At 67.1% G+C, this 112311-nt stretch carries 111 protein-coding genes and 1 pseudogene (2 of these 112 cut by a window edge); 53 read left to right on the top strand and 59 right to left on the bottom strand.

Annotation, left to right across the window (positions count from 1 at the left end; all coding sequences use genetic code 11):
- Nucleotides 1-785, top strand: the 3' portion of a protein-coding gene (locus tag OWC43_RS21955) for a formate/nitrite transporter family protein (RefSeq protein WP_137828224.1). The gene continues 70 nt to the left of window position 1, outside the view; only the last 785 of its 855 coding nucleotides appear in the window; its start codon lies beyond the left edge, outside the window; its stop codon occupies nucleotides 783-785.
- A 4-nt stretch (nucleotides 786-789) separates the two neighbouring features.
- Here the strand turns inward: OWC43_RS21955 and OWC43_RS21950 are convergent, their stop codons facing one another.
- The 5 genes from OWC43_RS21950 to OWC43_RS21930 are packed head-to-tail and all read right to left on the bottom strand — an operon-like array spanning nucleotide 790 to nucleotide 4558.
- A complete protein-coding gene (locus OWC43_RS21950; RefSeq protein ID WP_393958318.1) occupies nucleotides 790-1710 on the bottom strand; it encodes a bestrophin family protein in 921 nt (306 codons plus the stop codon).
- 58 nt (nucleotides 1711-1768) lie between these two features.
- Entirely contained in the window at nucleotides 1769-2107 is a 339-nt protein-coding gene (locus OWC43_RS21945; protein ID WP_137828222.1) for a hypothetical protein, read from the bottom strand.
- 3 nt (nucleotides 2108-2110) lie between these two features.
- Nucleotides 2111-2416, bottom strand: coding sequence for a hypothetical protein (locus OWC43_RS21940; RefSeq protein ID WP_393958317.1), 306 nt, complete (start codon nucleotides 2414-2416; stop codon nucleotides 2111-2113).
- A 40-nt stretch (nucleotides 2417-2456) separates the two neighbouring features.
- A complete protein-coding gene (locus OWC43_RS21935; protein WP_393958316.1) occupies nucleotides 2457-4091 on the bottom strand; it encodes a TadG family pilus assembly protein in 1635 nt (544 codons plus the stop codon).
- A complete protein-coding gene (locus OWC43_RS21930; protein ID WP_393958315.1) occupies nucleotides 4091-4558 on the bottom strand; it encodes a TadE/TadG family type IV pilus assembly protein in 468 nt (155 codons plus the stop codon). The genes OWC43_RS21935 and OWC43_RS21930 overlap by 1 nt, the downstream gene beginning before the upstream one ends.
- 111 nt (nucleotides 4559-4669) lie before the next feature.
- Here OWC43_RS21930 and OWC43_RS21925 point away from each other — a divergent pair, with 111 nt between their 5' ends.
- Nucleotides 4670-4900, top strand: coding sequence for a hypothetical protein (locus OWC43_RS21925; protein ID WP_393958313.1), 231 nt, complete (start codon nucleotides 4670-4672; stop codon nucleotides 4898-4900).
- A gap of 249 nt (nucleotides 4901-5149) precedes the next feature.
- Here the strand turns inward: OWC43_RS21925 and OWC43_RS21920 are convergent, their stop codons facing one another.
- From OWC43_RS21920 to apaG, 3 genes are all read right to left on the bottom strand, one after another.
- Nucleotides 5150-5626: an SRPBCC family protein gene (locus OWC43_RS21920; RefSeq protein ID WP_393958312.1), complete on the bottom strand. Its 477-nt coding sequence runs from the start codon at nucleotides 5624-5626 to the stop codon at nucleotides 5150-5152.
- A gap of 165 nt (nucleotides 5627-5791) precedes the next feature.
- Nucleotides 5792-6961, bottom strand: coding sequence for an acetylornithine deacetylase (gene argE / locus OWC43_RS21915; RefSeq protein ID WP_393958311.1), 1170 nt, complete (start codon nucleotides 6959-6961; stop codon nucleotides 5792-5794).
- Between the two features lies 1 nt (nucleotide 6962).
- Nucleotides 6963-7355, bottom strand: coding sequence for a Co2+/Mg2+ efflux protein ApaG (apaG, locus tag OWC43_RS21910; protein ID WP_137828215.1), 393 nt, complete (start codon nucleotides 7353-7355; stop codon nucleotides 6963-6965).
- 137 nt (nucleotides 7356-7492) lie between these two features.
- Between apaG and OWC43_RS21905 the strand changes: the two genes are divergently transcribed.
- Nucleotides 7493-7966 (top strand): hypothetical protein, encoded by a 474-nt coding sequence (locus tag OWC43_RS21905; protein ID WP_393958310.1) that lies wholly within the window; start codon nucleotides 7493-7495, stop codon nucleotides 7964-7966.
- Complete coding sequence (locus OWC43_RS21900) at nucleotides 7963-9060, top strand: 2'-deoxycytidine 5'-triphosphate deaminase (protein WP_393958309.1); 1098 nt, start codon at nucleotides 7963-7965, stop codon at nucleotides 9058-9060. Before OWC43_RS21905 ends, OWC43_RS21900 begins: the two co-directional genes overlap by 4 nt.
- A 104-nt stretch (nucleotides 9061-9164) precedes the next feature.
- On the opposite strand, the gene OWC43_RS21895 is transcribed toward OWC43_RS21900, so the two are convergent.
- The 12 genes from OWC43_RS21895 to OWC43_RS21840 all read right to left on the bottom strand — a co-directional run bounded on the left by OWC43_RS21895 (nucleotide 9165) and on the right by OWC43_RS21840 (nucleotide 21228).
- Complete coding sequence (locus OWC43_RS21895; RefSeq protein WP_393958617.1) at nucleotides 9165-9965, bottom strand: DUF1194 domain-containing protein; 801 nt, start codon at nucleotides 9963-9965, stop codon at nucleotides 9165-9167.
- A 122-nt stretch (nucleotides 9966-10087) separates the two neighbouring features.
- Nucleotides 10088-10507, bottom strand: a complete 420-nt coding sequence (locus OWC43_RS21890; RefSeq protein WP_393958308.1) for a hypothetical protein — start codon at nucleotides 10505-10507, stop codon at nucleotides 10088-10090.
- 278 nt (nucleotides 10508-10785) lie between these two features.
- Nucleotides 10786-11526 carry a 6-phosphogluconolactonase gene (gene pgl / locus OWC43_RS21885; protein ID WP_393958307.1) on the bottom strand — a complete coding sequence of 247 codons (741 nt, stop codon included), beginning with the start codon at nucleotides 11524-11526 and terminating at the stop codon, nucleotides 10786-10788.
- The gene (gene gnd / locus OWC43_RS21880) at nucleotides 11523-12515 is read right to left on the bottom strand and encodes a phosphogluconate dehydrogenase (NAD(+)-dependent, decarboxylating) (protein WP_137828211.1); all 993 of its coding nucleotides are present in this window, start codon (nucleotides 12513-12515) and stop codon (nucleotides 11523-11525) included. Before gnd ends, pgl begins: the two co-directional genes overlap by 4 nt.
- Before the next feature lie 286 nt (nucleotides 12516-12801).
- Nucleotides 12802-14397, bottom strand: a complete 1596-nt coding sequence (locus OWC43_RS21875; RefSeq protein WP_393958306.1) for a cytochrome c — start codon at nucleotides 14395-14397, stop codon at nucleotides 12802-12804.
- A gap of 136 nt (nucleotides 14398-14533) precedes the next feature.
- Nucleotides 14534-14797 (bottom strand): hypothetical protein, encoded by a 264-nt coding sequence (locus tag OWC43_RS21870; RefSeq protein ID WP_393958305.1) that lies wholly within the window; start codon nucleotides 14795-14797, stop codon nucleotides 14534-14536.
- 1 nt (nucleotide 14798) lies between these two features.
- Entirely contained in the window at nucleotides 14799-15287 is a 489-nt protein-coding gene (locus tag OWC43_RS21865; protein ID WP_393958616.1) for a TspO/MBR family protein, read from the bottom strand.
- A 5-nt stretch (nucleotides 15288-15292) separates the two neighbouring features.
- The gene (locus OWC43_RS21860; RefSeq protein ID WP_393958304.1) at nucleotides 15293-16486 is read right to left on the bottom strand and encodes a geranylgeranyl diphosphate reductase; all 1194 of its coding nucleotides are present in this window, start codon (nucleotides 16484-16486) and stop codon (nucleotides 15293-15295) included.
- Nucleotides 16487-16489: 3 nt separating this feature from the next.
- Nucleotides 16490-17845 (bottom strand): BCD family MFS transporter, encoded by a 1356-nt coding sequence (locus tag OWC43_RS21855; protein WP_393958302.1) that lies wholly within the window; start codon nucleotides 17843-17845, stop codon nucleotides 16490-16492.
- Complete coding sequence (gene chlG / locus OWC43_RS21850; protein ID WP_137828205.1) at nucleotides 17842-18729, bottom strand: chlorophyll synthase ChlG; 888 nt, start codon at nucleotides 18727-18729, stop codon at nucleotides 17842-17844. Before chlG ends, OWC43_RS21855 begins: the two co-directional genes overlap by 4 nt.
- Nucleotides 18730-18844: 115 nt before the next feature.
- The gene (ppsR, locus tag OWC43_RS21845) at nucleotides 18845-20296 is read right to left on the bottom strand and encodes a transcriptional regulator PpsR (RefSeq protein WP_393958615.1); all 1452 of its coding nucleotides are present in this window, start codon (nucleotides 20294-20296) and stop codon (nucleotides 18845-18847) included.
- Nucleotides 20297-20340: 44 nt separating this feature from the next.
- Complete coding sequence (locus tag OWC43_RS21840) at nucleotides 20341-21228, bottom strand: B12-binding domain-containing protein (protein WP_393958301.1); 888 nt, start codon at nucleotides 21226-21228, stop codon at nucleotides 20341-20343.
- Nucleotides 21229-21483: 255 nt separating this feature from the next.
- On the opposite strand from OWC43_RS21840, the gene bchF reads away from it, so the two are divergent.
- From bchF to hemA, 14 genes are read left to right on the top strand one after another with little or no spacing between them, the layout of a single operon-like run.
- The gene (bchF, locus tag OWC43_RS21835; protein ID WP_393958300.1) at nucleotides 21484-21987 is read left to right on the top strand and encodes a 2-vinyl bacteriochlorophyllide hydratase; all 504 of its coding nucleotides are present in this window, start codon (nucleotides 21484-21486) and stop codon (nucleotides 21985-21987) included.
- Nucleotides 21984-23264, top strand: coding sequence for a ferredoxin:protochlorophyllide reductase (ATP-dependent) subunit N (locus tag OWC43_RS21830; RefSeq protein ID WP_393958298.1), 1281 nt, complete (start codon nucleotides 21984-21986; stop codon nucleotides 23262-23264). Before bchF ends, OWC43_RS21830 begins: the two co-directional genes overlap by 4 nt.
- A gap of 2 nt (nucleotides 23265-23266) precedes the next feature.
- Nucleotides 23267-24868: a ferredoxin:protochlorophyllide reductase (ATP-dependent) subunit B gene (bchB, locus tag OWC43_RS21825; protein WP_393958297.1), complete on the top strand. Its 1602-nt coding sequence runs from the start codon at nucleotides 23267-23269 to the stop codon at nucleotides 24866-24868.
- A complete protein-coding gene (locus OWC43_RS21820) occupies nucleotides 24843-28559 on the top strand; it encodes a magnesium chelatase subunit H (protein WP_393958296.1) in 3717 nt (1238 codons plus the stop codon). Before bchB ends, OWC43_RS21820 begins: the two co-directional genes overlap by 26 nt.
- Nucleotides 28556-29449, top strand: coding sequence for a ferredoxin:protochlorophyllide reductase (ATP-dependent) iron-sulfur ATP-binding protein (bchL, locus tag OWC43_RS21815; RefSeq protein ID WP_137828199.1), 894 nt, complete (start codon nucleotides 28556-28558; stop codon nucleotides 29447-29449). The genes OWC43_RS21820 and bchL overlap by 4 nt, the downstream gene beginning before the upstream one ends.
- A 12-nt stretch (nucleotides 29450-29461) precedes the next feature.
- Nucleotides 29462-30319, top strand: a complete 858-nt coding sequence (bchM, locus tag OWC43_RS21810; protein WP_393958295.1) for a magnesium protoporphyrin IX methyltransferase — start codon at nucleotides 29462-29464, stop codon at nucleotides 30317-30319.
- On the top strand, nucleotides 30316-31761 hold the full coding sequence (locus OWC43_RS21805) for a BCD family MFS transporter (protein WP_393958294.1): 1446 nt from the start codon (nucleotides 30316-30318) through the stop codon (nucleotides 31759-31761). The genes bchM and OWC43_RS21805 overlap by 4 nt, the downstream gene beginning before the upstream one ends.
- Before the next feature lie 14 nt (nucleotides 31762-31775).
- Nucleotides 31776-32549 carry a photosynthetic reaction center subunit H gene (gene puhA, locus OWC43_RS21800; protein ID WP_393958293.1) on the top strand — a complete coding sequence of 258 codons (774 nt, stop codon included), beginning with the start codon at nucleotides 31776-31778 and terminating at the stop codon, nucleotides 32547-32549.
- Nucleotides 32546-33217 (top strand): photosynthetic complex putative assembly protein PuhB, encoded by a 672-nt coding sequence (puhB, locus tag OWC43_RS21795; RefSeq protein ID WP_393958292.1) that lies wholly within the window; start codon nucleotides 32546-32548, stop codon nucleotides 33215-33217. The genes puhA and puhB overlap by 4 nt, the downstream gene beginning before the upstream one ends.
- A gap of 16 nt (nucleotides 33218-33233) precedes the next feature.
- A complete protein-coding gene (gene puhC / locus OWC43_RS21790; protein WP_393958291.1) occupies nucleotides 33234-33737 on the top strand; it encodes a photosynthetic complex assembly protein PuhC in 504 nt (167 codons plus the stop codon).
- A complete protein-coding gene (locus tag OWC43_RS21785) occupies nucleotides 33734-34030 on the top strand; it encodes a hypothetical protein (protein WP_393958289.1) in 297 nt (98 codons plus the stop codon). The genes puhC and OWC43_RS21785 overlap by 4 nt, the downstream gene beginning before the upstream one ends.
- Nucleotides 34027-35115, top strand: a complete 1089-nt coding sequence (gene acsF, locus OWC43_RS21780) for a magnesium-protoporphyrin IX monomethyl ester (oxidative) cyclase (protein WP_393958288.1) — start codon at nucleotides 34027-34029, stop codon at nucleotides 35113-35115. The genes OWC43_RS21785 and acsF overlap by 4 nt, the downstream gene beginning before the upstream one ends.
- Nucleotide 35116: 1 nt before the next feature.
- Nucleotides 35117-35926, top strand: a complete 810-nt coding sequence (gene puhE / locus OWC43_RS21775) for a putative photosynthetic complex assembly protein PuhE (RefSeq protein ID WP_393958287.1) — start codon at nucleotides 35117-35119, stop codon at nucleotides 35924-35926.
- 43 nt (nucleotides 35927-35969) lie between these two features.
- A complete protein-coding gene (hemA, locus tag OWC43_RS21770) occupies nucleotides 35970-37187 on the top strand; it encodes a 5-aminolevulinate synthase (RefSeq protein WP_137828190.1) in 1218 nt (405 codons plus the stop codon).
- A gap of 100 nt (nucleotides 37188-37287) precedes the next feature.
- Here the strand turns inward: hemA and OWC43_RS21765 are convergent, their stop codons facing one another.
- The 3 genes from OWC43_RS21765 to clpS all read right to left on the bottom strand — a co-directional run bounded on the left by OWC43_RS21765 (nucleotide 37288) and on the right by clpS (nucleotide 40679).
- Nucleotides 37288-37563, bottom strand: a complete 276-nt coding sequence (locus OWC43_RS21765) for a hypothetical protein (protein WP_393958286.1) — start codon at nucleotides 37561-37563, stop codon at nucleotides 37288-37290.
- Nucleotides 37564-37759: 196 nt separating this feature from the next.
- Nucleotides 37760-40267 (bottom strand): ATP-dependent Clp protease ATP-binding subunit ClpA, encoded by a 2508-nt coding sequence (clpA, locus tag OWC43_RS21760; protein WP_137828188.1) that lies wholly within the window; start codon nucleotides 40265-40267, stop codon nucleotides 37760-37762.
- Between the two features lie 22 nt (nucleotides 40268-40289).
- Nucleotides 40290-40679 carry an ATP-dependent Clp protease adapter ClpS gene (gene clpS / locus OWC43_RS21755; RefSeq protein ID WP_137828187.1) on the bottom strand — a complete coding sequence of 130 codons (390 nt, stop codon included), beginning with the start codon at nucleotides 40677-40679 and terminating at the stop codon, nucleotides 40290-40292.
- A gap of 567 nt (nucleotides 40680-41246) precedes the next feature.
- Here clpS and OWC43_RS21750 point away from each other — a divergent pair.
- Nucleotides 41247-42743, top strand: coding sequence for an SPOR domain-containing protein (locus OWC43_RS21750; RefSeq protein WP_393958285.1), 1497 nt, complete (start codon nucleotides 41247-41249; stop codon nucleotides 42741-42743).
- 151 nt (nucleotides 42744-42894) lie between these two features.
- Here the strand turns inward: OWC43_RS21750 and OWC43_RS21745 are convergent, their stop codons facing one another.
- Both OWC43_RS21745 and OWC43_RS21740 read right to left on the bottom strand, forming a co-directional pair.
- Nucleotides 42895-43590 (bottom strand): J domain-containing protein, encoded by a 696-nt coding sequence (locus tag OWC43_RS21745; protein ID WP_393958283.1) that lies wholly within the window; start codon nucleotides 43588-43590, stop codon nucleotides 42895-42897.
- Between the two features lie 83 nt (nucleotides 43591-43673).
- A complete protein-coding gene (locus OWC43_RS21740; RefSeq protein ID WP_393958282.1) occupies nucleotides 43674-44843 on the bottom strand; it encodes a S1C family serine protease in 1170 nt (389 codons plus the stop codon).
- A gap of 487 nt (nucleotides 44844-45330) precedes the next feature.
- On the opposite strand from OWC43_RS21740, the gene OWC43_RS21735 reads away from it, so the two are divergent.
- Entirely contained in the window at nucleotides 45331-45546 is a 216-nt protein-coding gene (locus tag OWC43_RS21735) for a hypothetical protein (protein WP_137828183.1), read from the top strand.
- Here the strand turns inward: OWC43_RS21735 and OWC43_RS21730 are convergent.
- Both OWC43_RS21730 and OWC43_RS21725 read right to left on the bottom strand, forming a co-directional pair.
- Nucleotides 45539-45757, bottom strand: a complete 219-nt coding sequence (locus OWC43_RS21730; RefSeq protein ID WP_393958629.1) for a hypothetical protein — start codon at nucleotides 45755-45757, stop codon at nucleotides 45539-45541. The two genes, OWC43_RS21735 and OWC43_RS21730, sit on opposite strands and share 8 nt — an antisense overlap.
- A gap of 285 nt (nucleotides 45758-46042) precedes the next feature.
- Entirely contained in the window at nucleotides 46043-46333 is a 291-nt protein-coding gene (locus tag OWC43_RS21725) for a DUF817 family protein (protein WP_393958281.1), read from the bottom strand.
- A 225-nt stretch (nucleotides 46334-46558) separates the two neighbouring features.
- Between OWC43_RS21725 and OWC43_RS21720 the strand changes: the two genes are divergently transcribed.
- The 3 genes from OWC43_RS21720 (at nucleotide 46559) to OWC43_RS21710 (ending at nucleotide 50927) form a co-directional block, all read left to right on the top strand.
- A complete protein-coding gene (locus tag OWC43_RS21720; protein ID WP_393958280.1) occupies nucleotides 46559-47023 on the top strand; it encodes a hypothetical protein in 465 nt (154 codons plus the stop codon).
- Nucleotides 47024-47091: 68 nt separating this feature from the next.
- Nucleotides 47092-49257: a methylmalonyl-CoA mutase gene (scpA, locus tag OWC43_RS21715; protein WP_393958278.1), complete on the top strand. Its 2166-nt coding sequence runs from the start codon at nucleotides 47092-47094 to the stop codon at nucleotides 49255-49257.
- Nucleotides 49258-49499: 242 nt separating this feature from the next.
- Nucleotides 49500-50927, top strand: coding sequence for a mannose-1-phosphate guanylyltransferase/mannose-6-phosphate isomerase (locus tag OWC43_RS21710; protein ID WP_393958277.1), 1428 nt, complete (start codon nucleotides 49500-49502; stop codon nucleotides 50925-50927).
- 69 nt (nucleotides 50928-50996) lie between these two features.
- Here the strand turns inward: OWC43_RS21710 and glpD are convergent, their stop codons facing one another.
- From glpD to OWC43_RS21665, 9 genes are all read right to left on the bottom strand, one after another.
- Nucleotides 50997-52484, bottom strand: coding sequence for a glycerol-3-phosphate dehydrogenase (gene glpD, locus OWC43_RS21705; protein WP_393958275.1), 1488 nt, complete (start codon nucleotides 52482-52484; stop codon nucleotides 50997-50999).
- A gap of 12 nt (nucleotides 52485-52496) precedes the next feature.
- On the bottom strand, nucleotides 52497-52793 hold the full coding sequence (locus OWC43_RS21700; protein ID WP_393958274.1) for a hypothetical protein: 297 nt from the start codon (nucleotides 52791-52793) through the stop codon (nucleotides 52497-52499).
- A gap of 124 nt (nucleotides 52794-52917) precedes the next feature.
- Nucleotides 52918-53103, bottom strand: coding sequence for a hypothetical protein (locus OWC43_RS21695; RefSeq protein WP_393958273.1), 186 nt, complete (start codon nucleotides 53101-53103; stop codon nucleotides 52918-52920).
- Nucleotides 53104-53214: 111 nt separating this feature from the next.
- Nucleotides 53215-53442, bottom strand: coding sequence for a hypothetical protein (locus OWC43_RS21690; protein ID WP_137828176.1), 228 nt, complete (start codon nucleotides 53440-53442; stop codon nucleotides 53215-53217).
- Between the two features lie 15 nt (nucleotides 53443-53457).
- Entirely contained in the window at nucleotides 53458-54645 is a 1188-nt protein-coding gene (gene glcE, locus OWC43_RS21685; RefSeq protein ID WP_393958272.1) for a glycolate oxidase subunit GlcE, read from the bottom strand.
- A 339-nt stretch (nucleotides 54646-54984) separates the two neighbouring features.
- The gene (locus tag OWC43_RS21680; RefSeq protein WP_393958271.1) at nucleotides 54985-56421 is read right to left on the bottom strand and encodes a lipopolysaccharide biosynthesis protein; all 1437 of its coding nucleotides are present in this window, start codon (nucleotides 56419-56421) and stop codon (nucleotides 54985-54987) included.
- Between the two features lie 75 nt (nucleotides 56422-56496).
- On the bottom strand, nucleotides 56497-57783 hold the full coding sequence (locus tag OWC43_RS21675; RefSeq protein WP_393958270.1) for a glycosyltransferase family 4 protein: 1287 nt from the start codon (nucleotides 57781-57783) through the stop codon (nucleotides 56497-56499).
- Nucleotides 57784-57793: 10 nt separating this feature from the next.
- Nucleotides 57794-58591 (bottom strand): class I SAM-dependent methyltransferase, encoded by a 798-nt coding sequence (locus OWC43_RS21670; protein ID WP_393958269.1) that lies wholly within the window; start codon nucleotides 58589-58591, stop codon nucleotides 57794-57796.
- 289 nt (nucleotides 58592-58880) lie between these two features.
- Nucleotides 58881-59885 (bottom strand): magnesium transporter CorA family protein, encoded by a 1005-nt coding sequence (locus OWC43_RS21665; protein ID WP_238308484.1) that lies wholly within the window; start codon nucleotides 59883-59885, stop codon nucleotides 58881-58883.
- A 214-nt stretch (nucleotides 59886-60099) separates the two neighbouring features.
- On the opposite strand from OWC43_RS21665, the gene groES reads away from it, so the two are divergent.
- Entirely contained in the window at nucleotides 60100-60390 is a 291-nt protein-coding gene (gene groES / locus OWC43_RS21660) for a co-chaperone GroES (protein WP_137828170.1), read from the top strand.
- Between the two features lie 95 nt (nucleotides 60391-60485).
- The gene (gene groL / locus OWC43_RS21655; protein ID WP_137828169.1) at nucleotides 60486-62129 is read left to right on the top strand and encodes a chaperonin GroEL; all 1644 of its coding nucleotides are present in this window, start codon (nucleotides 60486-60488) and stop codon (nucleotides 62127-62129) included.
- A gap of 212 nt (nucleotides 62130-62341) precedes the next feature.
- On the opposite strand, the gene OWC43_RS21650 is transcribed toward groL, so the two are convergent.
- Both OWC43_RS21650 and OWC43_RS21645 read right to left on the bottom strand, forming a co-directional pair.
- The gene (locus OWC43_RS21650) at nucleotides 62342-63973 is read right to left on the bottom strand and encodes an inorganic phosphate transporter (RefSeq protein WP_393958268.1); all 1632 of its coding nucleotides are present in this window, start codon (nucleotides 63971-63973) and stop codon (nucleotides 62342-62344) included.
- 102 nt (nucleotides 63974-64075) lie between these two features.
- Nucleotides 64076-64291: a DUF1674 domain-containing protein gene (locus OWC43_RS21645; protein WP_137828167.1), complete on the bottom strand. Its 216-nt coding sequence runs from the start codon at nucleotides 64289-64291 to the stop codon at nucleotides 64076-64078.
- Between the two features lie 104 nt (nucleotides 64292-64395).
- Between OWC43_RS21645 and OWC43_RS21640 the strand changes: the two genes are divergently transcribed.
- Complete coding sequence (locus OWC43_RS21640) at nucleotides 64396-65760, top strand: RsmB/NOP family class I SAM-dependent RNA methyltransferase (protein WP_393958267.1); 1365 nt, start codon at nucleotides 64396-64398, stop codon at nucleotides 65758-65760.
- A 95-nt stretch (nucleotides 65761-65855) separates the two neighbouring features.
- Here OWC43_RS21640 and OWC43_RS21635 read toward each other — a convergent pair whose 3' ends face one another.
- Entirely contained in the window at nucleotides 65856-66017 is a 162-nt protein-coding gene (locus tag OWC43_RS21635; protein ID WP_171015410.1) for a hypothetical protein, read from the bottom strand.
- A 315-nt stretch (nucleotides 66018-66332) separates the two neighbouring features.
- Here OWC43_RS21635 and OWC43_RS21630 point away from each other — a divergent pair, with 315 nt between their 5' ends.
- Nucleotides 66333-67406, top strand: coding sequence for a hypothetical protein (locus tag OWC43_RS21630; protein WP_393958266.1), 1074 nt, complete (start codon nucleotides 66333-66335; stop codon nucleotides 67404-67406).
- Nucleotides 67407-67446: 40 nt separating this feature from the next.
- Here the strand turns inward: OWC43_RS21630 and OWC43_RS21625 are convergent, their stop codons facing one another.
- Both OWC43_RS21625 and OWC43_RS21620 read right to left on the bottom strand, forming a co-directional pair.
- The gene (locus tag OWC43_RS21625) at nucleotides 67447-68505 is read right to left on the bottom strand and encodes a cytochrome-c peroxidase (RefSeq protein ID WP_393958265.1); all 1059 of its coding nucleotides are present in this window, start codon (nucleotides 68503-68505) and stop codon (nucleotides 67447-67449) included.
- Nucleotides 68506-68603: 98 nt separating this feature from the next.
- Nucleotides 68604-68930 (bottom strand): hypothetical protein, encoded by a 327-nt coding sequence (locus OWC43_RS21620; protein ID WP_137828253.1) that lies wholly within the window; start codon nucleotides 68928-68930, stop codon nucleotides 68604-68606.
- Between the two features lie 279 nt (nucleotides 68931-69209).
- On the opposite strand from OWC43_RS21620, the gene OWC43_RS21615 reads away from it, so the two are divergent.
- The 4 genes from OWC43_RS21615 to OWC43_RS21600 all read left to right on the top strand — a co-directional run bounded on the left by OWC43_RS21615 (nucleotide 69210) and on the right by OWC43_RS21600 (nucleotide 76048).
- Nucleotides 69210-72008 carry an EAL domain-containing protein gene (locus tag OWC43_RS21615; RefSeq protein WP_393958264.1) on the top strand — a complete coding sequence of 933 codons (2799 nt, stop codon included), beginning with the start codon at nucleotides 69210-69212 and terminating at the stop codon, nucleotides 72006-72008.
- Nucleotides 72009-72218: 210 nt separating this feature from the next.
- Nucleotides 72219-72671, top strand: coding sequence for a manganese catalase family protein (locus tag OWC43_RS21610; protein WP_393958263.1), 453 nt, complete (start codon nucleotides 72219-72221; stop codon nucleotides 72669-72671).
- A gap of 117 nt (nucleotides 72672-72788) precedes the next feature.
- Entirely contained in the window at nucleotides 72789-73298 is a 510-nt protein-coding gene (locus tag OWC43_RS21605; protein ID WP_393958614.1) for a ferritin-like domain-containing protein, read from the top strand.
- Between the two features lie 452 nt (nucleotides 73299-73750).
- Entirely contained in the window at nucleotides 73751-76048 is a 2298-nt protein-coding gene (locus tag OWC43_RS21600; protein WP_393958262.1) for a CHASE2 domain-containing protein, read from the top strand.
- A gap of 584 nt (nucleotides 76049-76632) precedes the next feature.
- Here OWC43_RS21600 and OWC43_RS21595 read toward each other — a convergent pair.
- The gene (locus tag OWC43_RS21595) at nucleotides 76633-77388 is read right to left on the bottom strand and encodes an SIR2 family protein (RefSeq protein ID WP_393958261.1); all 756 of its coding nucleotides are present in this window, start codon (nucleotides 77386-77388) and stop codon (nucleotides 76633-76635) included.
- Between the two features lie 786 nt (nucleotides 77389-78174).
- On the opposite strand from OWC43_RS21595, the gene OWC43_RS21590 reads away from it, so the two are divergent.
- From OWC43_RS21590 to OWC43_RS21580, 3 genes are all read left to right on the top strand, one after another.
- Nucleotides 78175-78363 (top strand): molecular chaperone GroES, encoded by a 189-nt coding sequence (locus OWC43_RS21590; protein WP_081437797.1) that lies wholly within the window; start codon nucleotides 78175-78177, stop codon nucleotides 78361-78363.
- Between the two features lie 33 nt (nucleotides 78364-78396).
- Nucleotides 78397-79236, top strand: coding sequence for an aldo/keto reductase (locus OWC43_RS21585; protein WP_012322181.1), 840 nt, complete (start codon nucleotides 78397-78399; stop codon nucleotides 79234-79236).
- Nucleotides 79237-79664: 428 nt separating this feature from the next.
- Nucleotides 79665-80234 carry a type 1 glutamine amidotransferase domain-containing protein gene (locus OWC43_RS21580; protein ID WP_012322180.1) on the top strand — a complete coding sequence of 190 codons (570 nt, stop codon included), beginning with the start codon at nucleotides 79665-79667 and terminating at the stop codon, nucleotides 80232-80234.
- 110 nt (nucleotides 80235-80344) lie between these two features.
- On the opposite strand, the gene OWC43_RS21575 is transcribed toward OWC43_RS21580, so the two are convergent.
- The 3 genes from OWC43_RS21575 to OWC43_RS21565 all read right to left on the bottom strand — a co-directional run bounded on the left by OWC43_RS21575 (nucleotide 80345) and on the right by OWC43_RS21565 (nucleotide 83164).
- Nucleotides 80345-80758, bottom strand: coding sequence for an ester cyclase (locus OWC43_RS21575; protein ID WP_393958260.1), 414 nt, complete (start codon nucleotides 80756-80758; stop codon nucleotides 80345-80347).
- 425 nt (nucleotides 80759-81183) lie between these two features.
- Nucleotides 81184-82296: an alkene reductase gene (locus tag OWC43_RS21570; RefSeq protein ID WP_012322178.1), complete on the bottom strand. Its 1113-nt coding sequence runs from the start codon at nucleotides 82294-82296 to the stop codon at nucleotides 81184-81186.
- 46 nt (nucleotides 82297-82342) lie between these two features.
- Entirely contained in the window at nucleotides 82343-83164 is an 822-nt protein-coding gene (locus tag OWC43_RS21565; protein WP_012322177.1) for an alpha/beta fold hydrolase, read from the bottom strand.
- Between the two features lie 748 nt (nucleotides 83165-83912).
- Here OWC43_RS21565 and OWC43_RS21560 point away from each other — a divergent pair.
- Together OWC43_RS21560 and OWC43_RS21555 are read left to right on the top strand one after the other, a co-directional pair.
- Nucleotides 83913-84971 carry an SDR family oxidoreductase gene (locus OWC43_RS21560; RefSeq protein WP_012322176.1) on the top strand — a complete coding sequence of 353 codons (1059 nt, stop codon included), beginning with the start codon at nucleotides 83913-83915 and terminating at the stop codon, nucleotides 84969-84971.
- A gap of 34 nt (nucleotides 84972-85005) precedes the next feature.
- A complete protein-coding gene (locus tag OWC43_RS21555) occupies nucleotides 85006-85185 on the top strand; it encodes an SDR family NAD(P)-dependent oxidoreductase (RefSeq protein ID WP_081437796.1) in 180 nt (59 codons plus the stop codon).
- Here OWC43_RS21555 and OWC43_RS21550 read toward each other — a convergent pair.
- Together OWC43_RS21550 and OWC43_RS21545 are read right to left on the bottom strand one after the other, a co-directional pair.
- Nucleotides 85175-86197: a zinc-binding alcohol dehydrogenase family protein gene (locus OWC43_RS21550; protein WP_012322175.1), complete on the bottom strand. Its 1023-nt coding sequence runs from the start codon at nucleotides 86195-86197 to the stop codon at nucleotides 85175-85177. The two genes, OWC43_RS21555 and OWC43_RS21550, sit on opposite strands and share 11 nt — an antisense overlap.
- A 422-nt stretch (nucleotides 86198-86619) precedes the next feature.
- Complete coding sequence (locus OWC43_RS21545; RefSeq protein ID WP_393958259.1) at nucleotides 86620-87699, bottom strand: molybdopterin-dependent oxidoreductase; 1080 nt, start codon at nucleotides 87697-87699, stop codon at nucleotides 86620-86622.
- A gap of 97 nt (nucleotides 87700-87796) precedes the next feature.
- Between OWC43_RS21545 and OWC43_RS21540 the strand changes: the two genes are divergently transcribed.
- The 5 genes from OWC43_RS21540 (at nucleotide 87797) to OWC43_RS21520 (ending at nucleotide 91546) form a co-directional block, all read left to right on the top strand.
- On the top strand, nucleotides 87797-88120 hold the full coding sequence (locus tag OWC43_RS21540; protein WP_012322173.1) for a hypothetical protein: 324 nt from the start codon (nucleotides 87797-87799) through the stop codon (nucleotides 88118-88120).
- Nucleotides 88121-88369: 249 nt separating this feature from the next.
- On the top strand, nucleotides 88370-88666 hold the full coding sequence (locus OWC43_RS21535) for a hypothetical protein (protein ID WP_029358206.1): 297 nt from the start codon (nucleotides 88370-88372) through the stop codon (nucleotides 88664-88666).
- Complete coding sequence (locus tag OWC43_RS21530) at nucleotides 88663-89511, top strand: DUF3658 domain-containing protein (protein WP_393958258.1); 849 nt, start codon at nucleotides 88663-88665, stop codon at nucleotides 89509-89511. The genes OWC43_RS21535 and OWC43_RS21530 overlap by 4 nt, the downstream gene beginning before the upstream one ends.
- Nucleotides 89512-89645: 134 nt before the next feature.
- Nucleotides 89646-90920, top strand: a complete 1275-nt coding sequence (locus tag OWC43_RS21525; protein WP_393958257.1) for a flavin monoamine oxidase family protein — start codon at nucleotides 89646-89648, stop codon at nucleotides 90918-90920.
- Nucleotides 90921-91144: 224 nt separating this feature from the next.
- Entirely contained in the window at nucleotides 91145-91546 is a 402-nt protein-coding gene (locus OWC43_RS21520; protein WP_012322169.1) for a hypothetical protein, read from the top strand.
- Nucleotides 91547-91691: 145 nt separating this feature from the next.
- On the opposite strand, the gene OWC43_RS21515 is transcribed toward OWC43_RS21520, so the two are convergent.
- The 3 genes and pseudogenes from OWC43_RS21515 to OWC43_RS21505 form a co-directional block, all read right to left on the bottom strand.
- A complete protein-coding gene (locus OWC43_RS21515) occupies nucleotides 91692-92003 on the bottom strand; it encodes a hypothetical protein (RefSeq protein ID WP_012322168.1) in 312 nt (103 codons plus the stop codon).
- Nucleotides 92004-92281: 278 nt separating this feature from the next.
- Nucleotides 92282-92527 (bottom strand): annotated as a pseudogene (locus tag OWC43_RS21510) (hypothetical protein).
- Nucleotides 92528-92879: 352 nt separating this feature from the next.
- Complete coding sequence (locus OWC43_RS21505) at nucleotides 92880-93275, bottom strand: DUF4149 domain-containing protein (RefSeq protein ID WP_393958256.1); 396 nt, start codon at nucleotides 93273-93275, stop codon at nucleotides 92880-92882.
- Between the two features lie 379 nt (nucleotides 93276-93654).
- Here OWC43_RS21505 and OWC43_RS21500 point away from each other — a divergent pair, with 379 nt between their 5' ends.
- Nucleotides 93655-94479, top strand: a complete 825-nt coding sequence (locus OWC43_RS21500) for a cobalamin-binding protein (RefSeq protein WP_012322166.1) — start codon at nucleotides 93655-93657, stop codon at nucleotides 94477-94479.
- A gap of 356 nt (nucleotides 94480-94835) precedes the next feature.
- Here the strand turns inward: OWC43_RS21500 and OWC43_RS21495 are convergent, their stop codons facing one another.
- The gene (locus OWC43_RS21495) at nucleotides 94836-95447 is read right to left on the bottom strand and encodes a TetR/AcrR family transcriptional regulator (protein ID WP_393958255.1); all 612 of its coding nucleotides are present in this window, start codon (nucleotides 95445-95447) and stop codon (nucleotides 94836-94838) included.
- A 101-nt stretch (nucleotides 95448-95548) separates the two neighbouring features.
- On the opposite strand from OWC43_RS21495, the gene OWC43_RS21490 reads away from it, so the two are divergent.
- The 4 genes from OWC43_RS21490 (at nucleotide 95549) to OWC43_RS21475 (ending at nucleotide 99367) form a co-directional block, all read left to right on the top strand.
- The gene (locus OWC43_RS21490; protein ID WP_393958254.1) at nucleotides 95549-96463 is read left to right on the top strand and encodes an SDR family oxidoreductase; all 915 of its coding nucleotides are present in this window, start codon (nucleotides 95549-95551) and stop codon (nucleotides 96461-96463) included.
- 58 nt (nucleotides 96464-96521) lie between these two features.
- Nucleotides 96522-96992: a DUF2147 domain-containing protein gene (locus OWC43_RS21485; RefSeq protein WP_393958253.1), complete on the top strand. Its 471-nt coding sequence runs from the start codon at nucleotides 96522-96524 to the stop codon at nucleotides 96990-96992.
- A gap of 85 nt (nucleotides 96993-97077) precedes the next feature.
- Nucleotides 97078-98169 carry an adenylate/guanylate cyclase domain-containing protein gene (locus tag OWC43_RS21480; protein WP_393958252.1) on the top strand — a complete coding sequence of 364 codons (1092 nt, stop codon included), beginning with the start codon at nucleotides 97078-97080 and terminating at the stop codon, nucleotides 98167-98169.
- Entirely contained in the window at nucleotides 98072-99367 is a 1296-nt protein-coding gene (locus OWC43_RS21475) for an alpha/beta hydrolase family protein (RefSeq protein ID WP_393958251.1), read from the top strand. Before OWC43_RS21480 ends, OWC43_RS21475 begins: the two co-directional genes overlap by 98 nt.
- A 442-nt stretch (nucleotides 99368-99809) precedes the next feature.
- Here OWC43_RS21475 and OWC43_RS21470 read toward each other — a convergent pair whose 3' ends face one another.
- Nucleotides 99810-100748 carry an NAD(P)H-binding protein gene (locus tag OWC43_RS21470; RefSeq protein ID WP_393958250.1) on the bottom strand — a complete coding sequence of 313 codons (939 nt, stop codon included), beginning with the start codon at nucleotides 100746-100748 and terminating at the stop codon, nucleotides 99810-99812.
- Between the two features lie 91 nt (nucleotides 100749-100839).
- Between OWC43_RS21470 and OWC43_RS21465 the strand changes: the two genes are divergently transcribed.
- Nucleotides 100840-101730: a LysR family transcriptional regulator gene (locus OWC43_RS21465; protein ID WP_393958249.1), complete on the top strand. Its 891-nt coding sequence runs from the start codon at nucleotides 100840-100842 to the stop codon at nucleotides 101728-101730.
- 9 nt (nucleotides 101731-101739) lie between these two features.
- Here OWC43_RS21465 and OWC43_RS21460 read toward each other — a convergent pair whose 3' ends face one another.
- Nucleotides 101740-102663 carry a LysR family transcriptional regulator gene (locus OWC43_RS21460; protein ID WP_393958248.1) on the bottom strand — a complete coding sequence of 308 codons (924 nt, stop codon included), beginning with the start codon at nucleotides 102661-102663 and terminating at the stop codon, nucleotides 101740-101742.
- Between the two features lie 71 nt (nucleotides 102664-102734).
- Between OWC43_RS21460 and OWC43_RS21455 the strand changes: the two genes are divergently transcribed.
- From OWC43_RS21455 to OWC43_RS21445, 3 genes are read left to right on the top strand one after another with little or no spacing between them, the layout of a single operon-like run.
- On the top strand, nucleotides 102735-103202 hold the full coding sequence (locus OWC43_RS21455; RefSeq protein ID WP_393958247.1) for an ester cyclase: 468 nt from the start codon (nucleotides 102735-102737) through the stop codon (nucleotides 103200-103202).
- On the top strand, nucleotides 103202-104131 hold the full coding sequence (locus OWC43_RS21450; protein WP_393958246.1) for an NADP-dependent oxidoreductase: 930 nt from the start codon (nucleotides 103202-103204) through the stop codon (nucleotides 104129-104131). Before OWC43_RS21455 ends, OWC43_RS21450 begins: the two co-directional genes overlap by 1 nt.
- Entirely contained in the window at nucleotides 104128-104871 is a 744-nt protein-coding gene (locus OWC43_RS21445; protein WP_393958245.1) for a glucose 1-dehydrogenase, read from the top strand. Before OWC43_RS21450 ends, OWC43_RS21445 begins: the two co-directional genes overlap by 4 nt.
- Before the next feature lie 51 nt (nucleotides 104872-104922).
- Here the strand turns inward: OWC43_RS21445 and OWC43_RS21440 are convergent, their stop codons facing one another.
- The 4 genes from OWC43_RS21440 to OWC43_RS21425 form a co-directional block, all read right to left on the bottom strand.
- Nucleotides 104923-105246 (bottom strand): GCG_CRPN prefix-to-repeats domain-containing protein, encoded by a 324-nt coding sequence (locus tag OWC43_RS21440; protein ID WP_393958244.1) that lies wholly within the window; start codon nucleotides 105244-105246, stop codon nucleotides 104923-104925.
- 59 nt (nucleotides 105247-105305) lie between these two features.
- Nucleotides 105306-105569 carry a GCG_CRPN prefix-to-repeats domain-containing protein gene (locus OWC43_RS21435; protein ID WP_393958243.1) on the bottom strand — a complete coding sequence of 88 codons (264 nt, stop codon included), beginning with the start codon at nucleotides 105567-105569 and terminating at the stop codon, nucleotides 105306-105308.
- A gap of 171 nt (nucleotides 105570-105740) precedes the next feature.
- Nucleotides 105741-107117 (bottom strand): ATP-binding protein, encoded by a 1377-nt coding sequence (locus OWC43_RS21430; RefSeq protein WP_393958242.1) that lies wholly within the window; start codon nucleotides 107115-107117, stop codon nucleotides 105741-105743.
- Complete coding sequence (locus OWC43_RS21425; protein WP_393958241.1) at nucleotides 107114-107842, bottom strand: response regulator; 729 nt, start codon at nucleotides 107840-107842, stop codon at nucleotides 107114-107116. The genes OWC43_RS21430 and OWC43_RS21425 overlap by 4 nt, the downstream gene beginning before the upstream one ends.
- Before the next feature lie 169 nt (nucleotides 107843-108011).
- On the opposite strand from OWC43_RS21425, the gene OWC43_RS21420 reads away from it, so the two are divergent.
- Both OWC43_RS21420 and OWC43_RS21415 read left to right on the top strand, forming a co-directional pair.
- Complete coding sequence (locus OWC43_RS21420) at nucleotides 108012-108668, top strand: hypothetical protein (RefSeq protein WP_393958240.1); 657 nt, start codon at nucleotides 108012-108014, stop codon at nucleotides 108666-108668.
- 57 nt (nucleotides 108669-108725) lie between these two features.
- Nucleotides 108726-109097, top strand: coding sequence for a hypothetical protein (locus OWC43_RS21415; RefSeq protein ID WP_393958239.1), 372 nt, complete (start codon nucleotides 108726-108728; stop codon nucleotides 109095-109097).
- Between the two features lie 203 nt (nucleotides 109098-109300).
- Here OWC43_RS21415 and OWC43_RS21410 read toward each other — a convergent pair whose 3' ends face one another.
- Together OWC43_RS21410 and OWC43_RS21405 are read right to left on the bottom strand one after the other, a co-directional pair.
- Complete coding sequence (locus OWC43_RS21410; RefSeq protein WP_393958238.1) at nucleotides 109301-110431, bottom strand: FAD-dependent oxidoreductase; 1131 nt, start codon at nucleotides 110429-110431, stop codon at nucleotides 109301-109303.
- 290 nt (nucleotides 110432-110721) lie between these two features.
- Nucleotides 110722-110970 carry a hypothetical protein gene (locus tag OWC43_RS21405; RefSeq protein WP_393958237.1) on the bottom strand — a complete coding sequence of 83 codons (249 nt, stop codon included), beginning with the start codon at nucleotides 110968-110970 and terminating at the stop codon, nucleotides 110722-110724.
- 219 nt (nucleotides 110971-111189) lie between these two features.
- Here OWC43_RS21405 and OWC43_RS21400 point away from each other — a divergent pair, with 219 nt between their 5' ends.
- Nucleotides 111190-112311 carry the 5' portion of an alpha/beta hydrolase gene (locus OWC43_RS21400; protein WP_393958236.1) on the top strand. 177 nt of this gene lie beyond the right edge of the window, so only the first 1122 of its 1299 coding nucleotides appear in the window; its start codon is at nucleotides 111190-111192; its stop codon lies off the right edge, out of view.

Below are 112311 nucleotides of genomic sequence, written 5' to 3'. Positions count from 1 at the left end.
GTCATCGCCCGGACGCACTGATCCTGCACGAGATCATCCGCCGGGAGGGTGAGGAGGAACTGCGCCGCACCACGCTGGCTCTCTCCCTCTCGGCCTTCGCCGCGGGGCTGACCATGGGCTTCTCGCTGATCGTGCCGGGCGTGCTGAAGGGCCATCTGCCGCACGAGCCCTGGGCCGAGCTGGTTCTCAGCATGGGTTACTCGATTGGCTTCCTGATCGTCGTGCTCGGCCGCCAGCAGCTCTTCACCGAGAACACCGTCACACCGATCCTTCCGCTCCTGACCGACCGCACCGTCGCATCGCTGATGCGGGTCATCCGGCTCTGGGCCATCGTGCTGGTCGGCAACATTCTGGCCACCTTCGTCATCGCCTCGGTGCTGGCCCATACCGATGCCTTCCAACCGGAGGTGCGCAAGGCCTTCGCCGAGATCAGCCGCCACACCATCGAGGACCCGTTCTGGACGACCGTCATCAAGGCGGTGTTCGCGGGCTGGCTCATCGCCCTGATGGTCTGGATCCTCCCGGCGACGGGCTCGGCGGCGCCGTTCATCATCATCCTGATGACGTGGCTCGTCTCGATGTGCGGGCTCGCCCACATCGTCGCCGGATCGGTCGATGCCTATTACCTCGTCGCCATCGGCGAGATCAGTTTCCCCACCTACGTGACCGGCTTCTTCGTGCCGACCTTGATCGGCAACGTGCTCGGCGGCGTCACCCTGGTGTCGGTGCTGAATTTCGGACAGGTCGTGCCCGACATGGAAGGAAACCGGCGCAGCGACGCCTGATCCGTCAGCGCAGGGTGAAGCGCTCCGCCCGCGGCGCCTCTCGACGGGCCTCGCCCAGCGCATCGAGAACCGGTGCGGTGGCAGCGTGCAACAGGGCGTCGAGGGGGAGATCGTTGGCGTCGGTGCCGAACGGCTCCTCCAATTCGTCGCCCAGAGCATCGAGGCCGAAGAAGGCGTAGGCCACGAGGGCGGCCACGATCGGTGTCGACCAGCCGAGGGAGCCCGCCAATCCGAACGGCAGCAGCAGGCAGTAGAGCCAAGCCGTCCGGTAGAGCAGCAGCGTGTAGGCGAAGGGGAGCGGCGTCCCCTGGATGCGCTCGCAGGTCGCCTGGATGGCCGCGAGGCTTGCGATCTTGTGCTCAAGCGTCGCGAAGGTCACTTCGCCGAAGGCACCGGTATGCAGGGCCGAGGCGAGGTCATGGGTCAGCCCGGTGAGGGCGGCGTCGGCGGCGCTGGCTCGGTCCGTGAGGGAGAGGCTCTCATGGGGCGGCAACCAGGGCTCGGCCGCTCCCGCTTCATCCAAATCGCGCAGGCGCGCATGCAGTGCCTGGGCGAACCCGACCGTCCGCCGCAAGATCCGGCGACGCAGATCCGCGTGGCGGTCTTCGGGCAGCAGCGCCGGAATCAACCGCGCCAGCGCCCGCATCTCGACGATGAGCGTGCCCCAGGCCCGGCGTGCCTCCCACCAGCGGTCGTAGCAGGCGCCGTTGCGGAAGCTGAGGAAGATCGAGAGGGCGAGGCCGACCAGGGTGAAGGGGCCGATGCCGGCGGTGACCGGAAACCACTCCGCGTGACGCTGCTCAAGACCCACCACGAGACAGGCCAAGGCCGTGATCGCGATCACCTTCGGGGCGACCTTCGGCAGAATCGAGCCGCGAAGGGCAAACAGGATGGTGAAGAGGCTGGGACGCGGACGGACGATCATGCCGCGTCTGTCCGCGATCCGGCCACGGGACGCAACGCCGCGACGCCCCGCATCGGACCTAATGGGCTTCGGGAGTGATGCGAACCGCAGCCACTTCGCGCAATCGGCCGGTGAAGAGGTCGTGGGCGTAATCGAACGCGAACTGGCTGCGGCCCTCCCGATCCGGTCGCGCTCGGTGATCGGAGCACCACGCCAGGAAGTTCGCCGATCGCACCGTCGCGCGCACGACCGGCACGCCGATCCCGAGAGCGGCGCGCTCCGCCTGAAGGGCCTGCCGCAGCCACACTTCATAGGTGGGCGGGAGCGTCTCGGCGTCGATCATCAGGCCGCGTAGCTGGAGGTAATCCTGCTCATCGTACCAAATCATGCCGAGGGGATGCAGACTGGTCCGCGACATCGCTCAAGCCCCGACCAGATTCGACGGAAGGTGGGTGATCGGAGCGTCGTCGATCCTCGCACAGGAGCGGTGTCCGCCCGTGGGCAAATCCGCCTTGGGACGCGTTCGATTGGGGCGGTGCGCCGTTTCTCGTAGGTTCGCCTGGACCTGCGCATTCAGGCCTTCGGCGACCGCGACGGAGAGGAGAATGGCGACTTCGTCGCCCGCTGTGTCGCGCAGCTGCACGGCCAGGGTGTCGCCGCCATCGATCAGGCTGACCTTCAGAACTTCGTCGATGGCGAAGATGTGGATCGTCTCCGATGCGGACATCGTGCCCCCTCTGCCAAATCTTCTCGTTGTCGATGAGCGGCTACTGAACCAGCACTGCCTGCTCACACCGCGCGCCCTCGGCGGTCACGGTGGCGCTGCCAAGACGCATGCCGAGCGCCCGCAGGGTCGAGTCGAGCACGAGGTCGAGCGGCGCGGCGGCGGCGCTCAGCGTCGCGGTCAGCAGCGGACGCAGCGCCGTCAGCGGGACCACGCTCGTTCCATTGATGTCGAGATCGGTGTTGCTCATCAGGGTGCCGACCGTCGAGCCGATCATGTCCGTGCTGACCACCGTACGCGGCCGGTTGCGGGCAATGTCGTCCTCGTTGAATGAGACGGTCTGCGTCCGCGGGCTCCCTGTCTTCACACTTGCCTTGGCCCGGATCGAGAGGGGTGGCAGCTTCAGTGAAAGCAGTGTCGCCGGCCGGTCCACGCCAGGCGGGGTGTTGTCCGTGGCGAGGTCGGAGGCGGAGATGTCGGCGAGGGCGAGGCTGAAGAGCCCGGGTTGCACGTCGAGATCCATCGTCCGCTGCCGGGTCGATCCGGCGGGACACGACACGGATTTCAGGGTGGCCTGGGCGTAGCCGGTCTCGGCATAGATCGGCAGCAACAGGCTGCCGAGATTCAAGGGGGCGCTGATCTCCGCCTCCAGCAGCACCCGCACCTGTGCCGCGCGCAAAATCGCCTTCGGGCTTCCGACGGCGACCCAGCCGGAGCTTTGTCGGCGCTGTCCAACACGGGTCGAAATCCGGAGTTTGGGCAGGCCCGGGATCGTGGCGCCAAGATCGGCTGTGGCGATGCGCTCGCCATTGGCGATGGAGGCCAAGGCCGAAACCGTGGCGAGCGTCTCGATCGTCGGACCCTGACTGCCCCGCGCCATGGAGAGCGTCGCGGCATCGCCGAGGTCGAGAAATTGGTTCACCTGAATGCGGCGGGCGTCACCGTTGGCGACGAGCGATAGGCGCCGGAGCGCGTCGCTGGCGGCTCCGGCCGGTGCAGTCGATGCCAGCGCCGAAAGGATCTCACTTGGGCGAGCGGAGGCGACGAGAAGATCGTTGTAGCTCGCGGCCTGCAAGTTGATCTTCGTGGCCAGAGAATCGAGAAAGCGCAGGGCGTCGACATGGGTCGATTGCAGCGCGTCGTAATCCAGCACGCTCAGCGACAGGTTCGTCCCCAGCATCGAGCCGAGCAGCGCATTCGCGATGCCGGCATTGAGCGATGCGACGCCCGATCCAAGGCTGAAAGAGGCGAACCGCGTGGTGACGGCGGTGCTGGTGACGCCGACATTCAGGGTACTTGCCCACCCGATCATCCGGGCGAAGATCGTGGGTTTCGCCGTGGTCATGGAAACGCGGACGGCATTGGGGGATGCGCCCCCGGCCACGAATTGGCCTGCCGGCGAGCCGTCGTTGCGGCGCGCATAGGTGCCGACAAGGACGGTGATGTCTCGTGCCTGATCGTAACGATTGTCGGACAACGACTTTCGCGCTGCGGCCTCCGCCTGCTTGATGTCGCTCGCCGCGTTGAGGGCTGCGAGATCGACTGCCCCCTGATCCTTGCGCTTGACGTTGTAGAGGAGGCCGAGATCGAGCCCGATCGCCGCAACGCCGAGCATCATGGTGAGGCTGAACGCGGCCATGACCATGACCGAGCCCCGTTCGTCGGAGGCGAAGCGCATCACATGCCCCCAGGGCGCACATCGTAGGAGGCGGTGAGCGTCGCCGGCGCGACGATCGCGAAGCCGGGCACATTCGACAGACCGAGCGTATTCGCATCGAAACTTAGAGCTACGCGATACGTCGGCTGACTTTGCCCGGCGGATCCGATCTGCAATTTGACGGCCTGAGCTTTGACCAGATAGCCGTTCGACAAACCCGTATTGATGCTCTGCTGCGCGAGAATGAGGCGCTCGCTGTCGCTCGACCCCGCGAGCGATGCTCGCGCGGCCTCAGCCGTCACATGCTGTAGCGTATGGTAGGCGCCAATATAGATGCCGCCCGTAATGATGTTCAGCATCAGAAGAAGAAACAGAGGCGCAAGGAAAACGAACTCGATGATGACCGCGCCATCTTCGTCGCTTTTTATGGATTTCAGGCGCTTCAGCTGCGCGGTTTGTGCTCTGCGGACTGCCTGAACTTTGGTCATGGCCTGCGCACATCGGATCGATTTCAGGTTGTGCGAGCCTGATTTCCATCGGTTAATGATTTCTGATTGTGCAAATTCAGACAAACGCTGAAGGGACGGACAAGGCATCCCGTGCGGACTGGCCGCAAAATTGGCAAAATCGTTACCGGTGTCAGCGACTTAGGTGGCGTTGCGGCGCAAACAGCGCGCATGCATTCGATCAGTTTTTTGGAAATAGCTTCTCAATCGCAGCTTGAATGCCCGAAGCGACGCGAAAATGAAAAGATCGAAGCCGATATTGCAATCCGCCAGGCAACCTATGCCCGGGCGCCCTCGAAGGCGTTCAATCGGCGGACGCAGTGATATGTTTGACAGCTTGCAACGCGCTCGAACCGTCAATCGTTCCCGTCCGGCTGCGTGTGACGCGACGGCGAATGTGCTCGAAGATATCGAGGCACATGACTCTTGCATGGTGGGGGCAGTTATTCAGGCAACCTGCCGACGCAACTGAAGAGAATGATCGGCTAAACGCTGCCAAGCAGTCCGTGGCGAACCAATCCCCCGGCGGTTTGAGGGCGAGCGACCGTTCCGGGCCGCTCGCTTGTGATGAGCCTACTTGGCCTTCTCGGCGATGCCCTTCAGCCCCGCCTCGTAGATACCGCCGATGACTTCTTCAGCTTTGGCATCCGGTGCACCCTTCGCCTTGAAGCTTCCCGACCAGACAAGCTTCGAGCCCGAACCGCTCGGCATGACGGCCAGGGTCGACTTGTAATCGGAGACAGGGAGCGGGCTTTCTAGAATGGTATAGCCGTAGTCCATCTTCTTGTCGTCGCGGGCCAACTGCTCCTCGACGATCGTGCCGCCGCCTTTGAGGCTGAGGGTGCGCAAAGACTTGCTGTCCTTCATCGAGGGAGCGCATTTCTCGACCGCCGGGTGCCATTGGCCGATGCCGCAGAAGTCGCCGACGACCTGCCAGACTTTGGCGGGGGGCGCATCGACGGTCAGCGTCTTGGAGACTTCGAGAGCGAGCGCCGGCGTGGCGGCCAACGCCGCGACCGCGACGGCGGCGAGTTTCATCGTGTGTGTCATCGGCACGTATCCTTGAGCTTCCATCCAGGCCCGGCATGTCTCTCGGAACTCGGTCGAGTCCTGCGGATGCCGTGGCACGTCCGAAGCTGGGGCGATCATCCAGGCGGACAAGCTCGACTAAAGTTTATTATCACTTCACGTTGATGTGACGGGGTAAGAACTTGTCTAGGCCCGGCAATCGGCCAGTAGCCGCTGCATGAACGCTTCCCCACGGGTCAGCTGATCGAGCGTGATGTACTCGTCCGGCTGATGCGCCTGGTCGATCGAGCCCGGTCCGCACACCACCGTTGGAATGCCCGCCCCCTGGAAGCGCCCCGCTTCCGTCGCGTAGGGCACGGAGATCGTCCGATTGTGCCGGGACAGCCGCAGGGCCAATTGTTCGGCGGCGGAGCCAGGTTCGGGGGCGAGGCCGGGAACGGACACTTCCTCGATCGTCTCGATGCGCCCGTAATCGCCGTAGCGGTTCAGCCGCTCGCGGACGACCCGCGCGCAGGCCGCTTCGAACAAGCCCGGGATCTCCGACATGTCGAGATCGGGCAGGCCGCGGAATTCCCAGTGGAAAGCACAGAGCTTGGGCAGGATGTTGCGCGCCGTGCCGCCCTGGATCGTGCCGACATGAACCGTGGTGTTCGGGGGATCGAACCGGCCCGAGGCGTCGCCACGCGCCACCATCGCGTCGGCGATGCGGTTGAGTTCGGCGATCAGGTCGGCCGCCGCCATCACGGCGTTTGCACCGAGCATGGGCTTGGCCGAATGCGCCTCATGGCCGTGCACGGTGGTGTGGTAGGTCACGATGCTCTTGTGAGCGTCCGCCACCTGCATCTCGGTCGGTTCGCCGACGATGACGGCGCCCGGTCGCGGGAGGTCGACACCGAAGCGCGCGATCGTGTCGGCCACGCCGAGGCAGGTCGTCTCCTCGTCGTAGGAGAGAAGGATGTGGATCGGCCGTGCGAGATCGGCTTTCACCGCCTCCGGCACCAGGGCCAGCGCCAGAGCGTCGAACCCCTTCATGTCGACGGCGCCGCGGCCATAGGCACGCCCATCGGCGATGCGAAGCTTGAACGGGTCGGTGGTCCAGGTCTGGCCCGTCACCGGCACCACATCGGTATGGCCGGACAGCACGACGCCGCCGTCGATGCTGGGCCCGATCGTGGCGAACACGGCTTCCTTGTCGCCGGCCGCATTCGGCACCCGGACAAAAGACACGCCCCAACCGTCGAGATACTCGGCCACGAAATCGATCAGCGCGATGTTCGACCGGGAACTCTCGGTGTCGAAGGTGACGAGCCGCTCCAGCAGTTCGAGCGCGCTGAGAACGCGGCCCCGACCCGCCATCCTAATGGACGACGCGGCGCACATGCGGCGAGTCGAGCGAGAAGGCCGGGATCTCGGCCTCGAAGCTCTCGCCCCCCATGGTCGCCATGGTGTAGCTGCCGGCCATCAATCCGTCCGGCGTGGTGAGCGGACAGCCGCTGGTATAGCTGAACGACTGCCCCGGCTCGAGCACCGGCTGCTTGCCGACCACACCGGCGCCGCGCACTTCCTGGCAGGCACCCCGTCCGTCGATGATCCGCCAATGACGCGAGCGCAGTTGCACCTGCTCGCTGCCGTTGTTCACGATCTCGACGGTATAGGCGAAGAAATAGCGGCTCTCGCCCGGCGAGGATTCTTCCTCGACGAAGCGGGGCTCCACCGTCACCGTGATGCCGCGCGTCTCGGCCTTGTACATCGCGAAAATGCGTCTCCGTGGACGAGGGGCAGGCCGCGACGCGACATCTGCGTTGGGTCGTGGTACGTGGCGCCCGAAATCCCGTCAATCGCGGCGTCGTCTGTCGGGCAACAGGCCGGTAAGCCGGCGGAGAGACTGTGCCGAACGTATCGCCGAACGCTTCGCATGCCGTGGCCGCCGCGGCGCGGCGCCCGCCGCTGTCGGACGCCATCGGCTCTCTCGTCACTGTTGCCGTCGCGCTGTTGTTCGCGTGGTGGCATCCGGCCCAGAATCGTTGGGCGGCGCTCGGCCTCATCCTCGCCGTGCTTCTCGATGCCGGCGCACGGGTGATCGTCCGGCTGGTCAAGGCTCGCACCGGCGTCTCGGCCGATTTTCAGGGCGTGGCCTCGCCGTTACTGATGCTGGGCCGGGCCGTGTGGATCGGCGGCCTGCTCGTCGCAGGCGGATCGTGGCTGAGGCCGGACCTGTTTCCGCTTCTCGCCTGCACGCTGGCGGGCCTCGTGGCCATGGGGGCCTGTGCCCGCATCGCCTCGGCGCGGATGGTGACCGTCCTCGACGCGGCCGAGCGGGAAGCCGCGCAGGACAAGACGGACGGGAGGGGGACGCGATGAGCGAAGACGTCACGGGGCGCCACGGCGGCATCCTTCCGGCGCAGGCCATTGCCGCGATGACACAGGCCGGGGCGATCCTTCCGGCCACCCCTTACGCATCGGATCAGATTCAGCCCGCCAGTCTCGACCTCCGGCTCGGGCGCCGCGCCTATCGGGTTCGCACCAGCTTCCTCCCCGGCAGTGGGCGACCGGTTTCCGCCTGTATCGACGCGCTCTCGCTGCACGAAATCGACCTCAGCGAGGGGGCGGTGCTGGAAACCGGCTGCGTCTACATCGCCGAACTTCAGGAAAGTCTCGCATTGTCGCCCGATCTGAGCGCCGGCGCCAATCCCAAGAGCTCGACCGGTCGCATCGACGTCTTCACGCGCGTGATCACCGACCGGGCCAGCGCCTTCGACCAGATCGAGGCGGGCTATCGCGGGCCGCTCTACGCCGAGATTTCGCCCCGCACCTTTCCGGTGCGGGTACGGACCGGATCGCGGCTGTCGCAGGTGCGGTTTCGTTCGGGCGAGCCGCGGCTGAGCCTGGAGGATCTCTCGGCGCTCCATGCCCGCGACCCGCTGGTCGATGTGGCAAGCCCTTCGCTGCACGGGGGGGTCGCGGTGTCGGTCGATCTCGCCGGCTTCGGCGGCCTGATCGGCTACCGCGCCAAGCGTCATACCGGGCTGATCGACGTGGACAGACCGGCGGCGCACCGGACCGCCGATTTCTGGGAGCCGCTCCCCGCCGACGGCACACGCACCCTCATCCTCGATCCGGGCCAGTTCTACATCTTGGCCTCGAAGGAAGCCGTGCGCGTTCCGGCCGACCATGCCGCCGAGATGGTGCCGTTCGATCCCCTCGTGGGCGAATTCCGCGTCCATTATGCGGGCTTCTTCGATCCCGGCTTCGGCCTCGGCGAGGCCGGCGGTGCCGGAGCGCGGGCGGTTCTGGAGGTACGCTCCCGCGACGTCCCGTTTCTCCTCGAAGACGGCCAGATCGTCGGCCGCCTCGTCTACGAGCGGATGGTAGAACGGCCCGCGACCCTCTACGGCGCGGGCGCCGGCTCGAACTATCAGGCGCAGGGACTGAAGCTGTCCAAACACTTCGCGTGAGCGGATCGGGCCGCGTTATACCATTTTCGCCAGGGTCGTATCCTCCGTGCCTTTGCAGGGAGTTGAAGGTCGCTCGTACGGACTCACAAGCTTTTTGAAGTGCCTCACCGGCTCGCCACGCTGCCCTTTCCGTTCACCGGATCGGTCGGGGCCAGCCCGCTGATTTCCATCACGAATTTCTGCCGCAGCGCCCGCGCGAAGTCGCCGTAGCCGCGGGCGGCGAGGAGGAAGCTGCCGGGCCCGCCGACGATGTGCTCCCGGTACCACGCGTCGAGCGTCGTGCCGTCGCGATAGGTCTGACGTGGCAGCTCGCGGAGCCCGTATCCTGGAGCGCGATAAGCGCCGACGCCGACCACGTCGTTCTCCCCAGGCACGAGGATCGGCAGGCCATTGATGGTGGTGCCCGCGGCGAGCAGCGCGTCGCGCTCCGTGTGGATCGCGTCCACATCGCTGCAATTGTCGATGCCGTCGCCCGACACATCGATCACGACCCGGTCGGCCGGGACGGGCAGGCGCGGCACCACACTGGACGAGACGGTGCGCAGCATCTGTCCCACACAGGTGAATTCGCCGGGGATGTGCGGCACGGCCCGCACCAGCACCGCGGTCGCGGCAGCGTCGGCCTTCGTGGCGATCCGGCGCCAATCGACCGCGAGCCGTGCCCCATCGGCCCAAGTCACGAGGGCGAAATAGATTCCGCCGGAATTGGCCTGGATCGCGGACAGCACCGTCGGGTCTTCGAGGGCTTCGGCGATGCCCTCCATCTGCAGGTGGTAGCGGGTCTCATCGACCGAGCCCGAGATGTCCACCGAGACGACGAGGGCGGTGGCAACGCTCTCCTCGGCCGAAAAGGCCGATGTCCCGAGCATGAGACCGAGCAGGGTCAGAGCCGCGGCGCACCACATTCGCCCAGCCCCGATCGATTGGATCGCCACACCCGTCTCCCGCCCCATTCACCGAAAACTTAGCTGAAGGCCGCGGCCGGCAAAACCGGACAGAAGTCGAGCCGACGGCCTCGGGCGGGTCGTCAGAATTGACCGGCGATCCGGGGGGAAGGCGGTCGCGCCGACGTCCTCCCGGGAGACGGCGTCGGCGTTTCCGCGATGGCCAGCGGCTCGAACGCCTCGGCCTCGACTTCGAGGACGGGCAATGGGCCGAGTTCGGGTTTGGGCTTCACCGCCGCCGCGTGAGGGGATGGAGGCGACGTGACCGGGATCGGGTCGGGCGTCTCCGGGGCGCGCAGAACCGGCAGATCCGCCGCGGCGGTTTGCACGGGAGGCGCCGAGGATTGCGAGGAAGGGGGCGGCGCGACACCGACGATACGGGCCGCCGGCAGCGTCTTCATCGCGACGGGCGTCACCGGTTCGGACACGGCCGTCGCCGGGAATCGGGCGGTGAGGGTGATGGCGGCCGACAGCGACAGGACGGCGAGGCTCGGCCCGACCAACCATCTCGCCAAACGACCACGCGCCCGGGGCGACTTCAGGGGTCCAAGCCGTACGGTCTGGCTGCGCAACCGCAACGGCTGACGCCGGGGCAGCGTCCAGCGATCCGGCTCGACAGCGAAATCCATTCCCGACACGGCACGCCCCTTTGCTTCGCCGGATGCAGGATTAACCCACCGGAAAGATCCGCGGCGAAATTGGGGCGAAACTGTTGTAGGCGCTCGAATATCGCAATTTTTGCCGGACGCACTGCACGATTTTTGTGAGCCGTTGATCTTTGTTAGGCCGATACATCCTCAGCGGCGTCGCGGTCGATGAACCACGAGAGTTCACCGGCGCTCGCAACATGGGCCGCTGGAAGATACTCGCCCCGGCTCAGGCGCAAGAGCGGGTCGCGCTTGGCGGCGCCGTTGACGAGGAAGAGGATCGAGCGCGTGGAGGCGAGTGTCGGGAAGGTCAGGGTGATGCGGGGCACGTAGGGCTCCATTCCGGCCTCCGGGACGGGAGCCACCCAAGCCACGCGCTCGTCGAGGGCGGGCTTTCCCGGAAACAGCGAGGCGGTGTGGCCGTCGCTGCCGAGCCCCAGCAGGACGAGATCGAACAGGGGTCTTGCCGGATCGAGGGCTTCGGCGCCGTAGAAGTCCTTGAGCACCGCCTCGTAGGCGCGGGCGCCCGCTTCAGCACCCTCATCGGAGGGAATGAAGTGCAGATGGGTCGGCGGCAACGGCGCCGCGTGGCCGAACGCCTCCCGGACCATGCGCACATTGCTGAGCGGGTCGTCCCAGGGCACCACCCGGTCATCGCCGAAGAACCAGTGGACCCGCTCCCACGGCACACGCTCGACGAAGCCGGGGGAGGCCAGCAGGGCATAGAGACGCTTGGGAGTCGATCCGCCCGATAGGCACACCGCCGCGTGCTCTCCGGATGCGCGCGTGACCGCGGCGATGAGATGCTCGGCAGCAGCATGGGCGGTCGCCTCGGCGTCCGCCATCAATCGGGTGTTGGGCGGGAGGGGAATCACGGCGCCGGTCCGCGACGCGGCGGCTCCTGATGGCCGCCGAAGCCCTTCCGCATCGCCGAGAGCAGCTTATCGGCATAGCTCGCATCCTCGCGGGACCGGAATCGCCGATAGAGCGCGCTCGACAGAACAGTGGCCGGGACCGCCTCTTCGATGGCGGCGTTGATCGTCCAGCGTCCTTCGCCGGAATCCTCGACATAGCCGGAGAAGCCGTCGAGCGTCTCATCGCCGGCGAGCGCCGTCGCGGTGAGGTCGAGAAGCCAGGACGAGACGACGCTGCCGCGTCGCCAGACTTCGGCGATGTCACCGAGATTGAGGTCGAAGCGCCGCTCCTCGGGGACTTGCGTGGAATTGGCATGCTTGAGGATGTCGAAGCCCTCGGCATAGGCCTGCATCAGCCCGTACTCGATGCCGTTATGGATCATCTTGACGAAATGGCCTGCACCGCTCGGACCGGCATGAATATAGCCGAGCTCGGCGCGGGGATCGCGATTGTCCCGTCCCAGCGTGCGCGGAATGTCGCCGAGGCCCGGTGCCAGGGTGCGAAAGATCGGGTCGAGGCGATCGACCGCCTCCTTGTGACCGCCGATCATCATGCAATAGCCACGCTCCAGGCCCCAGACGCCTCCGGACGTGCCGACATCGACGTAGTGAATACCCTTGGCGTCGAGCTCGCGGGCTCGGCGCACATCGTCTTGGTAGAAGGAATTGCCGCCGTCGATGATGCAATCGTCGGCCTTCATGAGCGCGCCGAGCTTCGTCACCGTCTCTTCGGTGATCGCGCCGGCGGGAAGCATGACCCAGGCGGTGCGCGGAGCCTCAAGCTTGTCAACGAGATCGTCCAAACTCTCTGCGGGCGTCGCCCCCTCGGCGGCGAGCGCTTGCACCGCAGCCGGGTCCCGGTCGAACACCACCGCTTTGTGCCCGTCCCGCAGGAGGCGGCGGACGATGTTGCCGCCCATCCGGCCGAGGCCGATCATGCCGATTTGCATCCGCGCGCACTCCCATCGGGTTGCCGCCCCTTACGGCGGCGGACCCTTCAGGGAGCGGCTCGCCGTCCGACGGGACGGTGCGGTTCGCCGTTCGAACGTTTCGGCATAGCTCGCGTTCCCCTCGGCGTCGCCGGGACCGCCATGCGTCGGGATCGGCCCTGAGCCACGCTGATGGGCTTGGCCTCACCGGCAGCGACGGGGCGGCATCGGCGAATCGTCGGGACGGGGCAGGAGAGCACGCCGCGAAAGAGCGCTCCCGGTTCGACGCGCCCACCCCGGCAGCACGTCACTGCTTCATCGGGCTCGCGCCGGTCGCCGGCGGCTGACCCGAATCGGCGCTCGCCTGCTTCTCGGGATGCTTGATCTGGCTATAGGCGAGGTTGGAGAAGGAGCCGATCCGGGCCGACCAGCTCAGCTTGCCGTCTCCCGGCTCGTCGCGGGCCGCCTGGCAGAAGGCGGTGGTCAGCCCGTTGACGATGTCGTCGTCCTTCGCGCCCGCGGCGGCAGCCTTCACCTTGGGGACGATCGTGGCGAGCTTTGGAATGAAGTCGCTCGACGTGAGCCCCTTCAACTCGGCGACCACGCCGTTCTCCTCGATCGCCTTCCGCACCGGCTCCTGCTCGATCTCCGCGCAGGGCGCGGTGCCGGCGAGCATGGTTTGCGTGGCGGCCTTGGCCTCCGAGACGGCGCTGCCGGAATTCATCACCGGCGCCTTGTTGCCCCAGGAATTGCGGATGTAATCGGTTACGTCCTTGACCTGCTGCTCGGTCATGTCCTGACCGATGGCCGGCATCGGCGCGTAGCCGCTCTGGGCGGCGAGCCCGCCATAGATGACGCGCAGCACCGTCTGCGGGCCCGCCGACTGAACCGAGGTGTTACCGGCGAGCGCCGGAATCGCCCCCTCGACGCCCTTGCCGTCGGGACGGTGGCAGGACGAGCAGTAGGAGAGATAGACATCCGCACCCGGCGCGCCCGGCTGGTTGAAGGCCTGAAGGTCCTTCTCCTTGTAGGTCTGCTTGGCCGGCACCGTGCGGAGATACGCGACCATCGCCTGCAGGTCGGCATCGGTCATCTTGGACAGCGATTCCTCGATGGTCTGACGCATCGGGCCCGCCGCGACGCCGGGACGGCTGCCGGGCGCGGTACCGGTCTTGAGGTAGGTGACGACCTCCGCATCTGACCAAGCACCGATGCCCTGGTGCCCGTCCGGCGTGATGTTCGGCGCGTACCATCCGTCGATGACGCCGCCGCCGAGCTTGCCCGCGAGGCTCGAATTGCCGACGATCTTGCGTTCGTTGTGGCACATCCCGCAATGACCCAGCCCCTCGACGAGGTAGGCGCCGCGATTCACTTCCTCGCTCGCATTCGGATCCGGTTTGAAACGCGCCTCGGTGAAGAAGGCGGTGCGCCACGTGATGAGCGCGGTGCGAATGTTGAACGGGAAGGGGATCTGGCTCTCCTTCCGCTTCTCGTTCACCGGCTGAAGCGACTTGAGGTAAGCGAAGATCGCTTTCGTGTCCTCGTCGCTGACCTTGGTGTACCAAGCAAACGGGAAGGCCGGATACAGGTATTCGCCTTCGTCGCCGATGCCGTGGCGGAACGCCTTCTCGAACGTGTCGTAATCCCATTTGCCGATGCCGGTCTCCGGATCCGGCGTCAGGTTCGGCGTCATGATGAGGCCGATCGGGGTGTTGAGGCCGTAATTGCCGGCAAAAGGCTTGCCACCGGGCGCGGTGTGACAGGCCACGCAATCGCCCGCCGTCACAAGGTATTCGCCGCGCTTGATCAGATCCGCATCGCCCGCCTGAGCGAGGGCCGGCCCGGCCGCGAAGAGGGCGGCGAAGGCGAGCCAGCCGGGGCCGCGTACGGTGCGTCGTGTCATGAACCCGGTCTCCCGAAAGGTGACGACCCCGGCCTCGTTTGTTCTTATTCTCAGTCTAGGAACGGGCTCGCAACGCGAGTCAGTCCCGGTTGTTCCAGTTCTTACGCTCACAGCCCCGCGATCTTAAGCGGGGTGTTCAGCGAAATCTGATCATCATTTCCGTGAGATGCGCGAAAAGCGCGGCAAGGAGCCACGCCGCCACCATCGCCCAGTCCGCGCCGGTCAGCGCCGCCCGGACAGCCAGCATCAGCGCTGCGCCAGACGCGAGATTCGAGAGCAGGGCGCCCGTTGATGGGCCGCGCCCGGAAAACAGCTTCAGGCTCACGAGAGCCAGCGCCTCGACGGCGACGAGGACGACGATGATGTCGACGATGCGCCCACTGGCGAAAAGGTCCGCCATCTCACGCGCCCCGGGCATGCGGGTTGAGCCGCACGATGGTGAGATTGAGACAGGCGGCGACGCTGACCCAGGCGAGGTAGGGCAGGTTCAGCAGGCCCGCGATCGGCGAGGCGTGGCCGATCGTCAGGGCGAGGGCGACGATGGAGAGCCAGAGCAATCCAACCTCGACCAAGGCCCAGTCCGGCCGGCGCAGGCGGAAGAAGATCCAGCTCCAGGCGATGTTGAGGACGCTGTTGACCGTGAACACCGCGACGAGCCGCGTCCGTGCGGCGGGCTCCGGGTCGGCGTTCCAGGCCAGCACCGCCGAGGTCGCCGTGAGCGCGATGATGACGCTCCAGATCGGCCCGAAGGCCCAATCCGGCGGCTTCCAGGCCGGGAAGCGCAGGGCGAAGTACCAAGCATCGGTGCGCGTGGCCACTCCACCCGCCACGGCGACGGCGAGCGCCGCGAAGGCGGTGACGAGGGCCGGACCCCATTCGCCCGCGAACATCGTCGTCACGGCGAAACCCAGCGGAACAGATGCGCCAGATCCTTGAAGAAGATGCGCGCATGGGCCGCCGGTTTGGCGCGGACCAGTTCCTTGTTCATGTAGGCGTCCCAGGTGAGTTGCTGGACATCCTTGTCCTTGCAGATGGAGACGAAGCGCTCCCTCAGCCCATCGCTGCGGTACCAGACCCACTGCATCATCCCGAGGATCCAGAACACGCGCCCGTGCAGGCGCATGAACGACTTCCGCGCGCTCGCCAGCGCCCGCGCGTCGCCGGTCGCCAGGAAGGCCTCGGCCGCCTGCGCGGAGAGCCGGCCGCCGAGCATCGCGTAGTAGATCCCTTCGCCCGAGGCCGGGGCGACGACCCCGGCCGCGTCGCCGGCCAGCAGGACGTCGCGGCCGTTGTCCCACCGCTTCAGCGGCTTCAGGGGAATCGGCGCCCCCTCGCGGCGGACCGTCTCGCACGCATCGAGTCCGGTTGCGGCGCGCAGATCGCGGATCGCCGAACGCAGCGAGAAGCCCTTCTGCATGCTGCCGGTGCCGATGCTCATCGTGTCGCCGTGGGGGAAGATCCAGGCATAGAAGTCCGGCGAGAGGCGGCCCTGGTAATAGACATCGCAGCGCGTTCCGTCGTGCGCCTCGGCGGAAGGGCTGCGGACAATCTCGTGATAGGCGAAGACTTGGCGCATCTTCGCGTGGCCCGGTATCTCGGCCCGGCCGACCGGTGATGTGGCTCCATCGGCGCCGACGACGAGGCGGGCTCTCACCGCAACTGCGGGACCGTCCTTGCCCTCCCGATAATGCACTGTCGCGAGGTTCGCCTCGTCGCGGGTGATGCGCTCGAACACGCCATCGCGGCACTCGGCGCCGGCAAGCCGGGCGCGGTCCCGCAGCCACGGATCGAAGTGAGCGCGATCGACCATGCCGACGAAGCCGTCGCCCACCGGCATGTCCACATGGCGCTCGCTCGGGGCGATCATCCGGGCGCTGCGAATGCGGGCCAGCAGCAGCTCGTCGGGGATCGCGAAATCGCGGATCAGGCGAGGCGGAACCGCGCCGCCGCAGGGCTTGATCCGACCCGCCCGGTCGAGAAGCAGGACCCGGCGACCGCCGCGCGCCAGATCGGTCGCCGCGGTCGCCCCCGCCGGGCCGCCGCCCACCACCACGACGTCGAAGAGATCGGAAGCGCCGTGGTGGGTCATGGGCTACCTCGCGTCGAAACCGGGGGTGAGGTGGAACGAAGCCGTCTGCGTCAGCGGGTTGGCGCGTCTTCCGACGGAAGCGTGCTCGACCCGCAGCGCGATCAGCATGGCGACGATGAAGAGCACGCCCTCCGCCGCGAAGACGACCGCGTAGGCGGTGACCGGCTCCGTGGCGACGAGGCGTGCGAGATCGACGGCGAGCGTACCGAGGAAGCCGCCGGCGCCGAAGGCGACGCCTTGGGCGGCGCCCCATACCCCCATGCGGGTGCCGCGTTCCGCCTCGCCGCCGCGTCCCGCGAGGGCCATCATCGAGCCGATGGCCGCCACCGCGTAGACGCCGTTGCCGAAGCCGAGCGCGGCCACCGCCGCCCGCAGCGGAAATTCGGGTCCGATGGGTCCGCCCAGGGCGATCGCCCCGAGCGCGAGCGCCGAGAGCGCGCAGCCGATGGCGGTCCAGACCTTGAGCGAGCCGAGGATCGGGCCGCCGACGAAGACCGTGATGCCGGCGACGATCAGCATGCCGGCCAATACTCCGCCGTGCTGAAGCCCCGCGAGCTTCGTCGTCGCCCCCGGACTCATGGCGAAGACGAGCCCGGCATAGGGTTCGAGGATCAGTTCCTGCGCGCTGTAGGCCAGCATCGAGACGAAGATGAAGACCGTGAAGCGCCGTGCCGCCGGCTCGGCCAGCACCTGCGCCAGCACGGCGCGGAACGGCGGCTTCTCGGTCTGTTGAGGAGGGCTCGCGGCGGGGCGACGCGGCTCGAGACCGATCACGGCCAGGGCGGCCACCGCGAAGGCCACGAGGGAGACGGTGCCGGAGACCGCGACGAGCCGAGGCCCCGAGAAGGGATCGAGGAAGTGACCGGCGAGCGGCGCGGTAACCGCGAAGCCGGCGATCATCATCACCCAGACGATGGTGGCGGCTGCGCCACGACGGCTCGATTCGACACCCGTCGCCAGCAGCACGAGGAGATTGGTGCCCGCAGCGCCAGCTCCCATGCCGACGAGCAGGAAGGCGGCGACCGCCAGCGTCAGGCCCGCAGACAGGGAGGTCTCGGCGAGCGCCGTCGCGACGGCTGCGCCGAAGCCGCCCAGGCACAGGGCCGCCATGCCGCCGACGATCCAGGGCGTGCGCCGCCCGCCGATATCCGAGCCGTAGCCCCAGCGCGGGCGCAGGACTTGGGCCGCGTAATGGAGGGCGACCAAGGCGCCCGGCACCAGGGCGGGCAGCGCCAGCTCGACCACCATGACCCGGTTGATCGTCGAGGTCATCAACACGATGACGGCTCCGAGCGCCGTCTGAACGAGGCCGAGCCGGACGATCTGGAGCCAGGAGAAGGAGGAGGGTTGGCTGGTCATGGCACGACCCCTTGCACGAGGGGCCGCAGGGCGAAAGCCGCGACCAGCATGCCGAGGACGTAGAGGGTTGTGCCGGTGCCGTTGTACCAAGCGGCCCGAGCCCGCGGATCCTTCAGGAAATGCGCCATCAGGCCCAGCTGTCCGGCGAGCAGGAGGCCGACCGCCCCGGCATGCCAGGGTCGATCCCAGCTGAGCAGGAGAGAGACCACCAGGGTCTGCGGCAAGGCCATCACGAGGCAGGCGAAGAGGGCGGCGTAGCGCGGTCCCATCTGCACCGGGATCGACCGCAGGCCGAGCGCCCGGTCCCCCTCGACCGACTTGAAGTCGTTGAGGGTCATGATGCCGTGGGCGCCGATCGCGTAGAGGAGCGCCACGGTCACGACCCGTCCGTCCGGCATCGCGGCCGCCATCACGGCGGCCCCGGTGAACCACGGAAGACCCTCGTAGCAGAGCCCGCAGGCGGCGTTGCCCCACCAGCCGTTCCGTTTCAGCCGGATCGGGGGCGCCGAGTAGATCCAGGCCAGGACGAGTCCGAACAGGGCGGCCCCGAGAATCCAGGGCCCCAGCATGGCAGCGACGACGAGGGACAGGAACGTCCAGCCCCCCGCGAGGTAGAGCCCCCAGCGCCCTGGGATACGACCGGAGGGAATGGGGCGGTTCGGCTCGTTGATGGCGTCGACGTCCCGGTCGAACCAATCATTCGCGGCCTGACTCGTGGCGCAAACCAGCGGACCCGCGAGCACAACCCCTGCGGCGATCACCGGCCATTGTCCTGACGGCGCTTGGCCGGATGAGACGACACCGCAGGCAAAGGCCCACATCGGTGCGAACCAAGTGATCGGCTTGAGAAGCTCGACGACTGCGCTTGGTGCGGGCGTGGCCATGCCGGAAGCTAGTGGCCCGCCGCTGCATGTGTCAACATAACTTTACATGTTTGGGAGGAATTTCAGATGACAACCGCTACGTGACATAGCTGCATTATACTTCATATCGCTTGCGTCAGGCGTCGTCGTCCGGCGGAGTTTCCGTATCGCCGGTATCAAGATCACCGATGCCGTAACGGCGCATCTTGGCATAGAGGCCCTGTCTGCTGAGACCGAGCATCTCGGCCGCCGAGGCGCGATTGTCGCGGGTGATGCGCAGGGCCGCCTCGATACAGAGCTTCTCGATAAGGTCGGTCGTCTCGCGGACCAACGCCTTCATGGAGACCCGCCCCACCAACTCGGTCATCTGCTCGACGGAGCGCGGCAGTTCGTGCCCGCCGGAATGGACCGGCGCGGCTCGGCGCGGCGTCGCCCGAATGGTGAAGCCGAGGCAGGGTTGTTCGGCGGACGGCGCGGAGACCGCCGCGACCTCCACGTCTTCCAGCGACCCGTAATCGCCTCGCATCACCGTCGAGAAGTGGCGCACGGAGCCGTGCTCGCGCAACGTCGCGAACAGGGCCAGCGTCTCCGTCTCCTCACGCCCGAGCCAACGGTCGAGCGGTTGACCGCGTACCTGCTCCTCGGTCGCAAGCTGTACGAGATCGAGAAAGGCGGTGTTCGCCGTGAGAATACGCCGAGCCGGATCGGTGACGACGAAGCCTTCGGGCATACGCCGGATCACGTCGAGAGCGCCCCCGTCCGTCGCGAGCTGCCCCGCACGGGCTGCGGCGAGGGGGGAGAGACGCAGCAGGATCGAGGTCGAGCCCTCGCTGCGGAACAGGGACGCCGAGACGCGGGTCTCGCCGCGGCCTCCGGTGAGTCGCACCACGACATCCCCCGCCTGGCCCGACGTGCGGAGGCCGGCGAACAAAGCGGCGATGTCGCGGGTGGCGGTGACCTCGAACAGATCGGCCACGTCCTGACCGAGGATCCGCTTGTGCGGGCGGCCGAGAAGACGGGCCGCGGCCGGGTTCGCCTCGCTGACGCGCCGCGTTCCGGCATCCGCCACGAGCACCGGCTCGCCCGATAGCTGGAACAGCAGTTTGTAGCGGGTCTCGGCGGAACGAAGCCGATCGTAATCCCGCTCCAGCGCCTGCTGCGTATCGGCGAGCCGCCTCTGCAGGCCTGCCAGGGTGCGCAGATCCTGGCCCACCACGATGATGGGGCCGTCTTTCTGGGGCCGAAGGCCGGCATAGCGGATCGGTACGTCGGGGCCGTTCCGGGACGGATGATTGACCTGCCGCCAGCGCGTCATCGTCCCGGCGGCGGCGTCGCGCAGGAGCGCATCGATCTTCGGTCGGCTCTCCACGGTGACGGTGTCGACCCAGGCGCGACCGCGCCACGAGGCGATGTCCTCCGATTCGAAATCCAACGCCGCGGTGGCCGTCTCCTGAATCACCCCGTCGCTACCGACGATCAGCGAGATGTCGCTCGTTGCCGCAAGAAGGATCCCGGCCGCCTCGCTGTCGAGGAGGCTGGCCGCCTGTTGCAGCGCCGGGGACGGCGTCTGCGGGGAATGGCTCGCCAAGCTGCTCAAGATCACCGCTTCGTGAAGACGCGAAAGAGGTCCTTTCAACAGGCCCGGGACCGCATTTCAAGCAAGCTCTCGGAAATCAAGGGGGCAAGGCGGCCATCCTCAGCCGTCGCGTCGGCGCCGACGAGGCCGACGTGATCGGGATGACGCACGAAATACGGCCCGCCGACCAGGATTCGGAGAGCCGGATTGCGAGATGCCGAGCGCAGCGCCGCGATGGTCTGAGAGAGAATCGGAAAGAGCACGTCGCAGGACAGCGTGAGGCCGATCACGTCGAACCATTCGCGGGCGACGAGTTCCGTTGGGTCGAGGCCTGGATCGAGGCCGGCGGTCGTGACGTCCCAGCCCGATTCGCGAAAGATGCCGGCCAGTACCGCGAGGCAGAACACGTGCGTTTCGCCGGGACACGGCAGGATCAGGATGCTCCGATCCTGCGGTGTAACCGACTCATCTCCGAAACGAGCGCAGAGATCGCGCACCACAGCCTGGAGCCGTCCGAGCGCCACCGTGACCTCGACGAAATCGCACGTGTCGTCTTCCCATAGCTGACCGAGCTGTCGCGCAGCCGGGGTCAGCAACTCGACGAGAACGCTTTCCAGCGTCAGGCCTTCGTCGAGGAAACGCAGCAAATGGATCGTGAGGTCGCCCTCAACCCGGGAGAGCAGAAGATCACACAGCCGCTCGATGTCTTCGTTCGTCGGCTGCCGGTCCCTCGCGGCGGGCGGAAGGGCCGTTCGCCCGCGATGGACGAGCATCAGGCGCGGCAGGATCTCGGCTTCGACAACACTTGCGAGCCGTCGGCGCATCCGTTCGCCGTCCGGCTGGAAATCGAAGGCGGAAACCGTGAGCGCCTCGCCTGCACCACCGCATTCGCGTGGCGAGGCAGGCAACTCCAAGCGCTCGCCGAAATGCCTCCAGCCTCCCATGGGTCACTCCCAAGGCAGCAGCGCATCACGCAGATTAGTGCAGGATACCCTGTCACACCCGTTGGTCAGGTGTTGTCAGCGTCACGATACGCCTCTTCCGTGCGTTGGCAATGGCTCGAATTGAATACATTCAAAACAATTGTCAGCGGCTATGAGCGTCAAGCTGGATTGACACTTCCGCAACCCCGGGCCTAGGCTCCGGGTCGGGATGAGGCCCTGCGCAGACGGGGCCCAAGGCGAGCGGAGGCGGAGGCCATGCGGCAACGCCAGGGCCGACAGAGAGCGCTCTACACGAGCGAGGAGCGCCATCGGCGCGATGCTTCGCCTTGGACCCTGGTTCAGGGCGTGCTGGCACCGCTGCAATTTCTGGTTTTTCTGATCAGTCTCGCGCTGGTCCTGCGGACTCTCGCGACCGGAGAAGGTGCGGAAGCGGCCCATGCCTCGATCGTCGTCAAGACGCTCGTCCTCTACGCGATCATGGTGACCGGCTCGATTTGGGAGAAGGCGGTGTTCGGCCGCTACCTGTTCGCGCCGGCCTTCTACTGGGAAGACGTGTTCAGCATGCTCGTGCTGGCGCTGCACACGGCCTACCTCATCGCTCTGGCCACGCATCTTCTCGATACGAGCGGGCTCCTCGTTCTCGCGCTCGCGGCTTATGCCACCTACCTGATCAATGCCGGCCAGTTCCTGCTGAAGCTGCGGGCGGCCCGGCTCGAGGCGCCGACATCGCTGACCCTGGCCGGGGAGGGCGCTCGGTGAACGCCCACGCCCCTCTCCAGACGCACGCTGCCGCCGATTGCGGTCCCGAGATCCGGGTCGAGCGCGGCCAGCGGGCGGTGTTCTGCGGCCTCACCGGCATCGTCTGGCTGCACCGCAAGATTCAGGACGCGTTCTTCCTGGTCGTCGGCTCTCGGACCTGCGCGCACCTGATCCAGTCGGCCGCCGGTGTGATGATCTTCGCCGAGCCGCGCTTCGCGACCTCGATCATCGACGAGCGCGACCTCGCCGGCCTCGCCGACATGAACGAAGAGCTGGACCGGGTGGTCACCCGGCTGATCGAGCGACGGCCCGATATCAAGCTCCTCTTTCTCGTCGGCTCCTGCCCCTCCGAGGTGATCAAGCTCGACCTGTCGCGGGCGGCCCTGCGGCTGTCGCAACGCCTCGCGCCGGAGGTGCGGGTGCTCAACTATTCGGGCTCCGGCATCGAGACGACCTTCACCGAGGGTGAGGATGCCTGCCTCGCGGCCCTCGTCCCCAGCCTCCCCGAATCGCGGACGGCCAGCGGCGATCTGCTCGTGGTCGGCGCCCTCGCGGATGTGGTCGAGGACCAGTTCACCCGGCTCTTCGCCGAACTCGGCATCCGCGCCCACTTCCTGCCCGCGCGACGCTCCAGCGACATGCCCGCCATCGGGCGCGGCATGCCGTATCTGCTGGCCCAGCCCTTCCTCACGGCCACCGCCCGGGCGCTCGACGAGCGCGGCGCGCGTCGAATCCCGGCTCCGTTCCCGCTCGGTGCCGAGGGGACCACGCGCTGGCTTCAGGCGGCGGTCGAGGCGTTCGCTGTCGAGCCGACCCGGTTCGAGACCGTGACCGCGCCGGGGCGCGCGCGGGCCGACCGAGCGCTGGCCCGCTACCGCGAACGGCTCGCGGGCAAGCGGATGTTCTTCTTCCCCGATTCGCAGCTGGAGGTACCGCTCGCGCGCTTCCTCTCGCGCGAGCTCGGCGCCGATCTGATCGAGGTGGGAACGCCCTACCTGCATCGTGCCCATCTCGCGGCCGAACTCGAACTCCTGCCCAAGGGCACCCGAATCGTGGAGGGGCAGAGCCTCGATGACGGGCTCGACCGGTGCCGGGACGCGCGGCCGGATCTCACCGTGTGCGGTCTGGGGCTCGCCAATCCCCTGGAGGCGGAGGGGCTCTCGACCAAGTGGTCGATCGAACTGCTGTTCACGCCGATCCAGGGATACGATCAGGCGGGCGACCTCGCCGAACTCTTCGCTCGCCCGCTCCACCGCCGCACCCGGCTGGGGGTGTAGCGATGCAGCTCACCGTCTGGACCTACGAGGGGCCGCCGCATATCGGCGCCATGCGTGTCGCCACCGCGATGGAGGGCCTGCACTACGTCCTCCACGCGCCGCAGGGCGACACCTATGCCGATCTGCTCTTCACCATGATCGAGCGGCGCGAGAAGCGCCCGCCCGTCACCTACACAACCTTCCAGGCGCGCGACCTCGGCGGGGACACCGCCCTGCTGTTCAAGGATGCGGTGGCACAGGCCCATGCCCGCTTCCGGCCGCAGGCGATGATCGTCGGCGCCTCCTGCACGGCGGAGCTGATCCAGGACGATCCAGGAGGATTGGCCAAGGCCCTGGCCCTGCCGATCCCGGTGATCCCGCTGGAGCTGCCGGCCTATCAGAAGAAGGAGAATTGGGGTGCCTCCGAGACCTTCTATCGGCTGGTCCGCGCCCTCTCCGGTCCTGCCGTCGTGCGCGCCCCGCGCGAGGGACGCCGCCCGAGTTGCAACATCCTCGGTCCCACGGCGCTCGGCTTCCGCCACCGCGACGACCTGATCGAGATCCGGAAGATCCTGGAAGCGCTCGGCATCGAGGTGAACGTGGTGGCCCCGCTCGGCGCGAGCCCCGCCGATCTCGGACGCTTAGGTGCCGCCGACTTCAACGTCGTCCTCTATCCCGAGATCGCCCGCGCGGCGGCGCAGCAGCTCGAGAAGACCTTCCGTCAGCCCTTCATCGACATCGTCCCCATCGGCGTCGGCGCGACGATCCGGTTCGTCGAGGCGGTGGCGGCGCTGGCCGGTGTCGATCCGGCGCCCGTCCTCGGCGGCGTGCCGTCGCGACTTCCCTGGTACTCCCGATCCGTCGATTCAACCTACCTCACCGACAAGCGCGTCTTCATTTTCGGCGACGCGACCCATGCGCTCGGCATCGCCCGCGTGGCCGCCCAGGAACTCGGTTTCCGCGTCGTCGGACTCGGCACCTACAGCCGCGAATTCGCCCGCGAGGTCCGGGCGGAAGCCGCCGCTCTCGGCATCGAGGCGATCATCGCCGACGACTATCTCGACGTCGAAGCCGCGATCCAGGCGGCCCAGCCCGAACTGGTGCTGGGCACCCAGATGGAGCGCCACGTCGCCAAGCGGCTGGGCATCCCCTGCGCGGTGATCTCGGCCCCCGTCCATGTGCAGGATTTCCCGGCCCGCCACTCGCCTCAGATGGGCTTCGAGGGCGCCAACGTCCTGTTCGACACCCTCGTCCATCCCCTGATGATGGGGCTGGAGGAACACCTGCTCGGGATGTTCCGTGAAGACCCCGAGTTCCACGATGGCGCTGCCCCCTCGCATCTCGGTCGCACGAGTGTCGAGCCGGCCGCCATGGGGCGGGTGCCGGCGGCTCTACCGCTCGCCCCGGCGCCCGCTCCGATCGTGGTCGAGGCCGCACAGGTCACCGTGGACCCGATCCCGACCACCGCCCCCTGGAGCGCGGATGCCGAGAAGGAACTGAGAAAGATCCCGTTCTTCGTGCGCGGGAAGGCCCGCGCGAACACCGAGCGCTTCGCCCGCGAGCGGCAGCTCCCGCTCATCACCCTCGAGACCCTCTACGATGCCAAGGCGCATTTCGGCCGCTAGGCCCGACATCCGCATCGCCATCGTCACGCTCGACAATCACTTGGCGAGCGCGGTGGAGCGGGCACGTCTGCGCCTTGCCCATGACATGCCGGGGCTGACCCTGAGCTTCCACGCCGCGGCCGAATGGGAGACCGATCCATCGGCACTCGCCGCCTGCCAGGCCGAGATCGCGCGGGCGGACATCGTCGTCTCGGCGATGCTGTTCCTCGACGAACATGTGCGGGCAATTCTTCCCGCGCTCACGGCGCGGCGCCCGCATTGCGATGCCATGATCGGCTGCCTCTCGGCCGCGGAGGTGGTGCGCACGACCCGCCTCAATCGCTTCGATATGAGCGGGGCCAAGCGCTCGGCGCTGGATTTCCTGAAGAAGCTGCGCGGCAAGCCCGGCGCGGAGGGCAACGCCGCCCGCCAGATGGCGCTGGTCCGCAAGCTGCCTCAGATCCTGCGCTTCATTCCCGGATCGGCCCAGGATGTTCGCGCCTATTTCCTGACGTTGCAATACTGGCTCGCCGGCTCTGACGAGAACGTCGCCGGTCTGGTTCGATTTCTCGTGCAGCGCTACGCCGCTGGCCCGCGAGCCGCATGGCGTGAGATCGCCGCCGCGCCGGCCCCGCTGCACTATCCCGAGACGGGCCTCTACCACCCGCGCATGCCGGGCCGGGTCGGGGAGGATGCCGCCCGCCTGCCCTCCATGTCGGGGGCAAGGGGGCGGGTCGGCCTCCTGCTGATGCGGTCGTATGTTCTGGCCGGGAACACGGCGCATTATGACGGCGTGATCGCCGCCCTCGAAGCGCGCGGCCTCTCCGTCGTTCCCGCCTTCGCCGCCGGCCTCGACAACCGCCCGGCGGTCGAGGCCTTCTTCGAGCGGGACGGGCGACCGGTCATCGACGCCCTGGTCTCGCTCACCGGCTTCTCCCTGGTGGGCGGACCCGCCTACAACGACGCGGCGGCGGCGGAAGGTTTGCTGGCCCGGCTCGACATTCCGTATCTCGCCGCCCAGGCGCTCGAATTCCAGACGATCGAGCAGTGGCAGGAGGGCGATCGCGGCCTCTCGCCGGTGGAGGCGACCATGATGGTCGCGATTCCCGAACTCGACGGCGCCACCGCGCCGATGGTGTTCGGCGGTCGCTCCTCCGCCTCCGGCCCGGACAACGCCCGCGACATGCGCGTGCACCCGGAGCGGGCCGCGCGCCTGGCCGATCGGGTCGAGCGCCTGGTGGCGCTCCGGCGCAAGGCGAGGGCCGAGCGGCGGCTCGCCATCGTGCTGTTCAATTTCCCGCCGAATGCCGGTGCCACGGGCACCGCCGCCTTCCTCTCGGTCTACGCTTCGCTGCTCAACACGCTGCGGGGCTTGGCCGCCGACGGCTACGACGTCGACGTGCCGGAAAGCGCCGACGCGCTGCGCGAAAGACTTCTCGGCGGCAACGCGGCGCGCTTTGGCACCGCCGCCAACGTCCATGCCCGTATCTCGGCGGAGGATCATGTCCGCCGCGAACCTCATCTCGGTGAGATCGAGGCGCAATGGGGCCCGGCCCCCGGACGCCATCAGAGCAACGGTGCCGACATCCTCGTCCTCGGCGTCCAACTCCGGAACGTCTTCGTCGGGGTGCAGCCCGCCTTCGGCTACGAGGGCGATCCGATGCGGCTGCTGTTCGAGCACGGCTTCGCCCCGACCCACGCCTTCAGCGCCTTCTACCGCTACCTGCGCGAAGATTTCGCCGCCGATGCCGTCCTGCATTTCGGCACCCACGGCGCGCTGGAATTCATGCCGGGCAAGCAGACCGGCCTGTCGGAGCGATGCTGGCCCGAGCGACTGATCGGCGCCCTGCCGAACATCTATCTCTACGCCGCCAACAACCCTTCAGAGGGGACTTTGGCGAAGCGCCGCTCCGCCGCGACCCTGGTGAGCTACCTCACCCCGAGCCTCGCCGCTGCCGGGCTCTATCGCGGACTGATCGACCTCAAGGCTTCGGTCGAGCGCTGGCGGGCGCTCGAGCCCGAAGCCGCCGCCGAGCGGGCGAGCTTGGCCGAGGTGATCCAGTCTCAGGGCGCGGCGCTGGACCTCACCGCCGCCGAGCCCGCGTGGCACGGCGATGTCGCGGAGCGGGTTTCCGCGCTCGCCGCGGCGCTGACGGAACTCGAACACACCCTGATCCCGCACGGGCTGCACGTCGTCGGCGAAGGAATGCCGTCCGAGGATCGTATCGACCTGCTGATGGCTCTGGCGGAGGCCTCGCACGGGTTGAAGCCCGCGCGAACCGGGATCGAATTGCTGATCGGGGGGGCGGCTCTCAACGAGGCGCTTTCGGCCGCGGGCCTTCCGCTTGACGAGACCGGTCGCTCCGCCTTCGCCGATCTCGCCCGGATCGATCGCGACTTGTCCCGCGATCACGAGATCCCGGCGCTGCTGCGGGCGCTCGACGGGCGCTTCGTCCCCCCGGTCGCGGGCGGCGACCTTCTGCGCAATCCGTCGATCCTCCCGACGGGACGCAATCTCCACGGCTTCGACCCATACCGCCTTCCCTCCGCCTTCGCCGTTGCCGACGGTGCGCGCCAAGTGGCCCGCGTGCTGGAGCGCTACACCGCCGAGGGGAAGCCCCTGCCGGAGAGCGTCGCCATCGTCCTGTGGGGCACCGACAACCTTAAGAGCGAGGGCGGGCCGATCGCCCAGGCGCTGGCCCTCATCGGTGCCGCACCGCGCTTCGACGGCTACGGTCGCCTCGCCGGTGCCGAGCTGATCCCGCTCGACATCCTCGGCCGTCCTCGCATCGACGCCGTCGTCACCCTCTCCGGCATCTTTCGCGATCTTCTCCCGCTCCAGACCAAACTCCTGGCGGAGGCGAGTTACCTCGCGGCGACGGCCGACGAGCCGAGCGACACCAACTACGTGCGCAAGCACGCGCTCGCGATCCAGGCCGAGCAGGGCTGCGACATGGAGACGGCGGCCCTCCGTGTTTTCTCCAACGCGGAGGGGGCCTACGGCGCCAACGTCAATCACCTCGTCGAGTCGGGCCGGTGGGACGACGCCGACGAGCTGTGCGAGACCTTCTCGAAGCGCAAATCCTTTGCCTATGGCCGCAACGGCCGCCCGGCGCCGCAGCGCGAACTGATGCGCGCGGTGCTGGCCAGGGTCGACCTCGCCTACCAGAACCTCGATTCCGTCGAACTCGGCGTCACGAGCGTCGACCATTATTTCGACGGGCTCGGCGGCATGAGCCGGGCCGTCGCCCGCGCCCGCGGGTCGGCAGTGCCGGTCTATATCAGCGACCAGACCAGGGGGGAGGGCCGCGTCCGCTCCCTCGACGAGCAGGTGGCGCTGGAAACGCGCACCCGCATGCTCAATCCGAAATGGTACGAGGGTCTGCTCGGCCACGGCTACGAAGGTGTGCGCCAGATCGAGGCGACGCTGACGAACACCGTCGGCTGGTCGGCCACCGCGGGGGCGGTGCAGCCCTGGATCTACGAGCGGATCACCGAAACCTACGTGCTGGATCCGGCGATGCGTGAGCGCATGGCCGCGCTCAATCCCACGGCCTGCGCCAAGGTCGCGAGCCGCCTGATCGAAGCCCATCGTCGTGGCTTCTGGACCCCCGACGCCGCCACCCGCGACGCGCTCGACCGCGCCGAGGAGGAGCTGGAGGACCGGCTCGAGGGCGTGACACCCGGCATCACCGCAGGAGTCGCGGCATGAACATCGCCATCCGGAATCCCGTGCCGCTGCGCCGCGAGGAGGGCAGCGTTCAAGTCGCCCTCGACCCGTCCGACAGGATCGAGACCGCGAAGGTCTTCGCCGTCTACGGCAAGGGCGGTATCGGCAAGTCGACCACCTCGTCGAACCTCTCGGTCGCCTTCTCGAAGCTCGGCAAACGGGTGCTCCAGATCGGCTGCGACCCCAAGCACGATTCGACCTTCACCCTTACGAAGCGCCTCGCGCCGACCGTCATCGACGCGCTCGAATCGGTGAACTTCCACTCCGAGGAGTTGCGGCCCGAGGACTACGTCGTCGAAGGCTATAACGGCGTGATGTGCGTCGAGGCCGGCGGCCCGCCCGCCGGCACCGGTTGCGGCGGCTATGTCGTCGGGCAGACGGTGAAGCTCCTCAAGGAGCATCACCTGTTGGAGGACACCGACGTCGTCGTGTTCGACGTCCTTGGCGACGTGGTCTGTGGCGGCTTCGCCTCGCCGCTCCAGCACGCCGACCGCGCGCTGATCGTCACCGCCAATGACTTCGACTCGATCTTCGCGATGAACCGGATCGTCGCGGCGATCCACGCCAAATCGAAGAATTACGGCGTGCGGCTGGGCGGGGTCATCGCCAACCGCTCGGCCAAGACCGACGAGATCGACCGGTTCAACGACGCGGTCGGCCTGCGCCGCCTCGCCCATTTCCCCGATCTCGACGTGGTGCGTCGCTCGCGACTCAAGAAATCGACGCTGTTCGAGATGGAGGATTCGCCCGAACTCAGAGCCGTCACCGACGAATACATGCGCCTCGCCGAGACGCTCTGGGCCGGGGAAGACCCGTGCGAGGCCGTTCCGATGAAGGATCGCGACCTGTTCGAATTCCTCGGCTTCGATTGATCGGATCGCGTGATGAGCAGCTACGTCACCCGCCGATCCCAGCTCGAAACCTATTTCGATCGCACCGCCGTCGAGGCTTGGTCGCGGCTCACTTCGGACGCGCCGGTCTCGAAGATCCGCGCCACCGTACGCGCCGGTCGTGACGCCATGCGGACGACGCTGCTCGACTGGTTGCCCGCCGACATGCGCGGCCTGCGCCTGCTCGATGCCGGCTGCGGCACTGGAGCGCTGGCCGTGGAGGCGGCGCGCCGCGGTGCTCATGTGACGGCGATCGACGTGTCGCCGACCCTGATCGGACTTGCCCGCGAGCGCCTTCCGGAGATCGCCGGGCCCGGCTCCATCGAGTTCCGTGTCGGCGATATGCTCGATCCCTGGCTCGGGCGCTTCGACCACGTCGTCGCGATGGATTCGCTGATCCACTATCAAGCACCCGACATCGTCCGGGCCTTGGCCGAGCTGTCCTTGCGCACGGACGGCAGCATCGTCTTCACCGTGGCGCCCCGCACCGCGCTGCTCACGTTGATGCATGCCGCAGGCAAGTTCTTCCCGAAGGCCGACCGGGCGCCCGCCATCGTCCCGATCACCGAGGGCGGCTTGCGTCGGCGCATCGCCCGCGAGCCTGCGCTGGAGCGGTTCGCGGTGGAGCGCACGCGGCGGATCAACAGCGGGTTCTACCTCTCCAACGCGATCGAGCTGACGAAGTCCCCATCCTCCAACCATCTCCCTCACCCTGAGGTGCCGGAGCGTAGCGGAGGCCTCGAAGGAGGGCTCCAGCCGGTCGCGCGATCCCTGGAGCCCTCCTTCGAGGCTGCTTCGCAGCACCTCAGGATGAGGGGAGGGAATGGGAGTGCGGGAGGTCGGTCGGCATGAGATCCGGCCTCACCCTCACGCAGGCCCTCCTGCGCCTCGGCCCGGCGATCCTTCCCTTCGCCGATGCCGCGACGAAGGAGCTGCCGCTCGGGCGGCTGATGCGGCTGGCGCTGTTTCAGGTCACGGTCGGTATGGCGGCCGTGCTGCTGATCGGCACGCTGAACCGCGTCATGATCGTCGAACTCGCGGTCCCGGCCTGGATCGTGGCGGTGATGCTGTCCCTGCCGCTGCTGTTCGCGCCCTTGCGGGCGCTGGTCGGCTTCCGATCCGACACGCACCGCTCGGTGCTGGGCTGGCGGCGGGTGCCCTATATCTGGTTCGGCACGCTGCTGCAGTTCGGCGGGCTGGCGATCATGCCGTTCGCCCTGCTGATCCTGTCGGGGGACACCACCGGCCCGCTCTGGGTCGGTCACGTCGCCGCCGCACTCGCGTTTCTTCTCGTGGGGGCCGGCCTCCACACCACGCAGACCGTCGGCCTCGCGCTCGCCACCGACCTCGCCCCGGCCCATGCCCGCCCGAAGGTCGTCGCGCTGCTCTGCGCCATGCTGCTCGTCGGCATGATGGGCAGTGCGCTGCTGTTCGGGCTCGCGCTCGCGAACTTCTCCGCCGTCCGGCTGATCCAGGTGATCCAGGGCGCGGCCCTCATCACCATCGTTCTCAACGGAATCGCCCTGTGGAAGCAGGAGCCGCGCGATCCCGCCCGCACCGGCCGCGACGTCCCGCGCCCGAGCTTCTCGCAATCCTGGCACGGCTATGCCGGCGAGCCGACGGCGCGGCGCCGGCTGGTCGCGATCGGGCTCGGCACCGCCGCCTTCTCGATGCAGGACATTCTGCTCGAACCCTATGGCGGTCAGATCCTGGGACTCAGCGTCGGCCAGACTACGGCGCTCACGGCGATGCTGGCGGCGGGCGGCGGCCTCGGCCTCGTGGCGGCGGCGCGCTGGCTCGCCCGCGGCGGCGACCCTTACCGAGTCGCGGCGGTGGGTTCGGTCATCGGCATCCTCGCCTTCTCCGCCGTCGTCTTCGCGGCGCCGCTCGCCTCCGCCCGGCTGTTCGCCGCGGGGGTGACGCTGATCGGCATCGGCGGCGGCCTGTTCGCCCACGGCACGCTCACCGCGTCCATGGCCAAGGCCGGGCCGGACGACACCGGACTGGCGCTCGGCGCGTGGGGCGCAGTGCAGGCGACCGCCGCCGGGATGGCCATCGCGGCCAGCGGCATTCTGCGCGATGTCGGCGCGGCGGTGGCCCAGACCGGCGTGCTCGGCGAGGGCATGAACGAGCCGGCCATCGGCTACCTCATCGTCTACCACGTCGAGATCGCGCTCCTGTTCGCCACCCTCGTGGCGATTGGCCCGCTCGTGCGCATCGACAGCCCTGAGCCCGTGCGTCCGGACGAGGGACGCGCGCGACCCTTCGACCCCCTCGTCAATCGTCCCACCTGATCGGGAGGAGCGTCATGCCCAGAGGCGAGATCACCGGCTATATCGACGTCGCACAGATCACGCTCTACGCGTTCTGGCTCTTCTTCGCGGGGCTGGTCTTCTATCTGCGCCGCGAGGATCGCCGCGAGGGATATCCCCTCGAGAACGAGGCCGCGGGACGTCTGAAGTCCTACGATCCCGTGCTGATACCGACACCGAAGGCGTTCCGCCTGTCGAGCGGCCACACCACCTACGCGCCGCAGACCAACGTCGCCTACGAGACCGACGTGCCGGCGACCAAGCGCGAGCCCTGGCCGGGCGCACCTTATTTCCGCACCGACACCTCGCTCCAGGCCGGTGTCGGGCCGGGCTCCTGGACGCCGCGCCACGACGAGCACGACCGCACCTGGGACGGGCATTACCGTATCGTTCCCCTGCGGGTCGCCGACACCTTCGTGGTGCACGAGGCGGGCCCGAATCCTATCGGCATGTCGGTGCTGGGAGCTGACCGCACTGTTGCGGGCACCATCAGCGACCTCTGGGTCGACCGGGGTGAATCGTTCGTCCGGTACTACGAGGTCGAACTCGGCGCGGGCGGGCGCCGGGTGCTGATGCCGGCGACCTTCTGCACCACCAGCCTGTTCACCCGGACGGTCTCGACCGAGGCTCTGCTGGCTTCGCAATTCGCCGACGTGCCCGGCCACAAGGATCCGGATTCGGTGACGCTGCTCGAGGAGGAGCGGATCATGGCCTATTTCGGCGCCGGAACCCTCTACGCCACGCCGGCCCGCGCGGAGCCGATCCTGTGAGCGAGTCGGATTTCCTCCCCGAGGGCACCCTGCGCGGGATGCCCGGCCCGCTCCCCGCGGGCGAACGCATCCTGTGGCGCGGCGCCCCGACCTGGCGCGGCGTTCTCACCCAGATCTTCCATGTCCGCCCGGTCGTGGCGTGGTTCGCCGGCACCGCGACGCTGTTCGGCATCGCCGCCGCGGCTCAGGGCGGCGTGATGACGGCGCTCAGCGTGGTCGGTCCGACCCTGCTGATCGGCGGCGGCGGCATCGCGCTTCTCACGGTGCTGGCGTGGCTGGTCCACCGCACCACCGTCTACACGATCACCGACCGCCGGGTCGTCATGCATGTCGGAATCGCTCTGCCGATCACGCTGAACCTGCCCCATGCCCGAATCGAGGCGGCGGGCCTCCATCTCTTCGCGGACGGCACCGGCGACATACCCCTGCTTCTGCCGCCGGGCGAACGGATCGCCTATCTCCATCTCTGGCCGCATGCCCGGCCTTGGCGGGTGAGCCGCCCCGAGCCGATGCTGCGCTCGGTGCCCGAGGCGCGCGCGGTCGCGGAATGTCTGGCCAAGGCGCTTGCGGCCGAGGGGCCGCGCGTCGCCGAGAGCCCAGTTGCGATCATGCCGGAGCGTCCGCGGGCCAGCTCGGCGCAGCCCGGCCGCCTTGCCGCAGCCGGATAAGGTCGAGGAGAGGCCCATGCCGATCGAGCTCCCCGCCCGCCGCCCATCCGAGCCGCCGCCCGTACGCCGCCCGCTGCAATCGCTCGCCCTCCTCGGTGTAAGCGCGCTGCTGGGGATCGTGCTGCTCGCCGTGTTCATCGGGCGCCGCGAGGGCGTCGGCCTGACCGAGCTGCCGTCGGCCCGCCCAGTGGCGAGCCTCGGCTTCCGGGCGGAGGATCGGCCGGACGGTGCGGTCGAGCTGGTGGGGGCGCAGGACAATCGCTTGGTGGCCCGGATCGCGCCGGGCGAGGGGGGGTTCGTGCGCGGCACCCTGCGCGGCTTGGCACAGGCCCGTCAGCGCGAGGGGCTGGGGCCCGAGCAGCCCTTCACATTGACGCGATTCGACAACGGCACCCTCGCGTTGGAGGATGCCGCCACCGGGCGCCACGTCGCGCTGGAGGCCTTCGGCGCCACCAACGCCGCGGCCTTCGCCCGCCTCCTGCCCGGCAACGAAGTCCAAGAGGGGAGGGGCCGGCCATGACCTGGATCGGCAGAACGGTCGTCGAGGTGCCGTGCACCGTCGAGATCGAGCAGACGCCCGAAAGCCTGCACGCCCACGTGACGCTGGATGCCGGCTTCGACATCGAGCCGGGCGACGAGGTGCAGGTGCACGACGCGCCCACGGAGGTGCCCTACGGCGAACGGCTCACCGTGCGCCGCACCGCCACCGTCACCCGTGCCGGCCGCCTCGAGCGAACCTGGACCAAGTTGATCGCCCATCTCGAGCTGACCGAGCTCTACGAGGTGAGCTTTTCCGAACGGAGGACGCTGTGAACGCCAATGTCCAGCCCCCGGCAGGGATTCCGGTCCCGCGCCATCCGGTCAACGAATCGACCAAGGCCGCTCAGGAGACGACCTTCCTCAGCCCGCGCTTCTACACGACGGATTTCGAGGAACTGGACCGGACGAATGTCGAGCCGGTGCGGCGCGAGTGGGACATCCTGATCGACGAGCTGCGCTCCGACCCGAACAAGCGCCACTTCGTGCGCAACGAAGAGTTCGACTGTGACCTGTCGCATCTCGATCCCGAATTGCGGAAGGAGTTCCTCGACTTTCTCGTGTCGTCGATTACTGCCGAATTCTCCGGCTGCGTGCTCTATGCCGAGATGCGCAAGCGCGCGAAGAACAAGGACATCAAGGAACTGTTCGGCTTCATGAGCCGCGACGAGGCCCGGCATGCCGGCTTCATCAACGACACGCTCAAGGATTTCGGGATCGGCGTCGATCTCGGCTTCCTCACGAAATCAAAAAAGTACACTTTCTTCAAACCGAAGTTCATCTTCTACGCCACTTACCTGTCCGAGAAGATCGGCTACGCTCGTTACATCACCATCTTCCGCGAGCTGGAACGTAATCCCGATCGACGCATCCATCCGATCTTCAAATGGTTCGAGAAGTGGTGCAACGACGAGTTCCGCCACGGCGAGGCCTTCGCGCTGCTGATGCGGGCCAACCCGAAACTGACCTCGGGCATCAACCGCTACTGGATCCGCTTCTTCCTGCTCGCCGTCTACGCGACGATGTATGTCCGTGACCATTGCCGCCCGGCCTTTCACAAGGCTCTCGGCGTCGATCCGAGCGAGTACGACTTCAAGGTCTTCCGGATCACCTCCGAGATCTCGAAGCAGACCTTCCCGATCACCCTCGACATCGACGATCCGCGCTTCAAGGCCGGGCTCGACCGGTTGCTCGATTGTGCCCGGAAGATCTCCGACGCACGGGCACAGGGGGGAATCGGTGGCAAGCTCAAGCACGGCGTTCAGGCGCTGCGTGCGGCCGGGACCTTCGCGCGCCTCTACTGTCTGCCCGTGAAGGAGCACCGGATGCCCGCCGACATCCGCCTCCAGCCGGTCTGGTAGCATGGGTGACCTCGCCGCCCCGGCACTCTTCGCCGTCCTGCTGTGGTGGGCCGCCACCGGACTGGTGCTGGTGCTCCAGCACCGGCCGAGGCAGCACCATGCCCGCTTGATCCTGGCGGCGAGCATCGGGCTGGCGGGGGCGTTCTGGGCGATCCGAGCAAGCGCGGGCGATCCGTCGGAGGCGGGTGCCTATCTCGGCTTCACCGCGGCGGTCGCCGTCTGGGGCTGGCAGGAGATGAGCTACTATATGGGCTTCGTCTCCGGCCCGCGCCCGGCGGCCTGCGCACCGTCGCTGCGCGGGCTCGACCGGTTCTTCGCCGCCCTCGCCACCAGTCTGTGGCACGAATTCGCGATTCTCGCCGGGGGGTTGGCCATTCTCTGCCTGACCTGGGGGCAGGAGAACCGGGTTGCGCTGTGGACCTACGCGCTGCTCACGCTGATGAATGCCTCGGCGCGGCTCAATCTGTTTCTCGGCGTGCGGAATCTCCACGCCGAATTCCTGCCGGCCCATCTCGGCTACTTGGCCTGTTACCTGTCACGACGGCCGATGAACCCGCTGTTTCCGGTCTCCGTGACGGTCGGCACAGCGGCCACCGTGCTGCTCGTCCGGGGGGCGATCGCCCCGGAGATGACCGCCGGGACGGCGACCAGCCTCACCCTTCTCGCGACGCTCTGCGCGCTCGCCACGCTGGAGCACTGGTTCCTAATGTTGCCGCTCCCCTCGGCGGCACTCTGGAGCTGGGGCCTGCCGGGCCGATCCGCACCCGTCGCCGCCGACGCCTCGGAGGGCGGCTCAACCCCACACGACTAGCTTGCAGGCGGACGTCAGATCCGCGGGCATCGGGAGGACGGCCATGGACTACGAAGCGTTCTTCGACAGTGAGATCGCCGGCCTGCATCGCGAGGGCCGCTACCGGGTCTTCACCGATCTGGAGCGTCAGGCGGGGCGCTTTCCCTACGCCACGCATCACAGCCCCGCGGGCCAACGCGAGGTCACCGTCTGGTGCTCCAACGACTATCTCGGCATGGGCCAGCATCCGGTGGTGGTGCGGGCCATGCACGAGGCGATCGAGCGCTGCGGCGCGGGCGCGGGCGGCACCCGCAACATCTCCGGCACTAACCATTATCACGTGCTCCTTGAGCAGGAGCTGGCCGACCTCCACGGCAAGGAGGCGGCCCTGATCTTCTCTTCGGGCTACGTGTCCAATTGGGCAGCGCTCGGTACGCTCGGCGCACGCCTGCCGGGCTGCGTGATCTTCTCCGACGAGGGCAACCACGCCTCGATGATCGAGGGTATCCGCTCAAGCCGGGCCGAGCGTCAGATCTTCCGTCACAACGATCCGGAGGATTTGAACCGCAAGCTGTCGCTGATCGAGCCGGGACGGGCCAAGCTCGTCGCGTTCGAGTCGGTCTATTCCATGGACGGCGATATCGCTCCCATCGACGAGATCTGCGACGTGGCGGAGGCGCACGGGGCGCTGACTTATCTCGACGAGGTGCACGCGGTCGGCCTCTACGGAGTTCGTGGCGGCGGGATCTCGGAGCGGATGGGGCTCGCGCACCGCCTCGACGTGATCGAGGGCACGCTCGGCAAGGCCTTCGCCGTGCACGGCGGCTACATCACCGGATCGAGCCGCCTGTGCGATTTTGTGCGGAGCTTCGCTTCGGGCTTCATCTTCACCACTTCCCTCCCGCCTGCCGTGGCTGCGGGCGCGGCGGCCAGCATCCGGCATCTCAAGGAAAGCGGCGTGGAGCGCGCGCGCCATCAGGAGCGGGTCGCCCGGGTGCGGCAGGCCCTCGACGCCGCCGACATCCCGACGCTCGCCAATCGCAGCCATATCGTGCCGGTGATGGTCGGCGACCCCGTCCTGTGCAAGGCGATCAGCGACAGCCTGCTCGACGAATTCGGCATCTACGTCCAGCCGATCAACTACCCGACCGTGCCGCGCGGCACCGAACGCTTACGCATCACACCGTCGCCGCTGCACTCGAATGCCGACATCGATCACCTCGTCGAGGCCCTGAGCACGATTTGGCGCCGCATCGGCCTGCATCGACAGGCGGCGGAATAGCTGTCGCGCAGCCGAAACTGTGCGTTCGACCAGCCTGTCACGCTCCATGGCGTGAGCCGGTCGCTGCTCGTGATGATGGCTCGTGACGGCAACCGGTCCGTCACATCTTCTTTTCGAGGGCCGCCTTCACCTGCATGAGTTGGTCCCAGACCACACCCGGGCTCGTGCCCATGAAGTCCAGACCGGCGGTGATGCCCCAATAGATCCCGAACAGGATCACCGGCACGAGAATCCAGCCGAGGATCTCTTCCCCGCGGTGGCGGGCCCTCCGGCGGCGGCGGCGCTGCTCGCGGGCCGTGAGGGGTTTGGGCTTCGTCGGCGGGGAGGGCGGCGCCGCGACCGGCCTGAGGGGTTCCTCCTGCGCGTCGCTCGTCATGCGTTCCCCACTCTGCTCGGCACTGTGCGGCGAGGGCTTCGTCCTGAGAACCGTATTCAGGAAGACGCCCCCGATTTGAGTACCGCATCGGCCCGTGAGCCGGCGGCGTCACCGCGGATCGATGCTGCGCAATCGTCCCGCGATGACGCTCATATCCTCAAGGCGGCACGGGAACGCAACCCGTGCCGCCCTCTCATCAGACCTTCAGGGGCACCTTAGGCACCGTACGGACACCGCCGCCGGACGATCCGCCGCCGCTCGGGCCGTCGCCCTTGCCGCTCTCGCCCTTGCCCGGCTTCTTGCGCGGCGCGGACCGAGGCTTCGAGCGCTTGTGGCGCTTCGCGGCATTGGTGACGTCCTTCTCGGGACGCGGGGTCACGGGGCCCGCGGGGAATTCGAACCCGAGGGTGCCCTTGCCCTTTGTCAGAACGCCGGCATCCTCGCCCGCGGGACGCTGGAGCACGACACGGACGGCGCCGCCATCCTTCAGCTTGCCGAACAGAACCTCGTCGGCGAGCGGCGTCTTGATGGTCGACTGGATCAGACGCGCCATGGGGCGAGCACCCATCGCATCGTCGTAGCCGTTCTCCACCAGCCAGTCGCGTGCCTCGTCCGAGAGCTCGATCGTGACGTTGCGGTCGGCGAGCTGCGCCTCCAGCTGGAGAACGAACTTGTCGACGACCTTAGCCACGACCTCCTTCGGCAGATGACCGAAGGAGATGATCGCGTCGAGGCGGTTGCGGAATTCCGGCGCGAACAGCCGGTTGATTGCCTCCACGTCGTCGCCCGACCGCTTGTTCTGGGTGAAGCCGTAGGCGGAGCGCGCGAGATCCGACGCCCCGGCATTCGACGTCATGATGATGATGACGTTGCGGAAATCGACCTGTTTGCCGTTGTGGTCGGTCAGCTTCCCGTGATCCATCACCTGCAACAGGATGTTGAATAGGTCCGGATGTGCCTTCTCGATCTCGTCCAGCAGGAGCACGCAATGGGGATGCTGGTCGATGCCGTCGGTCAGCAGACCGCCCTGATCGAACCCGACATAGCCGGGAGGCGCACCGATCAGCCGCGAGACGGTGTGGCGCTCCATGTATTCCGACATGTCGAAGCGGAGCATCTCGACCCCGAGCGACGAGGCGAGCTGCTTGGCAGCCTCGGTCTTGCCGACGCCGGTCGGGCCGGCGAACAGGTAGGCACCGATCGGCTTATCGGGGTCCCGCAGGCCCGCGCGCGCCAGCTTGATGGCCGAGGTGAGCGCCTCGATGGCGTTGCTCTGCCCGTAGACGACACGTTGCAGATTCTCGGTCAGGTTCTTCAGCACCACCGCATCGTCCTTCGACACGGTCTTCGGCGGGATCCGGGCCATCGTGGCGATGGTCGCCTCGATTTCCTTGACCCCGATGGTGCGCTTGCGCCGCGCCTCCGGCACCAGCATCTGCGAAGCGCCCGTCTCGTCGATCACGTCGATCGCTTTATCGGGCAGCTTGCGGTCGTTGATGTAGCGCGCCGACAGCTCCACCGCGGCCTTCACGGCATCGGTGGTGTATTTGAGCTTGTGGAACTCTTCGAAATAAGGCTTGAGGCCCTTCAGGATCTCGATCGTATCCGGCACCGACGGCTCGTTGACGTCGATCTTCTGGAACCGGCGCACCAGGGCGCGGTCCTTCTCGAAGTACTGGCGGTACTCCTTGTAGGTGGTCGAGCCGATGCAGCGGAGCGAGCCGGATGCCAAAGCGGGCTTGAGCAGGTTCGACGCGTCCATCGCGCCGCCCGAGGTCGCGCCCGCACCGATCACGGTGTGGATCTCGTCGATGAACATGATCGCGTTGGGATGCGCCTCGATCTCCTTCATCACCTGCTTGAGGCGCTCCTCGAAGTCGCCGCGATAGCGGGTGCCGGCGAGCAGCGTGCCCATGTCGAGCGAGAAGACCGTGGCGTCGGCAAGAACCTCCGGCACCTCGTTCTGGATGATCTTGCGCGCCAGGCCCTCGGCGATGGCCGTCTTGCCGACGCCGGGGTCGCCCACCAGCAGCGGGTTGTTCTTCTGGCGGCGGCATAGAACCTGGATCGTGCGCTCGACCTCCGAGTGGCGGCCGATCAGCGGGTCGATCTTGCCGTCCTTGGCCTTCTTGTTGAGGTTGACGCAGTAGGCTTCCAAGGCATCGCCCTTCTTCTTCGGGCGCGCCTCGCCGTCCTCGCCGCTCGGGCGTTCGGACGGGCCATCCTCTTCCGCGCCGCGGACGGGCTTGGCCTCCGAAGCGCCAGGACGCTTGGCGATGCCGTGGCTGATGTAGTTCACGGCGTCGTAGCGCGTCATGTCCTGCTCCTGCAGGAAGTACGCGGCGTGGCTCTCGCGTTCGGCGAAGATCGCCACCAGCACGTTGGCGCCGGTGACCTCCTCACGGCCGGACGACTGGACATGGATCACCGCCCGCTGGATCACCCGCTGGAAGCCGGCCGTTGGCTTGGCATCCTGGCGTCCATCGCCGGTCAGATTCGACAATTCCGTGTCGACATATTCGACGAGGTTGCGGCGCAGAACGTCGAGTTCGACGTTGCAGGCCCGCATCACCGCCGCGGCATCCTGATCGTCCACGAGGGCGAGCAGGAGATGTTCGAGGGTGGCGTATTCGTGGCGACGCTCACCGGCCAAGGCCAGGGCGCGGTGGAGGGCTTGCTCGAGGCTACGTGAGAAGCTGGGCAATGCTCTGGCCTTCGCTGGATGCCTATTTCTTTTCCATAACGCACTGAAGCGGATGTTGGTGCTTGCGGGCGAAATCCATCACCTGCGTCACCTTCGTCTCCGCCACTTCGTAGGTGAACACGCCGCACTCCCCCACACCGTTCTGGTGGACGTGCATCATGATCTGGTAGGCGTCGTCGTGGCTTTTGTTGAAGAACCGCTCGACCACGTGAACGACGAACTCCATGGGGGTGTAGTCGTCGTTCAGCAGTAAGACGCGGTACAGGCTCGGCCGTTTCGCCCGCGGTTTGGTGCGGGTGATGATGGCGGTGCCGGACCGGTCGTCGTCGCCCGGGCCGCGCGGGGTCGAGGCCGCGACGACGGGCCGGAGCCCCCGCTCCGCCCACGATGCCGCGCCCTCCTGGATCGACATGGAAATCATCTGATACGCAGCGACCTTGTCTGGCGGTCTTCGACTCCCGCGCCCCTCGGGTGCGGTGCCCTTGAAAGGCAATCTATAGGCCGAAAAACGACTGCGCCAGTGAGGTGCGTGAAACTGTCCCTCGCGAGGGGGAGGGAGTTGCAGACTGCGCAGATGCACTCCGTAGCGGCTCGGCGTGCCTCGATCGACGTGCGCCGGATCGAATGCCGCCCGATCGACGCCGCGCTGCGACGGGCTTCAGGGCGCCAAAACCCGTCCCGACCACGACCGGCGTCGAGAGGACGACGGAGCTGTCCGCCCGCTATCGCCGGCTTCGACGTCATGTTCGCCCGACGGCAAAGGCTCCGTCATCCGGCTGACGCGGCCGATCCTTCACACCTGCTTAACCCCTGAGGCAAAACAACGATCTGTGTTGCGTACTGCACAGCATTAACGCCCGCGTAACCGCGTCACGCCTACCGTGCCCTTCAGAGAATGCGGGTTTCGGCCTTCCGGCCATCCGCGAATGACTGGTGCGAACCGGGCCTGCTTCCCGGTTGTCGAGGCGAAGGTTCCAAGATGCGTCGCGTAGAAGGCCGGACCATGGGGTCCCGCGCTGCCGCCGTCGTGCTCCTGGCGGCGGGCGTCCTCACCGCGGCGGTCGCACCGGCGGAGGCGAGGAAGCGAGGGGGCCATCACCGCCCGGCCGGTGGCGGCTACGCTCCGCCCTACGCCGCCATGGTGGTGGACGTGAAATCCGGCAAGACGCTCCACGCGGTGAACGAGGACGCGCTGCGCCACCCCGCCTCGATCACGAAGGTCATGACCCTCTACATGCTGTTCGAGCAGCTGGAGAAGGGCCGCTACGAACTCGATTCCGACCTGTCGATCTCGTCCAACGCCGCCGCTCAGGCACCGTCGAAGCTGGGCTTGCGTCCCGGCTCGACCATCACCGTCGAGGAGGCGATCAAGGCCCTCGTCACCAAATCCGCCAACGACGTGGCCTGCGCGATCGGCGAGAACATCGCGGGCTCCGAGCCGCGTTTCGCCGAGATGATGACGCGGAAAGCCAAATCCCTCGGCATGAGCCGCACCAACTATTCCAACGCCTCGGGTCTGCCGGATCCGGACCAGATCACCACGGCCCGCGACCTGACGATTCTGGCCCGGGCGATTCAGGACCGCTTCCCGCGCTACTACCGCTACTTCCAGACCCGCTCCTTCGCCTTCCGCGGCCGGGTCATCGGCAATCACAACCGGCTGCTCGGCACCGTCGAGGGCGTGGACGGCATCAAGACCGGCTACACCCGCGATTCCGGCTTCAATCTCATGACCGCCGCCAAGCTCGGCGATCGCCAGATCGTGGCGATCGTGCTCGGCGGCAAGTCGGGGGCGAGCCGCGACCGGATCATGGCCGATCTCGTGCGGTCGAGCTTGCCCCGCGCCTATGCCGGCGCCCGCCAGACCAACCCGGTCACCGAACTCGCCGAGCGCGGGCGCCCCGCCGTCATCGCCGAGGCCGGGTCGCGCACCCGCACCGAGATCGCCTCCGCCGACGACGAGGAGGTCGAGACGACGAGTTCGACGAGCACGGGCCCCGTCGATATCCGTCCGCCGGCCTCCATCACCACCACGCCGGGCATGGTGCGCCGCCCCGGGCTCCAGGCGCTTCCCGGCGCTGCCCAGGCCTATGCCGGTCCGGCCGGTCAGGCGCCGTTCCCGGGCGCCGGCGGCAAGACCACCGCGCGGTTGCCCGCCGTCGAGGGCGTCGCTTCCCGCACCGAAGCCCCGCCCAAGGATGCCCGCTCCGAGGCCTTCCGTCCGGTGACGCCGACCCCGTGGGTGATCCAGCTCGGTGCGATGGACGACGAGGACAAGGCCAAGTCGATGCTGTCGGATGCCCGCAGCCGCACCGGCGCCCTCTCGAAGGCCGCGCCCTACACCGTGCGCGTCACCCATGGCGCCACCACGCTCTACCGCGCCCGCTTCTCCGGCTTCACCGAGCAGGGAGCGGCCCAGGACGCCTGCACCGCCCTCAAGAAGAACGGTTTCAGCTGCTTCGCGACCCGGAGCTGACGGCTCCGAGAAGACCGGGACCGGCCCTCGTTCAGGGCCGGTCCCGCGCGGGCCTCACCGGATCGAAGCCGGTCACATCCTTTCCCCGTCGGGAAAGGTGCGAGGCGCTGCGCAAATCCGCCTGCCTATCTCTGACAACGCGCGTGGAGTATCAGCGATGTCGGTCCAAAAGCCTGTCCCGCGCCGCGTTGACGCGCGCGGCGCGCGCGACGCTGCCCCCCTGGTCGGGATGGGCCTCCTTCATCAGCGCCCGATGGGCCGCGCGGACCTGCTCCAAGGTCGCCCCGCGCTCAAGCCCCAGGATCTGATAGGCCTCCTCCTCCGTCATCGTCCCTGGCTTCGACGGGCGGCCCGCCCTCGCGTCCGGATCGCCATCAGCGTCTACACGCCAGCCGGGATGCCGGCGGTCGAGATACGTCTGTAGCAGGCTGGCGCCCTGCGGGTCGTTGGCGGCGAGCAGGCGTGCGAGCTCGGCGAGATCGGCGGTCGGGACCGCCGAGAGACGGCGGCCGGCGAAGGGACCGACGAACACGCTGCCGTCGAGCGGGGTACCGTCGGGCATCAGGTCGAGTTCGACCGATGCCGTTCGCAGCCTTTGAGGTGGCGGCGTGCCCCGAAGGCCCGGTATCCGGCGGAACACGCCGTCGCGTCCCTCGTGCAGCCAGACACCGACCAAGCCGACGACGCCGGCCAGAACGAGGCTGCCCCGCAACGAGAGCAGGAAGGCCGCGGCGAAGGCCGCGTAGCCGGCGAGCCGGCGAGGCGTGAGTCCGAAGGGGAGGCGCCCGCCGTAACGACCGAGCCACCAGAATCCGATGAGTGCCAGGAGGCCGAGGGCGAGCAGCATCCCGCCTCATCGAACGGTTCGCGGCTCGGGTAAAGCCGTCTTAGGGCCGCGGTTCCTCGGCAGCTTCCTCGCGTTTCCGCTGACTAAAGGCGGGATTGCGCCACATCGGTGGTCGTGACCCGCACCGAGCGGACCCGTCCGTCGCGCTCGACCAGAAGATTGACCGGCTTGTCGAGACCGGCCTCCTCGACGACGGCCGTCAGGTCGGCCAGTCGATGGACCGGGCGTCCATTGGCGCCGACGATCACGTCGCCGATATCGCCGCTGCGGGAATCGATGCCCGCGATGCCCGCCTGCGCCGCGGGCGAGCCGGGCAGCACCCGCACCACCACCACGCCGTCGATGCCGAGACGCGCCGCCGTCGCCTCTTGGCCCGCGATGATGCCGATGCCGGGGTTGCGGACCCGCCCATTGCGAATGAGGTCCGGGACCACGCGATTGACCACATCGACGGGGACGGCGAAGCCGATGCCGGCGCTCGCCCCCGAGGGTGAGTAGATCGCGGTGTTGACGCCGATCAGCCGCCCGGCGGAATCGAGGAGCGGCCCGCCGGAATTGCCCGGATTGATCGCCGCGTCGGTCTGAATGACGCCGGACAATTCGCGACCCTCCTGCGTCGGCAAACGCCGCTGCAGCGCGCTGATCACGCCGGTCGTCAGCGTGTGATCGAGGCCGAACGGGTTGCCGATGGCGAAGGCCGCTTGCCCCACCTTCAGGTCGGCGGACGTGCCCAGAGCCAGCGGCGGCGGCATCTTGGCGACGCGACCGAGTTGGAGAACGGCGAGGTCGTAGCTCTTGGCCGTGCCGACGACGCGCGCGCTCACGACCTCGCCCGAGGACAGGCGCGCCGAGATCGAGCCGCCGCCCTTGGTCGCGGCCTCGACGACGTGGTTGTTGGTCACGACATGGCCGGCGGCATCCCAGACGAAGCCGGTGCCGGTCTGGGTGCCGCTGCCGCCCTGCTGCTGCCGACCTCCGTCTTCTTCCTGTCCGAACTGTCCGAACTCGTCGTCCGGGTCCATGAGGGCCTGCCCCCGGGCGGCAGCCTGAGCGAAGACGTGGACGACCGACGGTGAGGCGCGGGCGAACAGGTCGACGGTGGTCCGCTCCGCTGCGGAGAGGTCGCCCCGGGCGGTCACCGCCCGGGGGCTCTCTACCGAGTAGAGGAAGGCCAGGATGTAGGGCTGCGCCACGAAGGCGATCAGCAGGCCCAACGTCACCCCGAGGGCGATGCGCACGAAACGATCAGGCACCGGACATTTCTCTTGGCCTAAGACGCAATGCAATGGAGCGGAGAACACGTCGCCGTGAGCCGACGCGCAGGAACGATCAAGGGGTCGGGCCGGCCTGGGCACCGAACTGGGGCTAAGCTGTGTCCGGTGTGGCCCGCCGTCAACGAATCCCCGTTTTCCAAAGCGGACCGGGAGGGTGCGGCAGCGCACCGTAGCAGTCACGCTTCGCAGGTAACCACTTGGTGACTGTTTCAAAGCAGTGTCGAGACACTGATGAAAATGCATCGGTGGGCAGGCGGAGACCAATCCTTGGCAAAACCAAGGCAAGGTCTGCGCGAGGAACTGCGACGAAACGGTGGCCGCTCGGATGACGAGCACCCGAATTGATCGCAAAGCTGCCCCAGAGATGCTTCGATCAACCTGGAAGATCTTCGCAGATCGGCGCGGTGACATCAGTCGCGGCGACGGTCGTCTGCGAACCGATAGAGTTCGGAAGGAAAAACAAGAGATGGAAACCGAGGCCCTCGAACGACCGGCAGACCTCACCATTTGGCGCACCCTGCCGGCCTCGTCGCCGCTGGCGCAGCCCGAGCGCTACGACACCCTTCGCGAGGCCCTGATGGCCGCCAAGGGCGCCCTGCGCGATCCGGCACAGCAGCCCTGGATCATCACCGAAGAGGGCGAGATCCTCTCGCCGAACTGGATCCGCACCTACCTCAACTGACCGGGCTGCCCAACCCCGGGCTTGCCTCCGCGTCGGCCGCCGATGCCGTCGGCATCGGCTCCGGCTGGCTCACGAGCGTGACCAGCACGTCGGACACGAGCACCGGCAGGAACTGAGAGCCGAGCTTGGCCGCCGGGACCGGCGACCAGCCGGCCGTCTGGTTCGGGTAGAGCCAGACGCGCGTCCCGTGCCGATATTTTCGGCGAGCCAAATGAACAGCGAGACCAGCCCGAAGCCGACGCGAAGCGGCATCGAGCGGTTCACGTGGCAGACTGTGATGAACACGACCGCTCGCCCGAACGGTCGGATGGTCTCGACGAGCAGCACGTATCGATGGCGGACGCCGGTGAAGCGGAAGTCGAACAGCCGCGACACGCGGGCGATCTACGAGCCGACGCTCGCACACATGAAGCCGGCGAAGAGCGGTAATCTAGCGATTCGTAACACGCTGGCTCCTAGATAAATCTACAGACAACCGAAGTTTTGCACACGTCCATCACCGTTCCGACGGTGTGGTAGAGTGCGATGGCCTTCGCCTCCTCCCAAGTTTCCATCCGGGGACCAGTAGGAAGACTCGGATCGCCAGCGCCGCCAGCATCGGAAAATCGTCGCGGCTCGAGGCGGCATCGGCTGGACAGGCGAGATCGGTGCCGATCAGCAGCGCGCAGACCAATCCGGCGAACAGGTAGGCCCAGCCCTGCTTCACCCCGAAGCGCAGGAATTCGTAGGCGAAGGGGGTGAGCCGTCCACCGGCCTGCGCCCCTCCCGAGCCGACACTCGGCGGCAACGAAGCCGACCAGGAACGGCAGTAGCGCGCGGCGCTCGGACGCCGGCCCAGTTCCGCCTTCTCCGCGACGCTCCCCCTTCAGGTGCGCACCGTCACGCTTCGCGTCTTACGGGAATGGACGGAAGCTGTGCTTTGCCTTTGGTTGCCTCCCGGAATGCGCACCGTCTCGCGGATTCGTGATGTCGGGGAGAGGGAATGGAAGCGGGTCTACAGCAGGAAAGGACCGTGCGGCGCGCGGAGCACGAGCTCGCTCGTCTCGAGCGTCTGGCGTCACGGGCGCGCCTGAAGCGCCGGGTCTTCCGCACGATGCGGGGCGGCTTCGGCGCCGGTGCGACGCTGCTGGTCCTGCTCAAAACGAAGCTCGCGGTCTCTCTCGGATTTAAGCTGTTTCTCGCCGCGATGATCGGCCTCGCACTCGCGTGGCCCGTCGCGGTGTTGGGGGCGATCTTCGTCCTCGGCCTGCTCGTGATGATTCTCGGGTTTCTGACCGGAGAGGGCGGGGTGAGCGCCGGCGATATCGATTGTTGCGGGAATTGCGGCTGCAAGCGCCAGCGGATGAAGCGGCTCATCGCTCGGCGTCGGGCTTGGCTCGCGGCGCCGACGGGACCCGCGCCCAGCATCCGGCGAGATCCAGGCCGTCGCTTGCTGACGAAGCGACACCGGTGGCGGACGCCGTCTTATGGACAGTAGCCGCGTTTGGTGGCTTGCCTATAATGCGCAAGAAAATTTGTCGTCCTCCGAGACACCGAGACCGCCGCATGAGTTCCCGGATCCCCGATTTCGCCTCGCTCGCCTTCTCGGCCGGTGGCTTCCAGGCGCCGCCTCCGCCGGTCGGGGAGCCGTGGATGACGCCGGAGGGCATTCCGGTGAAGGGCTTCTATGGCCCCGAGGATCGTGAGGGGCTGGAGGGGATCGGCTCGTTTCCCGGTCTGCCGCCCTATCTGCGCGGCCCTTATCCGGCGATGTACGTCACCCAGCCCTGGACGATCCGGCAATATGCCGGTTTCTCCACGGCCGAGGATTCGAACGCCTTCTACCGCCGCAACCTCGCAGCGGGCCAGAAGGGCCTCTCGGTCGCCTTCGATCTCGCCACCCACCGCGGCTACGATTCGGATCACCCGCGTGTGTCCGGCGATGTGGGCATGGCCGGCGTCGCGATCGATTCGATCTACGACATGCGGACCCTGTTCTCCGGCATCCCGCTCGACGAGATGACGGTGTCGATGACGATGAACGGCGCGGTTCTGCCGGTGCTCGCTCTCTACATCGTCGCGGCCGAAGAGCAGGGCGTGCCGCCGGAGAAGCTCGCCGGCACCATCCAGAACGACATTCTGAAGGAGTTCATGGTCCGCAACACCTATATCTATCCACCCAAAGGATCGATGCGGATCATTTCGGACATCTTCGGCTACACGTCCAAGAATATGCCGAAGTTCAATTCGATCTCGATCTCCGGCTACCACATGCAGGAAGCCGGGGCGACGCAGGATCTCGAACTCGCCTACACGCTTGCCGACGGTGTCGAGTACATCAAGGCGGGGCTTGCCGCCGGGCTGACCATCGATCAGTTCGCCCCGCGCCTGTCGTTCTTCTGGGCGATCGGGATGAATTTCTTCATGGAGATCGCCAAGATGCGGGCCGCGCGCCTGATCTGGGCGAAGCTCGTGAAGGAGTTCGACCCGCAGACGGACAAGTCGCTCCCCCTGCGCACGCACTCGCAGACGAGCGGATGGTCGCTCACGGCGCAGGATGTGTTCAACAACGTCACCCGCACCTGCATCGAGGCCATGGCGGCGACGCAGGGCGGGACGCAGTCGCTCCATACCAACGCTCTCGACGAGGCGCTGGCGCTGCCGACCGATTTCTCGGCCCGGATTGCGCGAAACACGCAGCTGTTCCTGCAACAGGAGAGCGGCACCACCCGCATCATCGATCCGTGGGGCGGGTCCTACTATGTCGAGCGCCTGACGGCGGACATCGCGGCCCGCGCCTGGGAGCATATCCGCGAGGTCGAGAGCCTCGGCGGCATGGCCAAAGCCATCGAGGCCGGCATCCCGAAACTCAGGATCGAGGAGGCGGCGGCCCGCGCCCAGGCGCGGATCGATTCCGGGCGCCAGACCATCGTCGGCATCAACAAGTACAAGCCCGACGACGAGATGAAGATCGACCTGCTCCGGGTCGACAACCACAACGTCCGCACGATGCAGATCGACAAGCTCAAGCGCCTGCGCTCCGAGCGCAAGCAGGCCGATGTGGATGCCGCGCTCGCGGCCCTGACGCGGGCGGTGGACACGAACGACAATTTGCTCGAACTCGCGGTCAATGCGGCGCGGGCGAAGGCGACCGTCGGCGAGATCTCGGAGGCGCTGGAGAAGGCCTGGGGCCGTCACCGCGCCGAGATCCGTTCGATCTCGGGCGTCTACAAGCGGGAGGTGGGCGGCATGTCGCCGGTGGTGGAGCAGGTGCGCGGCCTCGTCGAGGCCTTCGAGGAGAATGACGGGCGCCGCCCGCGCATCCTCGTCGCCAAGATGGGGCAGGACGGTCACGATCGCGGTCAGAAGGTGATCGCGTCGGCCTTCGCCGATCTCGGTTTCGACGTCGATATCGGCCCGCTCTTCGCCACCCCGGCGGAGGCGGCACGGCAGGCGGTGGAGAACGACGTCCACATCGTCGGCGTCTCCTCGCTCGCCGCCGGCCACCTGACGCTGGTGCCGGAACTGAAGGCCGCGCTGAAGGATGAGGGCCGCGAGGACGTGATGATCGTCGTCGGCGGCGTCATCCCGCCGGGTGATTACGATGCGCTCCACGCCGCGGGCGCCTCCGCGATCTTCCCGCCGGGGACCGTCATCGCCGAGGCGGCGGTGAAGTTGCTGGGCGAACTCAACGAGCGCTTGGGCTACATCGAACGGCAGGCGGCCGAATAATCGCAGCCAACTTAATCTTAATTCATCGTTATCGCGGCCCGGGTGTGCACCCGGGCCGGCTCCCTGTAGTGCCCTGCGGCACGTTCGGCTAAAACACGTCCTCAGGGTGTTCGATCATTCGCCGACCTCGCGCTGGCGAGGTCGCGAGCCGCGTCCGATGCTGACAGTTCGAGGATTTCCCGAGCTTTCCGCCGCGGCAGACGGGCGACCCGACGGGGCCTGAGGCCGGAGGGGGGTGCGCGATGTCGGACGGCAGCCGGATACTTCCTGTCATCCTGTGTGGCGGCTCGGGTACGCGGCTCTGGCCCGCGTCCCGGGAGAGCATGCCCAAGCAGTTCACGCCCCTCGTCGATCCCAATTCCTCGACCTTCCAGGCCACCGCCCGTCGGGTCGTCGATGCGACGGTGTTCGCCCGGCCGACCGTGATCGCCTCCTCGGAAGCGCGTTTCATCGTCGCCGAACAGCTGGCCCAGGCGAAGGTCGCGGCCGACATCCTGCTGGAGCCGGATCGGCGCGATTCCGCCGCCGCCGTCGCCGTCGCCGCGCTTCACGCCGCGCGGCAGGGGCCCGAGACGGTGGTGCTCATTCTGGCTGCCGATCACGTGATCGAGGACTCGGCCGCCTTCACCGAAGCGGCGCGTCAAGCGGCCGTCGGTGCGCGGCTCGGGCAAATCATGACGCTGGGCATCACGCCCGTCCGTTCGGCCACCGATTACGGGTATATCCACAAGGGCGCCCCCGTGCCGGGCGCTCCGGGCGTGCACCGCGTCGAGCGCTTCGTCGAGAAGCCGGATGCCGAGGGCGCCGCGCGACTCATCGAGGAAGGAGCCCTGTGGAATTCCGGATACTTCCTGTTCCGCGCCGACGTCATGATCGGCGAACTGGAGGCTTACGCCCCTGATATTCTGGAAGCGGCCCGGGACGCCTTGGAGGCGGCCAAGACCGATTTGGATTTCGTGCGCCTGGACGCCGCCGCCTTCTCCCGCGCGCCGAAGACTTCGATCGACTATGCGGTGATGGAGCGGACGAGCCGGGCGGGTGTGCTCGCGGTCTCGTTCGGCTGGTCGGATGTGGGCACTTGGGATGCCGTCTGGCAGGTGCTCGACTGCGACGCGCAGGGCAACGCGGTGCGCGGGCGGGTCGAACTGGTCGAGACCACCGGCAGCCTCGTTCACAGCGAGGGGGAGGGCCTGACGACCGTCGTCGGCCTCGACGACGTGATCGTGGTGTCGACGCCCGACGCGGTGCTGGTCGCCTCCAAGGCACGCTCCGGCAAGGTGAAGGACCTCGTCGGGGTTCTGCGCGAAAAGGGGCATCCGGAAGCCGACGCGCATCGGCGGATGTACCGGCCCTGGGGCTGGTATCAGCGCATCGACATCGGCGAGCGATTCCAGGTCAAGCGGATCATGGTGACGCCGGGCGGACGGCTCTCGCTGCAGAAGCATTTCCACCGGGCCGAGCACTGGGTCGTGGTGAAGGGCACGGCCGAGGTGACGCTGAACGATCAGATCATCCTCGTCCACGAGAACGAGGCGGTCTATCTACCGATCGGCTCGATGCATCGCCTGACCAATCCGGGCAAGATTCCGCTGGAACTGATCGAGGTGCAGGTCGGCTCGTATACGGGCGAGGACGACATCATCCGGGTCGAAGACGTCTACGGGCGCTGAGGCCCGCGCGCCGCGGGTCTCAAGCTCTGTGACCTTGATCGGATCACGGCCGTTGAGACCCGTGCCACGTCAGTCCACTTCGATCGACCGCCCGGCCAGATGTCGGGACAGGCGCGCGACGCCAGCGCGGCCGGTTCTCAACCCGAGCTTCGTGCGTCGCCACAGAATGTCGTCGGGCGAGCGCGCCCATTCCACCCGCACGAGGTAATCGACCTCGCGGGCGGTGAGACCGCCGTCGAAGCTCTCCCCGAGGTCGGACAGGCTGCGCGCATCGCCCAGGAGACGCTCGGCCCGGGTGCCGTAGGCGCGGGCGAGCCTGCGGGCCAAGGCGTCCGGCAGGAACGGATAGGCCGCGCGGAGGCCGGCCTGGAACGCCTCGAAATCGCTCTCCGGCATATCGCCACCGGGCAGGGGGGTATTGCCGGTCCATGGGGGTTTGAGGCCCGGGAGGTCGAGCTTTTCCAGCGCATGCTCGGCCAGACGCCGGTAGGTGGTGATTTTTCCGCCGAAGACGGACAGGACCTTCGGGCCATCCGCATCGAGCTCCAGCACGTAGTCGCGGGTGACGGCGGAGGCGTTCTCGGCCGCATCGTCGTAGAGGGGGCGCACGCCCGAATAGCTCCACACCACATCGTCCGGCCCGATCGCTTTCGCGAAGGAGCGGTTGATGCAGTCGCAGAGGTAGCGGGTTTCCTCGGGCGAAATCGTTACGCGGCCGGGACCGGCCTCATACGGCACGTCGGTCGTGCCGATCAGGGTGAAGTCGCGCTCGTAGGGGATCGCGAAGACGATGCGCCGGTCGGGCTGCTGCAGGATGTAGGCGTGATCACCCTCGTAGAACTTGCGGGTGACGATATGGCTGCCCTTCACCAGGCGCACCTTCGGGCTCGCCTCGACGGAGAGCGTCCGCAGGAGCGTCTGCGCAACCCAAGGACCGGCGGCGTTGACGATGGCCCGCGCCCGCACGCGCTCACGCCGCCCGGTCTCTGAATCGTGCAACGTTGCGGTCCAACCGCTCTCCTCGCGCCGGGCGGACTCGACCTGGGTGCGGGTGCGGATGGTGGCGCCGCGTTCGGCCGCGTCGAGCGCGTTGAGGACGACGAGGCGGCTGTCCTCTACCCAACAATCCGAATAGGCGAAGCCCCGGGTCAGCCGCGGTTGCAGCGGCGCGCCGACGCCTTCGGTGCTCAGCCGCACGGATTGCGAACCGGGCAGGGCCCGCAGCCGCGAGAGATGATCGTAGAGAAACAGCCCGATCCGCAGGAGCCAGGCCGGGCGAAGTCCGGAATCGTGCGGCAGCACGAAGCGCAGCGGCCAGATGATGTGGGGGGCGAGGCGCATCAGGCGCTCGCGCTCTGCCAAGGCCTCCCGAACCAGGCGAAACTCGTACTGCTCGAGATAGCGCAATCCGCCGTGGATCAGCTTGGTCGAAGCCGACGAGGTGTGCTCGGCCAAGTCGCCGCGCTCGCACAGCAGGACCGACAGGCCACGTCCGGCGGCGTCACGGGCGATGCCGGCTCCGTTGATGCCTCCACCGATGACGAGGAGATCGTACACGTCAGAGAAGCCTCACAGGCGGCCCGCGAGGCTGAAGCCGAGCCCGATCAGCACGGCAGCCCCGAGGAAACGGCGCCATGGATTGACCCCCCTCACAATCTCGTCAAGCGCCCACACCGCCAAAGCGAGCAGCGCGACGAGGCGCAGACCGGCGAAGAGCCAGGGCGGCGAGCCGGGTGCCGCGGCTTCCAGGATCCATTCGGCCGCGGAGGCCACGAGGAAGATCGAGAGCGGCGCGTTCGGCCATTGCCCGACGACGATCGCTCCGGAGTGGCGATCTCGGAAAGCCCAGTCGATGAGACGGCGCATACGAAGCGTTTTCCGAAGAGCGACGTGGCCTTGCAGGAGCCCTGATCCGTGAACGCGGCCGAGGCGTGTCGTTCGAAGGTCGCAGGAGCGACGATCGGGCAGGATGCGCCACGACGGACGCGGATCAGATCGGCTGCGTGCCCCTGGCGGCGCGGATCGGTTGACAGATCTGAGGGCTGATCTTGTCGAGATGGGGGCAGGCATTGGTCTCGTACCAGCCGCGCAGTTCCGGCTGCTTGGGCGCGATGTACATCGCGGTCAGCACGAAGCCGCCGGCCAGAAGGATCAGGAGAATGAGAAGACTGCGCAACGGACTGCTCCGGTCGCGGCGCCCCGGTCACGGAACACCTTCAACGCGGCAGACGCGCCAGGGCGTCGGGTGGTTCCCCCGGCGGACACGATCCCGTCTCCGGTCAGCGCCCTAGGGAACGCGCGCCGGCTCCTTCGGTGCATCGATCAGCGTCTGCGGTCGCGTTCCGCTCAGCGGGCCCTGCGTACCGGGGAGCAGGCCCTGATTCTGAAGCCAGATCATCGTCAGGACCGCCCCGATGATGCCAGCCAACGACATCAAGAAGGTGAGGTTGCGCTGGCGCACCACCATCAGGCCCAGCACGATCACGAAGGCGACAATGAGGAGATAAGTCAGCATGACGCCTCAGCGGGATCAGACACCCGCATACATCCGCCCCGGATTGAACAGACCTTTCGGATCGTGCGCGGCCTTGATGCCCCGGGTGATGCGCATCAGAGGCTCGGGCAGGGGTTCGAACACGGGCAATGCCGCCCGCACCGTCTCGGGAGCCCGGACCAGGGTCGCGTGGCCTCCCGCGGCCTGAACGGCGGCGCGGATCGCGGTCGTTCCAGCATCGTCCGCGGCGTCGGTGGCGAGCCAGATCAGACCGCCGCCCCAGTCGTAGAACCAGCGGGCCGAGCGGTCCCGCGCCACCGCCGCCGTCACCTCCGGTCCCCGGCCGGGCACGGTCGAGATGCGCCAGACCGCATCCGTGCTGGGCTCTGCCAGGAAGGCGGCGTCGCGCACCGCGCGCCACAGGGTGGCTCCGTCCTCGCCCTCGACGATCTGCGCGTCGCCGCGTCGCCGCAGCAATCGCCGCAATTCACCCAGGCGATACTCCACCGATTTGGCGAAACCCTCGACCCGCATCAGGGTGAGGGACTCGGAGCCGACGATTCCCGCCGGAAGGTGGGCGGCGCCGGTCAGTTCGAAGGGCGATCCGAGGGCGGTGGACAGGGCGTCGACGGCCGCGACGTCGTCGAGCCCCGTCAGGACGAGGGTGGTGACCCGCTCCTGCACCGGCAGAACCTTGAAGGTGACTTCCGTCAGAAGGCCGAGGGTGCCCCACGACCCCGCCATCAGCTTCACGAGATCGAGGCCCGTGACATTCTTCATCACGCGACCGCCGGACTTGATCGGCTCGCCCCGTCCGTTGATGAAGCGCACCCCGATCAAACTGTCGCGGGCCGCCCCGGCATTGATGCGTCGGGGGCCCGAATTGTTGACCGCCGCCACCGCGCCGAAGGTCGGCTCGCCGGAGGAGCCGAGAAGCGGGCGGTGATCGATCGGCTCGAAGGGCAGCATCTGCCCGCGTTCGGCGAGCAGAGCCTCGACCTCGGCAAGCGGCGTGCCAGCGCGGGCCGCCACCACCATCTCGGCGGGTTCGTAGAGGGTGATGCCGCTGAGTCCTGTGCCCGAGAGCGTCGCCTCGTCCTGCGGCGGGCGACCGAGCGCGGCCTTGGTGTTGCCCCCGACGAGGCGAAGCCGCTCGGAGCGCCCGGCGGCCTGCGCGACGATGGCTGCCGCCTCCTGCTCGCTCGCCGGCGCGTATGTCGTCATGATCCCGGTTTCCATCCCGCTCGGCCTTGTCCCGCGGCCGTCTCCGGCGACAAAACCCGGATCGGGAGCCGGTTGCAAGCGTGGGGCCGCGAAGCAGTGGGACGTCGGCGGTACATTCCGGGGCAGCGTTCACACATTCACTCCCGCCGACGGCGCAGGTCTGCCGAAGGTTTGATCGGGCCCCGATCACCGGCCGTGCGTTGTGTCGTCGGAGCGAAGCAGTTCGGACGCCGAATCTGCGGGATATTGGTCGCGAAGGCGCCGTCACGCCTCGTCGCAGATCGTCCGGCGTCTCCTCGACACTGAGGCTCTTGCCTTCGCGGGAAGGGCGCCGGAATTTTATTCCGCCGCGGCCGGTGCCGATGGGCGCAGCCGTTCCATCACCGCGCTGCGCAGCCCGGCGATGTCGAGAAGCCAGACCATGGCACCGTAGACGGCGATGCCGGTGGCGATGCAGACCGGCAATGCGATCCAGGGCGCGAGGGTGCGCAGCGGCCAGACCGCGACCGTCATGGCCAGCGTCGCGGCGCTCGCCGTCGCCAGATCCCGCCAGGGGAGGGCGATGCGCACAGGTCCGCTCAGGGCCAGGATGGCGAGCAAGCCGAATGCCGCGAGGAAGCCCAATGTCTGGGCGACCGCGATGCCGTAGCCGCCGAACGGCCCGGCCAGCGCCAGCAAGGCCAGCGCATTGACCAGCGCGCCGAACAGGGCGGCGACGATCACCGGCATGGTCCGGCGACGGATCTGGAAGATCGGGTTCAGGGCGTAGTTCATCGCCGCGAAGGCCACGAGGCCCGGTAGCATCGGCAGGACGTATTCGGAGAAGTGCCCGCGGAAGGCGTGGGGTACGGCAATGGCCTCGATGGCGGGCAGGACTGCCCAGAAGCCGGCGGCGCTCGGCAGGATGAGGGCCGCCACCACGGCGAGGTTGCGGGCGACCTGGGCTTCGCCCGCACCGCGTCCGCCTTCCTCCTCGGCCCGCACCGCGATCTGAAACAGCAGCACGTCGAGAGCGGCGCCCAAGGTCCCGAAGATGCGCGTGCCGATGTCGGAGGCGAGGGAGAAGTAACCGGATTCCGAGAAGCCGCCGACCGCCGCGATGGCGCTGCGATTGGCGAAGGGCAGGAGCTGGTAGACCACGTTGGCGGCGATCAGCGGCAGGCCGTAGCTGATGAAGATGCGCAGCATCTCCCGCCTGCGCTCGGCCTCCGGGCGATGGGGCTGATCGGTGAGGCCGCGATGGATCAAAATGGCGGCGAGGAACTGGCTCACGCCCGCCGCCGCGATCACCGCGGTGGCGTCTCCCGTCGCCCAGGCGGTGCCGACCATGAGGATCAGGGCGAGCCCGCTCTTGACCAGAACTAGCTTGAGATAGAGCCCGCCTATGAAGCGGGCGCGCGCCAGCGTCGTCTGATAATCGAAGAAGCCGATGCCGATCGCGGTCCCCACGGCGGCGGCGGCCAGCGTCGCGGGCGGCCCGGCGAAGGGCCGCCCGGCAAGGCAGAGCAATGCCGCGCCGAGGAGGCAGAGGGCCGTCGTCGCGTAGGCACGGTCGAGCATGGCCCGGATCCACGGCTCCTCGCCCCGGACCCGCTCGGAATAGAACCGCGTCGCCGACAGCCGCAGCCACTCGAAGAACAGGGTCGTGAGCACCACCGAGCCGGCGATGCCGAGGGCGAAGCGGCCGAAATCGGCCGGCCCCAGAATGTCCGCGAGGAGCAGACCGAGGGCGAGGTTCAGGGCCGCGTTGACGACGTAGGCTGCGATGACGGCCATGGATTGGGAAAGTCGGCTCTTCGGCGTTGCCCGGGGGCTCGATCGGGGAACGTCTGATGCAGGGATGAGACGATTTTACGTCGAGGCGGCGTTGCGCAAGACGGCCGATGTAGGCCGGCTGCCGATTCCAAGAGTGGCCGACCGGAGGGCGACGTCGCGGTAGATGCGCTCCAATCGGTCGAGATGGCGGTCCAGGGTGAGCGGATCGGCCCAGAACGCGTCATAGGCCGCCCGGCTCATGCGGCGCGCGGTGTCGTCGTCGGAGAGGCGGGTCATCGCAGCGGCGAGGGAGGTGGGATCGCCCGAGCGGAACCACAGGCCGCTGACCCCGTCCCGCACCGCTTCGCGGCCGGCGCAGAGGTCGCTGACGATCACCGGCGTGCCGAGCGCCAGGGACTCGAGCACCGTGAGCGGCTGGCCTTCGTACCAAACGGAGGGGAAGACCAGGGCGCGTGCGGCCCGGAGCTGCTGCTTCACGCCGTCCGGATCGTGCCAGCCGAGGAAGGCGGCCTCCGGGTAAGCGGCTTCGAGCTCGGCCCGCTGCGGCCCGTCGCCGACGAAGATCGCCCGCTGACTGGAGAGCCGCGCGGCTTCGGCGAACAATCCGGCGCCCTTCTCCGCCGAGAGGCGTCCGACGAAGACGAAGCCGCCCGGGGGCGTCTCGTCCGTGGTGCTGTCCTTATGCCCGAGGGGTACGGCGTCGATCGGGTTCGCGACGTCGTACCAGTTCGTGTCCGCGGGCAGGTGCGGCGCCAGAACCTCGCGCTGCAGGCGGCTGATGGTGATCACCGCCGACAGATTGTCGATCATGCCGGTGTGGCGCATGAGCACGTGACGGCCGACCCGCATCAGCTTGCGGGCGTAGCCACGGGAATCGCAATTGTGACCGATGCAGGCCATCGAGACGGGCGACCGGTGGCAGGCGGCGGAGACGGGGTAATCGTAGAATCCGCCATTCGGGCAGGCGAGATAATATTCGTGCATCGTGAAGACGACGGGCGCGCGGCTCGCCGCGAGGACTGGTCCGATCGAGGGCGAGAGCGCCTTGGCCCAGGCATGCACGTGGATGACGGTGTCGTCCGGATCGTGGCGGGCGAGCAGGGTGCCGAGTGCGGCGGCGGCCTTCTGATTCCACAGCCACTGCACCCCGAACCGGGCCAAGGAAGACGTGGTCGTCACGTCCACCTGATCGAGCAGGATCGTCGCGATACCGGCCGATTCCAGCCGCGGATCCGCCGGCCCGACGGCGGCGAAGAAGGTCACCGCATGCCCGCGGGCTGCGAGCCCGAGCGCGCTCTCGATCGCGACCTTGGCCTGTCCGCCGTTGATATGGGCGTGATCCGCCACCACGATGATCGGCATGGCGGTCCGCCTATTTGCGCACGATGACGTAGGCGAAGCTCGTGAAGGCGCGCCAGTCGCGCGCCTGCGCCACCTTCGTGAAGGCAGCGTCGACCTGCTTGAGGCCGGGGATCTTCCAGAAGTAGCTGTACCCGTAGAACGGCAGCACCACGACCTCGCGGAAACCGATCTCCGTCAGCACCGGCGCGATCACCGCCTCGCTGCCGCGGCAGAGATTGTAATGGGCGGGAAATTTCGGGTTGTCGCCGTCATCGGCCCGATCCGGGAACAGCGTGTGCAGCACCGCCCGCGACAGGCGCTCGGGCATGATCTGGTTGGCCGCGAAGGGCGGTGCGAACAGGGTCGGGAAGAAGCTCAGCGCGACGCCGCCGGGTGTGAGCAACTCGTAGACGTTGCGCCACATCTGCGCGACGTCGGGCACGTGCTCCATCACCATCCGGCAATAGGCGAAATCGAACCGTTCCCGGCCGGTGACGGACAGAGTATCCTTCGCGGCGATGTCGCAGCAAAGCTTGGAGAAGCCGGGGGGCGCGAGATCGAGCTCGCGCTGTGACAGATCGTTGATCGTCACCGCGATACGGTGATCGGCCAGTTCCGCCGGGCTGAACACCGGATCGCGCCCGCCGCCGATCTCGAGATGGTTGCGCAGGTCGTAATCCCGGCTCAGCGCCAGGATCATGTTCTTGTAATTCTCCCAGCTCCAGTTCCAGTCGGGCGAGTAACCGAGATCGTCTGCGACCGATTTCAGTCCACGCGGTTCGGACAGTTTGGAAACTTGAGCGAATTCAAAATTGTGGCGGACGTTCATCGGGCAAACCCCAATCGTGCGGCTGCCGTTGACGATGGGGTCGTGCGATTTCGAAACGATTAAGCGGCGTTTACGCAGTGTCCGAGGCGCGCGGGTCTCGCTTCGGATGCTGTCCAAGAGATTAAATGTCGGTCTCGAAACGGCGCATCCACCCCTCACTTGCGGCTTAGGGGCTCGCGGAAGCGGGCCCCGAAGAAAGCCTTCCGTCGTCTCGCGTTCGAGACCGGCATCCTTCGAGGCTGTGTCGCAGCACTTCAGAGCAAGGGCGTCGGGCGGGATCGGCCGGTGATCACAACCAACCCTTCGACTTGAAATACAGCAGCGGCACGATCGCAGAGATCGCGATCAGCGCAAGGCCGTAGGGATAGCCATAGACCCAGTCGAGTTCGGGCATGTGCTTGAAATTCATGCCGTACATCGAGGCGACCAGCGTCGGCGGTACGCCGACCACGGACACGACGGTCAGGATCCGGAAGGCGTTGTTCTGCTCGACGTTGATGAGGCCCAGCGTTGCGTCGAGCAGGAACTGTAGCGTCTCCGACAGCCGCGTCTCGAACTCGTCGAGCGAGGCGATGTCCCGCGCCAGCGTCTCGAACCGGGGCGCGTCGCCCTCGTCGAGATGTTGCCCGCACTCGCCCTTGGCGAAGGCGACGATGCGCTCCAGGCCCAGCAGGCTGGCGCGGACCTTCGACAGCGACTTGCCATGACGCCCGACGGTGCGGAGCAGGCGGCGCAGGGCGAGGTCGCGCCGCTTCGGTGCCGAGGTGTCCCCCTTGCGGGCTCCGGGCCGGGCGCTGGCATCGAAGTCGAAGATGCGGGTCGAGAGATTGTCGAGGTCGGCGGACATCTCCTCCAACAGGTCGGCCAGGTTATCGACCAACTCCTCGACCACGAGAAGGAACATCCGGGCGCCGGTGCTGCCGTCGCCGCCTTCCTCGTCCACCCGTTTGCGCACCGCCGCGAAGGCCCGCATGTCGTGGTAGCGTACCGTCACGAGATGGTTCTTGTTCAGGAGGAAACCGAGCGGTTTCAGGCTGAAATCGGACCGGTCGAAGGTCACCATGGGCGTCGACAGGGAGATCCCATCCCGGCTGCGGCGGAGGCGGCTCGACAGCTCGACTTCGCTCAGCGCGGCCCGCGAGGGCACCCGGATACCGGTCTTCTCCTCGACCCGGCGCGCCTCTTCGGCGGTCGGATCGACCAAGTCGATCCAGACGGCATGAGCGGGCAGCGCCGCGCCGCCATCCAGGCCACTCACATCGACCGCCCCCTGCGGGCCGTGAAGATTGATCATCGGGAGAGGTGTCTTCGGAACGGGTTGTTCGGAGAAGGATCGGGCGCCGAAGCGTCACCGCAAGAGATGCGGCGTCTTGACTCGCAAAATCCGCGCGCCTATCTCGCAGCCGTCGTTAGCACTCACATCACGTGAGTGCTAACAGCCAGGGTAGGCGTGGCCGCCTTCCGGCCGCATCAAGACCAACCGCCATTCCGAAGCAAGAGGGCAGCTCATGAAGTTCCGTCCGCTGCACGACCGCGTCGTCGTCCGTCGCATCGAGAGCGAAGAGAAGACGAAGGGCGGCATCATCATCCCGGATACCGCCAAGGAGAAGCCGCAAGAGGGCGAGATCGTCGCCGTCGGTTCGGGCGCCCGTGACGAGCAGGGCCGTGTCAACGCCCTCGACGTCAAGGTCGGCGACCGCGTTCTGTTCGGCAAGTGGTCGGGCACCGAGGTCAAGATCGACGGCCAGGATCTCCTCATCATGAAGGAATCCGACATCATGGGCGTCGTCGCCGTCTAACGCCGGCCGACACGTTTCACCGCCCTTCGAGGCCGCCCGTGCCCGTGCACTCGGCAGGCTTCGGGGCTTCTTTCCGACATTCGAGGTAGACTCACATGGCAGCGAAAGACGTTCGTTTCTCCGCCGACGCGCGCGACAAGATGCTCCGCGGCGTCGACATCCTCGCCGATGCGGTGAAGGTGACGCTGGGTCCGAAGGGCCGCAACGTCGTCATCGAGAAGAGCTTCGGCGCCCCGCGCATCACCAAGGATGGCGTCACCGTCGCCAAGGAGATCGAGCTCTCCGACCGCTTCGAGAACATGGGCGCCCAGATGGTGCGCGAAGTGGCCTCGAAGACCAACGACATCGCCGGTGACGGCACCACCACCGCGACCGTGCTGGCCCAGGCCATCGTCCGCGAGGGCGCCAAGTACGTCGCCGCCGGCATCAACCCGATGGACCTGAAGCGCGGCATCGACCTCGCTACTCAGGCCGCCGTGAAGGACATCACCAACCGCGCCAAGAAGGTCGCCTCGTCCGACGAGGTTGCCCAGGTCGGCACGATCTCCGCCAACGGCGACAAGGAGATCGGCGAGATGATCGCCCACGCCATGCAGAAGGTGGGCAACGAGGGCGTCATCACCGTCGAGGAGGCCAAGACCGCCGAGACCGAGCTCGACGTCGTCGAGGGCATGCAGTTCGACCGCGGCTACCTCTCCCCGTACTTCGTCACGAACGCGGAGAAGATGGTCGCCGAGCTCGAGGACCCCTACATCCTCATCCACGAGAAGAAGCTCTCGTCGCTCCAGGCCATGCTGCCGGTGCTCGAGGCCGTGGTGCAGACCGGCAAGCCGCTCGTCATCATCGCCGAGGACATCGAGGGCGAGGCCCTGGCCACCCTCGTGGTGAACAAGCTGCGCGGCGGCCTCAAGGTCGCGGCCGTGAAGGCTCCGGGCTTCGGTGATCGCCGCAAGGCGATGCTCGAGGACATCGCGATCCTGACCAAGGGCCAGATGATCGCCGAGGATCTCGGCATCAAGCTCGAGAACGTGACGCTCCCCATGCTCGGCCGCGCCAAGCGCGTGCGCATCGAGAAGGAGAACACCACGATCATCGACGGTCTCGGCGAGAAGGCCGACATCGAGGCCCGCGTTGGGCAGATCAAGGCGCAGATCGAGGAGACCACCTCGGACTACGACCGTGAGAAGCTCCAGGAGCGTCTGGCCAAGCTGGCGGGCGGCGTCGCGGTGATCCGCGTCGGCGGCGCGACCGAGGTCGAGGTCAAGGAGAAGAAGGACCGCGTGGACGACGCGCTCAACGCCACCCGCGCTGCGGTGGAAGAGGGCATCGTCCCCGGCGGCGGCACCGCGCTGCTGCGGGCCAAGAAGGCGGTTGCCGAGCTGAAGTCCGACATCCCGGACGTCCAGGCCGGCATCAAGATCGTCCTCAAGGCGCTTGAGGCCCCGATCCGCCAGATCGCCCAGAACGCGGGCGTCGAGGGCTCGATCGTGGTCGGCAAGATCACCGACAAGACCGACTCCGAGACCTTCGGCTTCAACGCTCAGACCGAAGAGTATGTCGACATGATCCAGGCCGGCATCGTCGATCCGGCGAAGGTCGTGCGCACCGCCCTCCAGGACGCGGCTTCCGTCGCCGGCCTGCTGGTGACCACGGAAGCCATGGTCGCCGACGCGCCGAAGAAGGACAGCGGCGCCCCGGCGATGCCGGGCGGCGGCGGCATGGGCGGCATGGACTTCTAAGTCCAGAGCCTCCGCAGAAGACGACGAAGGGGGTCGCCGAGAGGCGGCCCCTTTTTCATTCATCTATGGCCGTGTCCCGGCGGCACGGTCAGACGCTTGGCCCGGGCAGCCGATCCTGATGGGGCGGACCATCGCGCCAAGCCCGCCACCGTTGCAGCTCCGCGCGAGGACGCGACGGCCACGCCACGATCGCCTCTCCTTAAGGGTCGTTCTCAGAAGAGCTTGGAGAACAGGACGTAGAGGGTGCCCGCCAGCACCATCGCCACGGGCAGCGTCAACAGCCAAGCCATGGCCAGCGCCCGCAGGGTGCCGAACTGCAGGCCGGAGCGATTGGCCGCCATGGTGCCGGCGACGCCCGATGACAGCACATGGGTGGTCGAGACTGGAAGGCCGTAGAGGTCCGCCGCCGCGATGGTCGTGGCGGCGACGAGTTCGGCGGAAGCGCCCTGCGCGTAGGTCAGGTGCGTCTTGCCGATCCGCTCGCCGACGGTGACCACGATGCGCTTCCAGCCCACCATGGTCCCGAGGCCGAGGGCGACGGCGACGGCAACCTTGACCCAAATCGGGATGAACCGCGTCGCCTCGTCGAGGCTGCCCTTATAGGCCTTGAGCGTGTCGGCCTCGGTGGGCGACAGCGCGCTCTCCTTGTCCTTCATCAGGAAGCGGATCGCCTCCGAGGCGAGATACATGTCGTTGCGGGTGTTGCCGACCGCCTCTGCCGGAACCTGTGCGAGACTGCCGTAGCGCTCGACCGCCTCGCCGATTTGCCGGATCATCACCGAGAGCGCCGGGTAGGTCCCGGAATCGACCTTCTGGGCCGCGACGTAGGCAGTGACCGCGGGGCGCGGATCGCCGATGATGTCGTAGCCGGCCGCTTTCCCGGCCACCACCGCGGAGGCAGCTTGCGAGGTCTTGCGGAACTGCGACACCGATGATTCCGGCAGGGCACGGTTGAGGGCGTAGGCGGTCGGGACCGTGCCGATCAGGATCAGCATGATCAATCCCATGCCCTTCTGCCCGTCATTGGAGCCGTGGGCGAAGGACACGCCGGTGCAGGTCGCGATCAGTAGGCCGCGGATCCAGAGCGGTGGCGGAGCTTTGGCATCGGGCTCGGCATAGAGCGCGGGATTGCGCACGAGGACGCGCAGGGTCAGCAACAGCCCCCCCGCCGCGACGAACCCGATGAGCGGCGAGAGCAGCAGCGACCAGCCGATCTCGGTCGCTTTGGACCAATCGACGCCCGAGGTGCCGGAGCGACCATGCATCAGCGCATTGGCCACGCCGACGCCGATGATCGACCCGATCAGCGTGTGCGACGAGGAAGCCGGCAGGCCGAGGAACCACGTTCCGAGGTTCCAGAGGATCGCGGCGATCAGCAGCGCGAACACCATGGCGAAGCCCGCGCCTGAACCGACCTGGAGGATCAATTCCACAGGAAGTAGAGAGACGATGCCGAAGGCGACGGCCCCGGAGGAAAGCAGGACGCCGAGAAAGTTGAAGAAGCCGGACCAGATCACGGCCACGCTCGGCGGCAGAGCATGCGTGTAGATCACGGTCGCGACAGCGTTGGCGGTGTCGTGAAAGCCGTTCACGAATTCGAAGCCCAGGGCGATGGTCAGGGCCACGAAGAGCAGGATGTAAGGCAGGTATGTCGTGACGCGGGCGCCGGTGGCCTCGACATCCTCGTGGATGCTGAAAGCGACGTAGGCCAGAGCCGCCACCAAGGCTGCCACGATGGCGATCAGGAGGAGAGGGGAGTGGCCTCTGTCGAGATCGGGCCGGCCGCGGCGTTCCGCAGCGGGTGCGATGACATCGCTCACACCCTGCACAGACGATCCCGCCATGCCGATCACTCCTGCGTGCGGATTAAGATCCTTCTCCGCACGTAGGCAGCCTCGCCCGCACTTCGCGACACTCTGATGACATCAGAGGCTGCGCGAGCGGATTCAGAAGTCTGATGCCAGACCTTTCACTTCCCAATCGGTGTAGCGAACCGGCTCGAGACCGCCGCGACCGAGCCGCTCCGGGCGCTCTGAGATCTGCGAGGCGCGGGCGTCGATGGCGGCGCGGCGCTCGGCGGCCTCGGCAAGAGCCCGCTGCGCGGCGGGGCTGAGCGGTCGAGCTTCCCGGTTCTCTCCGTCCTTCGTCGCGTCGTCGCTCATGCCTGTTTCCCTCGATCGGCTTGCATCGCTGGCTCTCAGATGGGAGTGCGTCGGGTTCGGGGCGAGCCCCGTCCCCTGTTTCCGTCATGAGAACGGCCGAGAGCGTGGCATCCACACCGAACCGCCGCAACCCGCCCCCGATCGATCCGAACGTCCCGGGCCTCGCGGCGCGGCGCGTGGCCGCCAACGCGGTCGCGACGCTGCTCGGACCGAGCCGTGGCCTGGCTCTCGACGACGCGCTCGCCCAAGCCGGTCGGGGCGAGAGCCTGGATCCGGGTGATGGCGCCTTGGCCCGTGCCATCGCCACCGCGAGCTTTCGCCGCCTCGGCTTTCTCAAAGCCGCTTTGGCCGAACGTCTGCGCGATGGGCTCCCCGAGGATAGGCCGCACCTCCTCGCACTCCTGGTCACCGGGGCTGCGCAGATCCTCGACCTCGCCGTGGCCGACCATGCCGCCGTCGATCTCGCGGTCCGACTCACCAAGTCCGACCCGCAGCTGCAGCATCTCGCGCCGCTGGTGAACGCGATACTCCGGCGGATCGGCCGCGAGCGCGATGCGATCCGGGCCGCCGAAACCGATCCCCTTGCCGTCAACACGCCGGAATGGCTCGCGAGACGCTGGGCCGCCGCCTACGGCGAGGAGACCGCCCGCGGCATCGCTGCCGCGCATCTCGAAGGCGCGGCTCTCGACCTGACCTTACGCGATGCACCGGACGCCTGGGCCGAGCGCCTCGGTGGACGCCTGCTCGATCTCGGATCGCTCCGCCTCTCCGGGCGGGAAGCCGTGGCCGACCTGTCCGGCTATGCCGACGGTGCTTGGTGGGTACAGGATGCCGCCGCTGCCTTGCCCGTCCGTCTCATGGCGCCGCGTCCGGACGAGCGGGTTGCCGATCTCTGCGCCGCCCCCGGTGGCAAGACCGCTCAGATTGCCGCGGCGGGTGCCCGCGTGACGGCCGTCGATCGCTCCGCCGCGCGATTGGAGCGCCTGCAACGCAACCTCGCCCGCCTGAACTTGACGGCCGATGTGGTGACGACCGATGCCCTCAATCTCTCGGAAGAGACGCCCTTCGACGCCGTGCTCCTCGATGCACCCTGTTCGGCCACCGGCACGATCCGCCGGCATCCCGACGTCGCCTGGACCAAGAGCGAGGCCGATATCGCTCGCCTCGTCGGCCTGCAACGCCGCCTGCTCGACAAGGCGGCCCGGTTGACGGCACCCGGCGGGCGGCTCGTCTACTGCACCTGTTCCCTGGAAGTCGAGGAGGGGCGCGACCAAGTCGCCGCGTTCCTCGCTCGCCATACGACATTCGAACGTGTGCCGATCACCGCGGATCAAGTCGGCGGCCATGCGGAGCTGATCGACGGGAACGGCGACCTGCGCACCCTGCCATGCCATCTCGGCGGAGGATCCGGCCGGGGAGGGGGCCTCGATGGATTCTTCGCGAGTGTGCTGCGCCGAAGCGGCGGTTGAAACGCGTCCGATGAAGCGGAAACCCGTTCGGCGACGAACCCGCCGCCGAACAGGCAGCCTGGGATGTCGCCCGACCCCGTGTGACCGAGTGCCGTTTAAACCGAAACCTTGAGTCCCGCGCCGATCGTCGCGAGGCCCGTCACCAGGGCGAGGCCGCCCGCCGTCTCGATCCGCGCGGTCCATTCCGGATAGCGTTCGGCAGTAGCCGCGAGGGCGGCGCCGCCGACCAGGCAAACGAGGCTGAAGAGCGCGACCATTCGGTTTCCCGGATCAGACGGTAGAGGCCGGCCGCGCGACGCGATCGGGTTGCGTTTGAGGACTGGCCCGAATGGGCTTCAGGAACCGTCAACGCACGAGATCCGTGTCCGGATCTGCCGAAAATCCCCGATATCCACAGGGCGTCTGTGACGGACGACAGCGCCGGAAGCGGTCAGTCACATGAAGGGGCTGCGTTCGTTCACCGGGTGGCATTAACCATTCGTCAACGTGCATGAACAAAACCTTAGCGCAACCCGTCCGAATTCGTTAAGTTTTTATCGAACAACGGACCTCACTCCCTCTCCGGCGGCGCCATGTCCATCGTGTCCAATATTTGGGTGCGCTCTCCCGTCGTGCTGGCAACCGCTACCAGCGTCCTCCTTCTAGGGACGCAAGCGGCGAGCGCCCACGTCAAATGGTTCTGTGCTTTCGACGTTGCGGGCCAGCCCCGTGGCCTGGAGCAGGTGCTCTGCGCCGAGTTCGAATGGCTGACCGGCCTCGCCATCCTCTGCCTCATGGTCGGATGTCTCGCCGAGGGCACGCCGTTTGGCACCGCGCTTCTCAACGCCCTCGACCGTGTCACCCTCCGGCTGCGGGACGATACGAGCCTGATCGTGCGGGCCGTGGTCGGTTTCTTCCTCATCTCGGTGTGGAATCTCGGCGGCATCATCCTGACACCGGAATTGAAGACGGACGCGTCTTGGATCTCATGGCTCCAGCTTGCCATGGCCGGCTGCCTCATCTGGAAGCGGACGTTGCCGCTGACGGCGCTCGGCATCGTCTTCCTGTTCGGTTTCGCGGTCTGGCATTACGGCGCCTTCCACTTGGCCGATTATCCGGTCTTCCTCGGTGTCGCGGCCTACCTCGCCCTGACCGGTCTCGACCGCACCCTGTTCGGCTACCGTCCGATCGATGTGGTGCGCGCCACCGCTGCCATCACGCTGATGTGGGCTTCGGTCGAGAAATGGGCTTATCCCCAGTGGACCGATCCGCTGCTCGCCGCCAAGCCCAGCATGACCATGGGCGCCTCGGCCGAGACCTTCATGCGGGCGGCGGGCGTGATCGAGTTCACCCTAGCCTTCGCGCTGATCTGGACGCCGCTGGTGCGCCGCGCCGCGGCCATCATCCTGGCCGCAGTCTTCATCTCGGCGATCGTCGAGTTCGGGAAGGTGGATGCGGTCGGCCATTCGGGCATCATCGCGGTGCTGATCGGCATCGCCGCCGACGATGCGAGGGTTCCGGCCACCCGCCGCGACACAGTTCTGGCCCCGGTCTACTACCTCGGTGCGCTGACGGCCTTCCTCGGGGTCTACTACGTCGCCCACAACCTCCTGTACGGCGACCTCTACAGCGCGGCCACGGCGCTCAGCGCGGTGCCGGTGATCTGAGCCGGACCCGGGAGCTTCGCAGGACCGGAGCCGCCGTGCCTCAGGGGCGCGGCGGCTCTGCCGTAATCGGCTGATGAGCCGGGCCGTCGGCGCCGGCATCGGTCAAGGTCTCCAGGAAGGCGATCAGGTCCGCCTTCTCCTGTGAGGAGAGGCCCAGGGGACGGATGTCGCGGGAACGGCTCGGGCGCTCGATGCCGCCGCGGTCGTACACATCGATCACCGCGGCGAGATCCTTGGCCGAACCGTCATGCATGTAAGGCGGCCGCCGGGCGACGTTGCGCAGGGTCGGAGTCTTGAAGGCGTAGCGGAGCGCGGTGGAATTCGGAAAGAACCGACCGCGACCGTGATCGTCGCCCGAGGCGGTTCCGATGTCGTGGAACGAGCCGTCGGTGAAGATCGCCCCTGAATGACAGGCGCTGCAATTCGCCTTCCCGGTGAAGAGATCGAAGCCGCGCTTCGCCCCCGCGCTGACGGCCGCCGAGTCACCGGCGACCCAGGCATCGAATGGCGCGGGACCGGAGACGATCAGGCGCTCGAACGTGGCAAGCGCCTGCTCGATCCGCAGACGGGTGACCGGCCGCGCTTCGTCCGCGGCGTCCGGAAAGGCTTGTCGGAACGCTTCCACATAGGAAGGCGTCGCGTTCAGGCGCTCGACCAAGAGCGTGTCGGGCATATCCATATTGGCTTTGGCCGAGATCGGCACGAAGGCGACGGCTTCGAGATCGCGGAAGCGCCCGTCCCAACCGAGACTGCGCTCGATCCAAGCGATGTCGAGCAAGGTCGGCGTGCGCACCGCCATCGGCGCATCGTCGTTGCGCACCGCCCGAGGCTTGTCGTCCGTCCAGTCCATGGATGGCACGTGGCAGGTGGCGCAGGTCCGCGTTTGATCGCGCGACAGCATCGGATCGAAGAACAGCGAGCGACCGAGCTCGGCTTTGGCTTGGCTGTAGGGATTGCTCTCAGGGAACGGAATCTCTGTCGGGCGACGGAATTCGGCCAGGCGAGCGGTACGATCCGGCTCACCCGATATTCCGACGGCCGAAGCGCACCCCATGATCACCATCAGGGCCGCCGCCGCACCTGCCAAGCTCTTCGACATCCAAACCTCTGAGTTTGGATGTTAAGGGCCGGTCGTTTTCGAACCGTGAATCAACGGCAGCGTTTTCGATAAAATATTTCCAACAAACAACTCGATCATCACTTTACGGTGACCGCGAGCTTCATCTTGGGATGAATGCCGCACAGAACCGTGAAGCTTCCCTTGGCCGGAAACGTGACGACGATCCGGCTGCCCGGGATTTGTTCGCCGGTATCGAAATTGAAGTCGGGGTGTTCGATGTAGGCGTGGTGAACGAGATCGCCGTCGTCGTTGACGATCTCGACGCTCTCGCCGACTTTGAGCGCGACGGCGCCGGGGGCGAAGGCACGCCCTTTCTGAGCGATGCGCTGAAGTGGCGCCTCTCCGGCGGTCAAGGCCAAGGCGCCGGCTCCGATCCCGATCAGGGCAAGCGCGAGGCTAGCCATGGCAATTCGCCGTAGTCCGGCCCGGCCCAGTTCAGGCATGCATTCCCCGCTTATCATGAGACGCCGCGGCGATCGCCGATCATCCGATCTCAGCACAAGAGGCTTGCGCACGGCTTAACGGAATTCGGTGCGATAGATTTCCTTCGCAACTCAGCTTTGCGATTGGGTGCAGATTACCTTAACGAATGTAGCGGATCGTTGGGTCGCGGAGTACCCGACCAGACGATGCCATCCTATCGGTCCCTATTCAGCGATCTTTGCCGGCGCGGCCCGGTCCGCATGCTGTGGCGCGTGGGCGGAACGATCCGAGGCCGTATCTTTCTGGCCTCGCTGATGCTGAGCGCGATCACCGCAATTCTGGGTGGATACGCAGCGATCGGTATCGCCACCACGGGACAGTTGGCCGACAAGACCTACGACCGTTCCCTGATGTCGATCAATTATGCCCGCGCCGCCTCGGCCGATTTCGCGGCGATCCAGGCTGCGGTGGCACGGGCCCGCCTCGCGACCGACCCCGGCGAGCGCCGTGCTCAGGAAGCCCGGGTCAACGCGCTCGTCCAATCCTTCGAGGAAGATCTGGCGATCGCCGAAGAGCGCGCCCAATCGACCCGCGCCGCTGCGGAATCCGCTGCCGCCAAAGAGGCGTTAAGCCATTGGCTGGCAGCCCGCCGGGAATTCGGGACCGGTCCCCAGACCGCCGATGTTTGGCAAGCTCTCGACGCGCACGCGTCGGTGGTCGAGCAGCATATCGATCTGCTCATCAATTTCACCGCCGGGGACGGCTTCTCCTATCGTCAGGCGGCGCGGGCCCTCGTCGCCCGCGACGTACGCCTCAGCATGGCCGCCACCGTCTTCGCCATACTGCTGTCGGGCATCATCGCGTTCCTGCTGTCGCGCCAAATCGTGCGGCCGGTCGCCGAGGCATCCGCGGTCGCGACCCGGATCGCCGCCGGCGATCTCGCCGTGCCCGTGCCGGAGGGGGGCGCCGACGAATTCGGCGCCTTGCTTCGTGCCATGGACGGAATGCGCAGCAACATCCGAGCGATGATGCAGGAGGAAGTGTCCCAGCGCCGATCGGCGCAGGGGCTTCTGGCCGATGCGGTCCAAGGCTCGAACGAGGGAATCGTCGTGGCCGATGCGGGAGGCCGCATCGTCATGGCCAATGCCCGCTTCGCCGACCTCCTCGGTCTCGAGCCCGAGAAGGTCGCTGGCGGCAACATCGCCGATGCCCGCGGCTCGGTTCTGGCCGACACCCTGATCGCGATGCGCACCAACGGAACCTCCGCCGTCGAACGCCACGCGGCGGAAGGGCGCTGGTTGCGCATCAGCCGCTCTCCGACCCGCGACGGCGGCTTCGTGGCCGTCTGCTCCGACATTTCGCGCCTGAAGAAGCAGGAAGACCAACTCAAGCGCAGCAACCTGCAACTCGATGCGGCCTTGAGCAACATGCTTCAAGGCCTCTGCCTTTTCGATGCGGAGGGGGGCCTGCTCGTTCACAATCGCCGCTTCTGCGACATGTTCGGTATCGAATACGGGACCTTGCATCCCGGCATGCGGCTGCGTGCCATCTCTTCCGTGGTCGCGGCCGGTTCCGCGTTCGACGATGCTCGTGCCCTCGAGCTCTTGCTGGAGCAGGAGGATCTGCTGCGCGCCGGAGCCAGCGGCGCCCTGTGCCGGACCATTCGCGGCGACATGGTCGTTTCGGTGCGTCAGCAGCCCACGGCCGAAGGTGGCTGGATCGCGACTTACGAGGACGTGACGCAGCGCTTCGAAGCGGAGGCGCGGATCATCACCATGGCCCGCCGCGATGCGCTGACAGGGCTCGCCAATCGCATGGTCTTTTCCGAGCGGCTCGAGGATGCGGCCGCGCGCCTGGAGAACGGTTCAGGCTTCGCGATCCTGTGCCTCGATCTCGATCGCTTCAAAGAGGTGAACGACACCTTCGGTCACCCGGTCGGCGACGCGTTGCTGCGCGGCGTGGCCGAGCGTCTCCAGTCCTGCTTGCGCGAGACCGACCTGTTGGCCCGGCTCGGCGGAGACGAGTTCGCCATCGTGCAATCCGGGCCGTGCCCGCGGGAGGACGCAGTCGCGTTGGCGACGCGTCTGATCGAGATATTCGAGCAACCCTTCTATCTTGAGGATCAGGTCGTTGCCGTCGGTGTCAGCGTCGGCATCTCGCTCGCACCCGAGCACGGCTCGGATCCGGATACGCTGCTCAAATGCGCCGACCTCGCCCTGTACCGCGCCAAAGGCGGCGGACGCGGCGGTTGGTCGTTCTTCGACGAGGAGATGGACCTCGAACTGCGCAAGCGCCGCGCCCTGGAGAACGATCTGCGGCTCGCCATCGCCCACGGCGAGTTGGAGGTGTACTTCCAGCCCATCGTCAATCTCGCCCATCATCGCGTCTCCTGCTGCGAGGCGCTGCTGCGCTGGAAGCATTCCGAGCGCGGCTACGTCTCGCCGGCGGAGTTCATTCCGCTGGCCGAGGAGACCGGGGCGATCGGAGCGATCGGCGAATGGGTGTTGCGCCGCGCCTGCCGCGAAGCGGCAAGCTGGCCGGACGGGATCGGCGTCGCGGTCAATGTCTCGGCCGCCCAGTTCCGCAACGCCGCCGTGGTGCGCGCCGTCATGGAGGCGCTGACGGAGAGCGGGCTGCCGGCCTACCGGCTCGAATTGGAAATCACCGAATCGGTGCTGCTGACCGACAACGTGGCGACTCTCGCCACGCTCCACACCCTGAAACGCCTCGGCGTGCGCGTCGCCATGGACGATTTCGGCACCGGCTACTCGTCGCTGAGCTACCTGCAGAGCTTCCCCTTCGACAAGATCAAGATCGATCAGTCTTTCGTGCGGAACCTCGACATCACCGCAAGCTCACGCCTCATCGTTCGCTCGGTGGTCGGCCTTGGTCGGAGCCTTGGCATGACGGTGACGGCGGAAGGTATCGAAACCGAGGCACAGATGGAGCATCTGCGGCTGGAGGGCTGCGACGAGGCGCAGGGCTACTTGTTCAGCCGGCCTGTGCCAGCGGCCGGCATTCACGCCTTGTTCGACCGGCTGCGCCGCCGAGCAGCCTAGCAAATCCAGGAAGAGTTGGGGTCGAGAACTCAACCGTTGCAGATCAACCTAAGTTAAGATCCGCTACAATGCTGGCCAACATATGTTTTGGCTGCTAAGCGCACGATAGCAATTCTGAACAATTCCCGAGCCGGATGATTTACCGGCCAACGAAGCTGCGGTCCGATTCGCTTGCTTCGCGTGGCCCGCCCCGGCGAAGGATTGTGCCCGATGTATCATCACGACAATCGCCACCAATATCCGGTGAGGGTCGACAGCCCCGATTCGATCTACGCGCGGTTGCTCCAGCAGGCGATCGGCGGCGTGGAAGGCGAGATCCGCGTCTGTATGCAGTACTTCTTTCAGGCCTGGGGCAATCGCGCGCCGAACACCAAGTATCGCGATATGTTGCTTCATACCGCAACGGAGGAAATCGGTGGCACCGAGGGAGCGCTCCCGATCCCCAATAGCTTCCCGCAATCGGAAGAGAACCAGAACTACAATGACAGCTTCTTTGCCACCAGCCGCGACGGCACGCCGCCGCCGGAGGGACGCTGGACGCGGGGCCGCTCCCTCGACGGCAAGGGCGAATTCAACGTGGTCCAGAACGAGCCGATGGGCCAGGAGCCGGTGCTCGGTCCGGCTCGTCCCGACAGCGGGGCCGAGACTCAGCAGATCGCCTGACGGGCGTTTGCGCCGCGATCAGTGCCGCTTCCGGGCAACCGTCCCGGTTGCGGCCGGAGGCAAATCGTCTCCGGTCGGACGGCATCCAACCAGGATACCAATATGGAGAAGGTCGACATGGCAATCGAAGCACGCGAGATTTACGTCACCGCCCTGAAGAACACCCATGCTCTCGAAATGCAGGCTCTGCAGATCATGGAGCGGCAGGTGGAGCGGTTGAAGAATTACCCCGAGATGGAGGAGGCCCTGCGCCGACACATCGAAGAGACGCACGGCCAGCGCGCCCGTCTCGAAGAGGCCCTCCAGGCTTTGGGCGACAGCCCGTCGGCCATCAAGGAGGGATTTTTGGGCTTCGTTGGCAATATGATGGCCCTCGGCCACACGCCCGCGCAGGATGAGATCCTGAAGAATACCTACGCCAACCACGCCTTCGAGAACTTCGAGATCGCCGCCTATCACTCCCTCATCACTATCGGCGACGCAGCCGGCCAAGGCACCAGCCTCACCGGCTTCCGCCAGTCGCTGCAGGAAGAGGAGGCGATGGCCCAACGGGTGCGGACGCTGATCAAGCCGACGACCCGGCGATATGTCGAACTCACGCTGGCGGGTGAGCAGGCCGATCGTTGATCGGTGCTCGTCCGGAGCGTCAGCAAGTCGACGGGCTCTAAGGCATCGCTCCGCCCGGGCGGGGCGATGCGTGGTCGGCCGAACTCGCATCGTTTCGGCCGGCAACCGAACAGGCAGGCCATCGACCGTTGCGTGGACAGAGGTGGCCGGACTTCAAGACGTTCATACATATCCAATACCGTATCGGTTCGGCGGTGGGGCAATAGAACTGATCCTTCCCCACGAACGGCAGCGAGTGGGACGACGATAAGACGATGTAGGGGAGGGGTGGGAAAGGCGACACCCCATCCGCCCGAGTGATACGACGAGCGACGTGCTATGGGTCGTGCATCCCGTCGCGATCTTTACGGTCCAGATGCTCGATCGTCCTGCTTTTCACGCTCTTAGAGTGATCGTTCAGCCTCACCGGTCGTCCGTCGTCGTTTCAGATCTTCCGGCCACCTAAGACGGCCATGAAAACCTTCTTGCGCCGGCAAGCCGGCATGCTGCCGACCGGATCAGGATATGTCCCCCCACCACCCCCGCCGTCGTACCGGCGCCGCAGCCTGCTGCGGCGAGTCGGCGTCGACCGGCTTACCGCCCTCGCGCTGCTCGTTGCCCTGATCGCGGTGCGCCTCATCGATCCGGCTCCGGTCGAACTCCTTCGATTGCGGACGTTCGATGCCCTGCAGGCCTGGAACCCGCGTCCGACGACGATCCGGCCGGTGGTGATCATCGATATCGACGAGGACAGCCTGCGCAACGAGGGCCAATGGCCCTGGGCGCGAACCCGGATCGCCGATCTTGTGATCCGTCTCTCGCACGCCGGCGCCACCGCCATCGTCTTCGATATGGTCTTCCCCGAGCCTGATCGGCTGTCGCCGGATCGGATCGCCCGCTCGATCCGGCCCATGGACGCGTCGATGGCCGATCGGCTGGAGGCGCTGCCCAGCACCGACGCGGTACTCGCCGACGCGATCCGTTCGGCGCGGGTCATCCTGGGCCAGACCGCCCTGGCGCAACCCACGACGAGCGATGGCGGTCTACCGCGCACGGGCTTCGCCGTGCTCGGCCCGGACCCTTCCGCCTTCCTGTCCGAATTCCCCGGCCTGCTGCACAATCTGCCGCTTCTGGAACACGCGGCCGCAGGGCGTGGCATGTTCACCATTGTCCCCGAGCGGGATGGGCTCGTGCGACGGTTGCCGTTGGTGATGCTCGCCGAGGGCCGCATGGTGCCGGCGGTGACGCTGGAGACCCTGCGCGTCCTGACCGGGGCCGGGGCGATTCTCGTCCGGACCGACGCGGGCGGGATCCGCAGCGTGGCTTTGCCGGGCCTCGAGGTGCCGACCGACGCCTACGGCTCGATTTGGCTGCATTTCAACGCGCACGATCCCGCCCGCTTCATCTCCGCCCGCACGGTCCTCGACGGAAGCTTCGATCCGGACCGGGTCGCACGGAAGATCGTGATGATCGGCACCTCGGCGCTCGGTCTCCTCGACAACAAGACGTCGCCGATCGACCGGAGCATTCCCGGTGTCGAAGTCCAGGCCCAGATGATGGAGATCATGCTGGGGCAGGCAGCGCTTGCCTATCCGAGCTACGCCGTCCTCCTGGAAGTCGGACTGACGCTCGTGGTCGGGCTCGGCATCATCGTCCTCGCGCCGGTGCTCGGCGCGCTGCGGCTCCTCGTCCTCGGCGGGTTGGTGGCGGTTCTGCTGGTCGGTGTGACCTGGATCCGCTTCACCCAGCAGAACACCCTCCAGGATTCGACCTTTCCGTTGCTCGCGAGCCTCAGCGTCTACGCGACGCTGATCTTCTCGAACTACGCGCGCGAGCAGATGGGCCGCCAGCGCATCCGCTCCGCCTTCAGTCAGTATCTCTCGCCCGCCCTGGTGGAGCAGCTCGCGGCCCATCCCGAGACGCTCAAGCTCGGCGGCGAAGAGCGCACTCTGACCATTATGTTCTCGGATGTGCGCGGCTTCACCACCATCGCGGAGTTCTACAAGACCGATCCGGCCGGTCTCACCGCCCTGATGAACCGCTTCCTGTCACCCCTGACCGACGCGATTCTCGAAAGCCGCGGCACCATCGACAAGTATATGGGCGATGCCATCATGGCGTTCTGGAACGCGCCGCTCGACGACGGTGATCAGGAGGCCCATGCCTGCGCCGCGGCGCTCGCAATGATCGCCCGGATGGATGCGCTGAACGCCCTGCGCAAGGTGGAGGCCGAATCCGGCGGGCATCCCGTGCTGCCGATCGATATCGGCATCGGCATCAATACCGGCCGCTGCGTCGTCGGCAATATGGGCTCACACCTGCGCTTCGACTACTCGGTCCTCGGCGACCCGGTGAACCTTGCCTCCCGGTTGGAAGGACAATCCAAATCCTACACCGTCAAGACGATCCTCGGCGCGGCCACGGCGGCGGCGGTCGGGGATCGCTACGCCCTTCTCGAGATCGATCTGATCCGGGTGAAGGGCAAGGCCGAGGCAGAGCGTATCTCGACGCTCGTCGGCGATGCCTCTCTCCTCGCATCGGATGCGTTCCAGACTCTGCGCGAGGCCCATATGGCTTTCCTGCGGGCCTATCGGGCTTGCGCTTGGTCCGAGGCCCGCGCTCACCTGGCGCTGTGCCGCGCACGCCAAGCCGGAATCAATGGTGTGCGCCTCGGCGGCCTCTACGATCTCTACGAGACCCGCATCGCCACTTATGAAGTCGCGCCGCCGCCCGCCGATTGGGGCGGAACCTATGTGGCTCTCGACAAGTAGGATTTTTGGCGCACCGGCTGGCTTCGCCAGCCTCACGGGCAATGTGGTTGTGGTTTCGTCACCGATTCGGGTCAGCGAAGCTGAACTGTCGACGCGGACGCAAATCCGTTGCCGCGACACCTAAACCACTGTCCGGCTGTAATAAAAAGAGGTGGCGGAGACGGAGGGATTCGCCGCCGTGACCTGGAAACCATTGCAAAGATTGAGCTTTTTCGAACGCTCGGTAATCAGTTCGTAGCAGTGGTTTGGGGCACTCGTCAAATGCGAGACCCGCGGTCCGGCGCTTCGGATGCAGCGTCGGAATGCGGGCGGATGCTCAGTTTTTCGACGGTCTCACCACTTGCTGCCCTAGGGCGCCAACCAAGAGAAAGATACTGAACCCACGCTACGAGGCGAACTCAGCCTTCGTCTTTGCGCCATGAGCAGACATCAGCCCACCGCCCAGCAGCAGACATTCACATTCTGCTGAGCGACCGTCCGGTGTCGACCCCTTGCGGAACCTTGAGAGGTCCGCTTTTGCGTCCATCGTCAAAAAAAGGAACCACTCAAACAGGACGCTTCTTTGGATATTTGTCGTCTTTATATTAGCGAACTGCTGCAAGGTTTTGAAGGCTCTGTTCGAGTTCTGACCAGCCATTGATCCATGCGGGTCTAATCCCAAGATGAGACATGCTAACCAAAATAATTTCTTGCGACAGAGTGTCGGCGGGCTGCGGGCGTATCCAGATATGCTCCGCATTCTCACGCGATGTATTTCCCATGGCAGCATGGTAAGCTTTTGTATCAACTTCTACCGCACTCATCCAGCGCCTAATATTGGTATCAGACATCGAAAGGCCGCAGAACGCCATGCGAGTAGTTTGCGCATGATATAGGAATACGGTTTGTGCCCACGCGGAGTGTCCGCTCGCCAGCGCAAGGTATTCTTGCTCTAAAAAAACGAGGCGATCTCGCCTGTCTCGAGGGCGTGTCCCTACTTTTTCCAGCGGCGCTACTGACCCATGACAATGATAGATCGGTATTTTTCCACCACTTCCGCCCCCAGAATCGTTTATAGCTACGTAATAGTAAGGGGGATGGCCATGCGGAGGGGGGCTGAGATAATGCTGACGTCTCGCGAAGAGATCTATATATGTCTCTAAAAATGTATCGGCATTGAAGGTTAAAACGGCTTTAGGCCCTTTATCACCGATTGCGGCCGTAAGCATGAACTTTCCGACTTGGAACAGCGAGCAATCCGGAAAACTACCTTCTAAAAAATCGCAGACTTCAATAACCTTTTCTCTCGAAACTTTTTTTGGACTGTTGAGGACTGTAGTTATATAGCGCTCAAGCCCCATGCCTCGAGCCTTAATTCTAATGTTTGAATAAAGACAACCTTCCAACGCTTCAGCAAAATCCTGCCTAGTTCGACCCGCTCGTTCGAATTGATTGGCCGCCGCTTGGATTAGCGCATCAAGTGACCAACCGAGGGAAATAAGGTCATCGAATACGGTACTGGGAACGGACGTACTAAATGCGTTGGACAGTAACTCGTGCGTAAGATCACGCCAGTCTGGAGCTATTCCCCTCGAGATCCCGGCCCCCAAGCATAAGGTATAGCTATGAGGGCTTAAGTACCCCCTGAATTTTGCGTCTTGAGCTAGGACGGGTTTCAGAGGTGCCAAGCAGATTAGCTCCCTACTTTCTCACGGCCGAAGCTATCGGAAATTCGCCTCTTCGCAAAGGGTTGTCAGACGCGAAGACGGTACTTTGCGATCTGAACAGCAAAGATTTTTTGATACGGAGTCGCCTATGTAGGTTGAGATCGGATGATATTCCCTTCGAACAATGAGGCGCGATGCGTTGAGATAATTGGAAGGATTGGATGGTGGGCGTTCGGACTGAGGCGACGGGCTATGTCCGCTACCCGCCGCGCCACCAATAGCCGCTTTCCACCCATTCCAGTCACGTGATGGTCCTCGTGTGCGTCTCCGAAGCAGACATCGATCGAGCCGGCGGCCACGACATCCTCATGTTGTGACACATCAGCGGGCTTTGGAAGGCACGCCTAAGCGCAAGATCGCAGCATCCAGTTCTTTAGGTGGGGTACAGCGACGACGGAATGTGCGACCAAACGGTGCGGTATGACGGTGCGCACCGCCCAACAACATGCACAAGCCTACATGGACCGGCTGCTGACGCACGCCTTGAAGGGCGAGCTCAACCCGGCCTGCCTCGCCAACCACCGTTTCTCCCTCGAGGACGGACCGCGCGGCTACGACATGTTCGATCACAAGACGGACGGCTGCGTGCGCGCGGTGTTCGCGCCTTAGGCGCACGTGCCGTCCACGGATGGAGGGAAATGCATGGAGCAGCGCCCGTTTGGTCCCGTGCCGCGCGATGTTGCGGTGATCGGCCAGGGAACCTGGTACATCGACGACGCGCACCGGCCCACCGCGGTCGCCGCCCTGCGCCGCGGCCTCGACCTCGGCATGACGCACATCGATACCGCCGAGATGTACGGCGACGCCGAGACCGTGGTCGGCGAGGCGATCACCGGTCGGCGCGACGACGTGTTCCTCGTCTCCAAGGTCCTCCCCAGCAACGCCTCGCTTGCCGGGACAGTGGCAGCCTGCGAGCGCTCGCTGGCGCGCCTGCGCACCGACAGGCTGGATTGTTACCTATTGCATTGGCTTGGCTCGCATCCCCTTGAGGATACTTTCGCCGGCTTCGAGCGGCTCCGCGAACAGGGCAAGATCCTGTCCTGGGGGGTAAGCAACTTCGATGTGTCCAACCTCGAAGCCGCCTGGAAGGCCGGGGGCGAGGGGCGCATCGCCTGCAACCAGGTTCTCTACCACTTGGAGGAGTGTGCAATCGAGCACGCCGTCCAGCCCTGGTGCGAGGATCACGGCATCGCCGTCGTCGCCTACAGCCCGTTCGGCCATGGCAGCTTCCCTGGCCCACGAACACCGGGCGGCCGCGTCCTGGATGAGATCGCGGCGAACCACGGCGCCACCGCCCGTCATGTCGCGCTCCGGTTCCTCACGCGGAGGCCGTCCACCTTCACGATCCCCAAGGCGTCCAGTCCCGAGCATACCGCCGACAACGCCAGCGCTGGCCCGCTGCGGCTGACGGAAGACGAGTTCATGCGGATCGACGCAGCGTTTCCGCGGGGTCCCGGACCGCGCCACCTCCCTATGTTGTAGGCCCGTGATGCCCACTTGATCAGGGCAGATGACCGTCCCGCTGTCTCGAAGCCCCGCCCGGCAGCGGACGATCCCGCCGCTAGGCGGGGATTCGCGGATCGTCCGAACGACCCAAGCTGCCTGCCCAGAGGTGAAGGCGCCTTGAGCATGCGTCGTGGCGACCGTTCGGCGGTGGGGCTCCCTCGGGCCGCAAAGGAACTCGTTCGTATCCCGGGAGATGACTTTCCGCCCAGCGCTTAGTCTCGCGGCGCACCGGCCGCTCGGTTCGGTGATGCCGGCGCGTCTCCGAGTCTATCGGGCGCTGAGCGCCGTCCGCCACCGCGAATTCGGCGTCGCGGCCGGGATACCTCCGGCATCGACCGCATCCCGTCGTGAGGAACGGCGCGACGGTGCCTCCGTTAGGTTCCGACACCCAGAAGGACGATGACATGAGCTTGCAGGGCAAGAAGATCGCGATCCTGATCGCACCGCGCGGCACCGAGGATCCGGAGTTCGCCAAGCCGCATGAGGCGGTGAAGCAGGCCGGGGCGACCGTGACGGTCATCGGTCTGGAGGCCGGCGAAGCCGAGACAGTCAACAACGACCTCGATCCCGCCAACCGCTACAAGGTGGACAGGACCATCGAGGGGGCGTCGGCCGCGGACTACGACGGCCTCGTCGTGCCCGGCGGCTGCGTCGGCGCCGACAAGCTCCGGGCGAGCAAGGATGTCGTGGCGTTCGTCCGGGACTTCTTCGCCGCGGGCAAGCCGGTCGGGGTCATCTGCCACGGGCCGTGGACCCTGATCGAGGCCGACGTCGTGAAGGGCCGGACGCTGACCTCCTACCCCACCGTTCGGCGGGACATCGAGAACGCCGGCGGCACCTGGGTCGACGAGGAGGTCGTCTGCGACAAGGGGCTTGTCACCAGCCGGACGCCCAAGGACCTGCCGGCCTTCTGCGCCAAGATCGTTGAGGAGTTCGCAGAGGGCCGCCATCCCGACCAAGCCCGGAGCGCCTGAGGCGTCGGGAAGCCGAAAATTGGCTCTTGAGACCCGGGGCGGCCCATGGGCCGCCCCGGGTCATGTCTTGAGGACGTCCCGCGGCCGGGACGCCTTCGCGGAAGCCTCCGTCAACCCTCGATGGCGCCTATCTGCTTCAGGATGCCGAGCTCGTCGGACGAGCCCCACCGCTCGACCATCTTGCCGTCGACGAAGCGGCCGATCTGCATGCCGCGGACCTTGATGGCCTTCCCGGTCGGCTTGTGGCCGTTGAAGTCACCCTGGTGCGTGCCGGTGAGCGTATAGGCGAAGGCGACGCTGTCCCCGTCGGCGACGAGCTTCTTCACCTCGACCTGCATGTCGGGGAACGCCGTGCGGAGTTCGGTGAAGAAGGCCTTGTATCCCTCGGGACCCATGTGCTGGCCTGGAGCCGGGTCGTGATCATGGCAGTCCGGGGCGACGACCTCGGGGAAGGCGTCGAACTGGCCACTGTTGACGAGTTCTCCGAACTTCTCGGTCGCCTGGATGCTGCTCTCGCGGGACATGGTGCTCCTTGGGTTCGGATCGGTAGGATCGGGGCGTCTCAGTCGAAGGCTAGGAAACCCGCGCCATGCCCGGTCGTTGCACGCCGCCCTCGTGAGGCCGCGCTGGGACCCGGTGCCGGAGCGACGCGGCGCGCCGGCCCGCATGTCGGCACGGGTTGTAGGCGACCGAGGACGCATCCTCGGCGCCACGTCGCATACTCACCGACTTGGCGCCCTCGGAGGCTCGGAGCGCGGTTTCGAGCAACTTGCCCCTGGTGGTGGTGACCCACGCCCGATGCCGGCCGGGGTACACACCGGCCGCTCGGTTCGATCCTGCCGGCAAGGCCGAGGTTGGCCGAGCGCTCTCCCGCGCGCAGCAAGACACTCACACGATACAGGCCGTCGCCTCGGTCACAATCGGCGACGTGCCGATCTCCGTGATCGGTTCAGCGCCGTACCGGTACCGGCCCGTCCATGCCCGGCCAGTCGGAGTAACCGGTCGCACCGCCGCCGTACCAGTATTGCTTGGGTGCCTCGGCCAGCGGTGCCCCGCTCGCCAGCCGCCCGACGAGGTCCGGGTTGGCAAGGTAGGGCCGGCCGAAGCTGAACAGATCGGCGCGGCCCTCGGCCAGTTCCTTCTCGGCGAGATCCAGGGTGTTCTGGTTGTTGCCGATATAGGCGCCCCCGAACCGGCGCCGCAGGTCGAGGAAATCGACGCCGTCCGGCACATCACGGGTCTGCTGCGTGACGCCCTCGATCGTGTGAATGTAGAGCAAGCCGAACTCGTTGAGCGCATCGACATAGGCGCCGAAGGTGGCATGCGTCTCGGAATCGAGCGGTGTCTCGCCGGGCTGCGTCGTGGCGGGCGACAACCGGATGCCGACGCGGCTTCCGCCGTCCCAGGCCTCGGTCACCGCACGGACCACCTCAAGCGGGAACCGCAAACGATTCTCGATCGAGCCACCGTAGCGATCGGTTCGCTTGTTGGTCGAATCTCGCACGAACTGCTCCAGCAGGTAGTTGTTGGCCGAGTGGACCTCGACCCCGTCGAAGCCGGCGCGCTTGGCGTTCACGGCCGCGCGCCGGTAATCCTCGACGATGCCGGGGATCTCGTCGGTCTCCAACGCCCGTGGGGTGACGTGGGGCTTCATCCCCTCCATCGTGAAGGCAGTTCCCTCCGGCTTCACCGCCGAAGCGGAGACCGGGAGGCCGCCCCCTGGCTGCAGGTCGGGATGGGATATCCGGCCGGTGTGCCACAGCTGGAGGAAGATGCAGCCGTCGTTGGCGTGGACCGTCGAGACGATGCGCTTCCAAGCCTCGATCTGCTCGTCCGACCAGATGCCCGGCGTGTAGGCATAGCCCACGGCCTGCTGCGAGATATTAGTAGCCTCTGAGATAATGAGGCCGGCGCTGGCACGCTGGCCGTAATAATCGGCGGCGAAGTCCGGCGGTACGCCCGCGGTCGAAGACCGGCTGCGGGTCAGCGGCGCCATCACGATGCGGTTCTTGAGGTGCAGATCGCCGATTGTTACGGGTTGGAGGATCGGGCTCGTCGTCATGGTACCTCGGATTGTGTGTGCGGGGTAATGGTGAGCGGAGCGCGGGTCAGCCCTTCAGGAAGGTGATCAGATCCGCGTTCAACCGTTCGGCATGGGTGAACGGCACGGCATGCGGCGCGCCGTCATAGACGACGAACTCGGCGCCGGGGATCGCGGCGGCTGTGGCCTTGCCCGACACGTCGATCGGCACGGTCCGGTCGGCATCGCCGTGGATCACGAGGGTCGGCACGCGAAATGCGGCCATGTCGGCGCGGAAGTCGGTCTCGGCGAAGGCCGTCACGCAGGCGGTCGTCGCCTTCGGCGACCCGCGCATCGCGAGGGTGCCGGTCCATTCGATCAGGTCGGACGAGACCGGCGATGAGAGTATCCCAACCCCGAAGAACGTCTTTGCGAAAGTCGCCATGAAGTTCGGGCGGTCCTTCTTCAGCCCGGCGATCATGCCGTCGAACACCGCTGGGTCGACGCCGTCTGGGTTGTCTGCCGTCTTGAGCATATAGGGCGTCACCGACGAGACGAGCGCGGCCCGAGTGACCCGGGCGCCGCCATGCCGGCTCATGTACCGGGCGATCTCGCCGCCGCCCATTGAGAACCCAACCAGCGCCACGTCCTGCACATCGAGGGCGTCGAGCACGGATTTCAGGTCGTCGGCGAGGGTGTCGTAATCGTAGCCGTCCCAGGTCTGGTCAGAGCGGCCGAATCCGCGGCGGTCGTAGGCGATGGTGCGAAAACCAGCCTCTGTGAGCGTCCGCTGCTGGAACTCCCACATGTCGGTATCGAGCGGCCAGCCGTGGATGAGCACGACCGGCCGACCGCGTCCCCAGTCCTTGAAAAAAAGCTGCGCGCCGTCGTGGGCCGCGATGAAGGGCATGATGGTCTCTCCGGTCGGACGATCGTCTCTCACACGACCGGTTCCGGGCCGCCTTGGTTCCCCGGGGTGAAACCTGCGCGGATGGCGCACACCGCATTCAGTGCGCTGCGGAAAGCGCCGGTGGACCGCCGAGGAAACGCGCCGGATCATCTAGCGGCAACGGCTCGTCCGCACCTGACGTGTTCGTTCAGCCCGCAGCGCCAGACGAACCGGTGTCTCCGACCCACCAAGCCAGCGATCACGATCGCTAAACGACTGCCTTGAGCGAGCGTTTATCCGCTTTCAAGCGCCGGATCTGAAGCGGTGAGCGGCTGGGTTGGGTCAAAAGCAGACCCTCGCCTGGTAGTTTGAGCTTCGACCCTGTTGTGCCCACCGCTCCACGTCTGCGAGGATTCAAGGGACAACAAGGCACGCGGGCTCTGGGGGGAGCGCGACCCCGACCGCCTCGCGTGGTCCTGTCGCCTGATTGAAACGGTCGTGCCCGGCGATACGCGACGGGCCGAGCTGCAGGCCATGCTGGAATAGCGCTCATACGGGCCTTCGGCGTGTAGAAGGTCATCGCTCGCGACCTCTCCGAGGTCGAGGATCGTTGCAGGCGTGCGATGGGCGAGGCGCGGACCGGATCATCGAGCGTGCGAACCTAGGCCGAGGACGGCAGCTTTCCTTTGGGTAAGACTGGTTCAGGAAGCGGTCGCCTCCCACGCGTCCCGCCAACCCCCAGCTTACGGGAAACGGGAGCGAGCCAACCATGCAAAGAAAAGTCCTCGTCGCCGGCGCCCAGGGCGTCATCGGCCGCGCCGCAGCCGCTCGCCTCGCTGCTCGACCCGATACCCAAGTGCTGGGGCTGTCGCGACGGACCGAGCCGTCCATCCCGAACGTCGAGGCGGTCTCGGTCGACCTGCTCGACCCCGGACAGGTCCGGGACCGCCTCGGCGGCATCCGCGACGTCACCCACATCGTGTTCGGCGCCTACATCGAAAAGCAGACCGCCGCCGAGAAGAGCACGGTCAACGTCGCAATCCTGCGCAACCTGCTCGACGTCGTCGAGGAGACCTCACCGGGCCTGCGCCACGTCACGTTCTACCAGGGCGGCAAGGCCTACGGCGCCGATCTCGGCCCGTTCAAGACGCCCGCCCGCGAAGACGACCCGCGCCTGATGCCGCCGAACTTCTACTACGACCAGGAGGATCTCCTGCGTGAGCGCCAGAAGGGTAAGGATTGGTCGTTCACGGCCCTTCGGCCAGAGGCGGTCTGCGGCTTCGCGGTCGGCAACCCGATGAACCTGCTGACGGTGATCGCCGTCTATGCGGCCATCTCGAAGGAACTCGGCATCCCGCTTCGCTTCCCGGGGACCGAGGCCGCCTACCGGGCGCTCTACCAGGTCAGCTCCGCCGACATCCTGGCCGAGGCCGCCGACTGGGCCGGTACGACGCCGGCTGCGCGAAACGAGATCTTCAACATCACCAACGGCGACTACTTTCGCTGGCAGCACATGTGGCCGCGGATCGCGCGCATGTTCAACATGGACTGGGCCGATCCGATCCCGATGCCGCTCGCGACCTACATGGCCGACAAGGGGCCGCTCTGGGATAGAATGGCCGAACGCCACGGGCTACAGCTGATCCCCTATGACAAGGTGGCTTCGTGGCCCTTCGGCGATTTCATCTTCGCCAGCGGCTTCGACAACATCAGCAGCACAATCAAGGCCCGCCAGGCTGGATTCCATGCCTGCATCGACACCGAAGACATGTTCCGTAACCAGTTCCGACACCTGAGCGACCTGAAGGTCATCCCGCCCGTCGCCTGAAATCCGGCATCGCCCGTTGGGAGGGAAGCCGAACATGTCTCGCTTCGAGAAGAGGCGCGTCATCACTGGTGCCGGAAGCGGCATCGGCGCCGCCACCGCGAAACGGTTTGCGTCGGAGGGCGCTTCCATTGTCCTGAACGGCCGGGACCGGGGCAAGCTCGACCGGCGTCCCAGCTCCGAGCCGGGACGCTTCGCGTGCCGGCTTAGTCGCTGAACCCAGCGAGGACGACCTTGCCCCTCGCCTTCCCGCTCTCGATGAGCGCGTGGGCGCGTGCCAGGTTGGCGGCGTTGATCGGACCGAAGGTCTCGCTCAACGTCGTGCGCAGCCGTCCCGCATCGATGAGGCGGGCGATCTCGGTCAGGATCGCGTGCTGCCGTTCCATGTCGGCGGTCTGAAACAGCGAGCGGGTGAACATCAGCTCCCAGTGCAGCGACAGGCTCTTGGGCTTGAGCGGCATCACGTCCAGGGTCTCGGGATCGTCGATCGGGCCGAGGCGACCCTGTGGCGCGAGGAGCTCGATGATCTGCGGGAGATGCGCACCGGTCTGCGTCGTCGCGAACACGAACCCGGGCGCCCCAGGAAGACCGAGCGCCGCCACCTCGGTGGCGAGGGGCTTCGCATGGTCGATCACGTGGTGGGCGCCGAGGTCCCGGCACCATTGCGCCGTCTCGGGGCGCGAGGCCGTAGCGATCACGATGAGATCCGTGAGCTGCCGGGCGAGCTGGATCGCGATCGAGCCGACGCCGCCGGCGCCGCCGACGATCAGGATCGCGGGGGCGGCACCCGGAACGGGCGTGGCGACGTCGAGCCGGTCGAACAACATCTCCCAAGCGGTCAGCGCGGTAAGCGGTAGCGCCGCGGCGGCGGCGAAATCGAGGCTGGCTGGCTTGGCACCGACGAGGCGCTCGTCCACGCACTGGAACGCGGCGTTGCTACCTGGCCGGTCGAGCGCACCGGCATAGAACACCGCGTCGCCGGGCTTGAACAGGCGCGCCTCCGGTCCGACCGAGACCACGGTTCCGGCCGCATCCCAGCCGAGAACCTTCGGCTCGCAACCCTGCTTGTAGGCGCCTTGGCGCACCTTGGTGTCGATTGGGTTCACGGAAATGGCCTGCACGCGTACGAGCAGGTCGCGCCCAACCGGCACGGGATCGGGAAAGGTGGTGTCGAGGAGGGCGTCCGGCGCATCGATCTGGGCGCCTTCGGTGTAGGTAACGCCACGCATGGGTGTCTCCCAGGATGTCGCGACGGACGGCGCCGCGCCGCCGTCCCAGACCGTCTCATAGCGTGCTGCTTCCTTCGGCGCAGCGGCGTGACGCGCACATCACGCCCGTGCTGGTGAAACAGTGGTGGAATATCGACCCGAACGAATTTCGAGATCGGCAATTCAGCGACCGCAAATCGAGACGTCGATATGCACCCTCTCCTCATCTGCAGCAGAGCTGAGCTGACATGAAGACAGGGCCTCCTGGACGCCCCCCGCGCGTCTGCGCCGAAGCCGTTGGGAGCGCAGGCCGTGCATCGCGCGCAAGCACTCCGAGCGGCCGATGAATTGCCGTTTAGCGGTTGCTCTGAAAGCGGTTTGGAAAACCGGGTTAGGTCGGAAGCAGACCCTCACGGCGGGTACTAAGCGTCAGATTTTGACCATTAGGCGATGTTCACCCGCACCCGATGCCAGCAGGCGCATAGATAGCCCTTATGGTTCCAGGTCTCGTCCGGCAGTGCCGGCTGCGTCTGGCCCGCTTCGTCCCAGGCGCGCACGGCGAGCTCATGCTCGCCCGGAGGCAGGTCGAGGCTCGTGCTCCAGAACGTCCAGGCGAAAGGAGCCGCCACGTCGCGTTCGAGCTCGGCCTGCACCCAGGACCGGCCGCCGTTTCCCGAGACGTCGACGCGTACGACGGTTCGGTCGCCGCTTACCGCGTAGCCTCGGATCCTGTTGCTCCCCGGCTTGAGAATGGCCCCGCGTGCCGGCTCGCAGATCGCCGCGTTCAACGGCATCGTATCGATGGTGTGCCCATTGGCGGGGTCGGCGGTCTCGGCGGTCACGTCCGCCGGATACAGCTTGTAATCGCCGGCCTGGATCGGGTTGTCCGAGGGGTGGTCCTGGACAGTCAGTCTCCGGAGCCACTTCGGGCTGCGCACGCCGGCGAAGCCCGGCACCACCGCGCGGACCGGGAAGCCGTGCTCCGGGAGCAAGGCTTCGCCGTTCATGGCGTAGGCCAGCACGGTCTCGGGCGCCATGGCCTTGGCGAGTGGGATGGAGGCGCCGTAGGGGTGTCCGTCCACCGTGTCGTGGCTCTCGAAGGCGACATGGAGGCCCACGCGCTCGGCGACCCCCGCCTCGCGCAGGACGTCGCCGAGACGAACCCCGGTCCATTCGGCGGTGCCGATGGCTCCTGCATCCCACGGGTCGCCCGAGACCGGGGCGACCGCCCGCATGTCGGCGCGGCGATTGCCAGCGCACTGCATCGTGGCCGTCACCATGGCTACCGGAAAGCGGGTCCGCAGATCGGATACCGACACCTCAAGCGCGGGGCCGGTTCCGCCATCGACGGTGAGGCGCCAGGTCGCCTCGTCGAGGTCCGGTAGGTCGCCGTGCGTGCGGACGTAGAAGTCCTCCGCCGGTGTCCGGTAGGAGGCCCGCAATCGGTCGAGGGGCGGTTCGGCGTTGTAGGGCTGGTCGCCGTGTACGATCAGACGTGCCTTGCGCTCGGTCAGGCTCGACATTGGCGCTCCTGCGCGGGTTGGGTTACGGCAGTGAACGCGCTGGGGCCCGTAAGGGTCATTCAGCGGCACAGAGAACCGCCCTGGACGCGATCCTTGCATGTGCGGGATCGTCAATAAGGCGGACTTGCAGGAATACTGCGAGCGCGACCCCGGCGGGGAAACCAAGCAGTTCGGCGGCAAGCTGACGACGGCCCAGTGCGTCGCGGACTATCTGCGCAGCGAGGGGCGGGCCACCATGGCCGCGCAGGCGAACTGCAAGGCAGGTACGGTGAGCTACCGGTACGGCGACCGCCAAGCCACGATGGCCCGCTTCCCGCTTGGCCCGGACGGCGACACCTTTTGTGCATCGGGTAACCCGCCGATGATCGAGCAGTTCAAGATGCTGTGCCCCGCCGCAGCCAAAAGGCTGAAGGTGGAATAGGGCGCGACCATCCGGGGAAGCGCGAAAGGCGCCCGGGCAAGACAAGACCTCCAACGACGATCTCGGCCGCGCCGGCCCCCTCTTGGCGACCTGCAACTCGGCTGCGGAGGACGACGGTTACAATTCGAAAAGCCCGCGTGCCCTGCGGTCACATCCGGGATCGATGTCGGACCGATGATCGCAAATGAGCCCACCGGTTCGGGCCGGCCGCGCCTAGTGCCGGGCGAGGCATCGAGCGGGGAGGTTCGGATGAAGGCATTGCGAGTGACAGGGGCATGGCTCGCGGTAGCCGTCGCTTCCATCGTCCCGCCTTTCGCACAAGCCCAGGCCGGCCAGGGGACCGTGGCGTGCCGCGACGAGATCGGGTCCGCTGCCGCCAAGCGTCTCGTCGCGCAGTGTTTCGATGCCTCGCCGGCCACGCACCCGCCGTGCAACGTCGTGAACCCGTGCGCGATGATCCGCGAGGAGATCGCGCGCAGTTGCAAGCTGTTCGAGGCGTCGAGTCCGCTCCCAGCGGACCTGTGCGCCGCGGGCCGCACGCCGTGACCGGCGCGTCGAAGGTCGTCCATGTGACCTGGGGCGCGGCCAGGGCGGACTCCGTCAGGCAGGCCTTACGGCTGCAGGGCCGCGCGGAACGGGTGATCGCGCTGACCCACGTCCTCGACGTCGGGCCCATCGAACCGTTCGACCCCGAGGCGCGCCGGATTTGGTTCGCCGAGAACACGCGGCCGGACGACGACCCGGAAGGGGAGCCCACCGATCCGGAGGCACCTTGGGCGGAGGCGACGGACCCCGGCGTCCATCCGGTCTACTGGGCCTGCCTGACCGACGCGGCGGAGCACGCTTGCTTCCTTCGGTTCGTTTCCCGCATGGCCGGGCGCCCCTTCGACATCGTCGAGGTGATAGGCTCGGACTTCCCCCGATTAAGTGCCGCCTCAACGGTATGGTCGTTGGGTCAATTGCGTCCCGAGGAGATGGTCGCGGCCGATCTCGTGAGCGGGAGAAGGCCCTTCACCGAAGCCGAGAACGAAGCGGCCACGGCCCGCTGGGCGAAACTGCGGCGGGAAAACGCGCCGCTGCGTATCGTTCGGGACGGGACCTTGGTCTCGGCGCCCCTGACCCATTTCGACGACGTCCTGACTGGGTTCGCCACCGGGGAATGGGAGTTGCTGATCAAACTGGTCGCCCGCGTGATCGGTCATCTCGACGACGGCTCAGACCAGCCGGGACAGGGATGCAGCTACGAGCTCCTATTCGCGCGCATCCTCGCGCTGGGGCAATCCAGAGCGCTGGAGGTTACCGGTTCGGGACCGGGTATGCGGGACTTCAAGGTTCGGAGGTTTGCGGACGGTCACGGGATGGTGCCCGCGCCCGGAGGTCCGATGACCTAGGATGGCCCCCGTCGGTCGTGCCCGGCACTCCCCGTCGATGATTGGCGGCCTCGGTGGGAGGCTTTGGGCCTGAAGCCAGGCCGCGGGGCCGCGGTGACCTTGGAAGCCGTGTCGGCCGACCTAACCTTGGACGGATGACCAGCGAATTCGACGTGATCGTCGTGGGGGGAGGCGCCGCCGGCATCGGTGCCGCGCGCAGGCTCGCGGACAGCAGCGCCTCGTGCCTGCTTTTGGAAGCCTCCCAGCGGCTAGGAGGGCGTGCCTATACCCAGGACCTCGGAGGCTATCCTCTCGACTTCGGCTGCGAGTGGCTCCATTCAGGCGACCGCAACGCATGGGTCGGCATCGCCGAGGCATCCGGCTTCCCGGTCAACCGGGGCGATCCGCCCTGGACGAAGGCGCACCCTTCCCTGGATGTCGACAAGGACGACCAGGAGGCGGCGTGGAGGGCCTATGGCGATTGGGAGGAGCGACTCCGTACGGTCGCCTCGGGCAGCGACCGTGCCAGCGATGCCCTGGAACAGGGCGGTGCCTGGAACGGCTACGTGCGGGCCATCGCGGGCTTCATGAGCGGCGCCGCGCCCGAGGACATCTCCGCGACCGACTACCTGGCCTACGACGACGCATCGACCGGTAAGAACTGGCACTTGCCGCTCGGCTACGGCACCTTGGTCGCCGCCAGCTTGCCGTCCTCGGCGACGGTCCGGCTGGCCACGCCGGCCGAACGCATCGACCTGACCGGGGACGGCGTCGAGGTGACCACCCGCGCGGGTACCATCCGCGCCAAGGCCGCCGTTCTCACTGTCTCGACCGCGGTCCTGGCCGGCGACGCGATCCGCCTTCCCCGCGGCATCGACCCTTGGCGAGAAGCAGCCGCGGCCCTTCCCCTCGGACGCAACGAGAAGATTTTTCTAGAGATCGAGCGCGAGACCGCGTTCGGGCCGGACTCGCATGCCTACGGCAACTTGGAGGACCCGAGGTCGGCGGCCTATTCCATACGACCCAATGGCTGGCCGGTGATCGAGGCCTTCCTCGGTGGCGAGGGCGCGCGCATCCTGGATGAGGAGGGCCCGGCCGACGGCTTCGCCTTCGTGACGGCGCAGTTGGCCGCCCTGTTCGGCAGCGACGTGGCGTCGGCGATCCGGCCGCTCGCGGCGACCTCGTGGAGCCGGATCGCGTCCATAGGCGGCGCGTATAGCTGCGCGCTTCCTAGTCGCTCGCAGGCGCGTTCGCGCTTGGCGCAGCCTTTCGAGAACCGGCTGTTCTTCGCTGGCGAGGCGACACATCCCTTCGACTTCACGACCGCCCACGGTGCCCACGACAGCGGGCAACGCGCCGCCGACGAGGCCTTGGCTGCTCTTCGGGACAGCCATGTCCTGGATAGGCGGGATCCCCCGTTCGCAGCCTGACCGGCCAGATGGTGACCTCGTTTCTCCGGGACGGCGCAGTCGCCGCCGAAGAGGGGTGATGCTCCCGCCCAGGCATCATGGTTGCTTGCTGGAGATTTTGGTCGGCGATGTTGCGGCCATCTCCCGTCGGACGGGCACCCCACCGTGCCATGGCGCACATAGCCTTGGAACGGCGCACGCCCCGAGCTGTTGAGGTGTCATTCCCATGCGACATGAGGTTTCGAATGCGTAAGATCGCACTCGCTTCCACGGCTCTGCTCGGCCTCGGGCTCTTGGCATCGGCACCCGCAGAGGCCCGCGGCTGGGGCTACGGCGGTGGCTACGGTTACGGCCATGGCGGATACGGTTATGGCGGCGGATATCGCGGCGTGGGCTTCCGCGGCGGCTACGGACGCGGTTACGGCTATCGCGGTTATGGCTATCGCCGCGGCATCGGCCCCGGTGCAGCCATCGGCCTCGGGATCGCCGGCCTCGCCGCAGGTGCCATCGTCGCGAACTCATACGGTGGCTACGGTTACGGCTATGGCCGCCCGGTCGGATATTACGGCGGCTACGGCTATGCTCCGGCTTATGGATACGCTCCGGCTTATGGCTACGGATACCCGGCTTACGGCTACGGATACTGAAACATCACTTCTAATGGCGGGTCGCAGGCTTCGCCATAACGTCTAACGACAGAGGCGCCCGACGGACTGTCGGGCGCCTCTTTGCGTATGGGAGCATCCCGCGAGTGTCGACCAGAGCCCGATGCGTTCATCAGGTGCGCCGCCTTCAGGTCGACGAGACCATTTCCCCTGGTGTCGGTTCGGCCCCGGCGGTACCGGGTTCTGGCACGGACGGGGACGCCGGCACGGTGGCGCTGGAGGCGGCGACGAGTGAGTCAATTACGCCGAGCAGCGGGAGCCGCTCCGGGCAGTCCGCCCCGAAGGAGAGGAAAGTCGAGAGTTCGACGCGGGACGGCCTCCCGCCCGAGGGACCGTTCGGCTCATGGAGGACGATCACGTCCGACGGGTTCTTGCCGACGCACAGGAACCCGTTGTCGCCGTTCGATGCGGCGTAGATCAGTTTGCGTGCGATGGTCATAACCTCGACGGCCTCCTCGTTCACAAGGTCAACTAGGGCTGAGGATCAGACATGTCCGACAAGAAGGACCGTACCGACGAGGCACCCAAACCGACCGAGGACCTTGGGCTGCCGACGCCGCCGAGCCCGGGACGCGTCCCGCCTCCCTACTTGCCGCCCCCTCCAAAGGACGACGCCCCGCCCGCGGAACCGCCGACAGACGGCTGGCCGTGAGGTCGGCGTGCGCTTGAGGGGTGTGGCCTTCCCCACGTGATCCCGCTTCCCTCGGAACGGCCGTCTCAGGCCATCAGGCGATGGGTGTTGTCGGCGACCAGTTCCCTGTAGCGGGCGATGATATCGCCCTGGCTTCCCCACGCCATCAGTGTGGTGGCGGCCTCCATCGCGGCGACCACCTTCTCGCCGACCATCGAGACCATCTCGGCCTAGCCTTCGGCGCCGCCCCAGGCGATCCGCATCAGCCGCAACTCGATCACCTTCCGCGCCTCCACGGCAAGCAGGAAGGCGGCATAGAGGGAGTTCAGCATGGGGGCTCCGGTCTGACGATACCCGTGGGCAACGCTTGGCCGTTGTCCCTGTCCCTGCGGACGATGACGCAGGACGCCTACCATTCGAGGGCAGCAACACCCGAGCCCGGCGACGTGGCGGTGTCCTCGGAGATACCCGACCGCTTTGTCGGGACGCGGCCGGCAAGCCGCCAAGCCCCAACCCCTACGTCTTCCTTGACCTGCCCTTGTCGCGCATCTTCGGGGGTCAGACCGTACGGGCTTGGTAGATGCGCTGCTCCCGACCAGAAATGCGAACGCGTAAAATGCCTGCGGGACGCTGGGCCCTGCCGATCCCGCGACGCGCCTCCCGACAGCGCATCGGCTTTCACGCCTATGCGGAATGCCTGAGGATCACCACGGACGATCCGACGATGTGGGCCAGGGTGACCAGGACCGACCCGGTATGAAGCACGCCGAAGCGCCTGCGATTGCCTACGTCGCTCGCCGTGTTGATGGCCGGCATGAGAACCTGCCGCGCCAGGAGGGCCGTGAAGGCGATGAGCCCTAGGATGAGGGCGGAAGTCCCATCGAGATTGGCCGTCAGCGCCGCGCCGGCGAGGGCGCACCCTATGACGAAGGCGTAGAAGTGCGGGAAGGCGCGCCGCAGGAGCGGGCCTGCGGCTTCGGCAGGCAGGGCGCTGAAGAGGAACGAGGCGAAGCCGAACGAGTACAGGAGCATTCCCCCGAACAGGAGGGCTGTCAGGAGGACGGCCGCTTGGGAGAGCATCGTTCCAGACCTCTTATTCAAGGATCGCCCTTGCGGACGGGATTGGTTTCGCTCGGCTCGACCAGGTCGCGTGTCGGTGGTGGCGCACGAGGGCGTTTTGGGGACGACCCTATGCGTCATCGGTCGTTGGCGACACTCGTTGGCCCCGCGTCATTCGCGCCCCGGCCCGCCTGGGAGCGCCCCGCCGACAGCAGGCGCCCTGGAACGTTGCGTCGCGCGACTCCGAGGGAAACGCGTAACGGGTCACGCCATGCGCTACGCGTTATGGCTTGGCGTTGAGAACCAGCGGCTGGATAGTTGGCCAGCGTCGTATTCGTACGTCTGCCATGCCTGGGCCTCCCGCGGACATCGGGCGGTCGCTTGCGCTATAGGGTATTGTATGCGTCGCTTCCCGCCTGAACGGATCGTCTGCCTGACCGAGGAGACGGTCGAGACTCTGTACCTGCTGGGAGAGCAGGACCGGATCGTCGGCGTGTCCGGCTACGCCGTCCGCCCGCCCCAGGTCCGTCGCGAGAAGCCCCGAGTGTCGGCCTTCACTAGCGCCGACATCCCCAAGATCCTGGCACTCGCGCCGGACTTGGTCCTGGCCTTCTCGGACATGCAGGCTGGCATCGTCGCCGACCTCGCCCGGGTCGGGGTCGCGGTCCACCTCTTCAATCAGCGGGACGTGGCCGGCATTCTCGCCATGATCCGGACGGTGGGCGCCCTCGTGGACGCAAGGGACCGCGCGGAGGCGCTGGCCCGCGGCTACGAGAAACGGCTGTCGACGGTCGCCGAACGGGCACAGGGGCGCCCACGGCCCCGGGTGTATTTCGAGGAGTGGGACGAGCCGCTGATCTCAGGCATCGGGTGGGTATCCGAGCTCGTGCGCATCGCGGGCGGTGATGACGTCTTCCCCGAACTCGCCCGGCAGCCGGCCGCCAAGGACCGCATCGTCACGCCGGAGGCGGTGTTGGCCGCCCGGCCGGAAGTCATCCTGGCATCGTGGTGCGGGAAGAAGGTGGTGGCATCCCGCATCGCGTCGCGGCCCGGCTGGTCGTCCATGCCGGCGGTCGCGGAGGGACGGATCGTCGAGATAAAATCGCCGCTCATCCTCCAGCCTGGGCCAGCTGCACTCACCGATGGGCTCGACGCCATTCTGCGTGCCTTTGCCGCCCCGATAAATCGTCCGGCTGCGCCGATCTCAGTTCACAGTCATGCGTAAGGAATGGGCCATGACATGCTGATGTCATGGCCACCGCGTTCAGGGCCACTCGCCTTCCACGCGGATTTCGCCATCCAAGCGAACATTGGAATCCGCAGGATGGATGGTCCCATACGAGGCACACTGAGACGAGGCCCTGGGCCGCAACAAAGGTCTGCTTCCTCGTTTCTAATGCTGGAAGCCGTCATTCCGCTTCCGGCCACTTCCGGCCCACCGGAATGTACCTCTGGATGACCGAAGTGGGTGGATTGCGGCTGGTCTGCTTCTGGGACGACAGCCTGAGAAAGCGGACATTTGCTCAGACATCAATATACAAAAGCTTGGTGTTTCTCCCAGCCCTTCGACAGTGCGCAACGCTACCGTGAAAGCTTACAGAATTCGGCCGCTAGCTCATCGAACGCGGTACGGAGGAAGGAGTCCAGAGGCTGATCCCCGCCTGCTTGAATCCAGTCTTCGATGGCTATGCGCATGGCACCGAGCGATGCCATAGCAACGAGGCGCAAAGATGTACCGCATCCGGGGCTCGGCCACTTCCCGACAAGCGTTCGATACAGGGCCTGCTCATGGATGCCGTAGGTCGCCTGCTTGCGCGCCTTCAGGGTTTCGCTCGACCGCAGGACGCGGTCGATACTGATGAACTCCTGAGTACGGAAGCCCGCAGATAGCGTCAGCAAGGCATCGCGGACTGCTTCCACCGGCGCCTTGTCAGAAGGCTGGGCCAGGACCGCCTTGTGCAGGGACGCGCTGAACCCCCGCATCTGCCAATCTACCAGAATCTCTTCCTTCGATTTGAAGTAGTAGAAGAACGTGCGGCGAGAGATGCCGGCCGCCTCCGCGATGGCGTCCAGTGTCGTCGCCTCGTAGCCGTCCCGACTGAACAGCCTCAGGCCCGTCTCCGCGATCCGCTCAAGCGTCTCCTGACGCTTGCGCGCGCGCAGGCCATCCGGCTTCGACGGGACGCTTTCCATGCCCTCGTTCTGACATGCGATACCGCACTTGCAAAATCGCACTCAGTGCGAATACATTTTTGCACCGAGTGCGACTTTTCCTTGTGGTGGAAGAAACCTGAATGCCCCGCTGGACCTTGAACGACCTGCCGGCCCAATCGGGACGGATCGCTATCGTAACGGGGACAGGTGGCCTCGGCTTCGAGGATGCGATCGCCCTGACTCAGGCCGGTGGCGAGGTCATCATAGCCGGGCGCAATCCGGATAAGGGCGCGCAAGCCGTCACGGCGATACGGCAGAAGTCGCCGGACGCCAGAATCCGCTTCGAGATCTTGGACCTTGCGAGCCTTGCATCCGTGGCCGCCTTCGCCGAGCGCACAGCGGGCGATCTCGACCGCGTCGACCTGCTGATCAACAACGCCGCGGTGATGAACCCGCCGACGCGCAAAGTCTCGGGCGACGGCTTCGAATTGCAGTTTGCCACGAACTTCCTCGGGCACTTCGCGCTTACTGCCCACCTCCTGCCGTTGCTGCGCCGGGCGCGCGAGCCCCGCGTCGTTACGCTTTCCAGCGTCGCGGCCCGTGCCGGCCGCATCGACTTCGACAACCTGCAGGCGGAGCGCACCTATCGCCCGATGGCGGCCTACAGCCAGTCCAAGCTCGCCTGCCTGATCTTCGCGCTCGAACTGCAGCGCCGCAGCGACGCGAACGGCTGGGGATTAGCCAGCCTCGCGGCCCATCCGGGGATCTCGCGAACCGACCTATTACCGAACGGCTCCGGTCGCTGGAGCCCTGCGGGCATCGCGCGGACCTACCTGTGGTTCCTGTTCCAGCCGGCAGCGCAGGGAGCGTTGCCCACCCTGTATGCGGCATCATCGCCGCTCGCGTCGGGTGGAGGGTACTACGGCCCGACGCGACTCGGCGAGACCCGCGGCACGCCCGGGCCCGCCGCCATCCCCGCCCAAGCCCGCGACGAGGCCGTGGCCGCTCGGCTGTGGGCTGAGTCCGAACGTCTTTCCGGTGCGGCGTTCCGATAGGTCCCGGTCATCAGGCGAACTGTCCTGATCATAAGCAGCGAAGCGAGGAGGCCGCGGAATGGTGAGATCGAAATGGTGGGCGAGTTGGGCCGCGACCCTCCCCGGTCTGACTGCGGGACTGCTGATTGGGCACGCCTCCGCGCAGACCCCAGCAGCGCGGGAGATCGTCGGCGTGTGGGCCGAAGACGACGGTCAGCTCAAGTTCGAAGTCCATGAGGTGAACGAGACCTACGAGGCCCACCTCATCCATAGCGCACGCGTCATGGAAGCCGACGGCAGAACCTTCCGGGCCGATACCTTTAACCCCGATCCGGCTCTGCGTGGTCGCAACCTGCGAGGCACTGTCATTCTGTCCGGCCTGAGATGGGATCAGGCAGTCCGGCGCTGGGAAGGAGGGAGTCTCTACGACGGCTCGTCCGGTCGGACGTATTCGGCATATGTCTCGCTGGTGGACGGGCACATGGAGTTGCGCGGGTACCTCGGCATCCCGCTTCTCGGCCAAACGATCATCCTGCGCCGGACACGGTAGGACGCCTCGACGAACTCGATCCCGACAATCCCATACACATGGCCGTCCCGGTCATCCCAGATCGCCTCCCACCCGGATAAAAACGATGACGAACGGCTCGATCACATTCTGGATCGTCATCGCCGCCGCCAGCGCAGCGTTCGGCGCCCTGTATGGCATCCTGTTCCACGAGGGGCCGGCCGTGCTCGGCGTGACATACGGCACGTGCATCGGGGTCCTTGCCATCGCCTACGAGCGCGGTGCCCTGTTTCCCCGATACACGACCTGCCTGCGACGACTGCCCTCCCTGGCATACTTCGCCGCGGCGGAGTTGAGTTTGCTCCTGGTGATCGTCGGAGGAATGTCGGCGACGGGCCTCATGGTCCGAGCCCTCGGGCTGACGGACAAGAGCCTGGCTGAGCTCGTGACACCCCGGCCCCAGGCCGTACTCTACGCGATGGCGGTGTCGGCCCTCCTTATCGGCGTGCTGCGCGTGCGTGACCTGATCGGCAGCAGGACGTTCACCAACCTGATCCTCGGACGCTACCACCGCCCGCGAAGCGAGGAGCGCATCTTCCTGTTCCTCGACCTCGTCGGTTCGACCACCTATGCGGAGAAGCACGGGGACTTCGCGGCGCAGGAACTGCTGAAAGAAGTCTTCGAGACGATTGCCGAACCGATTCGCCGACACCGCGGTCAGATCGATGACTACATCGGCGACCAGGTGATCATTTCCTGGCCTTTGATGCAGGGCGTCGAGCGGGCGAGGTGCATCGACTGCGTCTTCGCGATCCGAAGAATGCTCCGCGATGACCGCGACCGATGGACCAAACGGTTCGGACTTGTCCCGGAACTTCGCGCCGCGCTCCATGGTGGCAGCGTCGTCACCGCCGAGATCGGGGTTGACCGGCATAAGATCGCTTACTTCGGCGACGTCATGAACGCGACCGCCCGATTGGAAGGCCTGTGCCGGGAGACGAAGCGGTCCGTACTTGTCTCGGAAGCCGTCCTGTCCAGAATCCCCCTGCTCCCGGACGGCATCGCGGCGGAAACCTTGGGGCAGTATGCTCTGAGGGGGCGCAGTGGTGCGATGGTCGTGCATGCGCTGGCCGAACGGCGGAGGCTCGCGGTCGTCGGCGAAGTTGTCGGCCGCCCGCCTCAGGAACGCGGAGCAGAGGCTTCCCATCGCTTTTCATGAGCGAGGCATGGCGTCGGCACTTTCGGATAGTGGCCAAACGTCCATCGACGTCCGTGAAGGTGCCAAACGCGAGCCGCGAGGCTCCAGCCGGATCAACCCGCCCCTCAATCGTCGCGAGACCTTCATGACCACCATCAGCGAAGTTGCGATAGGTTCAGATGCTCTTCCGGGGCCGAGCTCCCGTGGCTTCAACCGCCGCCGCTTCGGTGCGATGGCCCTGGCGGCGGGTGCCGGAGCCAGTCTCCCATCCTTCTCGGCAGGGGCCCTGCCGGCATCCGCCGAGGCACGGTTCGTCGACTTCGAGTGGGTCGACCCGTCACGTGACCGTGCCGTGCCGGCGCGGCTCTACTGGCCTGCCGCCTCCGACACAAAGGGTCCGGTTCCGCTGATCGTCTTCTCCCATGGGCTCGGCGGGTCGCGGAAGGGCTACAGCTATCTCGGCGAGGGATGGTCGGGGCGCGGGACGGCCAGCCTTCACATCCAGCATGTCGGCAGTGACCAGACGCTGTGGCAGGGGAACCCACTCCTACTCCTCGACCGCCTCGACGGCGCAGCGGACGAGAGCGAGGCCATCGAGCGGACTCGGGACGTGAGCTTCGGCCTCGACCGCCTGCTCGACCGGGACAATCCCTTCCATCGCGCCATCGATCGAAAACGCATCGTCGCGGCCGGCCACTCCTACGGGGCGAACACTACACTGGTCCTCACCGGCGCCCAGGTCATCCGGAAAGGGAAGCCTCTCGGGCACCGGGACCCGCGCTTCACGGCGAGCATCGTCATCTCGGCCCCGCCCTTCTACGGCGAGACGGACCTCGCCGCGGTCCTCGCCTCCGTGGACGTGCCCACCCTCCACGTGACCACAACGGAGGACACGATTCGGATCCCCGGCCGCTATTCGCCGGTCCAAGACCGCATCAACGTCTTCAATGCTGTTCCCACGGCACAAAAGGCCCTCGTTGTGTTTCAGGGTGGTCCGCACAGCGTCTTCACCGACCGCTCCCTCCAAAACGGCGGACCGTTGAACCCCTTGGTCAAGCGTGCGACGATGGAAGTCAGCTTGGCGTTCCTCGACCTCGTCCACCGCTCCGACCCGGTTCCGTTGAAGGGCTGGAGCGCGACGTGGAAGCCGATCCTGGCCGCGGCACCAGTGCCTTTCCCGGTCACGTCGCGGAATACGGCCGGTAGACGTCGCGCGTAATACGCGCGTCATTGCCCGTCGTTTATGGGCTATCACCTCTACTATCCGACATTCGAATAGGCCGGGCGGAAGATCCTCAACGGGAAAGCTCCTGCCGTTAAGCTTCACCCCAGCCTATGTCCGCTTTGGGGCGGCCCTTGTCGCTGCTTGTACGACCGGTTTGGGTCGGTAGGAGGCCGTCCGCTTTTCCGGCCAACCGTCTCCGAAGCGGCCGTTCCGCTTACGGCCAGCACCAGCCTTCTCCGCAGGCCCGGTGGAACGGCTGCGTTGGGTGGTTTGCCGCCCTTCCGCTTTATGGTGCAGGTCGGAGAAAGCGGACGTCTGGCGATTGGGCGTAAGCCAACCGAAAGTAAGGGTACCCAGTGGAGATCGTTCGCCGCCAAATCGAACGGCCTTGAAACGAACTGACTGAGGTGAAGAAGAGACAGGCGTCCTGAACCTCTCAAGTTTTCAATGCGGTGATAACCGCCGCATCCAGCGGAGTGCACGGCACATCGCCGAGAAGGTCTATCAACCGACCTGCGTCGAGGCGCATCGCGTGCGCCCAGAACGGACGGACCTCCATGACCTCCCGGGGGAACCCACCGAACGGCGCGAGCACCCGCATCAGGGCCCAGGGGAAGCGGCGCTCGGGAAGGTTTGGGTGACCCGAGGCCCGACGGATCGCAGCCACCATCCCGCCGCCGTCGGCATCGTAGTGGCCGGGAAACTGCAGCCGCTCGCATGGCATCAGCCGATCCGGTGGCAGTTCGAGCAGGCGGAGGATGGTCTCGGCGAGGTCGGGCAGGTAGGCCCAGGCATGCCCGACGCCCGGCGTTCCGGGATTGAGGATGCGCGTAAGCGGCGGCTTCGCCAGGGCCTGCGCGAACCAGCTTTGGCCCGCACCCGGTCCGAAGAAATCGCCCGCCCGCACAATGAGGCTCCTCACCTCCGGGGCGGCCCCCGCCAAGCGCTTCTCCATCTCGACGCGGATGGCTCCCTTGCGCCCGCGCGGTATCTGCGGGGTCGCCTCGTCGATCAACGACGCGAGGGCGGGGTCATAGTTGTAGAGCGTGCCCGGCAGGACGATCCGGGTGCCCGCGTCTCGCGCCGCCGCGAGCGTGTTGTCGAGCATCGGCAGGACCAGCCGGTCCCAATCGCGGTAGCCGGGTGGGTTCACCGCGTGGACGATGACGCTCGTCCCTGCCGCGGCGCGGACCACGTCCGCCCGGTTCATGGCGTCACCCGCCTGCCAATCCGGCGTCACCGAGTTGCCCCAGGCAGACGCCGCCCTCGCCGGGTCCCGCACCAGCGCGCAGACGCGCCACCCGCGCGCCAGCATCGCCCGGGTCACTGCACCGCCGACACCGCCCGTCGCACCCAACACCAGAGCCGTTCTCATAATCCTGTTCCTCCATTCGCCGCCGCCTTGATGCGCCCAAAGGAAGATCCATGAAATTGACGAGCTCCGTTGGGCCGCCTATCGAATTTCGATGAGCGATGCGGACTTCGACTGGGACGATCAGCGGGCATTCCTGACGGTGCTCGACACCGGCAGCCTGTCGGCCGCGGCGCGGGCGCTGGGCCTCACCCAGCCCACCGTCCGGCACCGGATCGAGGCGCTGGAGCGGGCCGTAGGGCAACCGCTCTTCGTCCGCGGCGTGAACGGGTTGGCGCCGACGCCCGAGGCGCTCGGCTTGGTTGGGCACGTCCGGCGCATGGCCCACGCGTCTGAGGCGTTCCGGCGCGAGGCGAAGGGCGCGGCGTCCGAGGTGGCCGGCCCTGTCCGTCTCAGCGTCTCGGACTTCGTCGGCATCGAAGTCGTACCGCCGATGCTAGTGGCCTTGCGCGAGCGCCACCCGCGCCTCATGGTCGAACTCCTCCTCACCAACGCCAACACCGACCTCCCCGGCCAGGAGGCGGACGTGGCGGTGCGCATGGCGCGGCCGAGCCAGAACTCGCTCGTGGCGCGCCACGTCGGCAGCATCGCGCTCGGGTTCTTCGCGTCGCCGGCCTACCTCGACCGGAACGGCATTCCCGAGACCGTCGCCGACCTCACCCGGCACGCCATGGTCGGGCCCGACCGTATGCCGGCCTACCTCGCGATCCTGGATGCGCTGGCCCGCGAGGCGGGCGGGCCGCTGCCCATCGCCCTGCGCAGCGACAGCCATCCCGCGCAACTCGCTGCGATCCGCGCCGGCCTCGGCATCGGCGTGGTGCAGGTGCCGGTCGGCGAGCGCGATCTCGTGCGCGTCCTGCCGGACCGCGTCGTGTTCGACCTCGACACTTGGATCGTAGCGCACGAGGACGTGCGGCGCAGCGCCCGCATCGATGCCGTGTTCAACCATCTCGTCGAGTCCTTCGGGGTCTACTGCTCCCGGTAGAGTTCGCCCTCAGCCGCTGGGCACCGAAGACACCAGGAGATCCCGCAGCCATGCCTGGGCCGGGTGACGGTCCGAGCGCCTGTGCCAGAGCAGGTGGAACTCCACCGGGGCGAGGTCGACGGGGCAGGGCGTGACCGTGAGGAAAGGCGCCATGCCCGAGCCGGTCACAACGCGTTCCATGAGCGTCGCGACGAGATCCGTGCGCGCCACGAGCGACGGTGCCGCGTACATCTGGGGGAGCACCACCCCGAGCCTTCGCCGAAGGCCCAGTCCGGCAAGGGCTTCGTCGACGGCGCCGAACCCGTCGCCCTCTGGGGAGACCAGGACATGCCGGGCGGCAGCGAAGGCCCCCGCGTTGCCGAGGCATTCGGCGGCCGGCGAGCCAGCCCTGGCGACGGACACGAAGCGCTCGCGGAACAAGGGCCGCGCCAGGATACGCGCCTCGGTGCCGGGAGGTACGCCGACCGCCACATCAGCCAACCCCTCGTCCAGCAGTCGGACCGCCTCGTTCCTGTCCGTGAAGCCCCGGATGCGCAGGTCCACTCTTGGCGCCGCGGTCGCCAAAGCCTCCACGAGCGGCGGCAACAGGACGTGCGTGGGATGCTCAGAGAGGGCCAGGGTGAAGACGACGGACGCCTCGGTCGGACGGAAATCGTCGCGCAGCGCCAAAGCCTCACCGACCGTCCGCAGCGCACCCTTCAAAGGGGCGGCGAGATCCTGCGCCCGGGGGGTGGGGGCCAGGCCCTTGGGGCCCCGTACGAACAACTCGTCGCCCGTCGCCTTCCTCAGCCGGGCAAGTGCCGCGCTCATGGCGGGCTGGGTCAGACCGATGCGACGCGCCGCGCGCGTCACGTGACGCTCCTCCATCAGCGCATCGAACGCCACGATCAGGTTCAGGTCGAGCCCACGGTAATCCATGACGTGGATGTTCACACATCGACATCATGCGTTTCAATGATGACCTACGCCGTCTTACGTCTCCGGGATTGGAACGGAGATCAAAGATGCCCGACCCCCGCATTCCCGACGGCGCGGCCACCACGCTCACCCATGGACAGCGCACGGCGCTGGAAGCCTTCTACGGCGCGCTCGGGCGCCACGACGTCGACTTACTCGACGGGGCCACGACGCCGGACTGGGAGGATATCCCGCTCGCACCGGGCCAAGCCCCCGGGCCGGAGGGCGCGAAGCCGGTCTTCCGGATGCTGCTGACGGCGTTCCCTGACCTCGCCGTCGAGATCGTCGATGTCCTGGCAGAGCGGGACCGTGCTGCGGTCCGCGCGCGCGTGTCCGCCACCCATGCCGGTCCCCTCTTCGGGGTCCCGGCAAGCGGCCGCCGCGTCGCGTTCGTGCTGCACGAGTTCCACGACTTCGAAGGCGACCGGCTCCGCCGTACATGGCACCTGGAGGACCTGTTCGGCCTGTTCTCGCAGGCCGGGGCCTTCCCGGCGCTTCCCGGAGGGCAAGCCTGATGCGCGCCCTTCTGATCGACGGCTACGCGCCGGTCCCGTCCGCGCACCTCGGCACCGCGGCGGATGTCCGGCCCGGGCCCGGGGAGGTCCGCATCCGGGTGGAGGCCGCAGCCCTCAATCCGCTCGACGCCAAGCTCGCGCGCGGCGACATGACGGGCTGGTTCCCGCTAGCATTCCCTTACGTGCCGGGCACGGACTTCGCTGGCTTCGTAGACGCACTCGGCGAGGAAGTTACCGATCTCCACTTTGGCGAGCCCGTGCTCGGACGGAGCGAACCCGTGGCGGGCGGTGCCCTGGCCGAAGCCATCGTCGTCCCTGCCCGTTCCGTGATCCGACGCCCCGAAGGACTCGATGTGGTCACCGCCGCATGCCTGCCGACCCCGGCCGGCATCGCGCACCAGACCCTGTTCGATCACCTCCGGGTCTCAGAAGGGGCGATGCTATTGATCCTCGGGGCGGGCGGCGCAGTCGGGCGCGCCGCGATCCAGTTGTTTCCCGCGGGGGTGGAGATCGTCGCCTGCGCCGGCCAACCGCGCGGACCCGACCCGGCCTCCCCCGCACGCTGGGTTCGCCCCGACGAACCCGATTTCCTTCGTGTGGCGGCCAAGGCCGATTCCGTCCTCGATTGCGTCGGTGGGGCAATCCAGCACCGGGTCATCGCGGCAATGCGTCCGGGGGCCAAGCTTGCGGCCATCGTTGCGCCCGTGGACGAGGCGGCCGTTGTCGCTCGGGGCATCGAGGCTGCCTTCCTCGTCCTGGAGACGCGCCGGGATACGCTCGCCGCCATCGCCGATGCCGCGGCGCGAGGTGTCCTGCATCCGGAGGCCCCGGTCGTCTTCAGCTTCGAGGAATCGGCGGCGACCTACCGCGACTACGTGGCCGGCCGCAGAATCGGCAAGCTCGTGATGACGACCGGAGGCGGGCGGTGAGTGGGTTCAGGCACGGGCGCGGGGCCATCGTGACAGGTGCATCCCGCGGCATCGGCGCGGCCATCGCCCGGCGCCTCGCTGCCGAGGGCTTCGGCGTGACCGTCGGCTTCGGCTCCGATGCCGGCGCCGCCCATTCCGTCGTGGCCGAGATCCGCGACCGCGGCGGCGATGCGGTCGCAGTGGGAGGCGACGTCACGCGTGAAGAGGACGTCGCGCGGCTCTTCGACGAGGCCACGGCACGCTTCGGCGGCCTGGACGTCCTGATCAACAACGCCGGGGTGATGTCGCCGATGCCGCTGGCCGAACTGGATGGGTCCGCGTTCGACCGCCTCATGGCGGTCAACGTCCGTGGCGTCGTGAATGGCTGCCGGCAGGCTTGCGCGCGGCTCCGGGACGGGGGCCGGATCGTGAACCTGTCGACCAGCGTCCTCGCGATGGCCCCCGCCGGGTACGGGCCGTACTGCGCCAGCAAGGCGGCGGTCGAGGCCCTGACCCGTTGCCTCGCCAAGGAGCTCGCGGCTCGCTCGGTCACGGTGAACGCCGTCGCGCCGGGGCCGACTGAGACGGAGTTGCTCACGGCGGCCAACAGGCCCGACCGCTTGGAAGGCTATGCCAGGATGACGCCGCTCGGGCGGCTCGGGCAGCCGGACGACATCGCGGGCGTCGTGGCGTTTCTCGCAGGGCCCGAGGCGTCCTGGGTCACGGGACAGGTGATCCGCGCGAACGGAGGCATGGCCTGAGCGCATTGCAGGACCACGGCCGCCGTTCGCGCCGGGGTGCGCCCCGAACCTTCAGAAGCGCCGGTGCCAACCGCCATGCCGGAAGCCGCCCCAACGGTGGCCGCCATGCCAGGCGAAGCCGCGGTGCCAGGAACGGTGCCAGCTGTAGCGATAGCGGTAATGCCAGCGGTAGCCACCCCAGCGGCGGTATTCGAAGCGGCGATAGCCGGAACCGTAGACGAACGGGCGGTACGCGTAGGGTCGCCAGTTCGGCCGGCACCAGCCGTAATAGCCGCGGTGGAAGCCGGGGCCGCATCCGTCGCGGGCCTCCGCTGCGTGTGAGGCGAGCAGCACGCCCGACGCCAGGGCGAGTGGTACGATGAGCCTGCGGATCATGACGCGCTCCATGGACGTCCAGCGAGGGGCCGGACGTCGGGGGTCACGGGACGGGGGGTTCAGTTCGGCCAGCAGCGGCGGCCGTAGGGACCGATGTGAAAGCCGGCCGGGCAGGACGCGCCGCGGACGTATCCGCCCCACTGGCCGCCCGGGCGGCAGTAGCCGTAGATGCCCCGGTGGGCGTAAGGTCCGCAGCCGCCGTAGACCTGAATGATCTGCGCTCCGTCCGACCCGTCGGACACCGCGTTCTGGACCAGCGGCATGGCCGAGGCCGGAACCGCGAGGGCCGCCAGCAGCGTGGCGGAGGCGAGGACCTTCAACATCAGTGATCTCCTTCTCGAATGGACCGGGAACGGCCCTGTGCCGTCCCACCCCGGTGGCCGGGGCCGCATCGGATCGAGGGGAAGGTTCGCGCCGGCGGTGATCCCGCGTGTGACGGGTCCGCGCCGGAACGTATCGTCGTGTAACGGTCGCTGTCGGAGCGTTGCCCGGTGTCAGGCGAGCGCCGGCAGGCTCACCACGAGCCGGGCCCCGCCGGACGGGGCCGCCTCGGCCACGATGGTGCCGCCGTGCGCTTCGGCGATCTGCCGGGCGATGGCGAGGCCCAGACCGGTCCCGCCGGTCCGCCGGTTCCGCGAGCGCTCGACTCGGTAGTACGGGCTGAATACCGCCGACCGCTCGTCCTCGGGGATGCCGGGTCCGTCGTCCTCGACCACGACCTCGCAGGCACTCCCAGCCCGGCGTACCGCAACGGCCACGGAGGAGCGGCCGAACTTGACGGCGTTGCCGATCAGGTTGGCCACCACCCGGCGCAGGGCGACGGCGTCGCCGGCCACGGTGGCGTTCGGCACCTCCTCGCCGGATAGGCTGATGCGGGCGCCCTGGGCGGCGTGCTCGGCCACCTCGACCGCCACGATGTCCGCGAGGTCCACCGGGGCGCGACCGACCTCGGCGGCGGTGCCCCGGGCAAAGCCCAGCGAGGTTTCGATCAGCGCGGTCATCGCGTCGACGTCCTCGACCAGCCGGTCGCGGCGTTCCGGCTCGGCGACGCGCTCGGCCCGCAGGCGCATGCGCGTCAGGTAGGTCTTCAGGTCGTGCGAGATGGCGCCGATCAGCATCGACCGCTCGCCCATCAGGCCGACGATGCGCTCCTGCATCGCCTGAACGGCCTGGGCGAGGCGCCGGATCTCCGGGGCCCCCTGTTGCGCGAGCGTGGTTTCGGACGCGCGGCCGTCGAACCGCGAGACCGCCTCGGTCAGGCGGCGCAGGGGACCGAGTTCGTGCCGCGCGCCGATGGTCACCAGGCCGGCGACGACCAGGCCCAGGACGGCTACCCATAGGCTGAGCGGCTGTCCGAGGAGCCATGGCATGAGAGAGCGGTGCCGGGTGATCGCGGAAACGACGAGGGTCTGTCCGTCGGGCAATCGGTAGGTCGCCAGGGCCAGGCTGCCGATGGACTTGTGCCGGTTGCCGGTCCCCGCGTCCGCTGGACCGTTGCCGCGATACAGCATGTCGGCCGAGGTGAAGGCCCGGATGCCGTCGCCGGCATCGCCCGTCAGGCGGTGGAGGCGTGCTTCGAGCACAGGCTCGCGGATCAGCGCGGTCTCGTCCGGCGGGGCATCCACGATGTCGGCTCGCAGCGCCTCGCCGTTGATGGCGCGCAGGATGGCGGGCCTCTGCGCCGGGTCGACGTCCCTCAGAAGGGCCATGATGCCGCCTGCCTGGTCGAGGCGGGGGAACCGGGTGGCGTAGGGAGAGCGCTCCTGGCCGCGTTGCCATTGGTCGATGCCGAAGGTCGCCACCACCAGCAGCGAGAGCGCGCCCAGCAGGACCAGCATGATCCGCCCGAGCAGGCCGACGCGAGCCATCATGGAGCAGCCTTTACGGGTGCCGCAAGGATGTAGCCCGCGTTGCGGACGGTCTTGATCAGGGCCGACGCCGTGCTCCCGGCGTCGTCGAGCTTGTGCCGGAGGCGGCTCACCTGCACGTCGATGGTCCGGTCGAAGGCATCCGCCGTGCGGCCCCGTGTCCAGTCGAGGAGCTGGTCGCGGGAGAGCACCCGCTGCGGCCTCGTCACGAAGCAGTGGAGCAAGTCGTATTCGGCACTGGTGAGCGGGATCTCGTCGGCCAACTCGCCGATGGTGACGGCGCGGCCCGCGAGGTCGACGACGAGGTCGGCGACGGCGAGCCGTTCGGGCGCGGCCTCCGCTGCGGCCGGGGCGCCGTTCGCGCGACGCAGGACCGCGCGGATGCGGGCCAGCAGGACGCGGGAGCTGAACGGCTTCGACACGTAGTCGTCGGCGCCCATCTCCAGGCCGAGCACCCGGTCGATGTCCTCGTCCTTGGCGGTCAGCATGACGACCGGCGGGCCTCCCGTCTGGCGCAGGCGGCGGCAGATCGATAGCCCGTCCTCGCCAGGAAGCATCCAGTCGAGGACGATCAGGTGCGGCCTCGGTCCCGTCGCGAGCAGGCGGTCGAGGCCGGCGCCTCCGTCGAGGGAGACGACGCGAAAGCCTTCGTCCTCCAGGTAGCCGGCGAGCTGGCCGCGGATGTCGTCGTCGTCCTCGACGATGGCGATGGTGGTGCCGTCTGTCATGTCCCGAGGATAGGTCGCCGGGGCGGGGCGGCAACGCGAAAACAGACGTCGTTACATATCGTTACACGCCTCCGGCATCCCGTCACATCGCGGAACGGGACCGGCGCGAAGGTCTTCCGCATCGAGACGGGCCCTTCTCCAGGGCGACAGAAGTGGAGGCGAGATGAGCATGGCGACATCCCCGATCTGGCACGTCGTATCGGCTCTGGCTGTGGCCGGGACGCTGGCGGTTCATGGCGGACCTGCGCACGCGATGCCGCAGCAGGCGCCTGCCGGCACGCTGCACTTCGATGATGGCGGCGAACGCTACCGCGGCTACCGCATCGAGATGGCCCGGGACGTCCCGAATGCAGAGATCGCCCAGTTGCGACAGGCGGCCGAGCATCAGGTCGACATCGTGGAGGCGACGAGCCTGGACGAGGGCACCAAGGCTTTCCTCCGCCGCTTCCCCGTCGTCGTCCATTCCGGGGCCGGTGAGCGCAGCCATTACAGCGGCGGCGACCACGTCGACATCGCGGTCGAGGACCCGAAGGACGACCGCCCCATCCTGCTGCACGAGTACATGCACGTCTACCACTTCCGGAAGCTGCCGGGCGGCCGGAATAATCCGGACATCCTGACGTTCTACGGGCGCGCCAAGGATGGCGGATTCTACCCGGCAGGCGCCTACCTCCTGAAGAACCAGGGCGAATTCTTCGCCATGACAGCCAGCGTCTACCTGCACGGCAGGCTGGCGCGCGAGCCCTTCACCCGCGACGAGCTGCGGCAGAAGCAGCCGGTCTACTACCGCTTCCTAAGCCGGCTGCTGGGTCCCGTCGGAGCCTGAGCCACGCCGCTGGGGCGTGGCTGATCCGTGCCATCCCGACCTTCGAGGAAATGACCGATGACCGTTCGAAACATCACCGCCTGCGCCCTGCTTCTGTGCACCGGCCCCGCGCTTGCGGACACCCTGCCGCTGCGCCACGGCGCCTATGTCAGCGTGGACACCGACTGCAAGGACCCACCGAACGTCGCGCTGCGAACCTACGATAGCGGCGGCCTTGGTAGCTCGAAGGCGAATGACTGCCGGAGCCGAGTGCTGTCCAGGCAGGGGAACGTGTTCGAGATCGAACAGGATTGCCGTCAGTTCGGCGGCCCCAAGGTTGAGCGGGCCACCGAACGCTCCACCATCCGCGTCGATGGGCCGGATCGCTACACCGACCTGACCTACGGCAGCGGCGAAAGCTTCCGTCTTTGTCCGGGCCTCAGGCCGTAAAGCCCGGCGTCCTGATGGCGAGCGGCGCTTGAGAACAGGTATCGAGCCCGATCCACGCTCGCAAGCGGCAAAGGCGCTCCGGATAGCTGCTTGTTTGCACGGCGGGATGGTCGTCTGTGTGGTTTCGATATGGTCCAGAATTGGACCAAAGCGGCGGGGATCAGACATCACCGCTGCATCCATCTTCGGCCTATAGCGGAGATTTAGGGACGCTCGGGCGCGAACATTTTGACGACGCTGTGAGGTGCGCCAGTTCCGAAGAAGCGCGCGAGGTTCTGCGCCGAGGCGTCGGCGATCCTGGCGCTGCGGGGGAATAGGTCGCGTTCGTAGACTGCAAGCGCCGCGTCGATATCTGTGGGCGTCGCCACGATGGCCCTAGCGAGCTCCGCGCCATCGTAGAGGGCGAGGTTCGCGCCCTCGCCCGCGAACGGCGACATCAGGTGCGCCGCATCGCCGACGAGGGTCACACCGGGCACCCGGTCCCAGCGGTGGCCGACCGGTAGGGCGTGGATGGGGCGGAAGACGGGATCGTCGTCACTGGTCGTGATGAGTGCAGTCAGGTGCGGGGCCCAGCCAGCGAACTCGGCCGCGACGCGGGCCAAAGTAGCTTTGGCGTCGCGGACTTCGATGGCGTCGAACCAGGATGCCGGCCTCTTCAACGCCGTGTAGGTGTGCAGCCGACCGTCCGCATACCTGTGGGCCAGGATGCCTTGGCCCGGTGCCACGGCCATCAGCGTACCGCCGCCAATCGCCTCCGCACTGGCCGCAAGGCGACTGTCGCCGTCGCGGACCGTCGTCTCGATGAACGACACGCCGGCATAGGCGGGCGTGGCGTGGGCGAGCATGGGGCGGACCTTCGACCAGGCCCCGTCCGCGCCTACGAGCAAGTCGGCGGTGACCGTCGCGCCGTTCGTGAAGGCGACCGTATGCCGACCGTCGCCGCAGGCGGTGACCGTAGCCGCCCGGTGGTCCCACCTGATCGTCCCGGCGGGGAGCGAGGCGATGAGCAGCCGCCGGAGGTCACCACGATCGATTTCGGGCCGATGGTCCGCCGGGCTGCCGGGTCGGTCGAACAGGATATGGCCGCTTCGATCTACGACGCGCTTGGCGTTTTCACCGGGGCGGACGAGGCGGAGGAAGCCGTCGTGGAGCCCCGCGGCCCTCAGGGCGATCTGTCCGGTGGATTCGTGGATGTCGAGCAGTCCGCCCTGGGCGCGCGCATCGACCGATGGCTCCGCCTCGTAGACCGTTGCCGTCATCCCATGAAGGTGAAGGATGCGGGCCAGCACGAGGCCACCGGGGCCTGCGCCGAGGATCGTGATCGACTGTCGCATAGGTGCGCTCCCGCGACCGCGCGACCGGCACCTTCCGGCACCGGTAACCACGGCTGCCCGAGATCATCGGGCGATTGCTTCGGAGACGCTGGCCGATCCATGCGAGGAGCGTGGATGACGTGTATTCGACGGCCCTTCGCCGGGCGGTCGTTTTTCGCGACACCGTCGAGATTACCTCCGACCAATCGGCTCGGCAACTCTTCGAAACTACGACTTGGACGAACGACCGCTTTCAGGAAGCGGGGGAAGCTGTCCGGGCGACCGGGTTGGGTCGCATGCCGAATGGCTGCTCAGGGTGGGAAGCAGTCCGGCTGCTTCTGGCAAATGATGCCACGAAACCGGACCTTAGCTCGGACAGTGAAGGTCGACGGCTTTGCGCCCATTCCAGTCACTAGATGGCGCTCGTGTGCGGCTCCGAAGCAGACATCGATCAAGCCGGCGGCCACGACATTCTGATGACGTGGTCCATGAATCAGGTCGTCTGGCAGGCCGCCGGCGTCGATTTTGCGCATTCGATTGGTGTTGTTCGGATCGCTCATGGTGATGATGCGCGCCCACGCGGAGTCCAAGTCCAAGGCGAAGCGCCGGAAGGCTACAGACGTCGTCGTGACCGCGCGGCTGCCTGGTTGGCTCCGGGTCGTGGAGGAGGACGGCATGCAGGACCCGGCGCCGCCGCAATCGGGTGGCATCTGGGCGCTGGTAGGATTTGGTAAACCATTATCCCGCCCTGCCTTGTCGAGGTTTGTCGGGGGACGCCGGTGTACGGGACGTTTGCTGGGCCAAGAGGGGCCATCCGGGGCTTCGTAGCCGTTGCGGCCCTCATGCTCTTGGTGGGCTGCGCCGGTCGCCCGACCGGAGTGCTGCTCCCCGTCGCAGCCGTCGAAACTGTCCCCGGCACCTCGCGGGTCGACATGCTGGTGGCGACGACCCGCAAGTCGGCCAGCGACCGCAGCGTGCTGTTCTCCGGCGAGCGTGGTGACACCGTCACCTATACCGACCTTGGCGTCTCCATCCCGCCCGACGCCACGCGCCAGCCCGGTTCCGTGCAGTGGCCGAAGTCCCTCCCTGGTAATCCGGCCACCGATTTCGTCGCGCTGCGCGCCGAACCGGTCGACCGCGTGAAGGTCGCTGCCTGGACCGGCCGCGCTGTCCGGCGCGGAGCCAAGCGCCACGTGCTGGTGTTCGTGCACGGCTTCAACAACAAGTTCGAGGACGCCGTCTTCCGTTTCGCGCAGATCGTCCACGATTCCGGGGCCGACGTCGCCCCGGTGCTGTTCACGTGGCCGTCCAAAGGGTCGGTTCTCGCCTATGGCTATGACCGGGAAAGCACTAACTTCTCCCGCAACGGCCTGGAGACGCTGCTGCGCGACCTCGCCCGCGATCCGAATGTCGGCGAGATCACCGTGCTCGCGCATTCCATGGGTAACTGGCTGACCCTGGAAAGCCTGCGCCAGATGGCCATCCGCGACCGCCGCGTGGCGCCCAAGATCCGCAACGTCATCCTGGCGGCACCCGACGTCGATATGGACCTCGCCCGCGAGGCCTTTCGCGATATGGGCCCGGACCGGCCGCACCTGACCTTGATGGTCTCCGGCGACGATCAGGCCCTGGCGGTCTCGCGGCTGGTCTGGGGCGACAGCGTGCGGCTGGGAGCTATCGATCCGAACGCCGAGCCCTACCGGTCCGAGTTGAAGCGCCAGAACATCGGTGTCCTGAACCTCTCGACGGTGAAGGGCGACGATCCGCTGAACCACGGCAAGTTCGCCTCGGGCGACGTCGTTGCTTTGCTGGGCAGGCGCTTGGCGGACGGCCAGCCGATTTCCGACGGGCAGGTTGGCTTCGGGGATAAGCTCGTGAGCACGGCGGCCGGGGCCGCCTCC

Source organism: Methylorubrum sp. POS3, assembly GCF_043352485.1.
In the GTDB taxonomy this organism is placed as follows: Bacteria; Pseudomonadota; Alphaproteobacteria; order Rhizobiales; family Beijerinckiaceae; genus Methylobacterium; species Methylobacterium suomiense.
Note: the sequence above shows the minus strand (reverse complement) of the source record. Positions and strands in the feature narration are given on the sequence as shown.

Coding starts and splice junctions, on each gene's coding strand:
- OWC43_RS21950 (WP_393958318.1), bottom strand. CDS start 1,710: ATGATCGTCCGTCCGCGTCCCAGCCTCTTCACCATCCTGTTTGCCCTT.
- OWC43_RS21945 (WP_137828222.1), bottom strand. CDS start 2,107: ATGTCGCGGACCAGTCTGCATCCCCTCGGCATGATTTGGTACGATGAG.
- OWC43_RS21940 (WP_393958317.1), bottom strand. CDS start 2,416: ATGTCCGCATCGGAGACGATCCACATCTTCGCCATCGACGAAGTTCTG.
- OWC43_RS21935 (WP_393958316.1), bottom strand. CDS start 4,091: ATGCGCTTCGCCTCCGACGAACGGGGCTCGGTCATGGTCATGGCCGCG.
- OWC43_RS21930 (WP_393958315.1), bottom strand. CDS start 4,558: ATGACCAAAGTTCAGGCAGTCCGCAGAGCACAAACCGCGCAGCTGAAG.
- OWC43_RS21920 (WP_393958312.1), bottom strand. CDS start 5,626: ATGACACACACGATGAAACTCGCCGCCGTCGCGGTCGCGGCGTTGGCC.
- argE (WP_393958311.1), bottom strand. CDS start 6,961: ATGGCGGGTCGGGGCCGCGTTCTCAGCGCGCTCGAACTGCTGGAGCGG.
- apaG (WP_137828215.1), bottom strand. CDS start 7,355: ATGTACAAGGCCGAGACGCGCGGCATCACGGTGACGGTGGAGCCCCGC.
- OWC43_RS21900 (WP_393958309.1), top strand. CDS start 7,963: ATGAGCGAAGACGTCACGGGGCGCCACGGCGGCATCCTTCCGGCGCAG.
- OWC43_RS21895 (WP_393958617.1), bottom strand. CDS start 9,965: ATGTGGTGCGCCGCGGCTCTGACCCTGCTCGGTCTCATGCTCGGGACA.
- gnd (WP_137828211.1), bottom strand. CDS start 12,515: ATGCAAATCGGCATGATCGGCCTCGGCCGGATGGGCGGCAACATCGTC.
- OWC43_RS21875 (WP_393958306.1), bottom strand. CDS start 14,397: ATGACACGACGCACCGTACGCGGCCCCGGCTGGCTCGCCTTCGCCGCC.
- OWC43_RS21870 (WP_393958305.1), bottom strand. CDS start 14,797: ATGGCGGACCTTTTCGCCAGTGGGCGCATCGTCGACATCATCGTCGTC.
- OWC43_RS21865 (WP_393958616.1), bottom strand. CDS start 15,287: ATGTTCGCGGGCGAATGGGGTCCGGCCCTCGTCACCGCCTTCGCGGCG.
- OWC43_RS21860 (WP_393958304.1), bottom strand. CDS start 16,486: ATGACCCACCACGGCGCTTCCGATCTCTTCGACGTCGTGGTGGTGGGC.
- OWC43_RS21855 (WP_393958302.1), bottom strand. CDS start 17,845: ATGACCAGCCAACCCTCCTCCTTCTCCTGGCTCCAGATCGTCCGGCTC.
- chlG (WP_137828205.1), bottom strand. CDS start 18,729: ATGGCCACGCCCGCACCAAGCGCAGTCGTCGAGCTTCTCAAGCCGATC.
- OWC43_RS21840 (WP_393958301.1), bottom strand. CDS start 21,228: ATGGGAGGCTGGAGGCATTTCGGCGAGCGCTTGGAGTTGCCTGCCTCG.
- bchF (WP_393958300.1), top strand. CDS start 21,484: ATGCGGCAACGCCAGGGCCGACAGAGAGCGCTCTACACGAGCGAGGAG.
- bchB (WP_393958297.1), top strand. CDS start 23,267: ATGCAGCTCACCGTCTGGACCTACGAGGGGCCGCCGCATATCGGCGCC.
- OWC43_RS21820 (WP_393958296.1), top strand. CDS start 24,843: ATGCCAAGGCGCATTTCGGCCGCTAGGCCCGACATCCGCATCGCCATC.
- bchL (WP_137828199.1), top strand. CDS start 28,556: ATGAACATCGCCATCCGGAATCCCGTGCCGCTGCGCCGCGAGGAGGGC.
- bchM (WP_393958295.1), top strand. CDS start 29,462: ATGAGCAGCTACGTCACCCGCCGATCCCAGCTCGAAACCTATTTCGAT.
- OWC43_RS21805 (WP_393958294.1), top strand. CDS start 30,316: ATGAGATCCGGCCTCACCCTCACGCAGGCCCTCCTGCGCCTCGGCCCG.
- puhA (WP_393958293.1), top strand. CDS start 31,776: ATGCCCAGAGGCGAGATCACCGGCTATATCGACGTCGCACAGATCACG.
- puhC (WP_393958291.1), top strand. CDS start 33,234: ATGCCGATCGAGCTCCCCGCCCGCCGCCCATCCGAGCCGCCGCCCGTA.
- OWC43_RS21785 (WP_393958289.1), top strand. CDS start 33,734: ATGACCTGGATCGGCAGAACGGTCGTCGAGGTGCCGTGCACCGTCGAG.
- puhE (WP_393958287.1), top strand. CDS start 35,117: ATGGGTGACCTCGCCGCCCCGGCACTCTTCGCCGTCCTGCTGTGGTGG.
- hemA (WP_137828190.1), top strand. CDS start 35,970: ATGGACTACGAAGCGTTCTTCGACAGTGAGATCGCCGGCCTGCATCGC.
- OWC43_RS21765 (WP_393958286.1), bottom strand. CDS start 37,563: ATGACGAGCGACGCGCAGGAGGAACCCCTCAGGCCGGTCGCGGCGCCG.
- clpS (WP_137828187.1), bottom strand. CDS start 40,679: ATGTCGATCCAGGAGGGCGCGGCATCGTGGGCGGAGCGGGGGCTCCGG.
- OWC43_RS21750 (WP_393958285.1), top strand. CDS start 41,247: ATGCGTCGCGTAGAAGGCCGGACCATGGGGTCCCGCGCTGCCGCCGTC.
- OWC43_RS21745 (WP_393958283.1), bottom strand. CDS start 43,590: ATGCTGCTCGCCCTCGGCCTCCTGGCACTCATCGGATTCTGGTGGCTC.
- OWC43_RS21735 (WP_137828183.1), top strand. CDS start 45,331: ATGGAAACCGAGGCCCTCGAACGACCGGCAGACCTCACCATTTGGCGC.
- scpA (WP_393958278.1), top strand. CDS start 47,092: ATGAGTTCCCGGATCCCCGATTTCGCCTCGCTCGCCTTCTCGGCCGGT.
- OWC43_RS21710 (WP_393958277.1), top strand. CDS start 49,500: ATGTCGGACGGCAGCCGGATACTTCCTGTCATCCTGTGTGGCGGCTCG.
- OWC43_RS21700 (WP_393958274.1), bottom strand. CDS start 52,793: ATGCGCCGTCTCATCGACTGGGCTTTCCGAGATCGCCACTCCGGAGCG.
- OWC43_RS21690 (WP_137828176.1), bottom strand. CDS start 53,442: ATGCTGACTTATCTCCTCATTGTCGCCTTCGTGATCGTGCTGGGCCTG.
- glcE (WP_393958272.1), bottom strand. CDS start 54,645: ATGACGACATACGCGCCGGCGAGCGAGCAGGAGGCGGCAGCCATCGTC.
- OWC43_RS21680 (WP_393958271.1), bottom strand. CDS start 56,421: ATGGCCGTCATCGCAGCCTACGTCGTCAACGCGGCCCTGAACCTCGCC.
- OWC43_RS21675 (WP_393958270.1), bottom strand. CDS start 57,783: ATGCCGATCATCGTGGTGGCGGATCACGCCCATATCAACGGCGGACAG.
- OWC43_RS21670 (WP_393958269.1), bottom strand. CDS start 58,591: ATGAACGTCCGCCACAATTTTGAATTCGCTCAAGTTTCCAAACTGTCC.
- OWC43_RS21665 (WP_238308484.1), bottom strand. CDS start 59,885: ATGATCAATCTTCACGGCCCGCAGGGGGCGGTCGATGTGAGTGGCCTG.
- groES (WP_137828170.1), top strand. CDS start 60,100: ATGAAGTTCCGTCCGCTGCACGACCGCGTCGTCGTCCGTCGCATCGAG.
- groL (WP_137828169.1), top strand. CDS start 60,486: ATGGCAGCGAAAGACGTTCGTTTCTCCGCCGACGCGCGCGACAAGATG.
- OWC43_RS21650 (WP_393958268.1), bottom strand. CDS start 63,973: ATGGCGGGATCGTCTGTGCAGGGTGTGAGCGATGTCATCGCACCCGCT.
- OWC43_RS21645 (WP_137828167.1), bottom strand. CDS start 64,291: ATGAGCGACGACGCGACGAAGGACGGAGAGAACCGGGAAGCTCGACCG.
- OWC43_RS21635 (WP_171015410.1), bottom strand. CDS start 66,017: ATGGTCGCGCTCTTCAGCCTCGTTTGCCTGGTCGGCGGCGCCGCCCTC.
- OWC43_RS21630 (WP_393958266.1), top strand. CDS start 66,333: ATGTCCATCGTGTCCAATATTTGGGTGCGCTCTCCCGTCGTGCTGGCA.
- OWC43_RS21625 (WP_393958265.1), bottom strand. CDS start 68,505: ATGTCGAAGAGCTTGGCAGGTGCGGCGGCGGCCCTGATGGTGATCATG.
- OWC43_RS21620 (WP_137828253.1), bottom strand. CDS start 68,930: ATGGCTAGCCTCGCGCTTGCCCTGATCGGGATCGGAGCCGGCGCCTTG.
- OWC43_RS21615 (WP_393958264.1), top strand. CDS start 69,210: ATGCTGTGGCGCGTGGGCGGAACGATCCGAGGCCGTATCTTTCTGGCC.
- OWC43_RS21610 (WP_393958263.1), top strand. CDS start 72,219: ATGTATCATCACGACAATCGCCACCAATATCCGGTGAGGGTCGACAGC.
- OWC43_RS21605 (WP_393958614.1), top strand. CDS start 72,789: ATGGCAATCGAAGCACGCGAGATTTACGTCACCGCCCTGAAGAACACC.
- OWC43_RS21600 (WP_393958262.1), top strand. CDS start 73,751: ATGAAAACCTTCTTGCGCCGGCAAGCCGGCATGCTGCCGACCGGATCA.
- OWC43_RS21595 (WP_393958261.1), bottom strand. CDS start 77,388: ATGGGGCTTGAGCGCTATATAACTACAGTCCTCAACAGTCCAAAAAAA.
- OWC43_RS21590 (WP_081437797.1), top strand. CDS start 78,175: ATGACGGTGCGCACCGCCCAACAACATGCACAAGCCTACATGGACCGG.
- OWC43_RS21585 (WP_012322181.1), top strand. CDS start 78,397: ATGGAGCAGCGCCCGTTTGGTCCCGTGCCGCGCGATGTTGCGGTGATC.
- OWC43_RS21580 (WP_012322180.1), top strand. CDS start 79,665: ATGAGCTTGCAGGGCAAGAAGATCGCGATCCTGATCGCACCGCGCGGC.
- OWC43_RS21575 (WP_393958260.1), bottom strand. CDS start 80,758: ATGTCCCGCGAGAGCAGCATCCAGGCGACCGAGAAGTTCGGAGAACTC.
- OWC43_RS21570 (WP_012322178.1), bottom strand. CDS start 82,296: ATGACGACGAGCCCGATCCTCCAACCCGTAACAATCGGCGATCTGCAC.
- OWC43_RS21565 (WP_012322177.1), bottom strand. CDS start 83,164: ATGCCCTTCATCGCGGCCCACGACGGCGCGCAGCTTTTTTTCAAGGAC.
- OWC43_RS21560 (WP_012322176.1), top strand. CDS start 83,913: ATGCAAAGAAAAGTCCTCGTCGCCGGCGCCCAGGGCGTCATCGGCCGC.
- OWC43_RS21555 (WP_081437796.1), top strand. CDS start 85,006: ATGTCTCGCTTCGAGAAGAGGCGCGTCATCACTGGTGCCGGAAGCGGC.
- OWC43_RS21550 (WP_012322175.1), bottom strand. CDS start 86,197: ATGCGTGGCGTTACCTACACCGAAGGCGCCCAGATCGATGCGCCGGAC.
- OWC43_RS21545 (WP_393958259.1), bottom strand. CDS start 87,699: ATGTCGAGCCTGACCGAGCGCAAGGCACGTCTGATCGTACACGGCGAC.
- OWC43_RS21540 (WP_012322173.1), top strand. CDS start 87,797: ATGTGCGGGATCGTCAATAAGGCGGACTTGCAGGAATACTGCGAGCGC.
- OWC43_RS21535 (WP_029358206.1), top strand. CDS start 88,370: ATGAAGGCATTGCGAGTGACAGGGGCATGGCTCGCGGTAGCCGTCGCT.
- OWC43_RS21525 (WP_393958257.1), top strand. CDS start 89,646: ATGACCAGCGAATTCGACGTGATCGTCGTGGGGGGAGGCGCCGCCGGC.
- OWC43_RS21520 (WP_012322169.1), top strand. CDS start 91,145: ATGCGTAAGATCGCACTCGCTTCCACGGCTCTGCTCGGCCTCGGGCTC.
- OWC43_RS21515 (WP_012322168.1), bottom strand. CDS start 92,003: ATGACCATCGCACGCAAACTGATCTACGCCGCATCGAACGGCGACAAC.
- OWC43_RS21505 (WP_393958256.1), bottom strand. CDS start 93,275: ATGCTCTCCCAAGCGGCCGTCCTCCTGACAGCCCTCCTGTTCGGGGGA.
- OWC43_RS21500 (WP_012322166.1), top strand. CDS start 93,655: ATGCGTCGCTTCCCGCCTGAACGGATCGTCTGCCTGACCGAGGAGACG.
- OWC43_RS21495 (WP_393958255.1), bottom strand. CDS start 95,447: ATGGAAAGCGTCCCGTCGAAGCCGGATGGCCTGCGCGCGCGCAAGCGT.
- OWC43_RS21490 (WP_393958254.1), top strand. CDS start 95,549: ATGCCCCGCTGGACCTTGAACGACCTGCCGGCCCAATCGGGACGGATC.
- OWC43_RS21485 (WP_393958253.1), top strand. CDS start 96,522: ATGGTGAGATCGAAATGGTGGGCGAGTTGGGCCGCGACCCTCCCCGGT.
- OWC43_RS21480 (WP_393958252.1), top strand. CDS start 97,078: ATGACGAACGGCTCGATCACATTCTGGATCGTCATCGCCGCCGCCAGC.
- OWC43_RS21475 (WP_393958251.1), top strand. CDS start 98,072: ATGCGCTGGCCGAACGGCGGAGGCTCGCGGTCGTCGGCGAAGTTGTCG.
- OWC43_RS21470 (WP_393958250.1), bottom strand. CDS start 100,748: ATGAGAACGGCTCTGGTGTTGGGTGCGACGGGCGGTGTCGGCGGTGCA.
- OWC43_RS21465 (WP_393958249.1), top strand. CDS start 100,840: ATGAGCGATGCGGACTTCGACTGGGACGATCAGCGGGCATTCCTGACG.
- OWC43_RS21455 (WP_393958247.1), top strand. CDS start 102,735: ATGCCCGACCCCCGCATTCCCGACGGCGCGGCCACCACGCTCACCCAT.
- OWC43_RS21450 (WP_393958246.1), top strand. CDS start 103,202: ATGCGCGCCCTTCTGATCGACGGCTACGCGCCGGTCCCGTCCGCGCAC.
- OWC43_RS21440 (WP_393958244.1), bottom strand. CDS start 105,246: ATGATCCGCAGGCTCATCGTACCACTCGCCCTGGCGTCGGGCGTGCTG.
- OWC43_RS21435 (WP_393958243.1), bottom strand. CDS start 105,569: ATGTTGAAGGTCCTCGCCTCCGCCACGCTGCTGGCGGCCCTCGCGGTT.
- OWC43_RS21430 (WP_393958242.1), bottom strand. CDS start 107,117: ATGATGGCTCGCGTCGGCCTGCTCGGGCGGATCATGCTGGTCCTGCTG.
- OWC43_RS21425 (WP_393958241.1), bottom strand. CDS start 107,842: ATGACAGACGGCACCACCATCGCCATCGTCGAGGACGACGACGACATC.
- OWC43_RS21420 (WP_393958240.1), top strand. CDS start 108,012: ATGGCGACATCCCCGATCTGGCACGTCGTATCGGCTCTGGCTGTGGCC.
- OWC43_RS21415 (WP_393958239.1), top strand. CDS start 108,726: ATGACCGTTCGAAACATCACCGCCTGCGCCCTGCTTCTGTGCACCGGC.
- OWC43_RS21410 (WP_393958238.1), bottom strand. CDS start 110,431: ATGCGACAGTCGATCACGATCCTCGGCGCAGGCCCCGGTGGCCTCGTG.
- OWC43_RS21405 (WP_393958237.1), bottom strand. CDS start 110,970: ATGAGCGATCCGAACAACACCAATCGAATGCGCAAAATCGACGCCGGC.